The sequence below is a fragment of the Microbispora sp. NPDC088329 genome (assembly GCF_040685655.1).
Lineage (GTDB): Bacteria > Actinomycetota > Actinomycetes > Streptosporangiales > Streptosporangiaceae > Microbispora.
In genome coordinates, this window is record NZ_JBFBIP010000001.1 from 744939 (window position 1) to 857787 (window position 112849).

Sequence of the window (112849 nt, forward strand, 5' to 3'; positions counted from 1 at the left end):
GCCCTGCCAGTCCACGGACGCGCCGGAGGCGGTCAGGGTCGCCGCCTCCCCGTCGTGATCAAAGACCGCGGCCAGCACGGACCGGGCGCGCCACAGGTCCCGCAGCTCCCGCAGGGCGCCGGTCAGCGCGTCGGACAGGCTCGCGGCCTGCGACAGGCTGGTGCTCAGCGAGGCGAGGGCGCTCTCGCGCTGGATGGCGTAGTGCTCGGCGGTGACGTCGCGGAAGGTGCCGACGACAACCTCACGCCCCGTGTCGGGATCCTGCGCCTTGTTGAAGGTGACACTGACCCACAACCGATGCCCGTCGCGGTGGGTGACGGGAATCGTGTAGCTGCCCTGGCCGGGCCCGACGAGGCCGCTGAAGGCGTCTCCAGCCTGCTCGTGGGCCTCGGGATCGGTGGCGGCGTCCGGCCACCACGGATGGATCGGCGTGTAGGGCAGGCCTTCGGGGCCGTAGCCGAGGATGTCGGCGAACGCGCTGTTGATCTCGACGACGGCGCCGTTCTCGTCACAGACGAAGAACGCCTCCTGCATGGAGTCCACGAGCGCGGTGCGCCAGCGCGCCTGGTGCTGGCGCAGCCGCGCCATGTCCATGGTGGCCCGCACCCGCGCGAGCAGCTCCGCCGCGGCGAAGGGCTTGACCAGGTAGTCGTCGGCTCCGGCCTGCAGACCCTCGATGGACGCCTCCTGGCCGGCCCTGGCCGACAGCAACACCACGGGGACGGCCGCGGTGCGCGCGTCGGCCCGAAGCGCCGCGACCAGGGACAGGCCGTCCATGCGAGGCATCATGACGTCGCTGACCACGAGGTCGGGGACGTCGGCGCGGATGGCCTCCAGAGCCTCCTGCCCGTCGCCGGCGGTGTTCACGAGGTAGCCGGCGCCCTTGAGGAGACGGACGAGGTAACCGCGCATGTCGGCGTTGTCGTCGGCGACCAGCACACGCGCCGGGGCGGCCGAGCCCCCGGATCGCGCGGGGGAGTGCGACGGCATGCCCACCGGGTCGCCGGCCGCCTCTCCGGTGTCGTCCCCCGGCAGCCAGCGCAGCGCCTCCTCGACGTAGGGGTCCGCGGCGGTGGAGCCGGCGCCCGTGCCGGCCGTCACGATCGCCTCGTCGGGCAGGTGCGCGGAGCCGTACGGCAGGCGGATGGTGAAGCGGGTGCCCTCTCCCTCGGCGCTGTCGGCGGTGATGGTGCCGCCGTGCAGGCCGATCAACTCCTGCACGAGGGCCAGCCCGATACCGCTTCCCTCGTTGGACCGCGAGCGTGCGTTCTCGATGCGGTGGAACCGCTCGAACAACCGCGGCAGTTCGCCGGCCGGGATGCCGATGCCCGTGTCCGTGACGGTCACCACCGCGTGGGTGCCCTCCCCGCGCACCTCGACGCCGATCCCCCCCTCGAAGGTGAACTTCAGCGCGTTGCTGAGCAGGTTGAGCACGACCTTCTCCCACATGCCGCGGTCGATGTACACCGGCTCGTCCAGGGGAGGGCAGTCGACCCGGAAGTCCAGGCCGGCCTTGTCGATGGCGGAGCGGAAGAGGCTGGCCAGCTCGGCGGTGACCATGGCCAGGTCGACCGGTTCGTAGCTGGCCTGCATCCGGCCGGCTTCGATCCGGGAGAAGTCCAGCAGGGTGTTGACCAGCTTGCCCAGCCGCAACCCGTTGCGGCGGATGACCTCCAGCTCCTCGCGCACCTGCGGGTCTGCTCCCTGCAGACGGCCGCGCAGTTCCTCCACCGGTCCCATGATCAGGGTCAGCGGCGTGCGGAACTCGTGACTGATGTTGGAGAAGAAGACGGTCTTCGCACGGTCGAGCTCGGCCAGTTCCTCCGCCCGCCGCTGCTGGGCCTGGTAGCTGCGCGCGCTCGCCACACCCGCCGCGACATGCCCCGCGGCCAGCTCGACGAACCCGCGATAACTATCGTCCACGGAGCGATACCGGTTGAGCGCGGCCACGAGGAACCCGTACGGCGCGCTGCCCTGCTGCAGCAGCGGAACCACCAGCGCCTGCGCGGGCGGCTCCGGCCAGTCTCCGGCCGGGAGAGCGGCGAACGGGGAGCCGTCGAGCGGCACGAGCACCGGCTCTCCCCGGGCCAGCGTCGTCGCGGGCCACACCGAGTCCGGGTCGTCGGCCGGCAGGGTGAGGGGAGCGGCCGGATGCCCGGCCGGGATCCCGGTCACCCCGGCCAGCCGCGCCCCGCCGCCGTCCTCGAAGAGGTAGGTCGACGTGAACGGAAGGTCCTTCTGGTTGCGGCCGAGCTGGCGGCAGGCGAAGGCCAGCATCTCCTGCTCGGTGCGGACCACGCTGGGATCGGAGCCGAGGTCCCGCAGGGTCGCCATGCGCCGCTCACCGATGACCCGCTCGGTGTCCTCGCTGACGACGCACAGCATGCCGACCACGGTGCCGGAGTCGTCCCGGAGGGGGCTGTAGGAGAAGGTGTGGTAGGTCTCCTCCGGGTAGCCCGCCCGTTCCAGGAACAGCAGGAGCGCCTCGTCCCAGGTCGCCTTCCCCGTGGCCAGCACGGCCTCGATCCGCGGGCCGATGTCGTCCCAGATCTCCGCCCACACCTCATTGGCGGGCCGGCCCAGCGCCCACGGGTATTTCCGGCCCAGCGTGTCACGACGGTAGGCGGCGTTGCAGAAGAACGTCAGCTGCGGTCCCCACGCCATCCACATGGAAAAGCGGGACGACAGCAGGATGCTCACCGCCGTCTGCAGGCTCTGCGGCCATTCCTCCGGCGGCCCGAGCGGCGTCGCCCGCCAGTCCACCAACGCCAGATCCCGGCCGATCTCGTCGTCGGCGGCGAACACTTCGGCACCGGCCGACGGCGACGGCCCCTGCTCAGCGTCCTCACAGCGCGTCACTTGACACCCCTTCGTCCACGCCGAGCCCAGCCCACCCGCACCGGCCTCCGTACCGTGCCGCTGCCGCGCGGCGGGCCCCACAACGCGTGGGAGAGGTCGGACACGTGCGGAGCAGGATACTCCTGGCAGGTCAATGTGGATGAACCGGTAATCCCCCTACGCGCGAAGGCACGTACGACCACGTGGGACGCCGGACCGAACGGGCGGACACCGGTGATCAGGATGGCGAGCATGACATGGCCCCGCAGGTCGTGCTCGCCGCACGCGGACGCCACCCTCGCGACCACCGGCGGGAAGGATCGGAGGGCCGTCGGCGCCCTACGGCATACCGCGGAGGGCGTCCGCTTCCGGCGTTCCTAACAGCTTTCATTCTCCTTACTTTCATTCCCCTCACATAAGGGCGGAAATACGTTTTCCTTGCCGGTGAGTGCTGCACGGCCTCCTCCATGTAGGCCGTCAGGGGTTACCTGAGGAGGGGAACCCATGGAGTTCATGGCGAAAGAGCGGGCGGCGCTGGAGCGATTCATGCCCGGCCTCGACGACATGCTCGCCACCATCCCGCTGGCCGATCTGGAACGGCCCGGCAACCCGGGGCTGCCCGCGTTCAAGGCCGCCGGCGGTCCGAAACTGCTGGTGCCGGCCGAGTATCACGGCCTGGGCGCCACACCGGTGGAGGCCATCCGCGTCCAGCGGGCCCTGGGCAGCCGTTCTCCCTCGCTCGCGATCGCCGCCACCATGCACGGCTTCTCCGTCGCCGGCCTCGTCGAGGTCAGCCAGACCAGCACCGGCTTCGAATGGATGCTGCTCGAGGCCATCGCCCGGGAGAACCTGCTGCTGGCCTCCGGCTTCGCCGAGGGCCGCACCGGAGCCGCGATCCTGTCCCCGGCCCTGCGGGCCGTACGGCGCGGCGACAACCTGGTCGTGTCCGGTTCCAAGAAGCCCTGCACCCTGTCGCGCTCCATGGACATGCTCACGGCCTCGGTGGCGGTGACCGACGACGAGGGCCGCGACCGGCTCGCCGTCGTGCTCATCCCGGCGGGCAGCCCCGGCATCGAGATCCGGCCGTTCTGGAACAGCTTCGTGCTCGCCGGAGCCGAGAGCGACGAGGTCGTGCTCAAGGACGTCGAAGTGTCGCGGCATCTGGTCGTCATGACCGACAACACCACCGACGACCAGCGGCTCGATGACCTGCAGAGCGGCACGTTCCTGTGGTTCGAGCTGCTGGTGAGCGCCTCCTATCTCGGCGTGGCCAGCGCGCTGGCCGAGCGGGTGCTGGCGGCCGGCAAGGCCGACGCCGTCGAACGGGCCGCTCTGGTCGTCGAGGCGGAGGCGGCCATGACCACCCTGGAGGGGGTCGCCAGGGCGATGGGCGACGGCGAGCGCGGTCAGGACATGTTCGCCACGGCGCTGTGCGCCCGTTACGCCGTCCAGGACGCCATCGGCCGCATCGCGCGTCGTGCGACCGAACTGCTGGGAGGCATGGCCTACATCGGCTCCGGCGACGTGGCCTATCTGTCGGCGGCCTCCACCGCGCTGATGTTCCACCCGCCGTCCCGCACGCGCATGTCCCAGCAGCTGTGTGACTACTTCGCGGGCCAGCCCTTACGCGTGGCCTGAAGGGAGAATCCGATGTCGGGCATCGACTTCACGGCCCGCCCCACCGTCCTGCTGACCGGCGCCGGCGGCGTCGTCGGCCAGGCGCTGCTCACCGAGCTCGGCGACCACAACGTCATCTGCCTGACCCACAAGAGGCCGGTGACCGGCCCCCATGTGCTCAGCATCCGCGGCGATCTGACCCTCTCGAGATTCGGGCTGGATCGCGAGGAGTACGACGAACTCGTCCGCCGGGTCGACGCGATCGTCCACTGCGCCGCGGTCACCGCGTTCGGCGCGGGCAAGGACGCGACGTGCGACGTCAACGTGCGCGGCACCGGGGAGGTGATCGCCCTGGCTCAGCGAGCGGACGTGCCCCTTCACCACATCAGCACCGCGTTCGTGGCGCGCACCGAGCTGGCCCGCGACGACGGCGGCACCGCGCGCCCGGAGGTCTACCTGGACAGCAAACGGGCCGCGGAACGGCTGGTCCGCGACTCCGGTGTGCCCGCCACCGTCATCCGCCCGAGCGTGGTCATCGGCGACTCGGCCACCGGGCGGATCGCCCAGTTCCAGGGCCTGCACGGCATCGCGGGCGCGGTGTTCAAGAACGCCCTGCCCCTGCTCCCCCTGCAGCCCGGCTCCCGGATCGACTTCCTCCCGCAGGACCTGATCGCCGGAGCCGTCGCCGGGCTGCTGCGGGCCGGGGTCACCGACGGCGACTTCTGGATCACGGCGGGCGAGGCCGCGCTCACCGTGGATCAGATGGTCGAGCTGGCCCTGGAGACCGGCCGCGGCTTCGGCCTGGAGCTGAACGCGCCCCGGCTGGTCTCCCAGGACATGGTGGACCGGCTGATCCGCCCGGTCTTCATCGACCCGCTGCCCAAATGGCAGCGCCGCCGATTCGACGACATGCTGGCGATGACCGCGCTGTTCTGCACCCCGCAGCCGTTCGAGAGCTCGTGCGACCGCGTGCCCGGCATCGTCGCGCCGTCCACCTCCGCCCTGCGGGACGCCTTCGTCGCCTCGTTGCGCCACTACGCGCAGGCCAAGGGCCTGTTGCGGGACAGCGAGGTGGCGGCGTGAAGCCGGTCCGCGTTCCGCCGTCGCCCGCCGTGGTTCAGGGCCGCACGGATGAGAGCCACACGGATGAGGGCCGCACGCATGAGGGCTCTCAGCTAGGCGTGCCGGCATGACCATCCAGGCGGAGGGCTCCGCGACCGCCGTGCTCGACCTCTACCGGCGCCACCTGAGCAGGGGCCGCGCCCGGCTGGCGGAGATGACCGGCGGCCAGGTGGAGCTCTCCTCCCACGGCGCGCACGTCTTCGGCGCGGACGGCCGGCGGTTTCTGGACTGCGGCGGGTACGGCGTCTTCCTGCTCGGTCACACCCACCCGGCCGTGGTGGAAGCCGTCGTCGCGCAGGTCCGTACCCACCCCATGGCGACCCGGCTGCTGCTGGAACCGGTCGCGGCCGAGGCCGCCGCCGCCCTGGCCGCGGTCACCCCGCCCGGCCTGAACCGGACGCACTTCGTCAACTCCGGCAGCGAGGCCACCGAGGCCGCCATCAAGCTGGCCCGCGCCCACGGCAAGACGCGGTTGATCTCGGCCGTCGACGGCTACCACGGCAAGACCACGGGGGCGCTGGCCCTCACCGCCAAGGAGCTCTACCAGGCGCCGTTCCGGCCGCTGCTGCCCGAGGTGACGCACGTGCCGTACGGCGACGCCGCGGCGCTGGCGGGCGTGGTCGGGCCGGACGCCTGCGTGGTGCTGGAGCCGATACAGGGCGAGGGCGGCGTGAACATCCCGCCGGACGGCTACCTCACCGACGTCCAGCGGATCTGCCGCGCACAGGGCGCCTTCTTCGTGCTGGACGAGATCCAGACCGGGCTGGGCCGGCTCGGCCGCTGGTGGGGGGCCGACCGCGAAGCCGTCACCCCGGACATCCTGCTCGTGGGCAAGGGCCTGTCCGGCGGAGTGGTGCCGGTCGCCGCGATGGTGGCCACCGACGCCGCCTACGCGCCCTTCGATCGTGACCCGTTCCTGCACACCTCCACCTTCGCCGCCTCGCCCATCGCGATGGCCGCCGCCCTGGCCGCGGTGCGGACCATCACCGCCGAGAACCTGGTCGACCGCGCCGCCGTCCTGGGACAGACCCTGCTCGACGGACTGCGCGCCATCGCCCCCGCGCTGGTCACCGGCATTCGCGGCGCGGGGCTGCTCATCGGCCTGGAGACACGCGATGAGCACGTGGCGGGCGCCTACATGCTGGAGCTGCTGGACAGGGGCGTGCTGGTCAATCACAGCCTCAACGCGCACAAGGTCATCCGTCTCACCCCACCCGCCATCCTCACCGACACCGACGTCACCTGGCTGCTGACCGCCTTCGCCGACGCCTCCGCCGCCGTGAAAGGACTGTTCTGATGCGACAGGTCACCCTGGAAGCCCTCGTCCCTGCCGCCGACGCCGACGCAGTCTTCGCGACGCTGGCCGATTTCGCGCGCTACCCCGAGTTCACCGAAGCCGTACGCGAGGTCCACGTACGCCAGGCCGGCGGCGGCGTCCTCGACTCGGACTGGGCGGTGAACTTCCGCAACGGAATCCTGCGCTGGTCCGAGCGCGACGTCGTCGACCCGGTCGAGCGCACCATCACCTTCACCCAGACCGACGGCGACTTCGAGCGCTTCGACGGCCACTGGAAGGTCGAGCCGCGCGATCGCGACGTCACGATCGCGTTCTACGCCGAGTTCGACCTGGGCATGCCGAGCCTGGCCCCGATCATCGATCCGATCGCCGAGCGCACGCTGGTGGAGAACCTCCAGCGCATCCTGACGGGCCTCACCGGTCAGGCGACCACCTTCCACGTCCCGGCCGGGGTGGGAGGGTGACGATGCGGGCCAGGCTCATACCCACCCCGCCGGCGCCATGAGACCGAACAGGTGGTGGATGCTCGGCGCGGTGTCGATGGCGACGTTCATGCTCCTGCTGGACGTCACCGTGGTCAACGTGGCGCTCCCCGACATCCAGCGGACGTTGCACGCCACCTTCTTCGACCTCGCCTGGGTGATCGACGCCTACGCGCTCACCCTGGCCGCGTTCCTGCTGACCGCCGGATCGCTGGCCGACCGGCTCGGCCGGCGCCGGATCTTCGTCGCCGGGCTGGCGCTGTTCACCGCCGCGTCCCTGCTGTGCGGCCTGGCCGGCGCCCCGCTCATGCTGAACGTGGCCCGCGCGTTCCAGGGGGTCGGCGGCGCGGTGATGTACGCCGTCGCGCCGGCCCTGATCGCCAACGCCTTCCACGGCCGGGAGCGCGGCATCGCCTTCGGCGTCTCCGGCGGCGTCACCGGGCTGGCCGTCGCCGTCGGCCCGTTGATCGGCGGGGCTCTGACGGAGGTCAGCTGGCGTTGGGTGTTCCTGCTGAACGTGCCCATCGGCCTGGCCGTCGCCCTGGTCATGCTGGCGCGCGCCGAAGAGTCGCGCGCCGCGGGCGGCCGGATCGACTGGCGCGGTGTCGACTGGCCCGGGGCGGCGCTGCTGTCCTCGTCGCTGGTCATGCTGGTGTTCGCGCTCATGCGCGGCGCCGAGGCGGGCTGGGGAAGCGTCCTCATCGTGACGCTGCTGGCCGGCGCGGCGGTCCTGCTGGTCGCCTTCGTGCTGGTGGAGCGGGCACGCCCCGAGCCCATGCTCGATCTGGGGTTGTTCCGCAACCGGTCGTTCGCCGGTCTGTCCCTGGCGACGGTGGCCGTGAACGCCGCCGTCTACGCGGCCCTGCTGTTCATGGTGCTCTACCTGCAGAACACCCTGCACCACACCTCGTTCGAGACCGGCCTGCGCTTCCTGCCCTTCACCCTGGTGCTGTTCGTCGCCGCCGCGGTGACGGGGACGTTCGCCGCCCGGATCCCGGCCGCGCTGCTCATCGGCGGCGGCAGCCTTGCCGTCGGCGCGGGATTCCTGGTGACCGACGTGGAGACGGGCTCCCCGTGGACCGCGCTGCTGCCCGGCATGCTGCTCGCCGGTCTCGGCATGGGCCTGTTCAACCCGGCACGCGCCGCCACCGCGGTCGACCTGGTCCCGCTGTCGAGGGCCGGGATGTCCTCGGGTGTGAGCGAGACCTTCCAGCAGGGCGGCGTGGCCCTGGGCATCGCCGCCCTGGCGAAGGCCGGAACGGCGGGACCCGTCGCGGGGGTCAACGCCGTGATGAACGTCGCCGGATGGATCGCGGTCGTGGGCGCCGTGTTCGGACTCGCGCTCATCAGGCGCCGCGACTTCCACCAGGCCGCGACCGAGACGGACCAGCAGCCCGACGCCTACCTGGAGAGACGACCATGACCTCGGCCACCGAGCCCCCGACGATCCCCCGCTTCCTGACCGACTACACGCCCACCCGGTATCGCAGGCGCTTCACCCCCTTCTCCCGTGTGCCGGCCACCGGGCACATGGGCGAGGTCTGGCACGTGGCCGCCCGGCGCAACCCCGCCCAGCTGGTCATCGTGGACCGGCCCTGTGACATCGACCCAGACGGGCCGGTCGAGCGCACGTACGCCGAATGGGCCACGCTGGTGGACGATGCGGCGGCCTGGCTGCACGCCGCGGGCGTGCGGGCGTGGGACCGGGTCGCCATCATGAAGGCCAACCACCTCGACGTCGCCCTGCTCGGCTGCGCCGCCGCGCGCATCGGCGCCGTGCCGGCGATGCTGTCGGGCACGTTCGGCCCCGAGGCCGCCCGCGCGCTGCTGACCCGCCTGGAGCGGCCCTTCCTCGTCACCGACCGGGCCCACGTCGACAGCTGCGGGATCGGCCCGGACGTCGTCGCCGGCCTGACCGCGATGACGATCTGCGTCGACTCCTACGACGAGCGGCCCGATCTCGTCCGGCTCGCCTCCCTGAAAGGCGCTCCGGCCGTGGCCCCGGCGCTGCGTCCGCCGCACGAGCCCATGGTGATCACTCACACTTCCGGCACGACCGGCATCCCCAAGCTGGTCATGCACTCGGCGGACTCGGCGTACTCGCTGGCTCTGGTCGAGGCGGAACGCTGGCCCAAGTTCGGGCTGCGCGCCGACGACGTCATGGTCTTCTGCGACCCCTTCTGCCACCAGCGCATGACCACCGGCCTGCCCGCCATGGCCACCGTCGCCCCGCGCATGCTCATGCTGTCGGATCCCAGGTCCCCGGCGGTCAAGGACCTGCTGCTGCGGCACCGGCCGACCGTCGTCGAAACCCTGCCCAACATCTATCTGTTCTGGGAGAAGCTGGCCCGCGACCCGGCCAGGCCGTTCGCCGGCGTGCGGCTGTTCATCAACTCCTTCGACGCGATCCACACCCGCACGATCCGCACCTTCCTCGCCGCCACCGACCGGCGGGCTCCGGTCTGGGTGCAGTCGTGGAGCCAGAGCGAGAACGGCGCCCTGGTCATCCGCCCCTACCTGCGCGGCTCGGTCAAGCGGCGCGGTCTGCGGCCGCCGCCGACCCAGGTGCTCGGCTGGCCGCTCCCGTCCGTCGCCAAGGTCCGCGCCGTCGACCCCGCGACCGGCCGCCCCGTACGGCACGGCGAGGTCGGCCTGATCGAGATCTCCCAGCCCGGCCGCTGCCTGGCCTATGTCGGAGAACAGGACCGGCACGACCTCAAGCGCAACGGCGTGTGGTGGAACACCGGCGACCTCGGCGTGATCAACCGGTGGGGCGCGGTCCGCCTGGTCGACAGAGAGATCGACCGCATTCCCGGCGGCAGTGCGATCGAGCTGGAAGACGTCCTGCTCGACCGGCTGCCGCAGACCACCGAGGTCGTCATTCTGCCCGTCGCGGGCGGCCTGCCCGTCCCCGTACTCAGCACGGACGAGGACGTCCCGCTCGACCCCCGGGCCTGGGCCGCGGCCACGGTGGACCTGCCGCCGCTGGCCGAGCCGATCCAGATCCGCTGGGAGGACTTCCCACGGACCGGCACCTGGAAGATTCGCCGGGTCCAGCTTCGCGAGCAGCTGCTCGACGGCGCGCAGGCCGTCGGCATCGGGCGCTGGACGTGACGGCGATGAGCGAGCGTAGCGAGCGAATCAGGGAACACAGCGTCTGGCGCATGCCGCTCCGAGCCGAAGGCGAGGAGGTGGCATGAGCCGTTATCTGGCCTACACCGCGCCCGGCAGCGGGCACCTGTACCCCCTGATCCCCACCCTTCAGGAGTTGCGCCGCCGCGGCCACGAGGTCGTCGTCCGGGCCGAGCGGGACCACCTTCCCCTCCTGCACGAGCTCGGCTTCGACGCCGAGGCGATCGCCCCCGAGATCGAGGCGCGGCCCGACGACACCTGGCAGGCCCGCACCCCGGTCGGCGCCATGCGCCGGTCTGTGGCCATGTTCGTCGACCGCGCCCGGCACGAGGTCGACGACATCAAGCGGGCCATGAAGGACGCGCCGCCCGACGCGATTCTGATCGACAACAACTGCTGGGGCGCCGCCGCCGCGGTGCAGGCGTCCGGCGTCCCCTGGGCGCAGGCCGCCACCTTCCTGCTGCCGCTGACCACCCCGGACGCACCGCCGTTCGGCCTCGGCCTGAAGCCCTCCCGCAGCCTGCCGGCCCGGCTGCGGGACGCCGTCCTCGCCAAGTCGGCCCTGCCGATCTTCGATATGGCGCTGCCCCCGATCAACGCCCTGCGCCGCGAGCTCGGCCTGCGCCCCGTCAGGCACGTCCCCGACCTGTACATGCTGGCGCCCCTGGTGCTCAGCTACACCGCCGAGCCGCTGGAATACCCGCGTACGCACCTGCCCGCCTCTGTGCGCATGGTCGGCCCCGCCGACTGGGATCCGGCGGCGGGGGAGCCCGAGCCTGACTGGCTGGCGCGCATGGAGCGGCCCGTCGTGCTCGTCACGATCTCGACGGTGTTCCAGGACGACGGCAAGCTCATCCAGACCGCGCTCGACGCTCTGGAAGACGAGCCGTACGACGTGGTGGTCACCACCGCGTCCCTGGACCCCGGCCGGTTCCGCCGGCCGGCCAACGTCCATCTCGAACGGTTCGTACCGCACAGCCTGGTGTTGAAGCGGGCGTCGGCCGTGGTGTGCCACGGCGGCATGGGGATCACGCAGAAATCCCTGCTCCACGGCGTACCGGTGTGCGTCGTTCCGTTCGGCAGAGACCAGCTCGAAGTCGCCCGCCGCGTCATCGAAGCCGGCGCCGGAACCAGGCTGCCGGTCTCCCGTCTCACCCCCGACGGCCTCCGCCTGGCCGTACGCGCGGCCATCGCGAGAAAGCGACAGGCCGAGCGGGTCGGCGCCCGGCTCCGCGCCGCCGGAGGCGAGACGGCCGCCGCCGGCGCCCTCGAGCGGCTCCTGGCCCCCGAGGTGAAAACGGCGTGATCACGGGCTCTCCGCCGGCCCGGGCACGCTGACGCGTCCGCATGCGGCCCCTCCCGCGCCGGAGGGGCCGCACGGGTGTTTCAGATACCCGTCAGACGACGTCGCAGGGGGTGCCGTTGAGGGTGAAGGAGGTCGGCTTGGAGGTGTTGCCGTTGTGGGAGGCCTGGAATCCGATGTCGACGGTGGCCCCGGGGGCGAGCGTGCCGTTGTAGCTGACGTTGCGCGCGCTCACCTGACCGCTGGACGGCGAGTAGGTGGCGTTCCAGCCCGAGGTGATGGACTGGCCGGAGGGCAGGGTGAAGGCCAGCGTCCAGCCGTTGACCGTCGAGGTCCCGGTGTTGGTGATGCTGATGCTGGCGGTGAAGCCGTCCCCCCAGGAGTTCATCGTGTAGGCGACCCGGAACTGCCCCGTCCCGGTGCCGCCACTGGGCGACGTGGCGGGCGAGGGGCTGGGTGACACCGGGGGCGACACGACGGGCGACGGGCTGGGCGACTGGCCGCCGCTGAGGCTGGTCACGAAGGTCGTCATGCTGCGGGCGGGAAGCGTGACGGTGAGGGAGCCGTTCGACATGCTGGTCGCCGCCTGGGGTGCGACGTTCCTGCTCCCGTCGGTCACCCAGGACGAGACACCGGCCGAGCCGGCGTTCGCCACGGTGAACTGCTGGCTCACCGCGGAGGTGTTCTTGTTGATGGCGACGATGACGACGGTGTTGCCACTCCGGTACGCCGAGACGTAGACGTTCGTCGCCGGGTTCGCCGTCGCGTCGATCCGCACATAACCCGGGCGGACGAACCTGGCGAACTGCGCCATGATGGCGCCGCGCTTGCTGATCTGGCCGTCCTCCCGCATGGGGCCGTAGCTGCGCCGGATGTACCACCAGACGTACGCCTGGAACTCGGCCTCCACCATGGCGCGGTGCATGTGCTCGCCCACGTCGAGCGCCTGGGGCCAGGTGTCGGCCGAGTCGGTGCTGTTGGGGTAGTACACCTCGGTCATCCAGAGTTCCTTGCCCGCGCCCTTCTGCTTGAAGAGGGGGTAGGGGAAGTTCGAGTACGGCGTGCCGTAGAGGTGGGCGCCGATGATGTCCACGTTGGCGAGCGCCGTGGAGTCGTTGAGGATCGGGTCCGACATGCTCTTGACGTACTGGAAGGACTCGGGCGCCATGACCCTGGTGTTGATCGAGCCGGCGTTCTCCCGCAGGAACCTGACCATCTCGGTGGAGGTCCACCACGTCCAGTCGTGCGCGTAGTCGGGCTCGTTCTGCACGGATATGGCGTACAGGTTCACCCCGTTGTTCTTCATGTACGTGCTGAAAGAGTTGAGATGCTGGGCGTACGCGGCGTACTGGTCGTACCTGAGCCGTTTCGCGTTGGTCTGACCTGAGCGGTTGAAGGTCTCGATCATGCTGGCGGGAGGGTTCCACGGCGACGCGAAAACGGTCACCCCGAGCTCGGCCGCACGCTTCGCCGTCGCCAGGTCACGGCCGAAGTCCGACTGGCTCTCGCCGACGGGGATCCGCAGGATGGAGAACCCCAGCTTGCCCTCGCCGGTGCCGAACGCCGTCTCCCGCTGGGCGGCTGTCAGGTCGCCGGCCCAGGCCGCGTGGGTCATGCCGCCGAAGCCCTTGATCGTCTGCCGCTGCGCCGACGGATTGACGGTCGCGGTGGCCGCCGCGGCCTCCGTGGCCCCCAGGACCGACGCCGCGGCCGTGATGACCGGCAAGGCCCCCATCGTCGTCAGGACGGATCTGCGGCTCAGCAACTTCCGCTCGCCGCCCACGGGCTCCTTCTGATCGTGCATCAGGTCTCCTCCTGCTCGGTGGTGCCATTCCCGCACCTTCTCGGTCCCGTCGGCCCGGACGGCGCCGGTGGCGTCGCCATCGGGGCAGACCTTGATCTTGTTATCGGCACTATTGTTGTTAGCGCTAACAATTGCTCGTATGGACCGGCACGTGAATGCGATGGGATGCGGACCGCTCAAGTGGTCACGCGGAGAGATAACACTCCAGCGGAGTGTTGTTCCGCCCCCGGCAGGGGTCAAGCAAGGGCGGACCAGTGAGCAGCTGAACTGCGCGAACGTCTTACTGAACCGTGAAATTTTCAGACCGGAATCTACCGGCCGATTTGCGATACCGGTCCGGAATGGCAGGAGCCGTCATGCCGGCGAACCGACCGGCGAGCACGCACCGCCGCCGCGTCGGACGTCCGCGCCGGTGGCCGGCATCACCGCGATCGAAGTCCGCGTCGGACACTCCCCCGGGGCGCCAGGTCCGGGCCCGCACGGCGGAGCGCGGCCCTCCCCTGTGGGCCCGTGCTTGTCCCCCACAGGAGCTACCGGTGAATGTCCACTGTGCGGTGACGATCCCGGACCGCCCGATCCGTAGCGTTACGACGCAGCCACGGCGCTCCGTGACTTCCCACCGCACCGCCGTGCGCATCACCCCGGCGTCGAACCCCTCACTGGAGGACCTCATGCTCCGCAGGATCAGGACAACCGTTGCGGCCGCGCTGTGCTGCACCGCGCTCGGAGCGGGGATCGCCGGCTGCGACGGCGACGCGTTGGACAACTGGGACCCCATGGCCCCCGCCACCACGAAAACAGCCGACGCCGCCCCGATCTCCGGCACCGAGAAGATCCATGTCGCGGGCCGGTCGGTGAACGTGTCCTGCTCGGGCGACCCGAAGAAGGGCGAGCCGGTCATCATGCTGATGCACGGGGCAGGCGACGGGCTGGACAAGCTGGCCGCCATCCAGAAGACACTGAGCGAGCAGAACCGGGTCTGTTCCTACGACCGGCTCGGCTCGGGCGCGAGCGACCAGCCGGACGGCCCGCAGAGCTTCTCGAGCACCGGGAAGATCCTGACCGGGGTGCTCGACCGCGTCGCCGGTGACAACCCGGTCGTCCTGGCCGGGCACTCACTGGGCGGGCTGATCGCCGCGAGGTACGCCCCCGACCACCAGGACAGGGTCAAGGGGCTGGTCCTGATGGACGCCACCCCGCCCACAATGCTGGACGACATCGAGAAGGCGATCCCCGAGTCCGCCACCGGCCCGGCGGCCGAGCTGCGCGCACAGAACCTCGCGGTATTCCAGGGCGAGAACCCGGAGAAGCTCGTCATGACCGACGGCAAGGTCCGTTCCGCCGGAGACATTCCGGTGGAGGTGATCCAGCATGGGAAGCAGTACCTCGCGGCCCTTCCCGAATACGGGCCGCGCCTGGAGCAAGCGTGGGCCGCGGGCCAGCGCAAGTGGCTCGCGCTGTCGAGCGACAGCAAGCTGAGCACGGCCAAGAACAGTGAGCACTACATCTACGTCGACCAGCCCGATGTCGCCGTCAAGGCCATCGAACGCGTCACCGCGCAGGCCGCACGTCAAGCGCACGGTGAGTGACCGGCCCGGCCAGGCCCAGGACCGGTCTCCTGGCCGGTGACATCGCCAAGCCGCAGATCGACGAGGAGTGGGTGACAGTCGAGGGAGGCCCCGCCCGACGCCGAGCGATCATCGTCGCCTCCTGCGGCTCGCCTCACCTGTGGGTGACTTACGCACTCTGAAGTGCGTTCTTCCCGTGAGAAAGCTACGCACCCATGATGGTGCAAGGCGCTGTCAGGCACCACCTCTGTTTCACCACGAAAGGCACGTCAATGAGCACGCTCTCCGCCTCGCTTCCCGGCGGCACCTGGCCCCTGGGCGACCTGACCGTCACCCGGTTCGGCTACGGCGCCATGCAGCTCGCCGGCCCCGGGGTCATGGGCCCGCCCGCCGATCGTGACGGCGCGCTCGCCGTCCTGCGCGAAGCCGTCGGCCTCGGCATCACCCACATCGACACCGCCGACGCCTACGGGCCGCACGTCACCAACCAGCTGATCCGCGAAACGCTGCACCCCTACTCCGACTCGCTGCACATCGTGACCAAGGTCGGCGCGACCCGGGACGAGCGGGGCGGCTGGCCCCCGGCACGTAAGCCCGACGACCTGCGCCGAGCCGTCAGCCTCAACCTGGAGAACCTCGGCCTCGAGACGCTGGACGTGGTCAACCTTCGGCTCGGCGACGCCCAGGGCCCCAAGCCCGGGTCGCTCGCCGAGGCGTTCGAGACGCTCGTCGAACTCCAGCGGCAGGGCCTGATCCGGCACCTCGGCGTGAGCAACGCGACGGCGGAGCAGGTCGCCGAGGCACGCTCGATCGCGCCGATCGTGTGCGTGCAGAACATGTACAACCTCGCCCACCGCCAGGACGACGAGCTCATCGACGAGCTCGCCGAGCAGGGCATCGCCTACGTGCCCTTCTTCCCGCTCGGCGGCTTCAGCCCGCTGCAGTCCTCGGCGCTGTCGGCCGTGGCCGCCCGGCTGGACGCGACGCCGATGTCTGTCGCCCTGGCCTGGTTGCTGCAGCGGTCGCCGAACATCCTGCTGATCCCCGGCACCTCGTCGGTGGCGCACCTGCGCGAGAACGTCGCAGGCGCGGGACTCTCACTCTCCGACGAGGATCTCGCCGAACTGGACAAGATCGGCCGCTGACGGCGGCTTTCGAGGGCTCTCCCACTGGCGTGGTGCTCCGTCAGGCGACGCGGCTGTCGTAGGTCTCGCGGTTGACGAGCACCTCGTCCATGTGCACCTCGGCCCATGCCTTGAGGCCGCGCATCATCTCGTACAGCGACAGACCGAGATCGGTCAGCTCGTAGGAGACAGTGACGGGCACGGTCGGCACCACGGTGCGGGCCACCAGGCCGTCGCGTTCCAGGGATCGCAGCGTCTGGGTGAGCATCTTCTGACTGATGCCGGCCAGCAGGCGGGCCAGCTCCGAGTAGCGCATCGCGCGAGGTTCGCCGACGCGGCGCTCACCGGCGCAGTCGGCGCCCGGCTGATGCGCGCTGTCGCTGCCGAGCGCGGCCAGGATCAGCGTGACCCATTTGTCGGAGATCCGGTCGAGCAGCTTGCGACTGGGGCAGGCCGCCACGAAGGCGTCGTACTCCACCTTGGCCTGTGCCCTCTGCTGGGCCGCCGTCATCGTCGCCATCCGCCGCTCCTCTCATCCGCGCCCGCCGTACGCACTCTGAAGTGCCTTCTTCCCGATAGAAAGCTACATGCAAACAGTGGTGCAAGGCGCTGCCAGGTAGCAGCCCCTGCCCGCACACGCAAGGCAAGTGGCGGGCACCAGAGCCGCCGCCCGTCGGCTTCGGCCACAAGATCCACACCCTTGCGCTAGTTGTATGCCACCCTTCGCCCCGTACCGTCCCCATCAGCGATCGAATCTGCGTGAGAGGGGACCGGCATGTCCGACGACGCGGTGCGGCGCGTGTTCCGATCAGTCGATTCGTTCGATCCTGACGAGTTCGGGCGGCTGCTGGCCGAGGATGCCACGCTGGTGTTCGGCAATGCCGAGCCGCTGGTGGGGCGTGAGGCCATCGTCGCCGGGCTTCGGGAGTTCTACTCCACCATCGGCGGCCTGCGCCACCGGATCGTGCGGAACTGGCGGGTGGATGCCGACATCATCGCCGAGACCGAGGTGACCTACCGGAGGCTCGATGGCAAGGATGCGAGCGCCGTAGCCGTATCGATCTGGCGCACCCGCGACGACGGCCTGATCTCGGACTATCGCATATTCGTCGATCTCGCCCCCGTCTACGCGGTCTAGCACTCCAGGCCTGGATCGAGCCGGGACGGGCAACCCGCAGCCGGCTGATCTACGCGCTCGCTCAGGCCGTTACTGGGCCGGCAGGGCGGTCGCGGAGAGGGCGCGCAGGTCGTCGAAGGCGTGGAGGAGATGTGCGTCCAAGCTCTGCGAGGGGTCGTCGATCCAGGCTTGGATCGCTTGGTGGAAGGCGGCCCAGCCGATCTGAGCAGCCAGGCCGGACAGCCGGTCGGTGACACCGCGCTGCCGCAGCGCCTCCGCTACGGCTTCGGTGATCGCCGCCGCCTTGGCCAGGTCGCGTTCACGGAGCGCCGGTGTCGCCGCGATGACCTGTAGCCGTGGTTCGGCGAACGGGCGGTTGTCCTCAAGGATCCGTTCGACCTTCCGGAAGGCGCGGAGCAGTGTTTCGAGCGGCTGGAGACCCTCGGGCGCTTCGGCCACCGCCTGCATCAGCGCGGCGCGCAGGTCGGATTCGCCGTCGAACAGCACCTCGCGCTTGTCCGGGAAGTGCCGGAAGAACGTGCGTTCGTTGACGCCGGCCCGGGCGGCGATCTCGGCCGTGGTGGTCTGGTCGAACCCGCGTTCCCGGTACAGCTCCAGGGCCGCCTGCTGAAGGCGGCGGCGCGCTTCTGCTCCGCTCCGTGGCACGCTCCGAGGATACCGCATGTGTCAGTCACTGGCACTACTTGACGCCAGTAACTGGCGCTACATACAGTCAGCGACCAGCGCTCCATAGCGCCAGTCACTGACGTTAAGCGGGAGAGTGTTTCATGCATGTCTTCGTCACTGGTGGTTCCGGCCAGACCGGCCCTGCCGTCGTCGCCGAGCTGATCGCGGCCGGCCACACCGTCACCGGTCTTGCGCGCTCGGACACCGCCGCCGCCCGGCTGGAGTCACTGGGGGCCACACCCCACCGCGGCTCCCTGGACGACCTCGAGAGTCTGCGCAGCGGCGCCGAAGCCGCCGATGGCGTCCTGCACATGGCCTACGGCGGTGACTTCTCCGACCTCGACGACATGATGAGGCGCGACCGGACCGCGATCGAGGCGCTCGGCCGGCCGTTGGAATACTCGGGCAAGCCGCTCGTCGTCACCTCGGGCACCCTGGTCATGCCCGCCGGCCGGGAGGCCACCGAGAAGGACGAGCCCGACACGGCCGGGATCGCCGCCTTCCGCATCGCGGGTGAGCGAGCGTGTCTGAGCTTCGCCACCCGGGGAGTACGCGCGAGCGTGGTCCGCCTCGCTCCTACCGTCCACGGCCCGGACGACCACGGTTTCATCCCCATGCTCATCGCCACCGCGCGAAAGACCGGCGTCTCGGCCTACGTCGCAGACGGCACCAACCGGTGGCCCGCGGTGCACCGGCTCGACGCGGCGGTTCTCTTCCGTCTTGCAGTGGAGAAGGCTGCCGCGGGCAGCGTGCTGCACGGAGTGGCCGAAAGCGGCGTCACCCTGAAGAGCATCGCGGAGACGATCGCCCAGGGCCTGGATCTGCCCACGGTCTCACTGACCCCCGACGAGGCCGCCACGCACTTCGTAAGCCCGTTCATGGCCACCGCCTACGGCTTCGACGGGCCTGTCTCCAGCTCTCACACGCGGGAACTGCTCGGCTGGTCGCCCACCCACCCGACACTGCTCGAAGACCTGGAGCACGGCGACTACTTGGCCTCCTGACTCCCTCACACCTGAAACAGCTCGTGACGGGTGGCCAGATCCGTCGGAAACATCGCGTGCTGCGGCACGAGCCAGCGCCGGGTGAGGGAGCCGGAGGATACATTCCTCGTCGCCGTCACCTTGTTGTCGTCCTGACGCCTGTTGGGGATGTGCTGCGCGGCGGCCGCAGCTGATCTACCGGCTTCGGTCCTCGCCAGTGTCATTCAGCCACCCCGCCGAGCCGAGGCCGCCAGTTGCATTGGCACTGGACGAGGTACGTGTGTCGGAGGCTTTAAGGGGTCGGCCGTTACCGATCGCCTCGGCGGGTACGCCGCGCTCTGTGGGCGGTGATGGTCAACCGGCGAGGAGGTCGAGGCATGGTTCCCTTCTCGAAGCGCGCATTAGTGACCGGCGCGTTCACTCTTGTCTTGAGCGTCCCGGCAGGTGGGGCGTTCGCGATGCCGGCTCTGTCGGACGACGGGTCGTCCGACGGTCCGCAGGTGCGGGTGTCGAATTCGCAAACCCTGGCCGATCTCGCGCAGTCGATGCGGGGTGAGGCGTTCGCCAGCGCCTCCTATCGGCTCTATGCGAAGCAGGCTCGACGGGAGGGCTTGCCGTCGGTGGGCCGGCTGTTCGAGCGGACCGCCGATGTGGAGCTGGGGGAGCATTTCAAGGAGGAGGCGGCGCTGAGTGGGCTGGTGGGCAGCGACGCCGCGAATCTGCGTGACGCGGTGAGCGGTGAGACGTATGAGTCCCAGAAGATGTACCCGGGGTTCGCTCAGCAGGCACGAGCCGATGGTGACAGTGCGGCGGCCACGCGCTTCTCCGAGATCGCGCGGGACGAAGGAGTGCACCGGGGGGAGTTCAGCACCGCACTGCACGTGGTGGAATCGGGCCAGGGCAGCGTGCCGGCGCCGTCGAAGGTCGAGGAGCCGACGCAGGTCCCGGCCGGTCCCCCGAAGGTGCAGGCGCAGCGGACCAAGGCCAACCTGGATACGGCCATGCACGGCGAGGCATTGGCTTACGCCAAGTATCGGCTGTATGCCGAACACGCCGAGAACCCGGCCGTGGCACGCCTGTTCCGGGGCAACGCCCAGGTGGAGCGGCGCGAACACTTCGCCGATGAGGCCAAGCTCGCAGGGCTCGTCGGTACGACGCGGTCCAACCTGACCAAAGCGATCTCCGGTGAGCGGTACGAGTCGCGGACCATGTATCCGACCTTCGCCAAGCGCGCCAAGGAGGCAGGAGACACCGGGGCGGCCACGCGCTTTTCGCACAATGCGAAGGACGAGGCCCGACACGCCCAAGCTTTTCAGAAGGCCCTGGACCGACTGTCGTGAGCAGGCGAGGCCGGTCCGTTGTGAGCCGGGCCGGGAAAGGGAGGGCATGGTGTTGGGTCTGCCCTTGCATCCGCTGTTCGCTCATGCCGTCGTGGCGTTCGTTCCGCTGGCCGCGCTCGGCGCGATCCTCATGGCCCTGTGGCCTGCGGCGGCGCGCCGGCTGTGGCCGGCGGTGCTGTTCGTCGCCACGATCGGGCTGGCAGCCGTTCCGTTGACGGTCGGCAGCGGCGAGACGCTGGAGGAAAAGGTCGGAGAAGGCGAACTCGTCGAAGACCATGCCAGGCTGGGTGAGCAGGTGTTGCCGTTCGTCATCGTGCTGTGGCTGGCCGTCGTGGCCATATGCGCCTGGGTCTACGTCACCGAGCGGGGCAGGCGGGCACCGGGCGAGCCGTCGGGGCCCAGGCCATGGTGGCGGATCACACTACCGGTGGCAGTGGCCGTACTGGCTCTGGTCGGCGGGATAAGAAGTACTGTCACCGTTGTAGCGGCGGGCCACAGCGGAGCGAAAGCCGTCTGGACGAAGTGAGGCGGACATCGCGCACCTGCCCTGGATTCCGACCAGCCTGTCTCCCGGGTCATGTGGGCGGCCGGGCTCCTCCGTGACCTCCTGCGGCGCCGACAACGCCAAGCCGCGGGCCCGCGCTTCCACGACGATCGCCTCGGCCAGCACGTGAGCGGACATCTGGTCGAGTGACGCCACCAGCCGCAGCACCTCCGACGGTGTCCGGCCGGGAGCGGCGGCGACCTGCAGAACCCGCGGACGGCCCGTGGTCAACGTGCCTGTCTTGTCCAGCAGCAGAGTGCGGGCCCGTCCCAGCCGCTCCAGCGCCCCACCGTCCCGGACGATGACGCCCTGGCGTGCCGCCCGCGACAACCCCGACACGATCGCGACCGGAGCGGCCAGCAGCAGCGGGCACGGGGTCGCCACCACCAAAACCGCCGCGCGGCGCGCGTTCCAGCAACGCACGCAGGTCACGCGACGCCCGGCGCTCCGCCGCCGCGTCCAGTGCCCGCCCGGTGTCCAGCATCACCGCGATCAACGCCCCGGCCAGATACTCTCCGACCGCCAGGGTCCCGGCCAGCGCCAGCGCCACGATCAGGTCGACGCCCGCCCGCCCCTTTCGCAACGCGGCGACCACCCACACCACCGCGGGCACGACGGCCACCGCGGTCCCCGCCATCCAGAACCCGTCCGCGACACTCGCGGCCCCGGCCAACCAGGCCACACCGCCGCCGACCAGCGCGCCACCGACCAGCGCGCCACCGGTCGCTGCCAGGAACACCGGCTCATGCCACCGCTCACCGACGGCACCAAGAGTGCGCAGCATGTCGTACGCGCGCCCCTCACGTCGTTGCGTGAGGGGTGCGTGCAGGCGTGCAAGCCCGTACGGCCGAAAATCGCTTGCCTCGCCTGGCGGGCTCAGGAAACGTTGTGCCCATGATGCTCTAACGGACAGCACCCCGCTCCACTTCGAGATGCCACGGCGCCGACTCGCCCCGTGATGCCGCCCGTCCATGATCTCTTCAGCAAAGAGAGCGTCTTTGTCTCAGCAACACTCCCGGCAGGAGTTTCTGCCTCCGTCCATCCCCGCCACGGGGCCGGCCACCGTCGCCGTGTTCGCCTCCCCCACCAGTTGGATCGAGTCCGATGCCGTCGCGCAGTGCCACCAGGTGGCCGCCCTCGACGGCATGATGCACGTCGCCGCCATGCCGGACCTGCACCCCGGCAAGGGCGCCCCCATCGGCGCCGCCATGGCCTCGACCGTCCTGTATCCGTTCCTGGTGGGCTCCGACATCGGTTGCGGCATCGCCGTGTTCCCTGTCACGCTCAAGCGCGCCGTACCCGAGAAGCTCGCCGCCCGGTTCCCCGATCTCGATCGCCCGCTGGACCCTGAGCAGGATGCCGACGACCCGGCCTGGGCCGTTGTGAAGGGCGATATCCCCGCCGGTCACCTCGAAGGCCTCGGAACGGTCGGCCGAGGCAACCACTTCGTCGAGCTGGCGCGCATCGGGACCGTCTCCGAACCGGACCACGCGAGCCGACTCGGACTCGCCACCGGTGACTTGGTCCTCATCGTCCACAGCGGCTCCCGGGGCTTGGGCGAACGGATCCTGCGAGCACACACTGAGCTCCATGGCGCCGGCCCCGCCCCTGATCCCGGGGCCTACCTGACGATGCATGACGACGCCGTACGCTGGGGATCACTCAACCGGCGGCTGCTGGCCGCCCGGGTCGCTCTTGCTCTGGGGTTCGAACCCACCGAGCCGATCGTCGACCAGTGCCACAACCTGGTCGAGGTCCGCGACGGGATCTACCTGCACCGCAAGGGGGCGGCGCCGGGCGACGGCCGCGACGTGCTCGTCGCCGGTACACGAGGCACCCCTTCCTACCTGGTGGCCGGCCACGCCGGGCCGGACGCCAACCATTCCGTGGCACACGGCGCTGGCCGCAAGATGTCCCGTGCGGACGCCCTGCGCCGGGGCCGTGCCAAGCACACGGTCGAAGAGCTGCGCCGCACACCGATGGGATCACTGGTGGTGTGCGGCGACCGCCAGCTCCTCTTCGAGGAGGCGCCGACGGCCTACAAGCGCATCGAGCAGGTCATCGCCGACCTCGTCGACCACGACCTGGCCACGCCCGTGGCCACCACCATCCCTCTGGTCACCTACAAGACGCCCGACCTCGGCTCCACACCCAAAAAGGACCCCCGGGACCACCGCCGCAAGCGAGGCCGGCCGTGAGCGTCCACCTGCTCCTGTCGGCCGGGCGTGGCCCGCAGGAGTGTGCCTGGGCGCTGGCCCAGCTGCTGCACCGCCTGGAAGCCGACGCCACCCGGCAGGGGCTGCAGACCCATCGGACCCGAGCTGTCCCCGGGGACCGGGCCGGCACCTACCGATCGGTCCTCATCCAGATCTCAGGAGACGGCGCCGAGGCGTTCGCCGCCTCGTGGACCGGCACCCTGTGCTGGCAGGCTCCCAGCCCGTACCGGGCCGGCACCGGACGGAAGAACTGGTACGTCATCGCCCAACCGTGCCGGGTCGACACCCCACGCACCACCTTCGCCGAAGCAGACGTCGACATCGTCGCCTGCCGCACCGGCGGCCCCGGCGGTCAACATCGCAACAAAGCCAGCACCGCCGTACGGGCGACCCACCGGCCCACCGGGATCGTCGTCGTGGTCGACACCGAGCGGCAGTTCAGCCTCAACCGCCGCATCGCCATACGGCTGCTGCGACAGGCCATCGAGCACGGCGACTTGGCGGCAGAGCGCGCCGCCACCACCGACCGCTGGCGCATCCACGATGATCTCGTACGCGGAAACCCCACCCGCATCGAACGTCCGGAACCGTCGAAGCAGGACCTTGCCCCCCAGAAGCAGACGCGCCGACGACAGCGGCAGTCCACCCGACCGCGCCCGCCGCGGTAGCGGAATACGATCAAGTTCGGCCGCCGAGCCGTGGCCACCCGATATCTACGAGGCCCCGGTCCTCATCGCCACCGTCAACGAGTGGCTGTGACCGTGGGACGCGGATCAGGCGACTGAGCGGATCTTTTCCTCGTCACCCGACGCAGCGTCGCCGCCAACCGGTCGCGTGCCTCGATCTGGACGGCAATGCGCTCATTGAGGGCGGCAAGGCGATCCAGCGCGATCTGAATGCCCCTGTCCGAGGGGGGCGTGGCCACCACGTCACCATCCAGGCACGGCAGGTACGCACGGACATCTGCCAGGGTGAGACCGGCGGCCAGCAGATGGCGGATGTTACGAACCCGCACCACCACGTCCTCGGCGTAGACCCGGTAGCCGTTGGGTGCCCGCCTGGAGGTGATCAACCCCTCATCTTCGTAGTGCCGCAGCGCACGCGCGGTCGTGCCCGTGGCCCGCGCCAACTCGCCGATTCGCACCGACCCCACCTCCGCGGCCAGTCCTATCACGCGACCACCGCACCACCGTCCACGGGGAGCACCACTCCCGTGACGAATGAGGCCTGTGGCGAGGCCAGTTGCGTGATCGCCCACGCCACCTCCTCGGGGCGGCCGATCCGTCCCAGCGGCGTATGGGCTGTCTGCCACTCCTTGACCGCGGTCATCTGCTCGGGCGACAGCCCTTGATGTCTACCGATCGGGGTCGCGATCCCGCCGGGTGCCACCGCGACCACTCGGACCCCGCGCGGCGCCAACTCCACCGCCCAGCTACGGGTGAGCAGTTCCAGGGCGACCTTCGTCGCCGCGTACACCGAGTTGCCCGGCCAAGCACGCTGCCCAATCGAGGTGCTCACGTTCACGATCACTCCGCCACGAATCTCCAGCGCGGGCAACGCGGCCTGCGCCAGCAGCATCGGCGCTACCAGGTTCGTCGTCATCTGCGTTTCGATCAGATCTTTGGTCAGCGTCCCGAGCGCCGCGCTGCGAACGATTCCCGCGTTGTTGACCAGCACGTCCAACCGACCGTGTGACTCCATGACGCCGCGCACGATCTCCTCCGCGGCATCCTCGGCGGTGACGTCAGCGGTCACCGGATGGATGCCGTCGAAGCCGGTGGCGGTCTCGGCCAGCAGTTCCGCCCTGCGGCCCACCGCCACTACCCGCGCGCCTTTGCCCGCGAACATCCGCGCCGTCGCACGGCCGATGCCTGTGCCGGCTCCGGTAACGATAACCACCTTGTCCTGCAGTGAGCTGTCCATGCGGGGAATCCTCAAACCCTGACGCCAACGGCAAGGTCAACGGCCGTCGGCACCTGGGCGGACGCTGCGGCCCGCAAACGACCGAAGGTCAGATCCCGGATGTTGGGAACTGGCCTCTGAGCTGGTACTTCGTGGCGGGGCTACCAGGACGTGAACCTGGGACCTCTTCCTTATCGGGCGGTACCACGCCTCACGTGTGCTAGGTTAGAAGCAGTTGCAGTTGTGGTACCCATGATGAACTTGTGTGCACCTGACGGTATGTAGCCTCGGGTGCATTTTTTGTTTTCCGGTCTTCTCCGGGTGTGGGCCTATCGCGGCAACGCGGAATTCGCGACAGTGCGGATTTCGGCTACGCCTATCAAGAGGAGATCAACATGGCTTCTGGCACCGTGAAGTGGTTCAACGCGGAAAAGGGCTTCGGCTTCATCGAGCAGGACGGCGGCGGCGCCGACGTCTTCGCACACTACTCGAACATCATCTCTCAGGGCGGCTACCGCGAGCTGCGCGATGGTCAGAGGGTGGCCTTCGATGTCACCCAGGGTCAGAAGGGCCCTCAGGCCGAGAACATCGTTCCCGCCTGACAAATAGCGCCACGTATCAGGGCTCACACCTCCACGGGTGCGGGCCCTGATTCGTTTCCGGCTACCGCATCGCTGCTGCACGAGAATCGGCGGCAGGAGATGCAACCACAGCCGGTTCCAAGACCCGGTCGGCTTCACGCTGCCGGGTCTTTTCACCGCCGCTGCTAGTGTCCGGCCGGGCGGTCGCGCGCGTTGTTGATGCGCAGCGCCTCGGCGAGCTGGTCTTCCAAGACAATGATCCGGCAGGCGGCTTCCACAGGAGTGCCCTGATCGACGAGTTCCCGGGCGCGCGCGGCCAGTCGCAGTTGGTAGCGGGAGAAGCGGCGATGGCCGCCGCTGGAGCGCATCGGCTCGATCAGTTTCGCGGCGCCCAGAGCCCGTAGGAACGCGGGGCTGACACCGAGCATCTCCGCGGCCGCGCCCATGCTGTAGGCGGGGTAGTCCTCATCGTCGAACCGATCCTCGAACCGATCTTCAGCCCTGAAACCAGCACTGAAGCCGGCCGTGTCCGCAGTCTTGCCGTGAGCGAGTGTGGCATCCCCGGCAGTCGAGCGAGGTTGATCCATACGTTCCTTTCCATCACACATACAGGGGGCCCCGGCACCTGTCGCGCCGGGGCCCCGAAGAGTTCAACACCATCTACCGGCCATCTGGCCGGCTTACTGTTTTCCGCGTCCGCCGTACTGAGCGGCGGTGGTGCGGGGATCGCGGATGCGTGACCGTAGACCACCTTCCTATCTGTGGAACTGCGGTACCCGAGCGGCGAGACTCAGCCGGCAACGGGCGATCCTGATGGCGTCAACACTCCCTTCATCTCTACCTTCCGGACCACTGTCCGGCTTCACTGCGGCAGCGCGTCCGTGATCATGGCCCCTGAACACTGCGCTGGGCCCGTCACTTCCGGCCTTCTGCCTCAACTCAACTTCGTCTTGCTCCGGGCGGTTCATCGTGGTGCTGGTACTTCCGCCGCCCGGCCGAACCGTTCCTTACGATATGAGAAACACTAGCCTCATCGGCAACAGAAGTCTACTGTCGCGAACATAGATTTTCGGTGTCCGGCACTGCAGAGCCTTCTGGCGGCGCCACCAGCGGGAACGTCGCCAACGCCGGGCCTCGTTCCGATCTCTCCGACCCCGCTCCCTGAGCTACGCGAGCCGGAGTGCTTGACCGGACCATGAGTGTGGACGGCGCCGGGCACATCGGCCGTCGGCGGGCATGCCGGGTAGCGTCTCGGCGGCCAGGATCATGATCGGGCCACCGTCGCGGCCGCCGCCGAGTCTGACGATGCCGTGGTCCTGTGGTTACGGATCGCTCGTGACGAGTAGGCCTTACTCGCCCCCAGCCGGGCGCCGACTGCGCCGGCCGGCGGACCAGGCGATGCGCCGCTCTAGCCCGCCTGCTGACGGCGTCAGCCAGAAGATGCTCACCCTCCAGGAGCGCGACCCGGATCGCCCGTGAGCAGGATGGCGGCTCCGTCCGTCCCGGCCGTGGCCAGGAATGTCGCGAGCTCGGCGAGCGCGCGGTCTCGGCCTCCGCCGAGATGAAACGCGAGCACAACACGGCGAAACGCTGCGTCAACGGAATGAAGGAGTGGCGTGGTGTTGCCCGGCTTTCGGCTTCGACAAGACCGTGCAGAGCTATCTCGCCGACCTCAATTCTCGCAGGTATCTCCTGTATCAAGGGCCCCGCCCTGCCCAAAGATTCGAACTACACACAGGCCCTAGCATTGTTATTTTTCCCGGTCAAGATCTTGATAAGTGATCCAGCTCATGGATCATAGGCAAGAAGGGGCTCCAACTAGTCGTCATATCATCTGTCAAGGGGGATTACCGGATTGAATCGTCTCCTCAAAATCGTTCTCAGCGCAGCCGTCGCATCCATCCTCTCCACACCTCCGACTACGGCAGTATTGGCTTCCCCTGCACCCCCGGCAGCCGGAAGCCCCGAGCCGACAGAGGCGGCGGCCAAGGGGACCCTGGCAATCACGCTATCCGCCCAGGAGCAGCCGAAGCTTGAGCGGCCGACCCTCGAAGGGATCAAGCGCGCCTCGCAAGGAAAAGGCATCTCCTTAGAGCAAGCCATCAGGAACTACGCGGTCAATTTGGTACAGAAGAACCCCGACGTCGAGGGGAAGCTCCCCGACGGCCCTGTTCCGGATCCCGATATCGACATCGACGGCATTCCGTATGCAGAACTGATAGATCTTCAGGGCGTCGCCAAGGCGAAGGGAATCTCCTTCGAAGAGGCTATCGACCGGTACGCCTGGAGTCCGGCGATCAATACGGTGGCCGCTCAGCTTCGTGCGGAGTTCCCTGACCAGCTGGCGGATGTGGCCATCGTGGACGGCGGTCGCGCCGTGCGAATGGGCTTCAAGGGGGATGTGCCGGACAAAGCCATCAGCCTTGCAAAGACGTTGCCCGTTGAGGTGAATCTGTATAGCGGACGAGGGTTCTCTGAAACGGAACTGCAGGCGGCACGCGAATCGGCGCGCGAGAGCATCGCCAAACGTGATGACGTCGCCCTTATCATCAGCAGATACAATGCCGAAACGGGGCGCGTGACTTTCACGGTGAAGCCGAAGGCGGCGCTCCTCGATGGCGCGAACCGTGACAATCTCGCCTCGGCGATGCGGCCCGCCCAGCCAAGCAATCCAGAGATCGAAATCGACATCAAAATCGATGACGGCTTGCACCTTACCAAGTTGGACGGGTATCTGCGCGGCGGCGGCCTACTCAATAACTCATCCGTTCCATATTACTGCACAAACGGCTTCAATATCATAAACTCATCTACGAATGAAAAGGGAAGTGCTACCGCACGTCACTGCGGCGACCATGCACAATATTACCAATACCAAAATCATTCCAGTTACGACACGGCTACTACGACGGTGGGTCGCGCTTTCCGAGCCGTCGACTTCGACCTCGCCCGATACACCGGCGGCAATCTGACGTATACTCGCACGTTCTATTACGATCAGAATTCGCCTAGATACGCCCATGATGTGGGAACGTCCCCAGTGATCGGGCAACCTGTTTGCAAGTTCGGCAGAACGACCGGCGCGACCTGTGACGACATAGTCGACACGAATGTGGACATCACCAATGACATTAAAGATGGGAAGCATTGGTACGGAAACATCGAGACGGACGACATAGCCGACCTCGGAGACAGCGGCGGTCCGCTGTACTACGGCAACAGGGCTTGGGGCATAACCTCCGCGACCACCGACTGCACGATCTGCGATACCCGTTCCCTGTTCGTGGCGGCGGATCGGATCAATGACGCCGGTGGAATGGGCAGCAAGTGGAACGTCTGGGTGTGCTCGACGTGCTGATCGCAAGGAGCGGTGAGCGGAGGCGCCGCTAGCCGGTGTACACACGCCAAGAGGGGCGCGGATGGCCAATCGAGCTCGCCGCGCCCCTCTTGGCTTGCGTGTGAGTATCTCCGATTCCGCGACGCCCGTCTTCGCCGGCGTGTGAACCGGGACCGCGCGGAGAACGTGTAAAGAGAGTGACGCGTAAGCACTGGGCCGTCATCATCGTCTCCGCTGCCGGGCTCGGCCTGGTGGCGCTGCTGTGGTGGACCGCGACCGACAGCGACCGTCAGCTCGAACGGCATGTACAGCTGGCTCTTGAGCGCTACGAGCATGCCTTCACCAAAGCCGGTGCCCAGGCGACGCTGACACCTCTTCCGCGAGACCCATACAGCCCCGTTCTTGGCGTGCCCGCTGTGCGGAAAGCCACCATTCACCGAGATGGATGGACAGTCACCGCCGAGTTCATCGGCGGAAGCACCACCGGTCCTTGTGGCGTCGACTACACCGGGCGAGCGGTCGAATCCGAACACGCGGTCCTGATCGTGGTGGAGGGGCATCCGCATGAGTACGGAAGGTTGTGCACGGCCGGGGGATACTCCAGGCAGGTGACTTTACGGCTCAACCGCCCTCTGGGCGGGCGGGCGGTATTGGAGGCCGTGGGGGGAATGCCTGTTCCCGTCACCCTCGAGAGATAACAGGGCCTCAGTCGGCCAGGTAGCAGCGGGTAACGGGCGACCACAAGAACCGTCACCAGGAACACGACCTTCAGTGGCCTTCTGGCTGGGCTACCGCTGTCCCCAGGCGTCGATGAGTTCGCGTTCCCACTCTGCGGACAGGCCGTGGTGAGACTGGCGATCGTAGGCGGAAGGGCCGCCGCTCTCCTTATGAGGGATAGCACGCCCGCGCCTTTGGCCTGGTCGACCGGGGCGCCGTCCGGCCGGGCATGCGGGCCGACCTGCTGGTCGACGGCGACCCGACCCGGGACATCATGGCCACCCGCGACATCCGCGCCGTCTGGTGCGCCGGTCACCCCGTCACTTCGGCCACCGCACGCGAACCTTGCAACCTGAGCGACTGCACGAGCGGAGGTTCCGTAACGGCGGCGGCGTCGAGCCGCGACCATCTCACTGATCAACGCCGCAGATCGTCGCCGCCGGGAGGTGACCTACTGACTGGAACGTCTGAACCGTGATCAGCTCAGCCGGGTCCGATCACGGAAAGTGTGCCTGATCCAGTTTTCACGCGTCGTCGACAACCGCTACCCGGATGCTTCCCGCTTCCTTCTAACAGCGATTCCATGCCTCTCGGATAGCAGGTGGCGAGGTCAGCGACGATCTCGGTCCTTGATTGAGCCCCACCTGCCGTTGGGCGAGCAGGGACCGATCCCGGACCTGCGGCGGCAGTCAACGGGGTGAGTGGCGCTTCCCTGCGGGCATTCCATGGCGGGACCTGCCCGCGGAGTACGGGCCGTGGTCCGCCCGGCCGGCCACAATCGGGACCTGTACAAGGAACGCGACACGGCTGAGCGCTGCATCAATCGGATGAAGAAGTGGCGTGGCCTGGCCTTTCGCTTCGACAAAATTTCCAAGAGCTATCTCGCCGGCCTTCACTTACGTCGTGCCATTGTGTGGATCCGTAGCCTCCGGCCCGCTTGAAGATGCGAAATCCGTCAGGCCCTAATCTCGGTACTATCGCCTGGCCAAAGCTGTCACAGATGCTGCGCCAGTGGCCGGATTAGGCCACGGGACGGAGATGTTTACGCCAGTCCTCTTTCGAGGCAGAGGGACGGGAAGTCGCAGAGCGATGCGATCCCCCGAAGGCCGAGGCGTGGGCGCTTTCGACCCGGACCTCACGGTTCGCGCTGAGGAGGCACGTCCGTGCGGGGCGCGGCTGGTCGCGGCCGGAGCGGAAAGCAGAGACGTAATGAGCGGCCCCCAATTGAAATGTGAGCCCCACTCTGTTTGTTTCGGTACAACCTGACAGGTTGTGCTTATTGTGAGCGCAGTTGTGGCTCTCTTAACATCACTGGCGTGGGCCCTCCCGGGCCCCGGCCAGGAGGCGCATCAATGGGGTTGCCACGGGAATACGGCGACGACGTAACCGGCATAGCGAAGGGATGACGCCGCGTGTCACAACCAGACGAAAGCGTGATGATTAAGAGTCTCGGCTCAACATACTGGAGCTGGCGTCAATACCAGGAAAAGACATACTGGTGTTGGAACGCGACAACGGTCAGCATCGCGAACTTCTACGCCAACGCGGCAGCATGGACCCAGTGCGGGTTCGCCACCGCGGTCCTCAACAGGAAAGACTCCCGGCTCGCCGCCCAACAACCGTTCCAGTGCTGCCCGGATGGCGCGTTACGCGGGGACTGCAACCAGGGCTGGTGGCCGGATGCCGGGCCGCTACAGCAAGCCGGGGTCTACGTCCCGGCCCCCGAAGATGCCAGGAATTACGTCGACTGGGTGGAGGCACCCGGGTGGGTGCAGGTCAGAAGGTTCCCGGCGTTGACGAAGAACGAGGTCAAGGCGGAGATAGACGCCGGACGCCCGATCATGATGAACATCGGCTGGGGTGGCAACCTCTCCGGCCACATCGTCAACATCTGGGGGTACAGCTACCGCCCGGAGACCGGTGAACTGGTGCACGTCTGGGTGCATGACCCGTGGCAGGGCACTCACGGGACATACGCGGGCCAGGAGAACGATCCCATCATGTGGGTCGCGTGGGAGACGCTCTTCGGCGGCTACCCGGGCGGCCCGAACGGCACCTGGAACAGGACCTTCAAGACTCGGCGAAACTAGCCTCAGGGAGCATGCGATGCCGTTGAACATGCCTGAACCGCCGGGACGGATTCGGGAGGAAACACGCTCCCAGCTCGGCCTAATCGCCAGAGCCGGCGGAGAGGGCCCGAAACTGCTGGGCGAGGTCTCCCCGGATGACGTGGAGGTGTCCACCCCCCACCGGGTGTTCGCCCTGCTCGTCAAAGACATCGAGGCCAGCGGCGGCCTGGAAGTGGCGCAGCCGGTGGGCTGGCGATTCCTGCTGGAGTCCGGCGGCAATGTGCTCGCCGGCGCCGAAGTCGCCGAAACGCCGGACCGAACCTTCCCGCCAACGTTCTACAGAAGCTCATCCGTCGGAGCCACCGCGACCGCGATCAGAGCCGCACGAGCCCTGCCGCAGCTCGCAATGGCCGGGTTCGATCTCCGGCTCCTGCAAATCCCCGAGCTCTACCAGACCGCCCTGTGGTTGCACTCACCCAACACCGACCTGCTCATACCGCTGGCACCCTCCCCGATCGGGCACGAAGGCCAGGTCACACCACCACCGGTGTTCTTCCGGGAACTCGCCGTCCGTGCCCAGGAGTTCAGAGCCCACCAGCCCCGCGACCGGGAGCCGACCTAGAGCCTGTACGGGGTTCGGATCTTCAGGAGGCAGGCTGATCCCCAAGATGGCACCTCGTAAGTAGAGGCCGGTGAGATAGCTCTCGGGCGTCTTGCCGAAGCGGAAGACCAAACCACACCACTCCCTGATCCAAATGATGCAGCGCTCGGCTTGTCGCGTTCCTTGTACAGGTCCCGGTCATGGCTGACCGGGCGGCCACCGCGTGACCCGCGTTTCTTGCGGTTGGCCGCTTGGTCGGCCTTCTCGGAAATCACCGTCCGGATCGGGCGCCGGCGCGGTTCGCGCGGGAGGAATACGCCTTATCGGCGGCCACCGCATCAGGGCGGGTACGCGGGCGGCCGATGCGAACCCGGACCTTGATGCCGGCCAGGACGGCCCGAAACTGCGGATTGTCGGAGGCCTGACCGGGCGTCACGACGAACGACAGCGGGCGGCAGTACCGGTCAGCGGACAGGTGAATCTTGCTGTTCAGGCCGCCGCGCGAGCGGCCGAGCGCGGCCGCTTTCAGCCGTGCACGACGCCGCAGCCTCAGGTGCCGGCGTTCGGCCTGAGTCCCGTTTGCGTCCTCGTCGGGTCGGCCGTCGCCGACGTCACCTGCGGTGCCCGCCGGTGAACCCCCTTTTCCTCCTCGACGATCTTCTCCAACTCCTGGAGCAGTTCGGGGTCTACGACCATGCCGGCGGCCTGGTGATGAGCACGGGCGGTGGTGGAGTCCACGCTGATTAGGCTCAAGTCCACTTGCCCGCGGGCAGCGGCCTCGGCGATCGCCGCTTCCATCAGATGCTCAAAGGTCCGGGCCTTTACTTACAACGCAGTTCTAGTCTGATCAAGGTGCCGCCAGAAACTCACTCGAACGCGTCGGTGCCCGCTGGTGACGGACGGCACGACGGTCAGATGATGGTCAAACGATCAAGAGGCCAGGTCCCGGATCTTGGGAACTGGCCTCTGAGTTGGTACTTCGTGGTGGGGCTACCAGGACTTGAACCTGGGACCTCTTCCTTATCAGGGAAGCGCTCTAACCGACTGAGCTATAGCCCCGCACTGCGCAACGAACGTTACCGCATCCCGTTTCCGGTGGCGAATCCGTCGTTCCGAACGAGGAAAAGCTTACCGTGTCCGGGACCGTGGTCGTGCCAGGGAAACGCATCCGTACGGCGGGCCGCTCGTGTGGGCGGCCTGCCGTACCGAGCCCGCTGCGCCTGCTGTTCCGTGCTGCCGTGCTGTCTCGGGCCTCACTCGGCTTCGCTGAAGGTGACCTCGACACCGCCCACGAGGTCCGCGGAGATGTTGTAGATCACGGCACCGAGGGTGGACAGCGCGGTGATGAGCACGACGTTCAGCGCGCCGAGCAGGGCCGCGTACCCGAGGATGCGGACCGGCTCGAACCAGCTGCCGATGTCGATGGTGCCGACTCCCTTGCCGCCGACGCCGCCACTCGTGGTGAGCTGTGTGACGGTGTCGGTGATCGAGGAGAAGACGCCCAGCGCCGACAGCACGCCGTACAGCACCGCGACGGCCACGAAGAGCACGACGAAGCACACCAGCGACACGACGAAGCTGAACTTCATCGCCGACCACGGCTCGATCCTGCGCAGGACCAGGTGGGCCTTGCGCGGCGGACGCAGGCCGGACTTCTTGTCCTTGGCGCCCTTCGAGTCCTTGGAATCCTTGGACGACTCTGGGCGGTCTCCGGCCGGGCCGAAGCTGAGTCCGCGCACGGAACCGCCGTCCACTGCGGGACGGCCGTTGTCCACAGACGGGCGCCCGTTGTCCACAGGGGGTGTGGACGTACCGAGGCCGGTGGGCCGGGGATACTGTGCGGTCGCACCGCCGCCGTCGGATCTGCCGTTGTCGGACGCGCCGTCCGCGGCCGTCTGCCGCTTCCAAGGCTGGTCGGCGGCCGAGGTCCGGATGCGCATGGTGTCGTCGGCCTTCGCCTTGTCGGCGGCGGTCACGTCATCTCCTTCGGAAGCCACCTTGGCGACGCTACCGCCATCGTGCGCCCGCGCGGTAACGCCGTTCGAAGACGACGCGGGGCGGGCGCCCGTGGGTCTCTGCTTGCTGCCGGGTGTCCGCGGCCCACCGGTGTCACTCATGCCGCGCCCTCACCTGGTGCGCATTCGCGGCTGACGATTCGCTCGCTCATGCCTCGCCTCCTGCCCCGTTCTCCTCGGTCTCCAACGACTCGGCGTTGCGAGCGAGGGCCACAACGCTGTCACCCTCGGCCAGGTTCATCAGGCGGACGCCCATGGTCTGGCGGCCCGACTGCTTGATCTCGCCGGCGCTGGTACGGATCACCCCGCCGGCAGAGGTGATCGCGAAGACCTCGTCCTCGGGACGCACCATGACGGCTCCGACCAGCTTGCCACGAGCACTGACGATCTTCGCCGTCAGCACGCCCTTGCCGCCCCGGCCCTGGACCGGGTACTGGTCGGCGGGTGTCCGCTTCGCATACCCACCCTCGGTCGCGATCAACACGTCATCGCCGTCGCTCATGACGTTCATCGCGAGCAGCTCGTCACCGTCCACGAACCTCATGCCGATCACACCGCTGGTGGCGCGGCCCATCGGGCGCAGCGCGTCGTCCGAGGCGGTGAACCTGATCGACTGCGCGTTCTTGGACACGAGCAGCAGGTCATCACCCTCGGAGACGAGACGGGCGGCGATCACCTCGTCATCTTCGCGCAGATTGATCGCGATCAGGCCACCGGAACGCGGCGAATCGTATTCGGAAAGCCGCGTTTTCTTCACCAGGCCGCTGCGGGTCGCCAGCACCAGATACGGCGCCACGTTGTAGTCCCGCAGGTCGAGGATCTCCATCACGTGCTCGTCCGGCTGCATGGCGAGCAGGTTGGCCAGGTGCTGACCGCGGGCGTCCCGGCCCGAGTCCGGCAGCTCGTACGCCTTGAAGCGGTAGACCCGCCCCTTGTTGGTGAAGGCCAGCAGCCAGTGATGCGTCGTGGTCACGAAGAAGTGCTCCACGATGTCGTCCTGGCGGAGCTGCGCGCCCCTTACCCCCTTGCCGCCGCGCCGCTGCGCCCGGTAGAGGTCGGTGCTCGTCCGCTTGGCGTAGCCACCGCGCGTGATCGTGACGACCACGTCCTCCTCGGCGATCAGGTCCTCGATGGACATGTCGCCCTCGTACGCGATGATCTCGGTCTTCCGCTCGTCGCCGTACTTGGCGACGATCTCCCCGAGCTCGTCCGACACGAGCCGGCGCTGCCGGGGCTCGGAGGACAGGATGTCCTGGTAGTCGGCGATCTGCGCCATCAGGCCGTCGTACTCGTCCTGGATCTGCTGCCGTTCCAGCGCGGCCAGCTTGCGCAGCTGCATGTCCAGAATGGCCTGCGCCTGGACCTGGTCGATGTCCAGCAGCGTCATCAGGCCGCCCTGCGCCTCCGCCGCCGACGGCGACCGCCTGATCAGGGCGATGACGTCGTCGAGCCGGTCGAGCGCCTTGAGCAGGCCGCGCAGGATGTGCGCCCGCTCCTCCGCCTTGCGCAGCAGGAACCGGGTCCGCCGGACGACGACCTCGATCTGGTGCGTGACGTAGTGCCGGACGAACTGGTCGAGCCGCAGCGTCCGCGGCACGCCGTCCACCAGCGCGATCATGTTCGCGCCGAACGTGGTCTGGAGCTGGGTGTGCTTGTAGAGGTTGTTCAGCACGACCTTGGCGACCGCGTCGCGCTTGAGCACGATCACGAGCCGCTGGCCGGTGCGCGACGACGTCTCGTCCCGGACGTCCGCGATGCCGGTGATCTTGCCGTCCCTGACCAGCTCGGCGATCGTGAGCGCGAGGTTGTCCGGGTTCACCTGGTACGGCAGGGCCGTGACGACCAGGCACTGCCGTCCCTTGGGGTCCTCCTCGACCTCGACGACGGCGCGCATGATGATCGAGCCACGGCCGGTGCGGTAGGCGTCCTCGATGCCGCGACGGCCGACGATCAGCGCGCCGGTCGGGAAGTCGGGGCCCTTCACGCGCGCGAGCAGCCCGTCGAGCAGCTCCTCGTCGCTCGCCTCGGGGTTGTCGAGCGCCCACTTGACGCCTTCGCCGATCTCCCGCAGGTTGTGCGGCGGGATGTTCGTCGCCATCCCGACCGCGATGCCGGCGGACCCGTTGACCAGCAGGTTCGGGAACCGCGATGGGAGGACGACCGGCTCCTGCGACCGCCCGTCGTAGTTGGGCTGGAAGTCGACGGTCTCCTTGTCGATGTCCCGGAGCATCTCCATGGCGATCGGCGCGAGGCGGCACTCGGTGTACCGCATCGCGGCCGCCGGGTCGTTGCCCGGAGAGCCGAAGTTGCCCTGGCCGTCGACGAGCGGATAGCGCAGCGACCACGGCTGCGCGAGCCGTACAACCGTGTCGTAGATCGAGGTGTCGCCATGGGGGTGGTATGAGCCCATGACGTCACCGACGACGCGGGAGCACTTGAAGTAGCCGCGGTCGGGCCGGTAGCCGCCGTCGAACATCGCGTACAGCACGCGACGATGCACGGGCTTGAGGCCGTCGCGGACGTCGGGCAGCGCGCGGGACACGATGACGGACATCGCGTAGTCCATGTAGCTGCGCTGCATCTCGGCCTGGATGTCGACCGGCTCGATGCGATCGGCGGGGGGCCCAGGCGGCGTGTTCACTTCCGTCACGAAAAGTCCTTCTGGTTGACCGCGCTGCTCAGACGTCGAGGAACCGGACGTCGCGGGCGTTGGTGATGATGAAGTTCCTGCGGGCCTCGACGTCCTCGCCCATCAGCACGCTGAACAGGTCGTCGGCCTGGGCGGCGTCGTCGAGGGTCACCTGGCGCAGCACCCGGGTGTCGGGGTTCATCGTGGTGTCCCACAGCTGGGAGGCGTTCATCTCGCCCAGACCCTTGAACCGCTGCACGCCGTCGTGGAGCCGGGGGTCGCGCCGGCCGCGGCCGACGCCCTCCTCGATGATGGCGTCGCGCTCCCGGTCGGAGTACGCGTACGAGGCGTCCTCGCCCTTGCGGTCCCACTTGATCTTGTACAGCGGCGGCTGGGACAGGTAGACATGCCCGGCCTCGATCAGCGGCCGCATGAAGCGGAACAGCAGCGTCAGCAGCAGCGTGGTGATGTGCTGGCCGTCGACGTCGGCGTCCGCCATCAGGATCAGCTTGTGATAGCGCAGCTTGGAGATGTCGAACTCGTCGTGCACACCGGTGCCGAGGGCCGTGATGAGCGCCTGGACCTCGTTGTTCTTGAGGACCTTGTCGATCCGCGCCTTCTCGACGTTCAGGATCTTGCCGCGGAGCGGGAGGATCGCCTGGAACTTCGGGTCGCGCCCGCCCTTGGCCGAGCCGCCGGCCGAGTCGCCCTCGACGATGAACAGCTCGCACTTCTCCGGCTCCGACCACTGGCAGTCGGCCAGCTTGCCCGGCAGGCCGCTGCCGCTCTCCAGCAGCGACTTGCGGCGGGTGAGGTCGCGCGCCTGGCGAGCCGCGATGCGGGCCCGGGAAGCCTGCAGCGACTTGTTGATGATCTCCTTGGCCTCGCCCGGGTTGCGCTCGAACCAATCGCGCAGGTGGTCGTTACAGGCCTTCTGGACGAACGACTTCGCCTCGGTGTTGCCCAGCTTGGTCTTGGTCTGGCCCTCGAACTGCGGGTCGGCCAGCTTCACCGAGATGATCGCGGCGAGGCCCTCGCGGACGTCGTCGCCGCTGAGGTTGTCGTCCTTGCCCTCCTTGAGGAACTTCTGCTCGCGCGCGTACCGGTTGACGATGGTCGTCAGCGCCGCGCGGAAGCCCTCCTCGTGGGTGCCGCCCTCGGCCGTGTTGATCGTGTTGGCGAACGTGTAGACCGACTCGGAGTAGGAGGCGTTCCACTGCATGGCGATCTCGACCGAGATGCCGTCGCCGTGCTCCTCGAAGTCGATCACCGAGTTGTGGATCGGGTCCTTCTTCGAGTTCAAATGGGTGACGAAGTCGGACAGGCCGCCCTCGTAGTGGTACGTGACGACCTTGGATTCGCCCTCGATGATGTGATCGGGCCGCTCGTCGGTCAGCGTGATCTTGAGGCCCTTGTTGAGGAAGGCCATCTCCTGGAACCGGCGCGCGAGCGTCTCGAAGTTCCAGGCGGTCGTCTCGAAGATCTCCGGGTCCGGCCAGAAGCTGATGGTCGTGCCGTGCTCGTCGGTCGGCTCGCCCTTCTCGAGCGGCGCCGTGGGCTTGGCCGTCACGTACTTCTGCCGCCACACGTGGCCGTCGGTGCGGACCTCGACCTCCAGGCGGGTCGACAGCGCGTTGACGACCGAGGCGCCCACGCCGTGCAGACCGCCCGAGACGGCGTACGACTTGCTGTCGAACTTGCCGCCGGCGTGCAGCACGGTGAAGACGACCTCGACGGCGGGCCTGCCCTCCGCGGCGACGATGCCCACGGGGATGCCGCGGCCATGGTCCATCACGCGCACGCCGCCGTCGGCGAGCAGGGTGACCTCGATCAGGTCGTTGTAACCGGCCAGCGCCTCGTCGACCGCGTTGTCGACGATCTCGTAGACCAGGTGGTGCAGCCCGCGCTCACCGGTGGAACCGATGTACATGCCAGGCCGCTTACGGACCGCTTCCAGCCCTTCGAGAACGGTGATAGAGCTAGCGTCGTAGGACAAGTGCGAAATCCTCCTGCCGCGGACACGCGGCGGGCGACACCGTGGATTGGCTGCCCCTGCCGTGCCCGTCACCGTCGTGAGTGCCCCGATGCGGCACCCAGGGGAATCGGCCCGTGAGGCCGGGGTGACGCAAACCGGACGTGTCCTTGAGTCCGCCTTCATTCTACCGGTCCGGCGGACATCAGGTGGCACTCACGGGGCTGTGATGCCCTGTCGCTTGACGATCATGTTTCTGAGCACCCCCCACCATGGAGCGGGGGTCGGGGCCTCAGGCGCGATTTTGGGCCGGTTCGGGCTCTGCGCGGGTCGGCTCGGCGCGTCCGGGGCCGATTCGACGTGCCGAAGGGCTCCGACCCGGGTCTCCTGAGCCCGATACCAGGTCAGAAGGGGTGCGCCGGCCTCCCCGTGTGCGCCCGGCCGGCGCGCTCAGCCGTACGTGTCGCCGGGGCCGCGACTACCGCGTACGCGCAGACCGCCCTCCGGGCGCTGACCCGTGCCGGGGCCGTGCACCTTGACCCGGGTCACGGTGCCGTCGCCGAGCTCCTCGTTAAGCCGCCTGACCAGCGTGGACGCGAGCAGCCGCACCTGGGTCGCCCAGGCGGTGGAGTCGGCGGCGACCAGCACCTCACCGTCCTCGAAGCTCTCCGGCCTGGTGTGGGCGGCCAGCTCGGGGCCGACGATCTCCGCCCAGCGGCCGAACACCCCGCCCACGGCGATCGGCTGTTCCCACCCCCGGGCGGCGAGCAGGTCGCGGATCGCCCGGCCGAACGGCAGCGGGTCGCCGGCGTCCCGCCGTGAGGCGCCCGCACCGGAGCGCCGGCGCGGCTCGGAGCGCGGGAGCTGCCCCCGCCGCAGCGCGTCGGCCTTCGCCTGGGCCAACTTCTCCCGCGCGAGCGCGGCCCCCTTGGCGGCCGCGCCCTGCGGCGACTGTCCACCGGCTGTGGACATCTCATCGGACACGGGTCACGCTCCCCTCCGTGACGTCGAAGCGGGCGCCGGCCAGCTCGGGCGGCACGTCGTCCGGCACCGCCGCCGTGATCAGCACCTGCTCGGCCGGAGCGACGATCTCGGTGAGCCGCCTGCGCCGCTGACCGTCCAGCTCGGCGAAGACGTCGTCCAGGATCAGCACCGGGTCGCCGCCGTCGGCTCGCAGCAGGTCGTAGGCGGCCAGCCGCAGCGCGAGCGCGAACGACCACGACTCACCGTGGCTCGCGTAGCCCCGGGCCGGCAGCTCGCCCAGCCGCAACAGCAGGTCGTCGCGGTGCGGGCCGACGAGGGTCACCCCGCGTTCGAGCTCCGCCTGGCGCGCCTCCGCCAGGCCGGCCCGCAGGTGCTCGGCCAACAGTTCCCGGTTTGTCCCCAGGGTGGGGATATCTGTGGATAACCCCGACGGCCGGTACTCGAGATCGGCGAGTCCCGACGACGGAGCGAGAGTGGCGTACGCCTTCGCCGCGAGCGGCCGCAGCGCGTCCACCAGGCGCAGCCGCGCCGCCAGCAGTTCCGCACCGTGGTGCACCAGGTGGGAGTCCCAGACCTCGAGTGTGCTGAGGACGTCTCCCGCGCCGGCGGCGGCGAAGGCCGCGTCGTCCTCCTGCCTGCGTCCGCCGCGCCGCCGTCCCGCCCGCGTCGCCGCGGCCGTACGCAAAAGGGCGTTGCGCTGCTTGAGCACGCGGTCGTAGTCGGCGCGCACCCCCGCGAACCTGGGAACGCGGGCGACGAGCAGGTCGTCGAGGAAACGGCGGCGCTCGGAGGGGTCGCCCTTCACCAGCGCGAGGTCCTCCGGGGCGAACAGCACGGTCCGCAGCAGGCCGAGAGCGTCGCGAGCCCGGGGGACGGGGGATCGGTTCACCCTGGCGCGGTTGGCCCGGCCGGGGTTGATCTCCACCTCGATCAGTGCGCGGCGGTCGTCCCTGACCACCGCCGCACGCACGATCGCCCGCTGCGCGCCGTGCCGTACGAGCGGCGCGTCGGTGGCCACGCGGTGGCTCGAATGGGTCGCGAGGTAACCCAGCGCCTCGACCAGGTTGGTCTTGCCCTGCCCGTTGGGCCCCACGAAGGCCGTCGCCCCCGGTTCGAGCACGAGGTCGACCTCCGGGTACGACCGGAAGTCGGTGAGGGACAGGCTCGCCACGTGCACGCCCGCAAGGCTAACGCCTCCCCCCGCCAACCCCACCGCGATCACGGTGAGAGGGGGTGAGGGTCAGCGGTCGGCCTCCACCGGCGGGGTGACGTCGGCGCCGGGGGCGTCGGCGCCCTTGCCCGTCTGGCCCTCGACGGAGGCGACCGCGTGCCCGCCGAACTGGTTGCGCAGCGCCGCGACCATCTTCATCGCCGGGGAGTCGGCCTGGCGTGAGGCGAAGCGGGCGTACAGCGCGGCCGTGATGGCCGGCAGGGGCACGGCGTGGTCGACGGCGGCCTGGACCGTCCAGCGGCCCTCGCCGGAGTCCTCCGCGTAGCCCTTGAGCTCGGTGAGGTCGGGGTCCTTCTGCAGCGCCCGCACCAGCAGGTCGAGCAGCCACGACTGGATGACCGTGCCGTGCCGCCAGCTCTTGAACGTCTCGGGGACGTTGGTGACGACGTCGCTGGCCTCCAGCAGCTCCCAGCCCTCGGCGAGGGACTGCATCATGCCGTACTCGATGCCGTTGTGGACCATCTTCGCGAAGTGACCGGCGCCGACGCTGCCGGCGTGCACGAAGCCGTCCTCGCCCTCGGGCTTGAGCGTCTCGAAGATCGGCCCGAGCCGGCGGACGTGCTCCTCGTCGCCGCCGGTCATCAGCGCGTAGCCGTACTCCAGGCCCCAGACGCCGCCGCTGACGCCCACGTCGACGAAGCCGATGCCGCGGGCGCCGAGATCGGCCGCGTGCCGCTGGTCGTCCAGATAGTGGGAGTTGCCGCCGTCGATGACGATGTCACCTTCCGACAGCAGGTCGCGCAGCTGCTCGATCGTGTTCTGCGTCGGCGCCCCGGCGGGGACCATGACCCAGATCGCGCGCGGCGCCTGAAGCCTCTCGACGAGGTCCTTCAGGCTGCCGACGTCGCTGATGGACGGATCGCGGTCGTAGCCCACAACCTCGTGGCCGCCGCGCCGCAGCCGCTCGGCCATGTTCCCGCCCATCTTGCCGAGCCCGATCATGCCGATCTGCATCTGAGCCACCCCTAAACCTCTGCGTCGTCCACAGCGTCGTCCACCGAGGCACGCGTACCCACGCATCGGGGGTCCATGCCCGCAGGAGATCGTACGCCCGGGGTGTCAGATCCGGGTCAGCTGGACAACCGGATGGGCATGATGAGGTAGCGATAGTCCTCGCTCCCGCCGTTGTCCACAGGCTTGCCCCCGGTGAGGATGGCGGGCTTGGTCGGCGTGGTGAACTGGAGCCGCGCGACGTCCGAGTCGATCGCCCCCAGGCCCTCGAGCAGGAACTGGTGGTTGAAGGCGATGTTGATCTCGTCGCCGTCGAACTCGACCGGCAGCGCCTCCACGGCCTGCGCCTCGTCGCCGCTGCCCGCCTCCAGGACGACCTCTCCGCCACGGAAGGCCAGCCGTACGGGGGTGTTGCGCTCGGCGACCAGAGCGACGCGCTTGACGGCCTCGACGAACGAGGCTGTGGACAGGTCCGCCCGCGCCGAGAACTCGGTGGGCAGCAGCGAGCGGTACTTGGGGAACTCGGGGTCAAGCAGCCGGGTCGTCGTCCGCCGTCCGGCGCTGGAAAAGCCGATCATTCCCTCACCGGTGCCGCCGGCCGAGCTCAGCGCGATCTCGACCTCCGCGCCGGTTCCGCCGAGCGCCTTGGCCGTGTCCGCCAGCGTACGGCCCGGGATCATCGCCACGGCCTGGAAGCCGGACTGCTCGGGCTGCCACTTCAGCTCACGTACGGCGAGGCGGTAGCGGTCCGTGGCGGCGAGGGTCACGGTGTCGCCCTCGATCTCCATCCGTACACCGGTCAGCATCGGGAGGGTGTCGTCCTTGCCCGCGGCGACGGCCACCTGGCCGACGGCGGAGGCGAACACGTCGCTGCCGACCCGTCCGGCGGCGGGGGGCATGGCGGGCAGGGAGGGGTAGTCCTCCACAGGCATGGTGAGCAGTGTGAACCGGGCGCTGCCGCAGGTGACGACGGCCTTGGCTCCGTCCACAACCAGTTCGACCGGCTGTGCGGGAAGCGCGCGGGTGATCTCGGCGAGGAGCTTGCCGGAGACGAGCACCACGCCCGGCTCCCCGGTCTGCACTTCGAGGGTCACCTCGGCGGAGACCTCGTAGTCGAAGCCGGAGAGCTTCAACCGCTGGTCGTCGGTGACCTCCAGCCGCATGCCGGCGAGCACCGGCACCGAGGGACGGGCCGGAAGGCTCCGTGCCGTCCACGCCACGGCCTCGGCGAGCACGTCGCGATCGATCCGGAACATCACGTGGATCAGCCTCCTGGGTGTCGCTGCTTCGTCAAGTGTTCACTCTCCCGCACCTGTGTGCCTCCAGAACCCCTTCTATGGTTCTTGAGTTCTTGAGAGAGAGATACAAGTCGTCTTATTAAGCGGTGTGGATATGTGGATGTCGAGCATTTTCGCAGCTCAGGGGAGCTGATTCATCCACTGCGGGTGTGGGGGAGACGTGGACGGACCCCCTGTGGACTGTGGGCGGCCGCGCTGTCCCCACACCTGTTCCCCAGACGGAGGGCCCTCTGTCCACGAGTAATCCACGATGTTTCCACCGGTTGTCCACGGGGTAAAAGGGACAGCCGAGGTGTGTGGAAAGAGTACGCACAGGGCGTCCCCAGCTCGTCCACGGGTGTTCCCCAAGTAGTCCCCAGCTTTTCCCCAAAGTTGTCCCCAAGCGGGAACGGCGTGTCGACGCGCCGGAGAGGGTGGGGGTAACGCGAAACGCCGCCGCCGAACGGCGACATGTTTGATCCACAGAGTTATCCACAGCTGTGCACTAAGCGTTGCGCGCGCGCTGCTTGATCCGTGTCGTCAGCTCGTTGACCTGGTTGTACATCGAGCGCCGCTCCGCCATGAGCGACCGGATCTTACGCTCCGCGTGCATCACGGTGGTGTGGTCGCGCCCGCCGAACTGCTGGCCGATCTTCGGCAGGGACAGGTCGGTCAGCTCACGGGCCAGGTACATGGCGATCTGACGGGCGGTCACCAGGGCGCGCGAGCGTGAGCTTCCACACAGGTCGTCGAGCGAGACGCCGAAGTACTCGGCGGTTGTGGACATGATGAGGGAGATGGTGATCTCCGGGCTCGCGTCCTCGCTGATGAGGTCCTTGAGGACGATCTCGGCGAGCTGGATGTCCACAGATTGCCGGTTGAGGCTGGCGAACGCGGTGACCCGGATCAGCGCGCCCTCCAGCTCGCGGATGTTGGTCGCGATGCGGCTGGCGATGTACTCCAGCACGTCGGGCGGCGCGGCCAGGCCCTCCTGGATCGCCTTCTTGCGCAGGATCGCGATGCGGGTCTCCAGCTCGGGCGGCTGGACGTCGGTGATCAGACCCCACTCGAAGCGGTTGCGGAGCCGGTCCTCCAGCGTCACGAGCTGCTTGGGCGCCCGGTCGCTGGAGATGACGATCTGCTTCTGCGCGTTGTGGAGGGTGTTGAAGGTGTGGAAGAACTCCTCCTGCGTCTGCTCCTTGCCCTCAAGGAACTGGATGTCGTCCACAAGCAGGATGTCCACGGCGCGGAAACGGGAGCGGAACCCGTCGGCCTTGTGGTCGCGGATGGAGTTGATGAAGTCGTTGGTGAACTCCTCGGAGCTCACGTACCGCACCCGGGCGCCGTCGTACAGGCTCTGCGCGTAGTGGCCGATCGCGTGCAGCAGGTGGGTCTTCCCCAGCCCCGAGTCGCCGTAGATGAACAGCGGGTTGTACGCCTTGGCGGGGGCCTCGGCGACCGCGACGGCGGCGGCGTGCGCGAAGCGGTTGCTGGCGCCGATGACGAACGTCTCGAAGGTGTATTTGGCGTTCAGCCGGGCGGGCTCACCGGAGGTGCGCCCGCTGCGGGCGTCCCAGCGGTTCTGCCCCGCGCCGGGCACCGGTCCGGGCACGGGGCCCGGCACCGGCCCGGACGCCGGCTCGGGCTTGGGCGCCGCGGGCGGCTCGGGAGAGTAGCCGCCGGGCCGCTGCGTCCGGTCCGGCGGCGACATGTGCTGCGGCGCCATGTGCTGCGGGGGCTGTGAATACTGCCGGCCCTGTGGATAGTGCGGTCCGTGCGGCTCGGCGTCGCGCCGGATCGGGCCGTCCTCGCCTAAGGGGAAGCGCGGAGCCTGGGGATGGGCCTGTGGATAATCTGTGGACGGGGCCTGTGGACGATGGTCTGCCTGTGGAGCGGCCGCGGGGTCGGCGGGCAGGCCCGCACCGGGATCGACCATCACGGCGATCCGCACGGGCCGGCCGAGTTCCTGTGACAACGCGTGCACGATCAACGGACGCAGCCGTACCTCGATGACCTCCTTGGCGAAGTCGTTGGGCGCCGCCAGGAGGATCGTGTCGTTGATGAGGCCGGAGGGCTGCGTCATCTGGAGAAACGCGCGCTGCTGCCCGGAGACTCCCTCGTCGAGCAGGGTCCTGAGCGCCCGAGCCCATACAGCGTTGAGATCGACGCCTTCCATGGCTCGGCCCCTCCTCTCGTTGCGCGGCCCCGCTCGTCCGCCGCGATCCGTGTCGTGTCAGTCGGTGCGCCTCTCGGCACCGGCTCTCGTCCGAATGCCGTCCACATATGATCCACACGATGTGCACAGCCCGCGCATCCTCCCCTGGCACATTCACGCTGATGGGGGGAAGGGCCGATCGGCCGGCCGTGGCTGTGTGCGCAATCTGTGTACAAGGCGTTGTCCACAGCCTAACGGCCCATGGTCGCTCGCCGTACTCGCTTGGCGTCACGGGTGCCGGTTTGACCTGACGTACGGTGGGCCCGTAACGTGTCCCGGTCGGCTAATCACGCGACGGCTATTTCGCATGCCCGCGCATCTGACGAGCCGTGACCATGGAATGTACCGCGCCCGCGGAACGCCGCGGACGTACTGGAAGCCTGGAGCCCACCCGTGAGCAAGCGTACTTATCAGCCGAACAACCGTCGCCGCGCGAAGACCCACGGCTTCCGGCTGCGCATGCGCACCCGGGCCGGCCGCGCCATTCTGGCCGCGCGCCGCCGCAAGGGCCGCGCCGAACTGACCGTCTGACAATCAGACGCCGCCCGCCCGTGCCAAGCGGAGCGGGCGGCCGTACGTCGAGGAAGGCCCGGTGCTGCCGTCCGCGTCCCGCATGCGGCGGGGTGACGAGTTCGCCGACGCGATTCGCCGTGGGCGGCGCGCCGGGCGTCCCACCCTGGTCGCCCACCTGAACCTGCGCGACGCCGACGAGCCACCGCTGGTCGGCTTCGTCGTGAGCAAGGCGGTCGGTGGCGCCGTGGTGCGCAACAAGGTCCGGCGCAGGTTGAGACACCTCGTGCGGAGCCGCCTGCCGCTGCTGCCGAGAGGTAGCCTTCTGGTGGTACGCGCCAATCCACCGGCCGCGTCCGCGCGCAGCGAGCACCTGGCCGCCGAACTCGACGTCGCGCTGAGTCGTTTACTCCGGCGGCGTGGGTCCGAGTCCCGGACCCCGACGGATGGACGGTCATGACAGCGCAGCAACCGACCCCGGCCATGGTGCCCGGGGAAGCCGACCGGCCCGAGGCGGGGCCGGTCGCCCGTGTGCTGCTCGCGCTCATCAAGTTCTACCGCGCCTTCATCAGCCCGATGCTGGGGCCGAGGTGCCGGTTCGAACCGTCCTGCAGCGCCTACGGCCTGGAAGCCGTCGCCGTTCATGGAGCGGCGCGCGGGGTATGGCTGACCGTCAGGCGTATCGGACGGTGTCATCCGTTCCATCCTGGAGGTTTCGACCCGGTGCCCCCACGCCGAGTCCGGTCTCACGACGAAACGCAAGGGAGCTAGCTCGGTGGAGCTGCCATTCCTGAATTGGCTGTACACGGCCGTGGCGCAGGTGATCACCTGGATCCACGCCGGGTACAGCACTTTCATCCCCTCAAGCAGCGGTCTCAACTGGGCGCTGACCATCATCACGCTGACCGTGCTGATGCGTCTGCTGATCTTCCCGCTCTTCATGAAGCAGATGCGCTCGTCGCGGAAGATGCAGGAACTGGCGCCCAAGGTCCAGGAGCTGCGCAAGAAGTACAAGAACGACAAGCAGCGCATGAACCAGGAGGTCATGCGGCTGTATCAGGAGGGCGGCGCCAACCCGCTCGGGGGCTGCCTCCCGATCGTCGCGCAGTTCCCGATCTTCATCTCGATGTTCACCGTGCTGCGGGCCATCGCCGAGGACCGGGTCGCGTTCGGCATGGACAAGGCGCTCGTGGACAGTGCTCGCGCCGCGCACGTCATCGGCGCGCCACTGGCGGCGAAGTTCTTCGACAGCTCCGAAGTCATTCAGAGTCTCGGCGCCCAGCCGGTGATGACGAAGATCGTGCTCGCCTGCTTCGTGGCCATCAGCTCGTGCACCACGTTCCTCACCGTCCGGCAGAGCGTGAAGCGCTCGATGGCGCAGATGCCGGACAACCCCATGGCGCAGCAGCAGAAGATCCTCATGTACATCTCGCCGCTGTTCGCCGTCTTCAGCCTGAACTTCCAGCTCGGTCTGATCCTCTACTGGGTGACCACCAACCTGTGGACTCTCGGCCAGCAGCACTGGTTCTACAGCCGCCACCCCATGCCGGTCGTGGACGAGAAGGGGAACGTCACCACCCCCGAGCCGACGAACGGCATCTTCACCAAACTGGTGGGGAAGCCCAAGGCGGCGGCGCAGCCTGAGCCGGCGCCCGCCCCCAAGATCGTCCGTCAGCAGCCGGCGCGCCAGCCTCGCAGCAAGCGCACCGGCAGCAAGAAGTCGTAGGAGAAGGAGAGTCCGGACGTGACCGAAGCTGGGGAGACCCTCAAGCCTGCTCCCGACATCGACGCCCTTGAACAGGAGGGCGAGATCGCGGCGGACTATCTGGAGGGCCTGCTCGACATCGCCGACCTGGACGGCGACATCGACATGGATGTCGAGGGAGACCGTGCCGTGGTCTCGATCGTCGGCATCAAGGGCGACGAGCTCGTGGGCCCCGGCGGCGAGGTGCTGGAGGCGCTGCAGGAGCTGACGCGGCTGGCCGTGCACCGCCAGACGGGGGAGCGTTCACGGCTCATGCTCGACGTGGGCGGTTATCGGGAGCGGCGCCGCGCCGAGCTCACCAAGGTGGGCGCCGCGGCGGCCGATGACGTCAAGCGCACCGGCGAGCCGAAGCCGCTCAAGCCGATGACGCCGTTCGAGCGGAAGATCGTGCACGACGCGGTCGCGGCGGCCGGCCTGCGTAGCGAGTCGGAGGGCGAGGAGCCCCGCCGCTTCGTGGTGGTCCTGCCCGCCTGACCGCTTCTCACAGTTCCGATCAGAGTTCCGACGCGCGGAAGCCGCCGGTCCCGATATCCGGGACCGGCGGCTTTTCCGTCCTGTACGTCCCCTTCTCGCCCTGCCTCTTCGGCCGGAACCGCACGTCGGCATCACCGGATGTGCGGGTGGCCGTCGCCGAGGGGAAGGGACGGTTACCCTTGGCCAAGAGCGTTCCTGGATGAGTGAGTGATGACGGAGAGCAACGAGCTGCCCGAGGCGCCCCCGGTGGCGCGGGAGATCTTCACCGGCGAGGCGCTGGAGCGGGCCCGGGTGTTCGCCGAGTTGCTCGCCGGGCCGGGCGTGGTACGCGGACTGCTGGGGCCGCGTGAGGTGCCCCGCATCTGGGACAGGCACCTGCTCAACTGCGCGGTCGTGGAGGAGGCGATCCCGCCGGACTCTTCTCTGGTCGACATCGGCTCGGGTGCGGGCCTGCCTGGCCTCGTGCTCGCGATCGTCCGCCCCGATGTGACGGTGACCCTGCTGGAGCCGCTGCTGCGCCGCACCGTCTTTCTGTCCGAGTGTGTCGAGGCGCTCAAGCTCGACAACGTGGAGGTGCTGCGCGGGCGGGCCGAGGAGCTCGCCCGCAAGCGCATCTTCGACGTGGCCACGGCGCGGGCGGTCGCGCCGCTCGATCGTCTGCTGTCGTGGTCGATGCCGCTGCTGCACGAGGGCGGGGAGTTGCTCGCGATGAAGGGGGAGCGGGCGCAGGAGGAACTCGACGCGGCCCGTCCCCAGCTGGAGGCATTCGGGGCGAGCCACGTCGAATTGGTCACGGTGGGGCGCGGTAAGGTCGAGCCGCCCGCGACCCTCGTTCGCGTCGTCGCCGGACGGTCTCCGCGAACGAACACGCGGAGGCGACGGAAGAGGTGAGCCGGTGGCGGACGCCGGATCAGGCGGTGTGACAGCGGGCCTGGGTTGGCCGGAGACGCGGCTCCCCCTACGCTGGGAGATCGCGATAGCAGGCCGGTCCTCCGGGGTGGGCTGGCCTCGTCCCCCTGCTTCGCCGGTCGAAAGGACGACGACCGTGCCCCAGACCCCCCTTAGCCCTGGCGATTCGCCGCTGGTACGAGAGGCACTGAGTTCTGTGGTTTCACGTGAAACAGCCGCGCCCCCGCAGGCGGCTGCGCCTTCCGTTGGTTACTCGACACGCGATGAGAGGGCCTGGCCCCGGCCATCCCGGTGCCGCGTGATGACGGTGTCCAACCAGAAGGGCGGCGTGGGAAAGACCACCACGGCCGTCAACCTCGCTGCGGCGCTGTCCATGCACGATCAGCGCGTCCTCGTGGTCGACCTCGACCCGCAGGGCAACGCCTCCACGGCGCTGGCGACGGAGCACCGGTCGGGGATGCCGTCGGTGTATCAGGTCCTCGTGGACGACATGCCGCTGTCGCAGATCGTGAAGCCGGTCCCCGACATGCCGAACCTGTACTGTGCTCCCGCCACTCTCGACCTCGCCGGCGCGGAGATCGAGTTGGTCCCGATGGTCGGCAGAGAGACCCGCCTGCGGCGGGCGCTCGCCTCGTTCGACTCGATGGAGTTCGACTACATCCTCATCGATTGCCCGCCGTCGCTGGGCCTGCTGACCGTGAACGCCATGGCGGCGGCCCAGGAGGTGCTGATCCCCATCCAGTGCGAGTACTACGCCCTGGAGGGGCTCACCCAGCTCCTGCAGAACGTGGAACTGGTGCGCGCGCACCTCAACCAGACGCTGGCGGTCTCGACCATCCTGCTCACGATGTACGACGGCCGCACCCGTCTCGCCTCCCAGGTGGCCGAGGAGGTGCGCTCTCACTTCGGCGACACCGTGCTCGACGCCGTCATTCCCAGGAGTGTCCGCGTCTCCGAGGCGCCCAGCTACGGCCAGTCGGTCATGACGTACGACCCGGGATCGAGCGGGGCACTGGCGTACATGGGCGCCGCCCGGGAGATCGCCTATCGGGCCGCGGCCCTCGACGGCTGACGGAGCCGCCACGCGGCGCCCGCACGCCCTGTCGCCGTACGCGGGTCCGGCGCTCGCGCCGGCGCCCGTCCCTTGCGCGTTGCTTCTGCCGCTGCGGAGGACACGGCGCCGGCGGCCATGGGAAACCTCTCCGGCGCTGGAGGACGTCACTGCGCCGGGCGTATTGCGAAGCTGCCCCGCAGTGCGCGGGGACCTGCCTGTGGTGGAGACGTCACTGCGCCGGGCGTTTTCGCGAAGCTGTCCCGTAGTGCGTGAGGACCTACCTCTGGTGGGGACGTCACTGCGCCGGGCGGAAGCTCCGGTCCTCGCGAAGCCCGCTTCGCTGGGCCTTCGCTCCGGTCCTCACTCCCGCCCGCTCCGCTCCTTCCGCTGGCACCACGCGACGCGTCCGCGCGGATGTGCGCACAGCTGAAAGCGCGAAGACTCATAACGATGCGCGGCAGCGGTACAGTCTCCTGGTGTGTGCGTGCCGGTGCCCAGTGACCCCGAGTCGCTGGGCACCGCCTTCTGTGCGGGCGTGGGTATGAAGGAGCAGCAGTGAGCCAGCAGCGTCGGGGACTGGGCAAGGGTCTTGGGGCTCTGATCCCCACAGGGCCGATCGTCGATCCGGCGTCCGTGGCGAACACTCCGCCCGTCGGCCTGCCTCCGGCCGCGCCGGACACGGAAACGGCGGGTCTGCGTCCAGTGGAGGGCGCCTACTTCCAGGAGATCGAGGTCGACTTCATCTCCCCGAACCCACGGCAGCCGCGGGAGGTGTTCGACGAGGACCGGCTCGAAGAGCTTGCGGCGTCCATCAAGGAGGTCGGCCTGCTGCAGCCGGTCGTCGTCCGCGCTGTGGAGAACGGCCGCTTCGAGCTCATCATGGGGGAGCGGAGGTGGCGTGCCTCGCAGATCGCGGAGCTGGACCGCATCCCCGCGATCGTCCGGAGTACGCAGGACGACGAGATGCTCCGTGAGGCGCTGATCGAGAACCTCCAGCGGGAGCAGTTGAACGCGCTGGAGGAAGCGGCGGCCTATCAGCAGCTCCTCGACGACTTCGGGGCCACCCATGAGGTGCTCGCGAAGAAGGTGGGGCGGTCACGCTCGCACATCAGCAATACCCTGCGCCTGCTGAATCTTCCTCCCGAGGTGCAGCGCCGGCTCGCGGCCGGGATCATCAGCGCCGGGCACGCACGAGCGCTGCTGGCGCTGAACGACCCGGCCGCCCAGGAGCGACTGGCGAGCCGGATCGTAGCGGAGGGGTTGTCGGTCCGGACCGTCGAGGAGATCGTCGCTTTGGGCGAGGCGACCGCGGGACCAGCTCCTCGCAAGCCCCGGGCGAAGAAGCCGACCGCCCCGGCCCTGCGCGACCTGGCGGACCAGCTCTCGGACCACTTCGAAACGAAGGTAAAGGTCGACCTCGGCAGCCGGAAAGGCCGCATAGTCGTCGAGTTCTCGACGATCGACGACCTGGAGCGGATCATCGACACGATGGCGCCGGAGGCCGCCCACGCGATGCGCAGTAGGGGCATCACGGCGGAGTAGCCCACTGGGCCGCAGCGGTAGAGCCGGTGTGTGACACGTTTCACGTGAAACATCGCTTCGGAAGGGCGGTGCGAGGCCGACCTGATGCATGGACCGCCTCGCCTGGTACGCCGTCCACTGATGCTCATCCTCGTCACGAGAGCCGGGCTTTACTGCTCGATGAGCTAGATCAGTCTGAGGTTCAACACCAGCGCTCCCGAGCGCTATAAGGCTTCTGCGCGCCGTCCTGCACATGCCGGCAACTGCCATCGGGGCCACGCCGCACGTGGAAGCCGACCCCAAGTCGGTCCGTTCACCATGACTGGCAGGCCAAAGCATCTGCAGGGCGCGCTGTCCACAAGCAATCGCCAGGGTGGTCAGAGGGAGCGGAGCGGAAGGGAGCGAGGACCGGAGCGAAGGCCCAGCGGAGCGGGCTTCGCGAGGACCGGAGGTTCCTTCCGGCGCAGCGTCCGATTTGGCGCAGCGGCCAACCCCGCGCAGCGATTGGCCCCGTGCAGCGACCGATTCCCGATGTAGTGACCGACGCGGTCAAGTTCGTGGACGCCCTATCGGGCAGGCGCCGACGCGCGCACGCTGCAGGTGACAAGCCGGGCCGGCGGACCCGCGATCACCGTGGGCCGCTTCCCGCTTCAAACGCCTGCGAATCGCTCCCCGTTGTGTCCTGCTCTCGGGCGCAAGGGGTCGGTTACGACTCCTTCGAGTTCGGAACCGGGCGACCAGTAGCCCTCGACCGTCGATGGTGTGGGGGAGAACCGAGGCGCATCCGGGTTGAGCCCGGCCTTTCCGGCCGCCTCGAAGCCCTCAGGCGATACGCCACCGTCGTCGGCCGCCTGCCCCACGTCGCCTGCGTGGCACCCATGACACGGCCTGCCCCGAGGAGGTGCCCCATCGAGCCCGCCGCGCCACCGGCGTCCCGGCGGATCGGTATCGCCCACCTCCACGGCGATCCCGTCTACGAGCACAGCGATCCGGTCCAAGGTCACGGTGTGCCGAGCAATACGGTGGCGAGGGTCGTCGGCCTCAACGGCGACGGCGCCTGCGATGCGGTGTGGATGTGGCCACGGGTACCAGGCCCCAGGCCTCAGGCTCAAGGTTGGGAAGACCCCTCCAGGCGGGCGATGGTGGCCGGTGGAGCCTGGAGGGGAACCGTTTCACGTGAAACCGAGGCGGGATCAGCCTCGGGTGGCGGCGAGCTCCAGGAGTCCCTTGCACAGCGTGCCGAGATCCTGGCCGGCCGCCTCTGCGGCCATGGGCAGCAGAGAGGTCTCCGTCATGCCGGGCGCGACGTTCACCTCGAGGAAGTACGGCTTGCCGGTGGCGTCGACGATGAGGTCGGTGCGGGAGATGTCTCGCAGGCCGAGCGCGGTGTGCGCGGCGACCGCCATTCCCGAGCACGCCTGAGTGGCCTCGGGGGAGAGCCGGGCCGGTGCGAAGAACTCCGTCTGCCCCGCCGTGTAGCGGGCGGCGTAGTCGTACACGCCTCGGTCGGGCACGATTTCCACCGGCGGCAGCGCGACCGGTCCGTCGCCGAGATCCACCACGGAGACCGCGACCTCCACGCCCTCGACGTACCGCTCGATGAGCGCGGTGTCGCCGTAGGCGAAGCAACCGACCATCGCGGCGGGCAACTCCTCGGCCGTACGCACGATGGACGCGCCCAGCGCGGATCCACCGCGTGAGGGCTTGACGAAGAGCGGCAGCCCGAGCCGATCGATGATGCGGGCCAGCACGGCCGTGGCGCCGAGATCGTGGAACGTCTCCTTGGGCAACGCGACCGAGTCGGGCGTGTTCAGTCCCCAGGAGCGGACGACCGCCTTCGCCGTGGGCTTGTCGAAAGCGACCCGGCAGGCGTCCGGCGTCGCCCCGACGTAGGGCACATCGAGCAGCTCCAGCACCGACCGGATGGCGCCGTCCTCTCCGGCGCCGCCGTGCAGGGTGACGAACACCACGTCCGGCGGGTCCGACAGCACCGCGGGTACGAGGGTGGCGTCGGCGTCGCGTGTTTCCACGTCCACACCGGCTGCCCGGAGCACCTCCGCGACGCGGCGTCCCGATCGGATGGAGACCTCACGCTCGTAGGAGAGCCCTCCCGCGAGGATGAGCACGTGTCCTAGATCGCTCATGCCGCCTCACCGCCGATGCGGTCCGCGGCGGGACCGGCCGCCGTCCGGTGCCCGGAGGCCCCGGCCGCGTTCCCGTAATGGTCCGCATCGCCTGGCCCGAATTCCGCCCCCCTCCATGGACGCACGGGGGGCGATCCTTGGGTCATCGTTCGCTCGCTCACGAAGAGGGCCTTTCTCGCCTCGAGAAGTCAGTATGGCCAGCCTGAACAGGCTAGTGCCCCGCCCACACCGACGCGTCGCCATGTAACCGTCCCGGCACATGCTTTCAGCCGGGCGGAGCGGAGGCCCGTCCAGCCGGGGCGCACCGTGCAGTCATCTGCACACCCGAAGCCGCCCATGAGCGGTGCCATGGGCGGCTCCTCCGCCGCGGGGGCAGCGGCCGTACCGTGTCTAGGCGAGGTCAGGGCCGGGGGTGTCCACGCCCCCATGCCTCGGAATGGAGCTGGTGCCGAACGTGTCCCGCATCCTGAGGTCCTGCTCGATCACGTCGGCCAGGCGGCGCACGCCCTCCTTGATGCGGTCGGGCTCCGGATAGCAGAACGACAACCGGATGTTGCGCGTGCCGCCGCCGTCGGAGTAGAAGCCGGTGCCGGGCACGAACGCGACCCGCTCGGCGATGGCTCGGGGGAGGAGGGCTTTGGAGTTGAGTCCTTCGGGAAGGGTCATCCAGACGAAGAACCCGCCGGCGGGGCGGGTCCACGTGCAGCCGGGCGGCATATACACCTCGAGCGCGCTGAGCATCGCGTCGCGCCGCTCACGGTACAGCTCACGGAACGTCTTGATCTGCTCCCGCCACGGCTGGGTCGAGAGGTATTGCCCGACGGCGAGCTGGGTGAACGTCGAGTGCGACAGCACCGACGATTCCATGGCGAGGACGAGCTTGTCGCGGATCGCGTGTGGGGCGACAGCCCAGCCGACCCGGAAACCGGGGGCCAGCGTCTTGGAGAACGAGCCGAGGTAGACGACGCCGTCGGGATCGTCGGCCCGCAGCGCCCGCATCGGTTCCCCGTCGAACCCGAGCAGGCCGTACGGGTTGTCCTCCACCACGAGAACGCCGGTGCGGCGGCAGATCTCCAGCACCTGACGGCGGCGCACCTCGTTCATGGTCACGCCGGCCGGGTTCTGGAAGTTCGGGACGGTGTAGAGGAACTTCACCCGGTTTCCCGCCGCGCGCAGCGCGTAGATGGTCTGCGCGAGAGCCTCCGGGATGAGGCCCTGGTCGTCCATGGCGATGTGCACGACCCTCGCCTGGTATGCCGCGAACGTGCCCAGCGCTCCGGCGTAGGACGGCCCTTCGGCGAGCACGACGTCGCCGGGGTCGATGAAGATCCGGGTGATGAGGTCGAGGGCCTGCTGAGAGCCGACGGTGACCATGACATCGTCGGGACCGGCCTCGATGCCCTCGAGTCGCATGACCTCGCAGATCTGCTCCCGCAGGGCGGCGTCGCCCTGGCCGCCGCCGTACTGCAGAGCGACGGAGCCGCGGGTGGCTACCAGATCGGCGACGATGTCGCTCACCACGTCGAGGGGAAGCGCGGTGATGTACGGCATGCCGCTGCCGAGCGAGACCACCTCAGGCCTCGAGGCGACGGCGAAGAGAGCTCGGATCTCGGAGGCGACCATCCCGGCGGCGCGGGCGGCGTACCTGTCGACGTAGGCGTCAATGCGGGACCCGTGGGCCGCCGCGTTCGTCCGACCGTGATCAAGCTCATGCGTCACGGTCCACCTCCGATCACATAGCCGAGAAATCCAGAGTACGGTAACGCGCCACACTCATCACAACAGGGTATTGACCATCAAGGGTTCCTTTTCTTGCATTCCCGTCCCACTGGTTTCGGCCCGGCCAATCCCTTTGACGCTCGTCAGCGCCCGTTGTGGCGCACCCGCTCCTGCCCTTCCGCTGAGTTACGATGCGAGCTGGAGACGCCGTATTCGCGCGCTTTTCTGGCAGGACTCCTGACGGGGATTGGGGCATCACGTGTCGCGTCGGCTGGTCAACGTCACCCTCGACAACCTCGATGACCTGCCGCGCCGGTGCCGGCGGTGCGTGTTCTGGGAGCTCGACCCCGTGAGCGGCGAGCGCGCCGTCGAGGCGGGAGACCCCGGTCTGGAGAAGGAGGCGTGGATCTCGGCGACTCTCCTCGAGTGGGGGAGCTGCGGGAAGATCGCCTACGTCGACGGCGTGGCGGCCGGGTTCGTGCTCTACGCCCCGCCGTTGTACGTCCCGCGGTCGGTGGCGTTCCCCACGTCCCCGGTCAGCTCGGACGCGGTGCTGCTGATGACCGCGCACATCGTGCCGGAGTTCACCGGCGGCGGGCTGGGCCGGATGCTCGTGCAGGGCGTCGCCAAGGACCTGACCCGCCGCGGCGTACGCGCGATCGAGGCGTTCGGCGACCTGAAGTGGGAGCAGCCGGGCGGCTGCGTGCTGCCCGCCGACTACCTGCTGTCGGTCGGGTTCAAGACCGTGCGCCCGCATCTGCGCTTCCCTCGCCTCCGGCTGGAGCTCAAGACGGCCGTGTCGTGGCGCGAGGACGTCGAGGTGGCACTGGAGCGCCTGCTGGGTTCGATGTCCCCGGAGAGGGCCCTGCGGCCCGTCTGAGGGGACCACAGGGCCCGCTGTGACTCCCGATGCGGCCCCTGTCGCGTGACCCCGATCACACAGAAGCCCTCCGCGCCGGGCGCGGAGGGCTCTGGTTTCGGATGGTGCCGCCGTGTGAACGGCGGTGGTGCCGCCGGGACCGGCGTCAGATGACGCCGTCGAGCTCGCGCAGCAGCATGGCCTTCGGCTTGGCGCCGATGATCTGCTTGACGACCTCGCCACCCTTGTAGACGTTCATCGTCGGGATCTGCAGCACGCCGTAGTCGCGCGGCGTGACCGGGTTCTCGTCGATGTTCAGCTTGACGATCGTCAGCTTGTCGGCGTGCTCGGTGGCGATTTCCTCGAGGATCGGTCCGACCTGACGGCACGGACCGCACCACTCGGCCCAGAAGTCGACCAGGACCGGCTTGTCGCTCTTGAGGACCTCGGCCTCGAAGCTCGCGTCCGTCACGCTCTTGATCGCGCCCACGGTATCTCTCTCCTTGCGTGAGTGGTGTGGCGGTGCAGACAACCGCGGGGAGCCTCCCCGCATTCCCGGGATGCCGGGCTCAGGCGTTCAGTGTCAGCCAGCGCTCGGCGTCCAGGGCCGCCGCGCAGCCCGTTCCGGCCGCCGTGATCGCCTGGCGGTAGGTGTGGTCGACCACGTCGCCGGCCGCGAACACCCCGTCGATGTTCGTCCGCGTCGACGGCGAGTCCACCGTGATGTACCCCTGATCGTCCAGATCGACCTGCCCCTTGAGCAGGTCGGTGCGCGGCTCGTGCCCGATCGCGATGAACACGCCGCCCACCGGCAGGTCGGACTCCTCGCCGGTCTTGAGGTTGCGCACCCGCACCCCGTTGACCCGGTCCTCGCCCAGCACGTCGGCGACCTCGCTGTCCCACACGAAGCGGATCTTGTCGTTCGCGAAGGCGCGGTCTTGCATGATCTTGCTGGCACGCAGCGAGTCACGGCGGTGGATCACCGTGACCGACTTCGCGAACCGGGTCAGGAAGATCGCCTCCTCCATCGCCGTGTCACCGCCGCCGACCACCACGATGTCCTGGTCGCGGAAGAAGAACCCGTCACAGGTGGCGCACCACGACACCCCACGTCCCGACAGGCGCTTCTCGTTCTCCAGCCCGAGCTCGCGGTAACGCGACCCGGTGGCCAGGATCACCGCCTTGGCGTAGTAGGTGTCGGTGTAGGTCTTGACGACCTTCGGGTCGGCCTGCAGGTCCACCTCGATCACGTCGTCGGCGACCAGCTCGGCGCCGAAGCGCTCGGCCTGCTTGCGGAAGTTGTCCATCAGGTCCGGGCCCATGATCCCGTCGGGGAACCCGGGGAAGTTCTCCACATCGGTGGTGTTCATCAACGCCCCACCCGCGGTGACCGACCCCTCGAAGACGAGAGGCTTGAGGTCCGCGCGTGCGGTGTAGACGGCCGACGTGTAGCCGGCCGGCCCCGACCCGATGATGATCACGTTACGAACGTCGCTCAACGGACCCGCCTTCTTCGTCCCGGTGATGTGCAGTGGCGTCAACAGATCCTAGGCCCCGGCGATTCCCGGGCCGACCCCCGATACGGCGAAGCCCCCCGGAGGTCGCGGGGGGCTTCGTCACTGCTGATGGTACGGCTCGCGCCGCGTGATCACTTCCAGGAGGCCAGGACCTCGGGCCGCAGCTTGTGGCACCGGGAGTCCACCACGACCACCCGCACGGCGTTGCTGCTCTTGTCCTCCCAGAACGCCATGACCGTGGCCTCGTTGCCGTTGTAGAGCGCCTTGTCCACGCCGATCGGTGTGCGGTCGAGCTCGGTCGAGAACCGCTTGACGCAGGTGTCGAGGTCCTCGTCGTCGTTGGTGCCCAAGCCGGGCGCCACACCGAAGTACCCCAGCAGCGGCCCGCGCAGCTCCCGGCTGGTGTAGTTGTGGCCGCTGGCGTAGGTCGAGTAGGTCAGCGCCTCGACCTTGGCTGGGCTCTGGCCGGGATCGCCCTGGCTCACCACCTGCCGGGACGGCGAGTCGCCGAACGAGAGCAGGCCGGTGGCGAGGCCGCCGCTCCCGATCACGACGGCCGCCGCCGCGGCGACCGCGGCCGGCAACGCCCATGCGCGCCGCCTGGACGCCTTCCTGCCCGCCGTACGCGTTCCGGAACGGCGCCTGGCCGGCACGATCGTCCCGTCGTCGGCGACGACGCCCAAAGGAGCGGCCGTCGCGGCGACCGGCGCGGCCTCGCGCTCCGGCTCCACGTGTGTCTCCACAGCGGTTTCCGCGGTGGTGTCCACCGGGGGTGCGACCAGAGGCTCGACCGTCTCCCACGGCGCGGTCTCCCACGGGCCGATCTCCTGTGGAGCGCTGTCCCATGGGGCGTCCCGCATGATGCGGTCCCAGTCCGGAGTCTCGGCGGCCAGCGCCCGGTCGATGCGTCGTGCGACGCCCAAAGGCATCGCAGGCACCGGCATCGCCGCGAGGACCTCGCGGACGGCGGCCAGGTCGGCAAGGCTCTCCCCGCAGGGATCGCAGACCGCGAGATGCTCGCGGACCCGCCGGGCCGTCGTGTCGTCGAGGAGACCCTCCGCCAGCTCGGCGAGAACCTCCAGGTCGTAGTGCGTGTCACCCGTCACGAAGTTCTGCTCCCTTCCCGGATGAGACGCGAGTGAGGTCGGATCGGTTCCGTAGATGCGAAAGAATCGGGGCGAGTTTGGCACGACCACGGGCGCAGCGGCTCTTCACGGTGCCCGACGGGACGCCCAGCACCGTCGCCGCGTCGTCCACGGCGTACCCCATCATGTCCACCAGCACGAGGGCCGCCCTCTGGTCGGGCGGCAGCAGCTTGAGCGCCGCCGTGACCTCCAGGGAGACCTCGCGCTCGCCCGCATGGTCGGTGGCCGGCACCTCCCGCTCGACGGCCTCGATGAGCTCGTCGTCGGCGATCGGGCGTACCGACTTGCGGCGCATGCGGTCGAGGCAGGCGTTGACCACGATGCGGTGGAGCCACGTCGTGACCGCCGCCTCGCCGCGAAAGCTGCCCGCCTTGCGGTACGCCGAGACGAACGCGTCCTGAACCGCGTCGGCGGCCTCGTCGGGATCGCCGAGCGTACGCAGGGCGACCGCCCACATCCGGTCGCGGTGCCGCCTGACGATCTCGCTGAACGCGTGAGGGTCACCGCCGAGGTGGCGGTTCAGCAGATCGGCATCGGTCATCGCGCGACGCGCGTGCTCAGCCGTCGGGGGATTGTCTGGTGGGGAATTCACAAGTCCCTGCTATGCCGATCCGGGGGAATGCACCGTTACTTCGTAGATGGTGCCACGATACTGCCCGTTGTAGGGGGGAAGACGGGTGAACCAGATCAAAACGTACTGACCTGTGGTGGCCTTTCCCGGGGTGAGCGTCACCGAGCCCGAGGCGTTCTTCTTCTCCGCCGCCGTCTTCAGCGAGGACAGCTCCGCGGCGTCGCCCACCTTGAGCTGCACGGTCGCGCCGGAGGAACCGCCCAGGGAGACGACCACGTCGGCGATGGGCACCGGCTTGCCCATGTCGAGGATGAGCCCGACGCCGTCCTTGAGCCGTCCCAGGTCGGCGCTGATGTAACTGTCGGTGTGCCACTCGGTGGACGGCTTGCCGTCGATGGCGAGATTGCTGTACTCCGGATTCTCCGCGCGGTCGTCGCCCAGCGGGTCGAACCCGGTCGCGCTCACCGGCTTGACGGCCACCGGCTTGCGTGTGGGGGACGGGGACGTGACGGCGTCCGACTGGGCCACGCCCCTCGGGGTGTTGCCGAGGTTCTTGCCCACGGTCCAGGCGCCCACGCCGACGGCGGCCATCACGAGCAGGACGATGACGGTCAGCAGGACCTTGCTCGCGGTGCCGGTCTGCGGGCGCGGTGGCGGAGGGGCCATCGTCATCTGGTGCGCCGGATGAGACGGCATGCGGGGCGGCATGGCGGACATGCCCAGCCCGTCCGGCGCCTCGCTGCGCAGGTTCAGCGCGGGCGGCGCGGTGGTGACGGGGGCCGGCGCGGGACGGGGCACCTCGGCCAGCGCCTCGGCCACGTCGGCCGGGGTGGCCAGCGGCGGCTGTCCCCGCCGCGACTCCTGCAGCAGCGCGCGGCAGGTGATGGCGTCCAGATAACCGGGCACTCCGGCGGTGACCTGCCGGGGTGTGCAGAACTTGCCGTCGTCCAGGGGTGCGGCGGGCAGCCCGCAGTCGGACTCGCCGGGCCAGTGGCCGGTCAGCGCCGCGTAGAGCAGCCGGCCCAGCCCCTCGGCGTCCTCCCTGGCGGGCTCGTCGCTGCTCAGCTCGAGGATCGCGGCGTCGACGGCGAGCCCGAGGAGCTTGACCGTGCCGCCGCTCGTCCAGACCAGGCGGCCGGGGGTCAGGTGCAGGTGGGTGAGGCCGGCCGCGTGCGCGTGCGCCAGTGCCTCGGCGGCCTCGGCGACCAGGGCGGCGCCGCGTTCGGGCTCGATCGGCCCGCTCTCCAGCAGGTCGAGGAGCGAGTCTCCGCTGACCCACTCGCTCACGACGTACGCCGTGCCGTCCTCGTCGGCCGCGTCGAAGACCTGGGTGAGGCGAGGGTCGGTCAGGCGGCTCGCCAGGCGGGCGGCGGTGACGACCTCCTCGACCCGGGGGAAATCGGGTGCGAACGTGTGGACCGCGACCGGGCGGGCGAGGATCTCGTCGAGGGCCTTCCACAAAGTCGCGCCGCCGGACTCGTGCACCCGGTCCTCGAGGCGGAAGCGATCCGCCAGCCGGGTCCCCGGTTCGACCGTGGACATGCTCATGCGGCCGCTCCGCTCCGCGGCTCGTCGGCATGCATCAGCCGATGCCGGGTGGTTCCGCCCACGCCTTCCCGCTTCCGCTCGCCGGTCCGAAACTCCAGATCGCGCCCCTAAGACCTCCTGCCTGCCGCGGTCGCCGAGCGGAGCACGCCGGTCGGCGAGACCCCGGAGACGAGCATCCGCGGGCCGGAATCGGTCCGCGCGGCGCCGCCGCCCGGTCCTCCTCCGCCTCGCGGTCGCCCGCCCGGCCGAATCCATCGGTGGGGCAAGGTCTGCGGGACGTTCCCTGGTCGTGTCTCAACACTCCCTGGCGCACCATGCTAGTGCCGTGCCGCTTGTGCCCGCCTTCCCGATCGAAGACGTCCGAATCGGACTTTCGGGTTACCTTCCAGTTGCCGGTCGTTCTTGAGGACTCTTACCGTCCTACCCGGCTTGCGACAAGTCCAATGATGGAACGGACCTCGGGCACCCGCAGCCGGTGCGCGGCCAGCATGTACAGCAGCAGCCCGGCGCCGCCGCCCACCACGAGCACCACGGCCGAACTCGCCGCGGTGATCGGGGTGATCTCCCTGGCCAGCCACAGGATCGCCAGCGCCAGCGCGGCGGCCGGGATCGCCGCCGCGTACATCCGGCCCAGGCCGGCGACGATCTCCCGGCCACCGAGCCCGCCGATCTTCCGGCTGGCCAGCACCCACGCGACGCCGCAGAGCACGACATAGGTGATCAGGTAGGCGAACGCCAGTCCGATGACGACGTACCGGTCGGGGAGCGTGAAGTAGGCGACGAGACTGAGCGACGCGTTGACGACCACGTTCACCCCCGCCATGATCGCGGGGGTACGGGTGTCGCCGAAGCTGTAGAAGACCCGCAGCAGCAGCTGGAAGACCGAGAACGGCATGAGCGCGACGCCGAACACCTGCAGAACGTGGCCGATGTAGATCGCGTCGGTCGTCGTCATGTGTCCCCACGAGAAGATCAACGTGGTGACCGCCGGGCCGAGCACCATCAGCAGCAGCCCCGCGGGGACGATGACGGAGGAGACCAGCCGCACCCCGGAGGAGAACTCCTCGCGGGCCGTGGCGAGGTCCCCGTCCGCCACGAGCCTGCTCATCCTGGGCAGCATCGCCGTGATCACCGACACCGCGATGATCCCGTACGGGAGCTGGAAGAGCTGGAACGCGTACGCCCAGGCGCTGTTGCCCGCGCCCGGCGCCCGGGCGCCCGCGCCGGTCGAGAGCTTGGTGGTGATCAGGAGCGCGATCTGGTTGATGCCGACGAAGGCGAACGTCCACACGGCCGCCCTGGCCGCCTCGCCGAGCCCGGTGTTGCGCACCCCGAACCGCGGGCGGAACCGGAACCCGGCCCGGTGCAGCGCGACGATCAGCACCAGCGCCTGGGCCACGATGCCCGCGGTGGTGCCGAGGCCGAGCAGTGTGAGGTCGCGCTCGGTCACCTTCTCGATGTCGGACGTCCCGACGGCGTAGTAGGCGGCCAGGACGCCCATGACCACGATGTTGTTGAGCACCGGCGCCCACATGGGCGCGGCGAACCTGTCCCGCGTGTTCAGGATCGCCCCGGCCAGCGAGCCGACCCCGAAGAACGCGATCTGCGGGAGCAGGTACTGGGCCAGCGTGGTGGCCACCGCCACCTTGTGCTCCGACCAGTTCGAAGCGGTGTAGAGCTCCATGATCGGCCGGGCCAGCAGCACGCCGATCACCGCGACGGCCGACAGCACCACCACGCCCAGCGTCATCAGCCGCTGCTCGAACGCCTGGCCCCCGTCGGGGTCCCGCTTCTGCGCCCGTACGATCACCGGCACGACCACGGCGCTGAGGATGCCCTGGAGCAGCAGGTCGAGCAGGATGTAGGGGATCTGGTAGGCCGCGTTGTAGGCGTCGCCGAGGGCGAGGGTGCCGATGGCCGCGGCGAGCATCGCCGTGCGGACGAAGCCGGTGAGCCGCGAGACCATCGTCCCGGCCGCCATGATCGCGCTGGCCCGCAGCATCCTGCTCATGGTTGTCCTTCGGTTCACGGCGGCCCGAATCGCGCGGCCGCCTCACTCGGGGTCTCGGGGTGGTCCAGACTCTACGGCGACCCAGACTAGGGCGACTGGGTGCGCTCGGCCGGGACGGCTCCCGGCCGGCCGGCGGGCGGGCCCTCCTCGTCCTCCGGCCCGTCGAACGGGAACGCCTTGCGCGACCTGCGGCGCAGGATGCGCATCACCACGGCGGCCAGCATGATGACCACGGCCGCCCCCACGATGACGAGGGCGATGCCGGTGTAACCGGTCGCGCGCACGACGACCCGCACCGCCTTGCCGTACTTCTCGTCGCCGTCGGTGAGGAGCTGTACGGAGATGCTCGCTTCGCCGCCCTCGTTGCGGACGATCACCGGCACGTTCACGAGCTGGCTGCGCCCCGCGAGGATCCTGGTGGTGGGGGTCACGTAGACCCCTCCGTCGGCGTCGATGGCGAGCCGCGACTTGCTGGCCGAGGTGACCCGGACCTTGATCTGGATGTCCTTGTCCAGGTTGTTGGCCACGCTGACCGGGACCTGGCCGTTGCTTCCGGCGACGGCGCGCGGGGTGTCGAGCACGGACACGTGGTCGATGCGGTCGTCGATCGCCTTCTGCACCTGGCCGGCGAAGGAGCCCGCCCGCTTGCCGTCGCCTCGCCAGGAGGCGGAGGTCAGCCGGAGTATGGCCGTGTGGAAGACGTCCGTGTGCTCCTCGGTGACGGTGGCCACGGCGTCGGCCTTGCGCGCCAGCTTGCGCACGGTCGTGAGGTAGGAGCGGCTCAGCTCGGCCTGGCGGTCGCGCTCGGTGTACGTCAGGTCGCCGCGCGGCACGCCGGTCCGGCCGGGCTTGACCGATTCGAGCGAGGTCATGCGCAGCCAGGGGGCGCCGGCGGCGGCCTGGAGGAGGCTGGAGACGAACGCCGGGTCGGGGGTCCACAGGTGCGAATCGGGCGCCGCGATGACCGTGCGCGCGGCCGCCGTCGCCGTCTCGCCCTGCCCCGTCTGGCCGGTCTGGCCGGTCTGCTGGGCCTGCTGCTCAAAGGCGATCATCGCGGTCTCGGCGAGGAACCGCTGCCGCGCGAGCATGGCGGCGCCGGGAGCGGACACGTTCCCGCCGAGGACCTTGCTGAGCGTGGGATCGGTGAGCAGCGCGGTGAGCGGGGCCTCCGCCACGGTGTCGAGCCTGGCCGCACCGTCGGGAGTGGCCTGCGCGGGGAGCGGGACGGGCTGTCCGCTCTGCGTCGCGTCCTGCGCCGTGTCCTGTCCCGCGGCCCGCGGCGGCAGCGCGTCCCCGGACAGCAGCACGGATTTCACGCCCGACATCGCCAGTTCGTCCACCGCGTCACGGTCGATCTTGCCGCCGGCCGGCCACGCGGTGGTGCCGCGGATCTCCCGGCCGAGCAGTTCGCTCGCGAGCGCGGCCCCGCGCTGGACGGACGCCGCGGCCTGTTTGTCGAGACCGTGGTGGACCAGCGCGGCCACGTCCGGGTCGGCGTACGGCGTGGCGACGACCGTCTTGTCCGTCAGCGCGCTGCGCAGGCCGTTCAGCCACTGGCCGGCCGCAGGGTCGGCGTTCTTGCGTGTGCCGCGCACGTCGCGGGTCCCCGAGGACAGGACACGGACGTCGTCGAGCAGGGCGGGGTCCACGAACCAGGTCACGCCGTCGCCGGTGTCCTGCGCGGTCTGGAGCAGGGAGGCCAGGCGGCCGGAGGCGAGCGACTCGGACAGGTCGTCGTCCATGAACGTCGCGTCGTCGGCGCGGTGGGGCCGGTCCACGATCGGCAGGGCGACCGCGAGCTTCACCTTGGGGATCTGCTCGCCCTTGGGGGCGTACGTCAGGAATGTCCGCTCGATCCCGAGGCGCTGCCCGGTCGCCGCGTCGGTCACCTCGATCTCGAAGGGGTAGACGCCGGGCCGGGGCATGCCCAGCTCCTCGGGCGCCACCGTGAAGCGGAAGGGCAGCTTGCCCGATTGGTCGAGCGGCGTGGCCTGGACTCTGGTGCTCCAGTTGGTGGTGCCGTACCCCTGCTCGGACAGGTAGGCCGCCATCTCCGAACGGGACGCGAACGGCCGCCCCCGGGAGTATCGGACGGCGACCCGCACGGAGGACCCGGGCGTGCCGGAGAAGGTCCCCGCGACCGTTATGGGCGTGGCGGCCGCACGCACGACCTCCGGGGTGATCTCGCTCACGAGGAGCGGATCGGCGGGAGCCGCAACTGCGGCACGACCCGGAGGAGGTGCCGCGACAGCCGTACCGGCCATGCCCGCGGGGGAGGCGAGCAGGGCGGTCAGCAATGTCAGCAGCGCGGCCTTACGGATCATGTGCCGGCCGGCGGTGAGGTACGGCGCACGCCCAGAATGCTATTGGCTATGCGGTCCGCATAGGACTCACCAGGCTTGCGAGACCTCTCCTGTGGCCGGTGCTCAGGTCGACGGGCTTGGCCGCCACCAGGTCGAACAGGTGGATGGCGCGCAATCGCAAGGCGGTGCGGCGCTCGCCGGTCGCGGTGTGGACGAAGTCGTCGGGATCGATGCGCTCCAACAGGCGCTGGTCCACCAGGACGGTCAGGTCGTCGGGCAGCAGCAGCGGGCAGACCAGGCCGTGCGCGTAGTCGGTCGCGGAGTTGACGGCGAAGGCGGACGCGGGGGTCACCCTGTGGGCGCGCAGGACGTCGCCCACCGCCGCCGGCCCGGGACAGGAGCCCACCGCGCTCACCACGGCCACCTCGTGGGTCCCTCCACGCGCCGACACCTCGAACAGCGATACGCACACGCAGGTCCCGGGAGTGACCCCCAGCACCTCGGGAAGCTCGTCCGAGCATGTCAACGGGCGCGGAAGACGTACGATCTCATGGTGGATCTGGTGGGCGAGGAGCCAGCGGTGAATCGCGAGAGCGTCTTTCATCTCGTGTGCTCCTTGCGTCGTCCAGCGCCCCCGAACCGTTCGTGGCCTGGTGATCGCTAGGTGTGTCTCCCCTGGGTGACACCCGAACACCTGGGCCATCGGGGGAGAGTTTCTGTTCCGTGACCGAAGGACCTACCCAGCCTTGTCCGTTTCAAATCTGAGCGACAGCCAGCAGCGCGCCGTGAACGAACTGTTCCGCCGGATCGCCCCGGTCGCCGACGAGCTCGGCGAGCTGTTCTCGGCCCGGGGGCACGAGCTGGCCCTGGTCGGCGGTTCCGTCCGCGACGTCCTCCTCGGCCGTGCGAGCAAGGACCTCGACCTGACCACGGACGCCCGTCCCGAGCGGGTGCTGGAGATCGTCAAGGACTGGGCCGACGCCGTCTGGACGATCGGGATCGACTTCGGCACGGTCGGCGTCCGCAAGGGCGGCTGGCTGCTGGAGATCACCACCTATCGCAGCGAGTCGTACGATCCCGCCTCGCGCAAGCCCGAGGTGATGTACGGCGACTCGCTCGACGGCGACCTCGCCCGGCGCGACTTCGCGGTCAACGCGATGGCCGTCCGGCTGCCGCACCACGAGTTCGCCGACCCGTACGGCGGGCTGCAGGACCTCGCCGCGAGGAGCCTGCGGACGCCGGGCCGCCCCGAGCAGTCGTTCGAGGACGACCCGCTGCGGATGCTGCGGGCGGCCAGGTTCGCCGGCCAGCTCGGGTTCACGGTCGCGCCCGAGGTCGTCGAGGCCATGACGGCGATGTCCGGCCGCATCGAGATCGTCTCGGCCGAGCGGATCCGCGACGAGCTCGACAAACTGATCCTCGGCGCGCACCCGAGGGCCGGGCTGGCGCTGCTGGTGGAGACCGGGCTCGCCGCCCACGTCCTGCCCGAGCTGCCCAAGCTGCGGCTGGAGATCGACGAGCACCACCGGCACAAGGACGTCTACGAGCACACGCTGATCGTGCTGGAGCAGGCCATCGGGCTGGAGACGGCCGGTCCCGACCGGGTGCTGAGGTGGGCGGCCCTGCTGCACGACATCGGCAAGCCGAAGACCCGGCGCAACGAGCCCGGCGGCCGGGTGTCGTTCCACCACCACGAGGTGGTCGGCGCGCAGATGACCAAGAAGCGGCTGACCGAGCTCAAGTTTCCCAAGGACGTGGTGTCCGACGTGTCCAGGCTCGTGGAGCTGCACCTGCGCTTCCACGGCTACGGGACGGGGGAGTGGACCGACAGCGCCGTGCGCCGCTACGTCCGCGACGCGGGACACCTCCTCGAACGGCTGCACAAGCTGACCAGGGCCGACTGCACCACCCGCAACAAGCGCAAGGCGCAGGCCCTGTCGCGCACCTACGACCAGCTGGAGGAGCGCATCGCCCGGCTGGCCGAGGAGGAGGAGCTGTCCAAGATCCGGCCTGAGCTGGACGGCAACGAGATCCAGGAGATCCTCGGCGTGCCGCCCGGCCCGGTCGTCGGCAGGGCCTACAAGCACATGCTGGAGATCCGCATGGACCAGGGCCTGATCGGCAAGGAGGCCGCGAAGGACGCCCTGCTCGCCTGGGCGCACGACAACGGGCTTCTGTAAATGGACGCCGGGGAGGTGCTCCGGCTGGACCGGGAGCACGTCTGGCACCCGTACGCGGCCGTGCCGCCGGGGGTGCCCGTGCACGTCGTCCGCCGGGCGGACGGTGTGCGGATCACCCTCGACGACGGTCGTGAGCTGGTCGACGGCATGGCCTCCTGGTGGGCGGCCATCCACGGCTACAACCACCCCCGGCTGAACCGGGCCGTGCGCGACCAGGCCGGCGACATGGCGCACGTCATGTTCGGCGGTCTCACCCACGAGCCCGCCGTACGGCTCGCGCACCGGCTGAGCGAGATGACCGGGCTCGACCGCGTCTTCCTGGCGGACTCGGGTTCCGTGGCGGTCGAGGTCGCGATCAAGATGGCGGTCCAGCACAGCGGCCGGTCGGCGCTGCTGACCGTGCGCGGTGGCTATCACGGCGACACCTTCGGCGCGATGTCGGTCTGCGATCCGGTCAACGGCATGCACCACCTGTTCACCGGGATGCTCCCGGCCCACGTCTTCGCGCCGGCGCCGCCCGGCGACTACGGCCGCCGCCCTGGGCCGCCGGTCGAGCCGGGACCCGACGAGGCGTATCTGGCGGAGCTGACCGCGGCCGTCGCGGCGCACGCCGACCGGCTCGCCGCGATCATCGTGGAACCGGTCGTGCAGGGCGCCGGCGGCATGCGGTTCTATCACCCGGCCTACCTGAGGCGGCTGCGCGATCTGGCCGACGAGCACGGCGTCCTGCTGATCGCCGACGAGATCGCCACCGGCCTCGGCCGTACGGGGGAGATGTTCGGCTGCGACCATGCCGGGATCAGACCGGACATCATGTGCGTGGGCAAGGCGCTGACCGGCGGCTACATGACGCTCGCCGCCACGCTGTGCACCGCGCGGGTGGCCGAACGCGTCGGCGTGCTGATGCACGGCCCGACCTTCATGGGCAACCCGCTCGCCTGCGCGGTGGCCGGCGTCTCGCTCGACCTGCTCGCGGAGCGGCCCTGGCGAGAGGAGGTCGCCCGCATCGAGGCGGCCCTGCTGGACGGTCTGGCCCCCGCCGCGCACGCGCCCGGCGTACGGGACGTACGGGTGCTGGGGGCGATCGGAGTGATCGAGACCGACGAGCCCGTCGATGTCGCGAAAATTCAGGACATCGTGATGGAGTACGGCGTCTGGCTGCGGCCCTTCGGCCGCCTGATCTACACGATGCCGCCCTACGCCTGCACGCCGGACGACATCGCGACGATCACCAGGGCGATGACGGCCGCCACCGCGGCCCTCTGAGCGCACCCGGCAGTCGCCGGCCGCTCACGCCGCTGAAGGCCGCGCTCGAACGTCGTCACTACCCCGAGGGCCGCGAGCACGCGGAGTCCGACCGGCGTCCGGCCTGGGCATCCTGCAGAACTCTGGCGATCCGGCCGACGTCCAGATCCTCCGGATCCACGTCGCTCATCAACGCGCCCCGGAGGCAGGTGCGGAACGTCTCACTGAAGGAGGCGTAGTGGGACGAGACCGGCCGCTGCACTGCCTTGGTCACGGCATCGTGGACCTTTGCCGCGAAGTTCTTCAGCTGAGGAGAGGTCAATTCCGAGCCGGGCTCCGCGACGATGTCCCGGCCATCCTGCCGCTGCAGGCCGCTGCAGGTGTGCCGATCGTCGACCGCCTGGAAGAATTCATAGGCCTTCTCGACGACCGGTGGGTAACCGCCGCACGCGAACAGCATCTCCTGCGAGTCCGCTCGGGTGAGAAACTCGATGAGGCGCCGGGCGTCTTCGATCTTGTCTTCGGAGATGTCCGCGCTGAGGGCGAGGGTGGAGCCGCCGAGGATCCCACCGCGCGGCAGGGGCGCCACGTCGAAGCGGAGGGCTCCACCCGGGCCGCGCATCACCGGGTCGAGAGCCAGCCGGGGAATCGCGAACGGCCAGTTCCGCATGTACCCCACCCCGCTGTCGCGGAACGCCCGGATCCCGCTCTCCTCGGTGAATCCCCACAGGCAGCCACGGGCGAGGTCGTCCTGGCACTGGCCCGCGTTCTGCGGTGATCCCCCTGGAGTGCCGGAGTCTCCGTCGTGTCTCGGAGGGCTCAGTAACCCCTTCCACATCTTGAGCGCCTGCTTGGTCTCGGTGGGGTAGCGGTCCAGCACGATACGCTCACCATCAGAGATCTTCGCGCCGCCGGAGAGGATCACCTCCATGAGGTTCACGGTGCCGCCCTCGTAGTCGCCGAACTGCCCCGCGTAGCCGTGCTTCTCGGCATCTCGCAGGAGATCCGGCCAGTCCTTGAAGGTCAGCCGGTCAGTCTTGCCGAACAGAAGCGGCGCGTCGGAGGCGAACGGCACGGCATACCGCTTGCCGTCCACCTCGGTGGCCTTCAGCACGTTGGGGATGAATTGATGCCAGTAGTCCTGGCTGAAACCGTTCGGATCTTGGGCGTCGCCGACAGGGCCAATCTCCCGGATGTAGCCGTTTCTGGCGAACTCGGTCACATACGCGACGTCGAGGATGAGGATGTCGTAGGCACACCGGTGCGACTGGGCGGCCGCCGCCATCTCAGCCCGGGCTTCGTCGGCGGAGTCGGATATCTCGACGAACCTGGCGACGCGCGACAGTGAAGTCCTGTTCCAGTCCTGGATCAGGTTCCTGCGGAAGCTTCCCGCGCTGACGTCGTTCCCGGTCGCGATGGTTATTTCGCCGCTGCCGGAGCAGGTCTTCTCGCGGTCGACGGCCGGGGAAGCGGAGGGGGACAGGACGGTCCACAGGCTGCCGGGGAGAAGCTGACTCGTCCCGAGGAGGAGACCCGCCGTGAACCCGGCCACCCCGAGCCACTTCCGGTAGACCGGAAGCGGAGACCACCACCGCTTCAGACGCCCCGGCATCAGGACCACTCCCGCACCGTGGAAATCATTTCGATCAGTGCGTTCTCCACGTCCCCTGCCTGCAAGGACGATGAGGAGCCGCTCTCGACCTCGGCGCAGACCAGGTGCTTGGACCGTCTCCCCGGGTGTTCCGGCGCCGGGACCATGCCGCCGCATTTGTCCCGCTTCAGCACGAGTAGGTAAAGGTCCCTGATCGACGGGCTTTGCTCCAGAGCCTGCGCGATGGCGTGTTCGGCCCCCCGAGGGTCCTTCTCGAGCCGGAAGGGACCTCCGTCGGTGATGATCACCAGGGAGCGGGCCGGCTTTTTGACCAGCGGCCCCAGCTTTCTGATCGTTGCTGATATCGGCGCGTCCGCACCATTACTGGTCACCTTCGCCACTTCTGTGATGAATTCGTGTAGATCGTCGACTCCCTGTTTCGGAGAAGGCTGGGCGACGTTTACGCCTTCGTGCAGGTAGAACGTGCTGAGCGACAGTCGATCGGATTCGGTGAGCGTCTGCCAGATGCCGGGAATCGCCTGACGAGTGAGCAGGAGCGCGGAAGGTGATCCGGACATCGACCCGGAGATGTCGAGCAGGAGCTGTATATCGACGGGGGGCAGCCGATCCTTGATCTGCTTCTCCGCCGCGCGCAGCGCCGCCGAAGACACCGTCGAGGCCCTGCCGGGCGCGGGGCGGTCGAAGAGCTTGTGGCCGGCGAGCCAGGCACCGAACCCGTCGATGGCGTCGCTGCGCCCCTGGTCCTCCTCGGGCCAGTGGATGTGGACGAAGGGGTAGTCCAGGGCGGGCAGGCCGGTCACCTCCGCCTCGGTGAGCGCCCCCGCGTTGTTACCGTTCGTGCCGGTGCAGCCCTCGCCCGTGTTCTTCCGGCCCGGATAGTCCTGCACGCTGTGGGATGGGACGAACAGCGCGATGTCCTTCTTCTTGCCTCCCAGCCCCTCGAATCGGCACAGGAGTGCGTTGACGCTGTTGTCGAAGGCCACACTCTCGGCGGTTTCCTTGGAATCTTCGTGGTTCACGAGTTGCGCGGCCGCGATGAGACCGGCCGAGGAGAGCCCTGGCTGAGGGTAGAGAAGGCGCATGTCCAGTTCCCGGCGAATCGCCCTCACCACACCGGCCAGGCCCTTCTGCGGGGGCAGCCCTTTCAGGTCCGGGACGCGTTCGCCGAGCATCGCGATGGCCAGATGGTCGTTCGCCACACTCGATCGCTTCTCCAATCGCACCGGGTCCTCATCGCCGCACTCCTTCTCCCCGGCGCCCTGAGGGCGTCCCACCTCACAGCGGACGAAATCCACCTCCTCCGAGCTGGTCGCGATCCAGGCGTCGGGCCGCGGTCCGAACAGGCGCCGGAACGGCTCGTTCGACTGAGCGGCGTCGTCGCGACGCCAGCCGTCGTCGAATCCGTGGATCATTCCTTTGATCGACGGAGCGGGAAACACCGAGATCCGGTAGGCGGCGCAGTCGTCCACCCGTGTCTCGGCGATGAAAGCGGAGACCTTTCCGCGCAGTGCGTCGACGTTTTCCGGCGCCGTCATAACGGAGAGTTCTCGCGGCTCGGCGCAGGACGGTGGCAGGGCCAGCCGGTACAGAGTTGGCGTGACCTTCACAATCCCGACCACGATCAGGGCAACGACCAGCCCGAGGGTCACTGACAGATAGCTGATGGCGAGCGGCGGCCAGACGCGGCGAAGACATTCGCGTATCCGCCCGACCTGACGGCGGCGTGGAGGGACGTCTTCGGGCCGAGGACTGATCGCCGAGACGGACGGCCTGCTCCGGCGCATGAGCCAGGCGCGAACGCGGGCGGGTCCCGGGAGCTGCAGGAGGACGCCTCCGATCAGACCGATCGTGAGCATCGTGACGAACCACCCGAACAGCCCCTGGTCCGTCAGGGTGATGAACTTGTTCAGCACGCCGGTCGTCAGGATCGTCAGGGCCGTGCTGATCACCGTCTGCCGCGCCAGCGTCACCTCGGGCTGACGGTTCGGGGACTTCGCGTCGTCCTTGTTATCCGGAGCTTCTCCTGAGTTCGAGGGGGAGGGGGACATGAGGGCGGCCTGTTCGCTGGAGGGCGGACCACATGAAAACGGCGAATCGTTTCGGGAAGGATGTTAACTCTTCAACGAGCAGTCAAGGCTTCTGCGCCCTTGTGTTCAGATCCAATTTGCCGATCACGCACGGCCGATTTCGAATTGCCCGGACAACCGCCGATTGGCGGGACGCGGCCCCCGGGGTCAGTCGGCGGCGGGGACCGGCGGCCTGCGTACGGTCGTGGGCAGCATCAGCCGGTACACCACCGCGCCGATCACGTAGCCGACGCCGATCACGGCGAGCGCGAGATAGGACCTGCCGTCGCGCGGCAGCAGCGCCGCCGCCAGCACCGCGCCGAGGACGGTCATGCCGTTGAACAGCATGTCGTACACGGAGAAGGCGCGGCCGAGATAGGCGTCCTCGACGTCGCGCTGCACGACGGTGTCCGCGCAGATCTTCACGCTCTGCCCGGCGACGCCGATCACGAGTCCGGCGGCCACGAACGCCCACTGCTGGAACGTCGCGCACAGCGCGAACTCGAGGACTCCGCAGGTCACCAGCATGACCGGGACCCAGGTCTCGATCCGGAACCGCTTGGTGGCCCACGGCGTGACCACCACCGCGGCGAAGCTCCCCGCGCCGACCGCGCCCAGCACGAGCGCGATTCCCTTCAGCGCGTCGTCGACGTTCGTGGTGAAGCTGTAGCGGTAGAGCATCATCACCGCGGCCGTCGAGATGCCGAACATGAGGCGGTGCGTCGCGATGCCGCCGAGGGCCGCCGCGGCCGAACGCCGGTGCGCGATGTGCCGCGCCCCGTCGACCAGGCCGGTGAGCACGTGCCGTACGGCCTCGCGGGCCTGCGGGCGGTCCGGGTCGTACGCGGGGCCGAGCAGGGAGCGCTCCATCATCCGCGCGATCAGCGCGCTCAGCCCGAAGACGAGGCCGGAGGAGACCAGCAGAACCGCCACCCCGCCGTCACCCGATCCGGCGACCATGCGGAGCACGATGCCGGCGCCCGCCCCGACGAACGTCATCACCGTGCCCGACGTGGGCGTCACCGCGTTGGCCATCATCAGCTGGTCGGACGGCACGACGTGGGGCAGCGCCGCACTGAGGGCCGAAAGGAAGAAACGGTTGACCGCGAGCACGCCGAGCGCAGCCACGTAGAAGACGGCGTCCGGCGCTCCCGCGGCGACGAGGCCGGCGGCCACGATCAGCAGCGCACCGCGCACGACCGGCGCGATGACGAGGATCTGCCGCCGCGACCAGCGGTCGATGAACACCCCGACGAAGGGCCCGAGGACGCTGTACGGCAGCAGCAGCACGGCGAGGCCCGCCGCGATGTCGGCCGCGTTGGTCTGCCGTTCCGGGCTGAAGAACGCGTACCCGCCGACGGCGAGCTGGAAGATCCCGTCTGAGAACTGCGAGACGAGCCTCGTGGCGAAAAGACGCCGGAAGTTGCGGCCCCTCAGGACCACCCGCAGATCGGAGACGTACGACACGGCGACAGCCTACGCGGACGATCACAGTCGAGCATCAGGATCAACCCTGATAAAGCCCCCTACGTCTCACTCGCATCAAGGTGATCACGTACTCTCGCAGAGTGACCTCACAGGAACATGTCGTCCTGGTCGACGGCGAGGGTAACCCGGTCGGCACCGCTCCCAAATCGACCGTCCACGGCGCCGACACTCCGTTGCATCTGGCGTTCTCCAGCTATGTCTTCGACGACCGTGGCCGCGTGCTGCTGTCGCGGCGGGCGGGCACGAAGCTGACCTGGCCCGACGCATGGACCAACAGCTGCTGCGGGCATCCGCTGCCGGGTGAGCCGCTGTCGTCGGCGGTGATCCGCCGCCTCCGCTTCGAGCTGGGCCTGGCCGTCGAGTCCGTCGACCTGATCCTGCCGGGCTTCTCCTACCGGGCCGTGATGGACAACGGGACGGTGGAGAACGAGCTGTGCCCGGTCTACCGGGCCGTGGTGAAGGGAGAGGCCACGCCCAACGCCGAGGAGGTGGGCGAGGTCCGGTGGGAGCCCTGGACGCGCTTCGCCGCCGAGGTGATGAGCGGTGAGCTGGACATCTCGCCCTGGGCCCGGCTGCAGGTGCCCCAGCTCGTCGCGCTCGGTCCTGACCCGCTGGCCTGGCCGGTGGCCGACGCCGCGGCCCTGCCGCCCGCCGCGCGCCCGCTCACCTCGAACCGCTGAGACCCGCCGCCAGGGGCGAGCTCCTGAGACGCGCTGAAATCACCGAGACGCGCTGAGACGTGCGACCGCCCCGGTCCGCAAGGCGGAACCGGGGCGGGACACGCCGTGAGCGACGGACGTCAGCGCTCGACCTCGCCGCGGATGAACTTCTCCACGGCCTCGCGGGCGGCGTCGTCGGAGTACTGCTCCGGCGGCGACTTCATGAAGTAGGACGAGGGCGAAAGCAGCGGGCCGCCGATGCCCCGGTCGAGGGCGATCTTGGCCGCGCGGACGGCGTCGATGATGATGCCGGCCGAGTTGGGCGAGTCCCAGACCTCGAGCTTGTACTCCAGGTTGAGCGGGGTGTCTCCGAACGACTTGCCCTCGAGGCGGACGTAGGCCCACTTGCGGTCGTCCAGCCACGGCACGTGGTCGGACGGGCCGATGTGGACGTCGGCCTTGGCCATCTCGTGCGGGATCTGCGACGTGACCGACTGCGTCTTGGAGATCTTCTTGGACTGGAGGCGGGTGCGCTCCAGCATGTTCATGAAGTCCATGTTGCCGCCGAAGTTGAGCTGGTAGGTGCGCAGCAGCTCCACTCCGCGGTCCTCGAACAGCTTGGCCAGCACGCGGTGCGTGATCGTGGCGCCGACCTGCGACTTGATGTCGTCGCCCACGATCGGGACGCCGGCCTCGGTGAACTTCGCGGCCCACTCGGGGTCGGAGGCGATGAAGACCGGCAGCGCGTTGACGAAGGCCACCTTGGCGTCGATCGCGCACTGCGCGTAGAAGCGGTCGGCCTCCTCCGAGCCCACGGGGAGGTAGGACACCAGGACGTCGACCCGGGCGTCCTTCAGCGCCTGGACGACGTCGACCGGCTGCTCGTCCGACTCCTCGATGATCTCCCGGTAGTACGTGCCCAGCCCGTCGAAGGTCGGGCCGCGCTGCACGGTCACGCCGACCGGCGGCACGTCGCAGATCTTGATCGTGTTGTTCTCGGAGGCCACGATGGCCTCGGACAGGTCGCGGCCGACCTTCTTGGCGTCCACGTCGAAGGCCGCCACGAACTCGACGTCGCCGACGTGGTAATCACCGAACCGCACGTGCATGAGGCCCGGTACACGGCTGCCCGGATCCGCGTCCTTGTAGTAGTGGACGCCCTGTACCAGCGATGCGGCGCAGTTGCCCACACCGACGATGGCTACGCGCACCGAACCCATAGCACTCGCTCCTTCACCTATCTGCCTCGGGCGTGTCCGCCCTCTGGGTCTCTTCCTGTACGGCTTGCGCGGGATCCGGGGGGTGATCCCCCTCGCCGGGAGCCGAGTGGCTCCGCCGTTCCGAGTCGATCAGCTCGTTCAGCCATCGGACTTCGCGCTCGACCGACTCCAGCCCGTGCCGCTGGAGCTCCAGCGTGTAGCTGTCCAACCGCTCCCTCGTACGGGCGAGAGCCTCACGGACGCGGTCGAGGCGTTCCTCCAGGCGGCTGCGGCGGCCTTCCAGGATGCGCAGCCGCACCTCCGCCTCCGTATGGCGGAAGAAGGCGAAGTGAATGCCGAAGCTCTCGTCCTCCCAGGAGGACGGCCCCGACTGGCTGAGCAGCTCCTGCAACCGCTCCTTGCCCTCCGCCGTGATCTTGTACACGATCTTCGACCTGCGGCCGAGAACCGTGTCCTCAGGGGGCTCCTCCTCGGCGATGAGCCCCTCGTTCAGCAGACCCCTGAGGCAGGGATACAGCGAGCCGTAGGAGAACGCACGGAACATGCCGAGCAGCGTGTTGAGCCGTTTGCGCAGCTCGTATCCGTGCAAGGGCGTTTCGTGCAGCGATCCCAGGACGGCGAGCTCCAGTACACCTCCACGAGAGCCCGTCACTGGAACCACCCCCTGTGTCCGACCGATGTATCGACTCGATACATCCGCAGGATACGTCGGAGCGTCATATATGGCAATGAGTCAACGGTTGGGCAAGATTCCGCAAAGGGCCGTAATCTGGCCGTATGTGGTCACAGCGGTCGGTCGTGGACTACGGCCTCGCGAAGCGGGCGGCCGTGCAGTCCGTCCGCGCCGGCCGCATGCGGGCGCGGGACGTGTGCGACGCCCATCCTTACCTGCTGCGCGCGGCTCGTTGTCACGGAGAGCCGTCCAGTCGCATCTGCCCCATATGTGAACGACGGAACGTGACCAACGTCACATACGTATATGGGGATGAACTAGGACGAGTGGCCGGCCAGGCGAAAGGGGCGGCCGAGCTCACCGCGATGGCCCGGGAATACCGCGAATTCCGGGTCTACGTGGTGGAGGTCTGCCAAGGTTGTTCCTGGAACCACCTGGCGGTGTCGTTCGTCCTCGGAACAGCCGATCCCCCGGGCCCCTCTCTGTAGGGCGACCTCCACTTCCAGGAGGACAGCCCGCCGGCCTGCCGGCCGACGCCGATTCAAACTCCCCGAAACATCTGACGAGGACGCGTGACTAACAGCAACTATGGACCGGAGCCGACCGGCCGCCCCGAGGACGCCTCGGGCTCCGGTGGACCATCCCGCCCTGGGCGCCGTCGTCGCTCGCCCCGGGAATCCGACGAGTACGGCGAGTACGGCGAGCCAGGTCCGCCGCGGCAACCTGGCAGGGGCCCGGCCCCGCAGCCACCCCGCGGCGCCCGGCCCGGAGGACCGGAGCAGCGCCGCAGGGAGGCGGCCTTCGAGGACACGGCGGCCATGAACGCCGTGCCCCCGAGGCCGGCACAGGGACCGGCACAGAGCTCCCCGCAGGGCTCCCCTCAGGGCCACCCGCAGAGACCCGCACAGGGACATCAGCAGGGACACCAGCAGGGACCCCGCGGACCTGTGGGCGGCGGACGCCCGCCGGCCGGCCGCGACCCGCGTTACGCCGCCGGTCCGGGTGGTCCGGGTGGTCCCGGCCGGCCCGGCGTCCCCGGCGCCGACGAGCGCACGCAGGCTCTGGGCATGCCGAGCGGCGGCTTCCGCGGTGACGCCCCCCGTGATGTACGCGGGGACGCGGACGGGCAGAGCACCGAGGCGCTCCAGGCGGGTGGCCGCCGCCGCAGGCCCGCGGGCCGGGGCGGCCGTGGCCCGGGGGGACCCGGCGGTCCCGGCGGCCCCGGCGGCCCGGGGGGTCCGGAAGGTCCCGGCGGTCGCGGTCCCCGGGATCCGCGCGACTTCGACGACTTCGACGAGGACGACGAGAAGCCGCGCCGCACGGGCTGGAAGCGCTTCCTGCCGAGCTGGAAGATCCTCGTGGCGGCCTTCACCGTGCTGGCCGTCGGCACCTTCGGAATGATCGCGGTGGCCTACGCCAACACCCCGCTGCCGAAGGCGACCCAGGCGGACGCCGTCTCCGAGGGCAGCGCCATCTACTACAACGACGGCAAGACGCTGATCGCCAAGGTCGGCACCCCGCGCGTCATCGTGGACGACATCAACAAGGTGCCGCGGCACGTCCAGGACGCCGTCATCGCCATCGAGAACAGGACGTTCCGCGAGGACTCCGGCATCTCCATCCCCGGCATGGTCCGGTCGGTCTGGATGACCGCGACCGGACAGCAGCTCCAGGGCGCCTCGACCATCACCCAGCAGATGGCCCGCAACTACTACGACGGCCTCAGCCAGGAAGTGTCGATCAAGCGAAAGTTCAAGGAGATCTTCGTCGCGGTCAAGCTCGACCAGGAGATGCCCAAGAACCAGATCCTGCTGACGTACCTCAACACGGTGAACTTCGGGCGCGCCTACGGCATCGAGGCGGCCGCGATGGCGTACTTCAAGAAGCACGTCGGTCAGCTCACGCCGGAGCAGGGCGCCTATCTCGCCGCGCGCATCCAGACGCCGGCCCTCGACGCCGACTCCCCGCAGTTGCAGAGCCGGTTCAAGGACGTCGTCAACGCCATGGCGACCCTCGACCCCGGCAGGTACGGCAAGCTGCCGGGCACCGCCAAGTTCCCCAAGACCGTCAAGCAGGGCAACACCAACGAGCTGGGCGGTCTGAAGGGCTACATGGTCGTCCAGGTGCTGCAGGAGCTGAAGACGCGGATGAACCTGCCGCCCGACCAGGTCAGGAGCGGCGGCTACAAGATCATCTCGACCTTCGACAAGAGGCTCATGCAGGCCGCGAGGAAGGCGGTCATCGGCACCACCAACGCCCTGCCGAAGGAGATCCACGCCGGTCTGGCCGCGGTGGAGCCCAAGACGGGCCGGGTGCTCGCCTTCTACGGCGGTGAGGACTTCACCAAGGACAACTGGAACGAACCGTTCGACTCCTACAAGCAGGCCGCCTCGGCGTTCAAGCCGTACGTGCTGGCCGCGTGGCTGGACGCCGGATACAGCCTGAACAGCTTCGTGCCCGGCAACAAGACGGTGCCGGAGGAACTTCCGGGCACCAAGCCCATCGGCAACAGCCACAACGTAGGGTCGGCGATCAACGTCACCACGGCGACCGCGGACTCGGTCAACACGGCCTTCGCGTCCATGGCGTACAAGCTGGACCTGGACAACGGCACGGTCGGGGAGCTCAGCGCGGTGAAGCAGATCGCGGAGGAGGCCGGGCTCGGCAAGCAGCGCATGGAGGACGACGTCAAGGCGCACAAGTACGCGTTCTCCATCGGCAGCGCCCTGGTCACCCCGGTCGAGCAGGCCGCCGGCTACTCGATCTTCGCCAACGAGGGCAAGCACACCGACTACCACGTGGTCAAGGAGGTCCGCAAGGACAAGGAGGTCGTCATCGCCGAGCGGCGGGACGAGAAGCAGGTGATCACGCCCGAGGCGGCGGCCGACTCCGTGGCGGCCATGGAGGAGGTCCTCAAGTCGGGTACGGCGCGGGGCAAGGGCATCGGCCGCCCGGCGGCCGGCAAGACCGGCACGAACAACGACAACAAGGAAGCGTGGTTCGTCGGCTTCACGCCGCAGATCTCCACCGCCGTCGGCATGTATCGCGAGCAGTGCGTGACCAAGACGGGCAAGATCGTCGATCCGATCAACGCGAACTGCCCGGAGACCCCCGGAGGGAAGAAGAGCAAGAAGTACGGCCCGAACAACCGGTATTCACAAGGCCGTGAGATATCGCTCGGCAGTGGCATCGAGGGCGCGACCTACCCGACCACGATCTGGCGGAACTTCATGATGGAGGCGCTCGCGGGCAAGCCGGTCGAGCAGTTCCCGCCGAAGGCCGGGCTGGGCACTCCGGAGAACATCGTGCCGAGCCCGACGCCCTCGCCGTCGCCGACCCCGGACGACGCCGGGTTCCCGACCGACTTCCCGACCGACTTCCCCGACGACGGCGGCTGCTACGACGGCGGCCCGGGATGCGACAGCGGAGACGGCCTCGGCGACGACCAGGACACCGGCGGTCAGGACGGCGGCCCGGGAGGCGACGACGTTCCGTTGAACATCAACCAGGCCCCGGCCGCCCTGCCGACGGATTCCGGCAACGGCAGGAGCGGCGGCAGAGGCGGCGCCTGATCCGCCTTCTGATGGTCCGCAAGGGGCCCGCGGCGACTCCCGCCGCGGGCCCCTTCCATGCGCCGATCCATGCGCGGAGTCGCCAAGCCGAGGCGTTGGATGGTGCAATACCGAGCATGACGACCCGGACCACGAACGACTCCGCCCCGCTGCCCGGGGTCGCCGCGCGGGCGGTGCCGTACCTGCCTCTCGGGCTTCTCGCGGGCCTCGGCGCGATCCTCGCCTACCTGTGGAAGTATCCCTGCCGCTTCGGCGGGGCCTGGAACGGCGGTGTCGGGCAGTTCACGAACTTCTGCTACACCGACATCTATCCGCTGTTCTGGGCGGAGCACCTCAACGAGGGCAAGGTCCCGTACGTCGACTATCCCGTCGAATATCCGGTCGGCATCGGCGGAATCATGGAGTTCGCCCGCCGGCTCGCGGGCGGCGACGGGATCGTGTTCTACGACGTCACCGTGGTCCTGATGGGCGTCGCGCTGGTCGTGGGCGTGCTGCTGACGGCCGCGCTGGCCGGCCCGGCCCGCCGCTGGGACGCCCTCTGGTACGCCGTCGGCCCGGCCGTCATCCTCACCGCGTACATCAACTGGGACCTGGCCGCGGGGGCACTCGCGCTCGGCGGGCTGCTGGCCTGGGCCAAGGACCGGCCGTGGCTCGCGGGCGCGCTGCTGGCGCTGGCCGTGGCCACGAAGTTCTACCCTCTGATGTTCTTCGGCGCGTTGTTCCTGCTCACGGCCCGTACGGCGAAGTGGGTGCCGTTCCTGAAGACCGCGGGCGCGGCGGCGATCACGTGGCTGCTGGTGAACGTGCCGATCATGCTGGTCAACTTCGAGGGCTGGAAGCGGTTCTACGCGTTCAGCAGCGAGCGCGGCGCCGACTGGGGCGGGCTGTGGTTCTTCTTCCAGAAGACGCAGTGGTTCGGCATGGAAAGGCCTGGTTTCCTGGCCTTTCTCGGCGATCCCGAGAAGCTGAACACCATGGCCATGGCCCTGCTGGCGGTGCTGCTGCTGGGGGTCGCCGTGCTGGCGCTGGCCGCGCCGCGCCGGCCGCGCCTGATGCAGCTGTGCTTCCTCGCCCTGGCCGCCTTCATGATCACCAACAAGGTCTGGTCGCCGCAGTACGTCCTGTGGCTGGTGCCGTTCGCGGTGCTGGCCAGGCCCAGGTGGGGGGCCCTGGCCGCCTGGCAGGTCGCCGAGTGCTGGTACTTCTTCTCGATCTGGCTCTACCTGGTCACCCAGACGGGCGAGCCCGCCCTCGGCATCGGCGACAACCCGTACTTCCTGTCGGTCTGGGCCCGGGCGCTGACCATCGTCGTCCTCATGGCGCTGGTCGTCCGCGACATCCTGCGGCCCGAGCACGACGTCGTACGCCAGGGGGAGGCCGACGACCCGTCGGGCGGGGTGTTCGACCACGCCGAGGACCGTCTCGTGCTGCGCCGTTCCCTGCTCTCGCGGGGCGTCCGGCAGCAGCCGGATACGGCGTGAGCTCATGAAACTTACATCGGATTTCGCGCCCGCCACGGCGCGGCAGGGAACGGCCCGAGCGGAGGCATCGCGTAGCGTCGCGTGAGAGTGTGCGTGACGGAACGGGGGAGACGCGATGCGCCGGAGGCCACCATGGCTCCTGCTGCTGATGTGGACGGTGACCCGGGTGGCGCTCCTCCTGGTCGCGACCCAGACCGTCCCGACAGGGCACGGCGAGGCGTTCAGGAACGACGTCACCCTCTACCGCGGCTGGTCCGACGTCCTGCTGGAGGGGGAGTTCCCCGCAAGCGACGAGAAGTGGCAGTACCCGCCGTTCGCGGCGCTGCCGATTCTCGCCCCCCGTCTGCTGCCGCTGGACTACCACGTCGCCTTCTCCCTGGTGGCGGTGCTGTGCGACCTCGCGATCCTGCTCCTGCTGTGGCGGTTCTCGACCTCCCGCCGCGGTGGCGGCCGTACGGGCCCGTGGGCGTGGACCCTGGGCGCGGCCCTGCTCGGCCCGGTGCTCGTCTCGCGGTACGACCTCATGGTCACGCTCGTGGCGGTCCTCGCGCTGACGGCGTCGGCCAATCCGGTGGTGCGCGGGTCGCTCATCGGCGTCGGACTCCTCGTGAAGGTGTGGCCGGTGGCACTTCTCGCCGGCCTGCGAAGGTGGCGCGACCTGCTGACCGCGTCGGGAACCACGCTCGTCGTCGCGCTCGCGGGGTGCGGCGCGGCCGTCCTGACCCTGCCGCACGCGCTGGACTTCCTGACCGCGCAGGAGAAGCGGGGACTGCAGATCGAGTCGCTGGCCGCCACGCCGTTCGCGCTCGCCCGCGCCCTCGGCTGGTGGGACGGGTACACCACCTACAAGCACGGCGCGATGGAGGCCGTGGGCGACGGCGTGGGCGTCGCGACGGTGCTGAGCCTGGCCGCCACGCCCCTGGCGCTGGCGCTGATCGGCGTGTGGTGGCTGCGCGCGGCCCCGAGCCCGCGGTCGTACTTCGACGCCGCGCTCACCACCGTGCTCTTCCTGGTCGCCACCAGCCGGGTCCTGTCGCCGCAGTATCTCGTGTGGGTGGTCGGCGTGGCCGCCGTCATCCTGTCGGTGCGGCGCGACCGGCCAGGCCCGGCGCAGCGGCCGGCCGCCCTGCTCGTCATGACCGCCGCCCTGCTGACGGGGATCATGTACCCCTGGATCGAACTGGACTACAGCTGGACGGGCGCCCTGCCGGGGACGCTCGTGCTGGTCCTGCGCAACCTGGTCGTCCTGGCCGCGGCGGTCACGTCGTACGTGCAGTTGTGGCGCGCCACGCGCAGGCCCCGGCGGGTGAAGGGCGAGCGGGGCATTCAGGAGGCGGTACCCGCTTCCTGAGGTTCTCAATCCGCAGAGTTATCCACAGGGTGTGGACAGATGTCTACAGGTGCTTGCGCAGGAACGCGATGTCGTCGGCCTGGCCCTCGAACGGCGTCTCCACCACGATCGGCGCCCCGGCCGCCCGGCAGACCTCCAGGATCAAATCGGGGTCGATCTGCCCGGTGCCGAGGTTGGCGTGGCGGTCGGCCCCCGAGTCGAACGCGTCCCGCGAGTTGTTGCAGTGGACGAGGTCGATGCGGCCGGTGATCGCCCTGACCCGCTCCACGAGCCCGGCGAGCTCCTCGCCGCCCGCGTGGAAGTGGCAGGTGTCCAGGCAGAAACCGACGACCGAGGGGTCGGGGGCGCCCGCCGTGACGGCATCCCACAGCCGGGCGATCCGCTCCAGCTTGCGTGCCATCGCGTTGCCGCCGCCGGCCGTGTTCTCGATCAGCACGGGGATCGGGCACTCGGTGCGTTCGAAGACCTTGCGCCAGTTGTCGAAGCCGGTCTGCGGGTCGTCGCCCGCGTTGACGTGCCCGCCGTGGACGATCAGGCCCTTGGCGCCGACGGCCGCCGCCGCCTTGAGGTGCGCGTCGAGCAGCTTGCGGCTCGGGATGCGGATGCGGTTGTTCGCCGTGGCCACGTTGATGACGTACGGCGCGTGCACGTAGACGTCCACGTCCGACGCGCGCAGGGCGTCGGCGGTGGCGGGCGTCGCCGGGCCCTTCCAGCCCTGCGGGTCGCCGAGGAAGAACTGCACCACGTCGGCGTTGCGGGCGGCCGCGTGCGCGAGTGGGTCGTCCTGGTCGACGTGGGCCCCGATCCGCGGGCGGCCGCTGCGGCTGTCCATGCGTTCCTCCACCATCGCTTGCCTGCTTATGGGGCTGCCGGACGCGGAGGGCGAACTTTAGGCGCTGTCCAAGAACGTTTCAAGGGGACGCGCCGTTTCAAAGCCACAAACCAGGGCAGTCGCGATGCACGCGCCCCGAGACCCGCGCGCGATACTACTTCGTCGTCAAGGAGACGAGCATGAGATATCGCTTAGGCAGCTTCATCCTTCTCATCTACATCCTCGTCGGTCTCTACGTGGCCTGGGTCCACAACTACATCACCCCCACCCTCCTCAAGCAGGTCGCCCAGGCCCTGATCGCGGTCTTCCTGTGGTTCCTCGTGCTGCTCGGAGTGGACCTGCACATCGGCGGCTGAGCAGCCGCTCCTCAGCCGCGCAACGAGAACCCGCGGGGGAAGAAGCCGCCGTGCGCGATCCCCAGCGCGGCGCCCACGAACGAGCCCACGACCCCCACGATGATCAGCGAACGCTGCCTGGTCGTCGATGAGATGAACTGGGCGTACAGGCCGCCCCAGAACCCGATCGCGCCCACCCACGACGCGATCATGTGGGCCGTCACGATGAAGCCCGTGACGAACGCCACCAGGCCGCACACCAGCGTCGCGATCGTCATCATGTTCTCCCGCGGGTGCGGCCTGCCGTCCGTGTTCAGCGTGAGATGGACGGGGTGCTTCCTCTTTCGGCCGATGGCGTTTCGCATCGCGCCTACCCCCTCTCCGACCTCCAGTTTCACTCTCGGGGCGGGGTACGGCCAAGTGGCTGGTAGCCTTGTTCGACTGCGTCTGATAAGGGCCGGGGGCATGGCCGCCCGGCGCGAGGCGCAGGGTCCTCCTGTCACGGCAAGGCGTCGTGACCGCAAGAGTCCAGAGGAGGTTGGATCACTCATGCGTCGCTACGAGATGATGGTCATTCTCGACCCGTCCCTCGACGAGCGCACCGTGCAGCCGTCGCTCGACCAGTTCCTCACCGTCGTCCGCAACGACGGCGGCACCGTGGAGAAGGTCGACGTCTGGGGCCGTCGCCGCCTGTCCTACGACATCGCCAAGAAGTCCGAGGGCATCTACGCCGTGGTCGACCTGACCGCCGAGCCCGCCACCGTGAAGGAGCTGGACCGTCAGCTCAACCTGAACGAGGGCATCCTCCGCACCAAGGTCATCCGCCCCGAGCTCCACTGAGCTCCACTGGCAGGACCCGAAGCCCGGCGGTTTGTCGGGCCCGGGCCGTACTCTGAGCCCTTAACGGCTCAGCTGACGGGATAGGAAGGCGAAAGCGACCGATGGCAGCAGGCGACACCCAGATCACGATCGTCGGCAATCTTGTCGACGACCCGGAGCTGCGCTTCACCCCCACGGGGCAGGCCGTGGCCCGGTTCCGCATCGCGTCCACTCCGCGGTTCCTCGATAAGCAGACCAACGAGTGGAAAGACGGCGAGGGCTTGTTCCTCACCTGCAACGTCTGGCGGCAGGCGGCGGAGAACGTCGCCGAGAGCCTCCAGCGCGGCATGCGGGTGATCGTGCAGGGACGGCTGCGCCAACGGTCGTACGAGACCAAGGAAGGCGAGAAGCGCACGGTCTACGAGGTCGAGGTCGACGAGGTCGGCCCCTCGCTGCGCAACGCCACGGCGAAGGTCAACAAGACCACGCGCCAGGGCGGTGGCGGCGGCGGCTTCGGCGGCGGCCCGGCCAACGACCCGTGGGCGACCGCGGCGCCCGCCCCCCAGGGGGGCTTCGGCGGCGGCGGTGGCGGCGGTTTCGGCGGCGGCCCCCAGGGCGGTGGCGGCTTCGGCGGCGACTTCAGCGACGAGCCGCCCTTCTGAGGCCGGGCCCTTCCGGTCCCACCAACCGTAAACACAACCGAGCGACCATTCCCGCGACATGCGGGGCTCTGAGAGGAGCACCACGATGGCGAAGCCGGCAATTCGCAAGCCGAAGAAAAAGGTTTGCCTTTTCTGCCACGACAAGATTTCCTACGTCGACTACAAGGACACGGGGCTGCTGCGGAAGTTCATTTCCGACCGCGGCAAGATCCGTGCCCGCCGGGTGACGGGCAACTGCACCCAGCACCAGCGCGACGTGGCGACCGCTATCAAGAACGCCCGTGAGATGGCCCTGCTGCCGTACACGAGCACCGCGCGCTGAGAAGGGAGACTCAGGACAAATGAAACTCATCATCACCTCTGAGGTCTCCGGCCTCGGCGCTCCGGGCGACATCGTCGAGGTCAAGGACGGCTACGGCCGCAACTACCTCATTCCCCGTGGCTTCGCCATCCGCTGGACCCGCGGTGCCGAGTCGCAGATCGCCTCGCTGAAGAAGGCGCGCGCCGCCCGCGAGATCCGCGACCTGGGCTCCGCCAAGGAGGTCGCCGGCCAGCTCGGCGCCCTCAAGGTGCGGCTCAAGACCCGCGCGGGCGAGTCGGGCCGGCTGTTCGGCTCGGTCACGACCGGCGACATCGCCGAGGCCGTCAAGGCCGCCGGCGGTCCGCAGCTCGACCGCCGCCGCATCGAGATCGGCAACGCGATCAAGAGCGTCGGCACCCACAAGGTGAGCGTCCGGCTGCACCCGGAGGTCGCCGCCACCATCGACGTCGAGGTGGTCGCGGGCTGACACCCGTCGCAGTCCGTCAAGGGCCCTTCTCCATTCCCGGAGAGGGGCCCTTCGCGCTTCTCCGAGTCGCCCGGCGACGGGGTGATTCCCCTCAGGTGAAGAAGGGTTATACGGAACGCTAGTATCTTGCCGTCCGATTTAGCGGATTTCGTGGAAAGACCCCCTGATGGAGGCTGTGATGCGCCGTCCCCCACTCCTGCTGGCGTCCGGCGCCCTCGTGCTGGCGGCCGCCGCCTGCGCTCCGGCGAACGACACCTCCACCACCGCGACCGGCGCCGCGAGCCCGGCCGGTTCTGCCGCCGCGAACGTGTGCGCGAAGGAAAGCCTGAAGCTCACCACCCCCGGCAAGCTCACGATCGGCACCGACAAGCCGGCGTACGAGCCGTGGTTCAAGGATGACGACCCCTCCAACGGTCAGGGCTTCGAGAGCGCCGTCGCCTACGCGGTGGCAGGCAAGATGGGCTTCACCAAGGACGAGGTCGCCTGGGCGGTCGTGCCGTTCGACTCGTCGTTCGCCCCCGGGCCCAAGCAGTTCGACTTCGACATCAACCAGATCTCCGCCACCCCCGAACGGGCCAAGGCCGTCGACTTCAGTCAGGGCTACTACACGGTCAAGCAGGGCGTGGTGACCCTCGGCGGCACGAAGTTCGCCTCCGCCACGAGTCTCGCCGAGCTGAAGGACGCCAAGATCGGCGTCCAGGCGGGCACGACCGCGCTGGAGGCGGTGCGGTCGGTCATCCAGCCCGCGAAGGACCCGAGCGTGTTCAACCAGCAGGTCGACGCGGTCAACGCGCTGAAGAACAAGCAGGTCGACGCCATCGTCGTCGACCTGCCGACGGCCTTCTACGTCACCGCCGCCCAGGTGGAGGGCTCGAAGATCGTCGGCCAGTTCGCCGCGAACGGCGGGCAGCCCGAGGAGTTCGGCCTGCTGTTCCAGAAGGGCAGCCCGCTGGTGAGCTGCGTCGACAAGGCGCTCGGCGACCTCAAGTCGTCCGGTGAGCTGGCGAAGATCGAGAATCAGTGGCTGACCGCCGCCGCGGGCGCGCCGGAGCTGAAGTGACCGACGGGCAATCCGCCGCGGCGGCTCCCGAGGACACGGAATCGCCCGTCTGGGTGAAGAGCGAGCGGCAGCTCCGCCGGGAGGCGGAGCTGCGCGCCCGCGGGCGGCGGTCGGTCTCGGTCGCCACCGCGTCCACGATCGTCGTGGTGGTGGCCCTGATCGTCGCGATCACCTCGTCGCCGGGGTGGCCGCGTGTCCGGGAGACGTTTCTCAGCCCCGAGGCGTTCGTCGCCGCGCTGCCCGACGTGCTGCGCGGGTTCCTGCTGAACATCGAGATCTTCCTCGTCGCCGAGGCGTTCATCCTGGTGGTGGGGCTCCTCGTCGCGCTGGTGCGGGGCCTGCGCTCGCCGGTGTTCTTCCCCCTGCGCGCGCTCGCCGTGCTGTACACCGACGTCTTCCGCGGCATCCCGACCATTCTGCTGCTCTACCTGGTCGGATTCGGCGTCCCGGCGCTGCAGTTGCAGGGCGCGCCGAGCGACCCGGTGACGCTCGGGATCATCGCGCTCGTGCTGTCGTACGGCGCGTACGTCGCGGAGGTGTTCCGCGCGGGCATCGAGTCGGTGCACCCGAGCCAGCGGGCGGCGGCGCGGTCGCTGGCCCTGAGCCACGGCCAGACCATGCGTTACGTGGTGCTGCCTCAGGCCGTGCGCCGGGTGGTCCCGCCGCTGCTCAACGACTTCGTGTCCCTGCAGAAGGACAGCGCGCTCGTCGCCATGCTCGGCCCGCTGGAGACGTTGCGGCAGGCGTCGATCCACGCCTCCTCCACCTTCAACTACACCCCCTATCTGGCCGCCGCGCTGTTGTTCATCCTGCTGACGGTGCCGATGGCGCGGTTCACCGACCATCTCGCCGCGCGGGTCGCCCGGCGCCGTACGGGAGGCGGCACGGCATGAGCCTGCTCACGATCGAAGGCGTCTGGAAGCACTATCACGGGCTGAGCGTGCTGCGCGGCATCGACCTGGAGGTCGCCCCGCACGAGGTCGTCTGCCTGATCGGCGCGTCCGGCTCGGGCAAGTCGACGCTGCTGCGCTGCGTCAACCTGCTGGAGACGATCGACGACGGCGCCATCCACCTCGACGGTGTCGAGATCACCGACGTGCGAGCCGACGCGGACGACGTGCGCCGCCGCATCGGCATCGTGTTCCAGGCCTACAACCTGTTCCCGCACATGACCGTGCTCGACAACATCACGCTCGCGCCGCGCAAGGTGCACGGCGTGCGGGCCGAGGAGGCCGAGGCGCGGGCGCGTGAGCTGCTCGACCGGTTCGGGCTGGCCGACAAGGCGGGGGAGTACCCCGACCGCCTGTCCGGCGGCCAGCAGCAGCGGGTCGCCGTCATCCGCGCGGTCGCGACCAACCCCCGCCTGCTCCTGCTCGACGAGGTCACCTCCGCGCTCGACCCCACGCTGGTCACCGAGGTGCTCGGGGTGATCCGCGAGCTCAAGGAGACCGGGATGACGATGATCCTGGCCACCCACGAGATGGGCTTCGCCCGCGACATCGCCGACACCGTCTGTTTCCTCGACGGCGGCGTGCTGCTGGAGAGCGGGCCGCCCGAGCAGATCTTCACGGCGCCCGAGCATCCCCGTACACAGGCGTTCCTCCAGCGCGTCCTGGAGGCGCGCCGCATGTGAGTCAGGCGGCCGTCCGAGAGGCGCCCGTGACCAGCCAGGCGCTGCCGTACGCGCGGAGGGCGAGCGTGACGAGCCGGGCGGCCATCCAGACGCCGAGCGCGATCCACAGGGCGACCAGGGTGCCCGCGACGGCGGCGAACGGCAGGTAGGCCAGCGTCGTCCACAGGCCGGCCCAGGCGAGGTAGCGCTGGTCTCCGGCTCCGATGAGCACCCCGTCGAGCACGAACACGACGCCCGCGATCGGCTGCAGGAGCGCGACCGGCCACAGGACGGCGAGCAGCTCGGCCGCCGCCTCGCCGTGCGCGTCGAACAGGGCCGGGACCAGCGGGCGCGTCAGCAGGACGGCCGCGCAGAACACGACGCCGCATCCGATGCCCCACATGACCATGCGCCGGGTCGCCGCGCGGGTGCCCGTGATGTCGCCCGCGCCCAGCGCGCGGCCGGTGATGGCCTGCCCCGCGATCGCGATGGCGTCGAGGGCGAAGGCGAGGAACGTCCAGATCCGGGCGGCGATCGTGTGCGCGCCGATCTGGTCGTCGCCCATGCGGGTGGCGATCGAGGTGGCGACGAGCAGCACGGCCTGCAGGCATGCCGTACGGACGACCAGGGCGAACCCGGCGGCGCCCGCGGCGCGCACTCCGGCGAGATCGGGCAGCAGCGATGCGCCGTGCGCGCGGGCGGTCCGCACGACTAGCGCGAGGTAGGCCGCGGCGGCGAGGGACTGCGCGATGACCGTGCCCCAGGCGGATCCGGCGATCCCCCACCCGAGGCCGAGCACGAACCAGATGTTGAGCAGCCCGTTCAGTGCGAACGACGCGACGGACACGGCCAGCGGCGTGCGGGTGTCCTGCAGCCCGCGCAGGACGCCGGTGCCGGCGAGGACCAGCAGCACCGCGGGGGTGCCGAGGAGGCTGATGCGCAGATAGGTGACGGCCTGCGCGGCGAGCTCGCCCGTCGCTCCGAACAGGTGTACGATAAATGGAGCAAGAGGCCAGCACGCCACACTGACGGCCAGGCCGATGATCGCGGCCAGCCACAGGCCGTCCATCCCCTGGCGCATCGCCTGCCTGACGTCCCCCGCCCCCAGCCTCCGCGCGACCGCGGCCGTGGTGGCGTACGCGAGGAACACGCACAGCCCGACGAGTGCCGACAGGGCCGCGCTGGCCACGCCGAGGGCGCCGAGCGCCGGATCGGGGAGGTGGCCGACGATGACCGAGTCGGTGAGCAGGAAGAGTGGCTCGGCCACCAGGGCCCCGAATGCCGGGATGGCGAGCCTGAGGATCTCCCTGTCGCGGGCACGGCCGTGTCCCGTTCCGGAGGTAAGTGGCATAAGCCTATTTTGCGGCTTACGGAGCCATGCTCGATCGGTATCGCGAATCCCCGGTGACTTTCTTCCTTCCACAGGCCGTGGATATCGAAATCCCAGGTGGGAGAGGACTTCCATGATGCCGTCACATCGTTGTCCACAGGGTCGTCCCCAGTGTTTTCACATGTCCGGGGAGCGGACTGCACAAGTTGTCCACAGGGTTGTCCACTGGTCAAGTTGCCGCCGGGCCCTGTGGTTGGGGAGACTTGCGCACCGGGTTGGGGATGCCGTGACCACCGGGCAGGGGGTGTGAGGTGAGCGTGCTCGACTTTCCGGGGGGCCCGGGAGGCTCCGAGTCGATGTTCGAGCGGACGCCGCCGCACAACATCGAAGCCGAGCAGTCGGTGCTGGGCGGCATGCTGTTGTCCAAGGATGCCATCGCCGACGTCATCGAGGTGCTGCGCGCCGACGACTTCTACCGGCCGGCCCACCAGATCGTCTTCGAGGTGATCACCGACCTGTACGGCCGGGGCGAGCCCGCCGACTCGGTCACCGTCTTCGACGAGTTGCAAAAGCGCGGCGAGGTCGCCCGCGTCGGCGGCGGCGCCTACCTGCACACGCTGACCGCGATCGTGCCCACCGCCGCGAACGCCGGCTACTACGCGAAGATCGTCCGGGAGCAGGCGGTGCTGCGCCGCCTCATCGAGGCCGGCACCCGCATCGTCTCCTACGGTTACGGCGGCGGGGGCGAGGAGGTCGACGACCTGGTCGACCGCGCGCAGGCCGAGATCTACAAGGTCACCGAGCGCCGCACGTCCGAGGACTACCTCCCGCTGGCGGAGATCATGCCGTCGGCGCTGGACGAGATCGAGGCCATCGGCAGCCGCGGCGGCCAGATGGTCGGCGTCCCCACCGGTTTCCAGGACCTCGACGCCCTGACCAACGGCCTCCACCCGGGCCAGATGATCGTCGTGGCCGCTCGTCCCGCGATCGGGAAAAGTACCCTTGGTCTGGATTTCGCCCGTTCTGCTGCGATCAAGCATCAGATGACCACGGTCATCTTCTCGCTGGAGATGTCGCGCAACGAGATCACCATGCGTCTGCTCTCGGCGGAGGCGCGGGTGGCGCTGCACACGATGCGCTCGGGCATGATGAGCGACGACGACTGGACGCGGATGGCCCGCCGCATGGGTGAGGTCGCCGAGGCGCCCCTGTTCATCGACGACTCTCCGAACATGTCGATGATGGAGATCCGGGCCAAGTGCCGCCGCCTCAAGCAGCGCCACGACCTGCGCTTCGTGATCGTCGACTATCTCCAGCTCATGAGCTCGCCCAAGAAGACCGAGAGCCGCCAGCAGGAGGTCTCGGAGCTGTCCCGTGCCCTGAAGCTGCTGGCCAAGGAGCTGGAGGTGCCGGTGATCGCGATCTCGCAGCTCAACCGTGGTCCCGAGCAGCGTACGGACAAGCGTCCACAAGTGTCGGACCTACGTGAATCGGGCTCCATCGAGCAGGACGCCGACATGGTCATCCTGCTGCACCGGGAGGACGCGTACGAGCGGGAGTCGCCACGCGCGGGCGAGGCGGACCTGATCGTGGCCAAGCACCGAAACGGCCCCACGGCCACGGTCACGGTCGCCTTCCAGGGCCACTACAGCCGCTTCGTGGACATGGCCACGCACTGACGGCCGCACAGGTCAGTCGACCTGCGGCCAGTCCCAGCCGAGCTGGAGGAACAGGCCCAGGCGGTCGCTCACCGCGCGCATCTCGGAGATCTTCCCGTCCCGCAGGGTGAGGATGAAGATCGCCTCGACCGTGAACGAACGATGGGTGGGCTCCGGCATCCGGGGGTGAGAACCGGAGTTCACTCCCGACATCGTCAGCCGCACGGCCACCCGGTCGCCCTCGCCGATCATCTCCTCGACCTTCAGGTGAAACGGGTCGAACGCGTCGAGCTGCCGGGCGATGGCGTCGAACGCCGCGCCCGGCTCGTCCGGCTCCCCGTGGATCACCTTGTTGTGGTCGATCACGTCGTCGGTCATGTAGCGGCGCAGGTCGTCCAGCCGCCGGTCGTTGATGGCGTCGAACAGCCCCTGGGCGACGGTCTTCGCGGTGGTGCTCATGGTTGCCCTCCTTTGTCTCTTACGACGTAAGAGACGCTAGTCTTACGGCGTAAGAAACGTCAAGTGGAGGATCGATGCCGAGAGCGGGACTGTCCCGGGAGAAGGTGCTCGCCGCCGCGCTGGCCCTGGTCGACAGGGAGGGCATCGCGGCGCTGTCGATGCGCAAGCTCGGCGCCGAGCTGGGAGTGGAGGCGATGACGCTCTACTACTACGTGCCGAACAAGGGCGCCGTACTGGACGGGCTGATCGACATGGCGGTCTCGCGGGTCACGGTCGAGCCGGTGGGCCCGTGGCGGGAGTGGCTTCGCGCCTTCGCGGTCGCGATCCGGCGCGAGCTGCTCGCGCATCCCGCCCTGCTGCCGCTGGTCGCCACCCGGCCGGTGATGGCGCCCGGCGGCCTCGCGACCGTGGAGCGGATGGCGGCCGCGCTGCGGGCCGAGGGGTTCGGCGCGTTGGAGGGGCTGCAGCTCGTCAACGCGGTGGCGACGTTCGTCGTGGGGCACACCCTGGCCGAGGCCGGACGTACGCCGGGGCACGACGACCCGGACGTCGCCGACGTGATGGAGGGCCTGGACCCGGGGGAGTACCCCGTCCTGGTGGAGGCGCTGCGCGCCGGGCTCGGCACCCCCGAGGATCACCAGGAGCGCTTCGACCGCGCGCTCGACGCCCTGCTCCGGGGGTTGGCTCCCCGCACGCCCCTCTAGTCACGCGTACGGACGACGGCTGTGGTTTTCCCCACCCCTGAACGGCCACACGCCTCATGGTGGCCGTACCCTGATCGTTCCTAGTCTCGGGCGCATGACGGAATGGCTGATTCATCTGATGGAGTTGCTCGGCGCGCCGGGGGCCGGGATCGCGATCGCGCTGGAGAACCTCTTCCCGCCCCTCCCCAGTGAGGTGATCCTGCCGCTGGCCGGTTTCACCGCCTCCCGGGGAGAGATGGACCTGCTCGCCGTCCTGCTGTGGACCACGGCCGGCTCGGTGGCCGGGGCGCTGGCGCTGTACTGGGTCGGCGCGCTGCTCGGCCGCGAGCGCACGCTGGCCCTGGCCGCACGGATCCCGTTGCTGAAGGTCTCCGACATCGCCAAGACCGAGGCCTGGTTCCTCGAGCACGGGCGCAAGACGGTGTTCTTCGGCCGGATGATCCCGATCTTCCGCAGCCTGATCTCCGTTCCCGCAGGGGTGGAACGCATGCCGCTGGGCGTCTTCACGCTTCTGACCACGGCAGGGAGCCTGCTCTGGAACACCATTTTCGTCCTGGCCGGCTGGACGCTCGGCGAGAACTGGTCGCTGGTGGAGAAGTACGTCAACGTGGGCACGAACGCGGTCATCGCCCTGGTCGCGCTGGCCGTGCTGGTCTTCGCCGGCGTACGGCTCAGTGAGCGGCGCAAGGGGCGGCATGCACTGGACGGTTAGAGCACTGCTGCTCGTCGGGGCGGTGGCCGCAGGTGCGGTCACCGCCCTTCCCGGGCTGGTCTTCGTCCTGGTGGCGGTGCCGTTCGCCGGTCGTCCCGGGGTGCGCGCGACGGCCGCACGGCTGACCGGGCTTGAGCTGCGGCGGCTGCGCCTCGACCTGCCGGGCCGCACCGAGGAGGGTGAGCTGCGCTTCCTGGCCGCCCGGGCGCCCGTGGGCCTCCTGGGCGGCCTGGTGGTGCTGCTGCTGGTGGCCGGCATCGGTTACGCGGGGAGGCTGGCGTGGTCCTGGGGGCGCGGGGAGGCGTTCGACGGCATGCTGCCCACCCCGCCGCTGCTGGCCTACTTCTTCCTCGCGGGCGTCGTCCTGCTCTTCCTGGACGTGTCCGGCCTGGTGGGGGTGGACGCGCTGGAGCGGCGGCTGGCCGTACGCCTGCTCGCTCCCGACCCGGCCGAGGCGCTCCGGCGGCGGATCACCGAACTGACCGAGAGCCGTGCCGGGGTGGTCGCGGCGGTCGACGCCGAACGGCGGCGGATCGAGCGCGATCTTCACGACGGGGTGCAGCAGCGGCTTGTGGCGCTGTCCATGCTCGCGGGACGCGCCCGCCGGGGCCGCCCCGAGCTGCTGGGACAACTGCACGAGCAGGCCCAGCAGGCGCTGGTCGAGCTGCGCGAGGTGGCCTGGCGGGTCTATCCGTCGGGGCTGGACGCGCACGGGCTGGGGGAGGCGCTGGCCGGGGTGGCCGAGCGGGCCTCGGTGGCGGTCACGGTGACCTGCGAACTGCCGCAGCGGCCCCCGTCGGTGGTGGAGGCCGCCGCCTACTTCGTCGCGAGTGAGGCCGTGACGAACGCCGCCAAGCACTCGGGGGCCACCCTGGTCGTCATCGACGTACGCCGGGAGCGCACCATGGTCGTCGTGCGGGTGGAGGACGACGGCGTGGGCGGAGCCGACGCCGCCGGTGGCGGGCTGACCGGGCTGGCGCGGCGGGTGGCCGCACTGGACGGCCGGTTCACGGTGACCAGCCCGCCCGGCGGGCCCACTGTGATCGAAGCGGAGTTGCCGTGCGTGTGATGCTGGCCGAGGACTCGGCGCTGCTGCGTGAGGGCCTGGTGCGGCTGCTGAAGGAGGAGGGGCACGACGTCCTGGCCGCGGTGGGGGACGCCGAGGCGCTCCTGGAGGCGGTGGACGGCGACAGGCCCGACGCCGTGGTGGTCGACGTGCGGATGCCGCCCACCCACACCGACGAGGGCCTGCGCGCCGCCCTGGAGATCCGGCGGCGCCGGCCGGAGGTCAAGGTGCTGGTGTTGTCGCAGTACGTCGAGAAGAAGTACGCCACCGAACTGATGAGCGGCAGCATCGACGGCGTCGGCTACCTGCTCAAGGACCGCGTGGCCCAGGTCGGCGACTTCCTGGACGCGCTGGACCGGGTGGGCGCGGGCGGGACGGCCTTCGACCCGGAGGTGGTGCGCCAGCTGCTCGCGCGCACCAGCCACGCCGATCCGCTGGCCCGGCTCACCGCCCGCGAGCGCGAGGTGCTGGAGCTCATGGCCCAGGGCCTGACCAACGCCTCGATCGCCCACTCCCTGCACGTGTCGCAGAGCGCCGTGGAAAAGCACGTCAACGCGCTGTTCGACAAGCTCGCGCTGTCGCACATCACCGGCTACAGCCGCCGGGTTCTGGCGGTGCTGCGCTACCTCGGCTCCTGAGCCGCCGTCCCCCGGACGGTGTCACTCGGCCCCGGCCTGCTCGGCTTTCTCGTGTTCGAGCGCGGCGACCCGCCCCGCCGCCCACTCGGCCCAGTCGCGCTGGGCGGCGGTCAGACGCAGGCCCCACTCCAGCGCGATGTCGCCGTACAACCGCAGCGCGTCGTCGCCCTGGCCGATGACGAACTCGCGGATGCCGAGGAGCTGGTCGTGCTCGTGGACGGCACGCTCGGCCAGCCGCTCCAGGTAGCCGCGGGCGGCGTCGGTGCCGACCTGGTCGAGGAAGAAGACGCGCAGCAGCATGTCGCTGCGCCGGGTCAGGGTGGGCGGCACCTCGACCAGCCAGTGGCGCAGCTCGGTCCGGCCCTCTTCGGTGATCTCGTATTCCTTGCGCCCGCGCGGGCCCTCGGCCGCGACTCGCACCAGCCCTTCCTTGGCCAGCCGGCCGAGCTCGGCGTAGAGCTGGCTCTGGGTCGCGGGCCAGACGTTCTCCAGCGACAGTTCGAAGGTCTTCAGCAGGTCGTAGCCGCTGGCGGGCCCGGCCGACAGGAGGCCGAGCATGGCATGACGAAGGCTCATGGGTCCGATCGTACATTCCTGGGTTGACATGTCGCGAGTGAAGGTTCTACTTTCGACATGTCACTCATGGAACGTCGAATCCGAAGGAACCCCCCCGTGCTCCGTTACGTCCTCACCTTCCTCCCCTGGATCGCCTTCGCCGTCCTCAGCACGAACGGTGAGGCCAGGTTCGGAGCCGCGGCCGCGCTCCTCGTCTCGATCGTGTTGCTCGCCGTCGACCGCAGGGCGGGGCGCGGCTGGGACGAGCTGGTCATCGAGCTCAGCTCGGGGGTGTTCTTCGCCGGTCTGACGCTCGCCGCGTTCACGGTCACGCCGGCGCCCTTCGGCGAGTACGGCCCGGCCGTCTCGGTGGCCTGGCTGGCCCTCACCGCCTGGGGGTCGCTGGCCGTGCGCAAGCCGTTCACGCTGGGCATCGCCCGCAGGACGACCGCGCCCGAGGTGCACGCGACCCCGCTGTTCTACCGCGTCAACGCCGTCATCACCGCCGTGTGGGCGGTGGGCTTCACCCTCAACGCCGCCGGCCTCGCCCTGCTGCTCGCGTTCGCCCCGCACGCCACCGCCGCGATCATCGCGGTGAAGGTCTGCGGCTTCGCGCTCCCCGCCCTGTTCACCATCCGCTACCCCCAGATCGTCCGCGCCCGCTACGCCGCCTGATCGGAGTCACCCACCATGACCGCAGAGATGACCACCTCCTACCTGTCCGGCCGCCTCGCCCCCGTGCCCGACGAGATCGACGCGATCGATCTGCCCGTCGAGGGCACGCTGCCGCCCGAGCTCACCGGCCGCTACTTCCGCAACGGCCCCAACCCCCGCCCGGGGGAGGACCCGGGGCACTGGTTCGTCGGACACGGCATGATCCACGGCATCCGGCTGCGCGACGGGCGGGCCGAGTGGTACCGCAACCGCTGGATCCGCACCACCCGCTTCGCGGGTGCGCCCTACCTGCACGAGCGCGGCGTGGATCTCGCGGCCGTCCCCGCCAACACCCACGTGATCCGGCACGCCGACAAGATCCTCGCGCTCGTGGAGAACGGCCTGCCGTACGAGATGACGCCGCAGCTCGACACGGTCGGCCCCTGCGACTTCGGAGGGCGGCTGGCCACGGCGATGACCGCGCACCCCAAGGAGGACCCGATCACCGGGGAGCTGCACTTCTTCGGATACGGCTGGGCCGCGCCCTACCTCACCTACCACCGCCTGTCCGCGCGAGGCGAGCTGGTGGAGAGCCGGCCGGTGGACGTGCCTGGGCCCACCATGGCGCACGACTTCGCGATCACCGAGCACCACGTGGTGTGGCTCGACCTGCCGGTCGTCTTCGACTTGGCCCTGGTGGGGCGCGGCATGCCGTACCGGTGGGACGACGGGTACGGCGCGCGGCTGGGCGTGATGAGCCGCGCGACCGGCGACGTGCGGTGGTTCGACATCGACCCCTGCTACGTCTTCCATGTGGGCAACGCGAGTGATGACGGGCACGGGCGCGTCGTCGTCGACGCGGTGCGCTACTCGCCGGGGGCGTTCTGCGGCTTCTGGCCGACCATCGGCGGTGCGGCCAACCCGGCCGCCCACACCGGGGGCGCGGCCCTGCACCGCTGGACGCTCGACCCCGCCACCGGCATCGCCGCGGACGAGCAGCTCGACGACCTGGATGTCGAGTTCCCCACGATCAACGAGACGCGCACCGGTCTGACCAGCCGTTACATCTACGCGGTCAGCAAGGGCGCGATCCTGAAGTACGACACCGCGACCGGCACGAGCGCGGCGCACCAGACCGGCGAGCGCTCGCCGGGGGAGGCCGTGTTCGTCCCCGCCTCGGGCGCGAAGGCCGAGGACGAGGGCTGGCTGATGTCGATCGCCGGCACCGAGCACGGCGCCGAGCTGCTGGTGCTCGACGCGTCGGACCTGACCAGGGTGGCGTCCGTACGGCTGCCGCGCCGGGTGCCGGCCGGGTTCCACGGCTCGTGGATCCCGGACGCGTGAGCCGCGGCAGAGACCACCTGGCTAGGGCACGGGCCGGAAGTGCGTGGTGATCCGGCCGTCGTCGAGCACGTGCAGGGCGATGGCCGGCGGCAGGTCGTAGTCGACCGGAGGCTGTGCCGAGGTCTCCGACGGCAGCAGCGCGGTGCTGACCACCCCCGGCGCGACCAGCAGCGGCAGCCCGGCGAACGTCGTCGCCGCCGCCGTGTGGGCGTGCCCGGCCAGCACCGCGATGGCGTGCGGGTGACGGCCGAGGACCTCCGCCAGCCCCTCCGGGCGCCCGAGCCTGATCTCGTCGACGTACGGGATGCCGAGCGGTACGGCGGGGTGGTGCATGCCGACGAAGGCCGGCACGCCGGGCGTGGCCGACAGGACCGAGTCGAGCCACGCGAGGGTGTCGTCGCTCAGCTCGCCGTCGGGGCGGCCGGGAATGCTGGAGTCGCACAGCGCGATCGTCGCCTGGTCGAGGTTGAGCGCCTGGTTGACCGGATGGTCGCCGTCCTGCTCCAGCAGGACCTTGCGGAAGTCGCCTCGCGCGTCGTGGTTCCCGGGGCACAGCACGACGGGCACGTCGTCGGCCGAGACCAGCTCGCGGACGATTTCGTACTCCTCCATCGCGCCGTGGTCGGCGAGGTCGCCGGTCAGCACGATCGCGTCGGGCCGCAGTGACCGGGCGTGGTCGAGCGCGCGGGCCGCGCGCGAGGTGTTCCGCTCGCTTCCGTCGATGTGGATGTCGCTGACGTGCGCCAGCACGAGCATGTGGTACCTCCGGGCGGATGGTGGGGACCCCAGCTTCTCACGCGAGACAGCGGCGGTCAGGGCGGCGAACCGTCACGAACCGTTCGTCGACCGCCGGGACAACCGTTCGGCGAGGATCCGGCCCCGGGCGAGCTGGACCTTGCGCGCCTGGCCCGCCGCGAACCCCATCACGAGCCACGGCGCGCTCAGGTCCAGCCGGTCGTCCACCCGCGTGCCGCCGGCCTCCGGGGACAGGTCGAACCGGTAGCCCATCCGGACGCCGCCGGGGCTGCGTACCTGTCCCCGTACGGACAGTCCTCCGGCCGTACGCTCGGTCAGCAGCGTGACGGCGATGGGGTTGTCGTACTTCAGGCCGAGGAAGCGGAACCGCTCGATGGAGGTGTAACGCACCACCTCCGGCTCGGACCGGTCGACGTCCCGCACGGCGACCACGAGCGGCGACAGGCCGATGTAACTCTCTGGCGTCGTGAGGTGGTCGAAAACCTCCTCCGGCGCGGCGTCCACGTGGAACGTGTTGGTAAGCACCCGTACGGGCACCCCGGCCTCCCCTGGTCACTGTTGAGGGGATTGTGGCAGGGCAGGGTCGCCGTGCGGACGCCGGATGATCTCCGGACGATCACGAAGAGGCGCCGCGCAGGAGGGCGGCCGTCGCGGGATCGGCGGGGTAGAACGACTCGATGGCGAGCTCGGAGACGGTGATGTCGAGCGGGGTGCCGAAGGTCGCCACGATGCTGAAGAACGACAGCTCCCGCCCGGCCCGCCGCACCCGCAGCGGCACGAGGATGTCCCCGGGGCCGGGCAGCTCCACCTCGGGCTCGGGCTGGTCGCAGGGGTAGCCGCGCAGCTCGGCGTACAGCTCCGTGAGTCCGGGGTCGGCGGTGAGCGTGATCTGCCGGCGCAGCCGTCCGAGCAGGTGCGCCCGCCACTCGCCCAGGTTGAGGATGTGCGGGGCGAGCCCTTCCGGGTGCAGGCTCGCCCGCAGCACGTTGCTCAGCAGGTCGGGGTCGATTCCCTCCGCCAGCAGCCCGATGCCGTCGTTGGCGTCGACGAGGTTCCAGGTGCGGTCCACCACCACCGCCGGGTAGGGGTCGTGCGCCGACAGCAGCCGCCGGACCGCGTCGTACACCGCGGCCATCCGCGGCGAGGCGAGCGGTGACTCGCTGTAGACGGGGGCGTATCCGGCGGCCAGCAGCAGGTGGTTGCGCTCGCGGAGCGGAAGGTCGAGCTGCTCGGAGAGGTGGAGCACCATGTCGCGGCTGGGGGTGGCCCGGCCGGTCTCCAGGAAGCTGATGTGCCGGGTGGAGATCTCGGCCTGGTTGGACAGTTCGAGCTGGCTCATCCGCCGGTGCTCGCGCCACTGGCGCAGGAGCTCGCCGAACGGCCGCTGATGAAGGGTGGCGACGGTCACGTCCCCGACGCTATCCGCTCGCCGATCGGCCCGGCGATTACCCCTGAGATAGGCGCGGGGCCGAGGGCGGCTACTCCCAGCGGAACAGCCGGGCCGCGGCGAGACCGGCGGCCAGCGCCCAGCCCGCCAGTACGGCGAGGTGGAGCGGCTGGGGTGCGTGCCCTCCCAGGGCGTCCATCAGCCCCTGGCCGAAGGCGCCCGTGGGCGTGAAGTCGCTGATCCGGCGCAGGAGTTCGGGCATGAGCGGCCGGGGCAGCCACATCCCCGCGAGGAACAGCAGGGGGAACATGAGAGCCGAGCCCACTCCCTGCACGATCCGGGCGTTCGGCGCCACGGCGGCCAGCAGCAGGCCGATGGCGAGCATCGTGAGCGAGCCGAGGACGAAGACCGCGGCGAACGTCAAGGGCGAGCCGGGGAACGGCACCCCGAGGACCAGGTGACCCAGCACCAGCGTCAGCGCGGTGGCGACGACGGACACGACCACGTTGAGCAGCAACTGGGCCGCCAGCAGCGCGGTCGGACGCACCGGCGTGGTGGACAGCCGCCGCAGCACGCCGCGTTCCCGGTAGATCACCAGGCTGCCCGGCAGCACGCTGAGCCCGAGCGTCACGACCGACAGCAGCACCATCATCGCCGTGAAGGGCGCGTCAACGAGCCGCTGCCCGCCCAGCGACGGGTCGGCGTCGCGGAAGCCGGGGATCGTCGTGCCGAGCCCCAGGAGCAGTCCCACCGGCAGCACGATCGCGAAGAACACCGCCATCGGCTCGCGGAGGAACAGGCGGGCCTCCACCGCGGCGAGTTTTCCGAAAGCCGTCGTCATGACTCCTCCTGGCCGGTGAGAACGAGAAACGCGTCGTCGAGGGTGGTGCGCTCCATGCGCAGGTCCCGCATGCGGGCGGGGGGCAGCACGGCGGTGACCGCGCTCAGCAGGTCACCGGTGCCGGTGACCGTGACCTCCGCGCCGTTCCCGGTGACGGACGCCACCTCGGGCAGCGCCAGAAGGCCGTCGACGGGCTCGTCGGTGTGGAAGACCAGGCGCTGTTCGCCGCCGGTGCGGGCGACCAGCCCGGCAGGGGTGTCCACCGCCCGCACACGCCCCTGGAAGATGACCGCGACCCGGTCGCACAGGCGCTCCACCTCCTCCATGAAATGGGTCACGAGCAGGACCGTCACGCCGCGTTCCCTGATCCGCGAGACCAGGTCCCACGTGTCGCGGCGGGCCTGCGGATCGAGGCCGGTGGTGAGCTCGTCGAGTATCGCGACGCGCGGGCTTCCGACCAGCGCGAGCGCGACCGACAGCCGCTGGCGCTGGCCACCCGACAGCTTGCCGAAGGGCGCGCGGAGGTCGAGCCCGGCCTCCACGGCCAGGGCCCGCCAGTCGGCCGGACGGGAGTAGAACGAGGCGTAGAGCGCCAGTGCCTCCCCGACCCGGATCTTGTCGGGCAGCGAGCACTCCTGGAGCTGCACGCCGACCTGTTCCTTCAGGTCCGCGTCCACGGTGACGGTGCCGGCGGTGGGGGTGCGCAGCCCGGCGACGCACTCGACCGTCGTCGTCTTGCCCGCCCCGTTGCGGCCCACGATGCCGAAGACCTCGCCCTCCTTCACGGAGAACGACACGTCCTCGACCGCCACCCGCGTGCCGTACGTCTTGCGGAGGTGGTCCACGGTGATGATTGCCATGCCGACGACGCTAGAAATCGGGCGGGCGGCCCGGAATGCGTCTGCGGACCCGGCGGGGGTGCACTTTTCCCCACCCCCATCGGGCGGCTCGGGCCACTGTGCCGGCCCGGCGGATGCCCGCAGACTGAGTGCATGACCTCGGCTCGTCCGACCCTCGTCGCCCTCGGCAGGGGCGCCGCCCTCGCCGGCCTCGCCCTGCTGGGCCTGGCCGCCGGCCTGGTGATGCTGGCCGCCGTGCTGCTCACCTTCCTCGTCGGCCTGGTGGTCGTCTTCCCGTCGGCTGTACGGCTCGCGCGGGCCGTGACCCGCGTGCAACGCGGGCTGGCCGCGCGATGGTCGGGCGTTTCGATCGACGAGCCCTATCTGCCCGCGCCGCCCCCACCGGTCCCGCAGGCCGACGGCTGGTACCGGGACGGCCGCACCCTGTACAAGAGGCCCACGGTCCCGGCCTTCAACAAGCGGTGGAACTGGATGACCAAAGATCCGGCCACCTGGCGCGACTTCGCCTTCCTGCTCTCCGCGCCGGTGGCCGGCGGGTTCGTGGCCGCCGCTCCGCTGCTCGCGGCCGCGTACGGCGTGGTCTGGGCTGCCGGAGGCAACCCGGTGATGGGCGCGGCATGGATCCTGCTCGCGGTGAGCACCGCGTACTGGTACGCCCCGTGGGCCGTGCGCATGCACGGCCGGATCGCCGCCGCGCTGCTCGGGCCCACCGAGAAGGCCAGGCTGGCCCATCGGGTCAGCCGCCTGGACGCGGCGCGCACCGAGGTCGTCGACTCCCAGGCCGCCGAACTGCGCCGGATCGAGCGCGACCTGCACGACGGCGCGCAGGCCCGCCTCGTCGCGATCGGCATGACGATCGGCGCGGCCGAGCAGTTGCTCGAAAGCGACCCGCAGGCCGCCAGGGCGCTGCTCGGCAAGGCGCGTGAGGCCTCCGCGACCGCGCTGCAGGAGATCCGGCGGCTGGTGCGCGGCATCCATCCCCCGGTGCTGGCCGAGCGCGGTCTCGGCGACGCCGTACGCGCTCTCGCCCTGGACAGCCCGCTGCGCACCCATGTCACGGTCGACCTGCCCGAGCGCGCCTCCGCGCCGCTGGAGTCCGCGGCCTACTTCGCGGTCAGCGAGCTGCTGGCCAATGCCGCCCGGCACGGCGACGCGACCGAAGCGTGGGTGGACGTGAGCGCGCAGGGTCCGGCGCTGCGCGTGACGGTGACCGACGACGGCCACGGCGGCGCGGACCCCGAGCGCGGCACCGGCCTGCACGGCATCGAGCGCAGGCTCGGGGCGTTCGACGGCGTCCTCGCGGTGAACAGCCCCGCGGGCGGCCCGACCACAGCCGTCATCGAGCTGCCCCGGGCGTTCCTGGCGCGGCCGGCGCCGCTGACCCCGTGGCGCTACCTCGGCCGGCTCTGCTGGGCGCTGTGGCCGATCCCGCTGTTCCCGCAGGGGCTGGTCGCGATGGTGCTGAAGCTCGTGGGATCGCCGGTGAAGTCCTGGTTCCTGGCCCTGCACATGCCCCAGCCCTTCCAGTGGCCGGTCATCGTCGGCATGATTGCGCTCGGCGGCGGCCTGCTGGCCGTCGCGCTGGCGTCGACGGTGCGGACCAGGGAAAAGGAGGGCGGCGCGTGCGCGTAGTGCTGGCCGAAGACCTGCACCTGCTGCGGGAGGGCCTGGTCGCTCTGCTGCGCGCGCACGGCTTCGAGGTGGTCGCGGCGGTCGAGTCCGGCCCCGAGCTGCTCGCCGCCCTGGTCGGCGAGCGTCCCGACGTGGCCGTCGTTGACGTGCGGCTCCCGCCGACCTTCACCGACGAGGGGCTGCAGGCCGCGCTGACCGCACGGCGGCAGGTGCCCGGCCTGCCGGTCCTCGTGCTCTCCCAGCACGTCGAGCAGCTGTACGCCAGGGAGCTGCTGGCCGACGGGTCCGGTGCCGTCGGCTACCTGCTGAAGGACCGGGTGTTCAACGGCGAGCAGTTCGTCGACGCCGTGCGCAGGGTCGCGGCCGGCGGGACGGCGATGGACCCCGAGGTGATCGCCCGGCTCCTGGCGAGCAACGCGCGCAACGAACCGCTCGGCCGGCTCACCCCGCGAGAGCGCGAAGTGCTGGAACTGATGGCCGAGGGCAGGTCCAACGCCGCGATCGGGCAGCGGCTGTTCCTCAGCGACAGCGCGGTGGGCAAGCACACGGCGAACATCTTCGCCAAACTCGGCCTGGCGCCCTCGGACGACGACAACCGCCGCGTCCTCGCCGTGCTCGCCTTCCTCAACAGCAAGTAGGACCGGCCGGATTGTCGGTGCCGGGCGCTACTTTTGCGTAGCGCTGCTTTTGAGGTCGAGTCGTGGCGCAGGCAGGAGGTCGGCATGAAATTCCAGGTGAACCGCGACGTTCTGGCCGACGCGGTGGCGTGGGCGGCCCGGGTGCTGCCCGCCAGGCCCGCCGTGCCCGTTCTCGCGGGCCTGCTGCTGGAGGCGGGAGACGACCTGCGGGTGTCGGCCTTCGACTACGACGTGTCGGCCCGTGCCGACGTCGAGGCCGACGTCGCGGAGCCGGGGCGGGTGCTGATTCCGGGCAAGGTCCTGGCGGAGATCACCCGGAGCCTGCCCGCCCGGCCCGTGGAGATCGCCACGAGCGGTTCCGAGGCGGTGCTCACCTGCGGCAGCGCGGAGTTCGGCCTGATCACGATGCCGGACGAGGACTTCCCCGCGATGCCGCCGATGCCGCCGAAGGTCGGCGCCGTGGGCGGCGGCGCGTTCGCCGACACGATCAGGCAGGTCGCGGCCGCCGCGAGCCGCGACGACACGCTGCCCATGCTCACCGGCATCCGCGTGGACATCGAGGGCGTGCGGGTCTCGATGGCCGCCACCGACCGCTACCGCATCGCGGCCGGCGAGTTCCTGTGGCATCCGGAGCGGGAGGACGCACGACACGGCGTGGTCGTGCCGGCGCGGGTGCTGGTCGAGGTGGCCCGGTCGCTGCGCGGCGGCGAGGTGGCGATCGGCCTGGGCGACAACGTGGCGGGCTTCGAGAGCCAGGGACGCACGACCACCGTGCGCCTGCTGGACGACCAGTTCATCGACTACCGGTCCCGGCTGACCGGTCAGTGGGGCATCCACGCAGACGTGGCGGTGGCGCCGTTCGTGGAGGCGGTCAAGCGGGTCGTGCTGGTCGCCGAGCGCAACACGGCGGTCCGGTTGTCGTTCTCCCAGGGGCAGGTGCAGATCCGGGCCGGGGGCGGCGACATCGGCAGGGGCTTGGAAGCGGTAGACGCCGAGCTGGAGGGGCCGGACATCGAGATCGCCTTCCAGCCCCACTTCCTGCTCGACGGGCTCGAAGGCGTCGGAACCGAGCGGGCGCGGATCTCCATGGAATCGCCGACCCGTCCCGCGCTGATCACCGACGAGGGCGACGACTCCGGCTTCCGTTACCTCGTCATGTCCCTGCGGCTCGGCTGAGCCGTTGCCCGCCTGACTGTGCCCGCCTGACTGTGCTCGCCTGACTGTGCTCGCCTGATTGGGCCCCGCGGGCGCCGTTCGGAACGGCCCCGCCGGGCGGAGGGGCTCAGGAGGCGCGGTCTTCAGGCGGCACGGCTCAGGACGTGAGGGTGGCGGAGTCGGTGAGGGCGATGAGGATGTGCTCCATGCACGCGTGGCCGGCCCGCTCGGCCGCTGTGGCGTCGCCGGCGACGATCGCGCGCACGATCGCGTCGTGGGGAATGTAGTTCTGCTCCAGGGAGCCGCCGGCCGCCGCGATGCTCGCGCGCAGAGCGGCGGAGAAGTCGACGTAGAGGTCGATCAGCACCCTGTTGTGCGTGGCCTCGACAACCGCCACGTGGAAGGCGAGGTCGGCCTCGACGAACGCTTCGGGGTCACCGCCCGACCACGCCTTCTCCCGCGCGGCCAGCGCGGCTTCGATCGACGCGACGTCGCCGTCGGACCGCCGCGTCGCCGCGAGCCTGGCCGCCTCGACCTCCAGCGCGCGCCGGACCTCCAGAATCTCCAGCTGCTCGGCCGCGCGCAGCCGCCGGGCCATCGCGCCCGACAGCTCGCTGGTGGCCCGCACGTACGTGCCGTCGCCTTGGCGGCACTCCAGCAGCCCGGCGTGAGTCAGCGCGCGGACCGCCTCACGGACCGTGTTCCTGCCGACTCCGAGATGCTCGGCGAGCACCGTCTCGGTGGGAATCTTGGCATTCATCTGCCAGGACCCGGAGGTGATCTGCTCCTTGAGCTGGTCAATCACCTGGTCCACGAGAGACGCCCGCTGCGCCGTCCGCAGGCTCACGTCAGCCTCCTTTGGGTTGCCAATCATCCGATGATGGAATGAGTGGTAGACCCTCATTATTCCAGAGCCCCCGAAACGTGTCCGGAGCCCCGGGAGGCTATCGAGTGAGCACCGTCGTGGTCATGGAGCCCGGGATGTTCACGCGGATTCCAACCGCTTCCAGGGCTCTACGATATGCCCCCGACTGCCGGTCGAGGGCACCGGCCTTGCCCCACAGGTCACCGAGCATGCGCCAGGCCCGGGCGGTCTCCCGGTCGGACACCTCGCCGTCCAGCAGGTCGTACGCCCGGTTGAGCGCCGGTACTGGATCTTGGGACCGTGCCAACGCGATCTCGGCCATGACCATGTTCGCGGTGGCCGCGGTGGTCCCCTTGGCGCCGTCCAACAGAAGCAGTGCCCGATCGGCGAGTTCGGCTGCGGATTCCGTGTCTCCGGTCCGGAATCGTACGAAACTCAGCACCACGAGGCTCCGTGCGTGCTCCTGCCGTTCGGCCGGGAACTCCGCGAAGACGTCCACCGCGGACTTCGCCAGAGCGTTGGCTCGGTCCAAATCCGCGCCTTCGGAATCCGCCGCGGCGATGCGAGCCCGGTACATCGCGATGCGGGCGCGGCGCACGGCCATCCGGGCCGGGCGCCCCGCCGCGAGCGCGTCCTCGGCGAGCTGCACGGCCAACGCCGAGTCCTCGCCGTCGGCCGCCGTCACGCTGGCCTGCCACAGGGCGAGGACCTCCGCGCTGCGGTCGCCCGCGCACCCCGGGTCCGGCGTCGACAGCACGCGCTCGACGTACGGCAGGCCGGTTTCGGTCTTCACCAGCGCCAACGCGAGCTCGACGGCCAGTTCGCCCTCGGTCACGCCGAGCCGGTCGACCTGGCCGAGCGCGTGGGCGCCGAGGTCCCGGGCCCGCAACCGGTCGCCGGCCTGCTGGTAGCAGCGGCACAGCGCGACGGTCAGCGGCAGGTCGGCGAGACGCTCGGGGTGCGCGGCGGCCTCGCGGCGCAGCCGCTCGTACGCTTCGACGGCCCGCCCGACGCGGCCCTGGGCCTCCAGGGCCCGCGCCATGCCGAGCCGCGCGTGCGCGGCCAGCATCGCGTTGTCCTCGCCTGCCGCCTTGGCGATCTCGCCGAAGCGGTCGGCCGCCACGGCGGGATCGCCGTGATACAGCTCGAGCTCGGCATGTCGGAGGCCGAGCTCGGTGTCGATGCGTTGCCGGGGTTCTATGCCGTGGAGCAGGAACTCGGTGGTGCAACCGAGTCGCTCGGCGAGCAGCCGGGCAACGACTGGTGTAGGCGTCCGCTTTCCGGACTCAATGAGTGAGACGTAACTGTCGGACAGGTCGGGTCCGGCCAACTGGGCCTGCGACATGCGCCTGCTCAACCGCAATCCACGGACGCGGTCACCGATGGTTCCCTGACTCGGCATCTGATCTCTCAGGGCGGGGGAAGGGTCAATAGTGTCGCCATAATGGCACGAAGCAGCCGAATCGTGTAACCCTCCGTCAAGAATCACGACGGTGAAGGTTAGATCACGGTGTCGAGATATCGGACGGATGGCCGTCGGTCAGTCGTCGTCCCCGTCCTTGCTGGGGAAGATCATCTGACAGACCTCGAGGTACAGGGTCTCCGGATAGGGGATGTGGGGGACGGTGCGCAGGGCCTGATCCTGGCCGGCCGACTCCATCACGAACTCGCCGTAGCCGAGCATGCGGCCGAGGAGCGAGCGCTGGAAGCTCATGTCGGTGACCTTGCTCAGGGGCATCATCGCGACCTTGCGCGTGATGAGGCCCGTGGTGAGAAGCATGCGCTGGGAGGTGACGACGAAGTAGTCGACCGACCACTCCGCGACCTTCCATACGAAACGAACCAGCAGGAGGAGCCAGGCCCACCAGACGAGGGCGAGGGCCTGGCTCGCGCCGTTGTCGCTCAGGAACTTGCTGATGATCCCGGCGAGGATGAGCCCGCCGAAGATCTCGGCGACCGGACGCAGGAGCACGGCGGGGTGACGCCGGACCATGATGACTTGGTGTTCGTGGGGGAGGAGGTAACGGTTGACCGACGACGGGGCGGAGTCCCCGTGGGTCACAAGTCTCATGTCAGGGTGGCGAAGAACTGCGCCATCGAGTCGGCCGCGCTGACGATTCCGTTGAAGGCTCCGTGGACTGTGTGGGCCGCGTCAGTCGGTCGTGTGAGCAGGTAGAACCCTGCCGACACGATGAGCGTCCACTTGATGACTTTCTTCGCTTGCACCGCCGTCACCACTCCCATGACCAATACATTACCCAGACACCCCGTTTGGTAAAGCGGCTAACCGCGAACGGGTTCGGTGATCGACGGCGTCAGCCCCGCTCCGCGGCGGCGGTGGCCAGGACCCGCAGGTGTTTGCGGGCGATGCGCTCGACCAGTGCGGGGTGCGCGTGTCCGGTGACCTCGATGGCGCCGTGGTGGGCGGCCTGAACGCACCGGGTCACCGTCGCGGGAGGATGCACCCCCGCGAACTCGTCCCTGAGCAGGGCCTCGAGCTGTTCGTAGCGCTCGTCGGCCGGATGCTGGATCATCGCTCTCCCTGGTGGCGCGTCGCTCGCGAGAGCGCGGAGTGACGTCGTCATCACAGTGAGTACCCTATCGGGCGCGCAGTGTAACCAGAGGTGGGATGCCGATGGAGCACGCGGGAAGGAAAGGGAAATCAGACCACGCCGTACAGGCGGTCTCCGGCGTCGCCGAGCCCGGGCACGATGTAGCCGTTCTCGTTCAGCCGCTCGTCGAGAGCGGCCGTGACCACTCGGATCGGCCTGTCGCCGCCCCGGAACGCCTCGTCCAGGTACGCGATCCCCTCGGGGGCGGCCAGCAGGCAGATCGCGGTGACGTCCCGTGCGCCCCGGTCGAACAGGAACTGGATCGACGCGGCGAGGGTCCCGCCCGTCGCGAGCATCGGGTCGAGCAGGTAGCACTGGCGGCCGGACAGGTCCTCCGGCAGTCGCGTGGCGTACGTCTGGGCCTTGAGGGTGGACTCGTCGCGGATCATCCCGAGGAAGCCCACCTCGGCGGTCGGCAGGAGCCGGGTCATCCCGTCGAGCATCCCCAGCCCGGCGCGCAGGATCGGCACCACGAGCGGCGCGGGACGCGCGAGCCGTACGCCGCCGGCGCGGGCGAGCGGCGTGTCGACCCTCACCTCGGTGACCCGCACGTCCCTGGTGGCCTCGTAGGCGAGCAGCGTGACCAGCTCGTCGGCCAGGCGGCGGAACGTCGGCGAGTCGGTCCGCACGTCGCGGAGAGTGGTGAGCTTGTGGGCGACGAGCGGATGGTCGACGACGAGAGTCTCCATGGTAAGAGAAATTACCCCTTCCTGGGAGAACCCTCCACGCGGGCTGACTCTTTGATCACGATTTGGAGCGACAGCCATACGCTACGACCCTGATTCTGCGACCATTGCCTGCGTGAAGAGCGTGCGGTGGGGAAGACGATGACAGACGTGGACACTCTTGACTTCGCCATCGTTGTCTATCGCGAGGAGGACCGCTGGGAGGCGGAGATGCTCCCGGTGGCGCTGACCTCCGACCTGGACGGCCTCATTCACGCACTCCGGCAGACCCCCAGCATGGGGACCACGATTGGCATGGTCGCCGTAGGGGATGACTTCTTCGTGGTGTTGCGGGTCTTCGGCGAGCAGGTGGACGTCTTCCTCTCGGACATCACGGCCGCCTGGGAGTGGCCGCTGGCGCAGCAGGCCCTCGAATACCTGGACGTGCCCGTGCCGGAGGAGGAGGAGCTCGACAGCGTGCTTCCCGCCGGAGACCTGTCCATCTTCGCCGACCTCGGGCTCGACGAGATGGAGCTGGGCGCGTTGTCCGGCGACCTCGACCTGCTGCCAGACGAGGTCCTGTCCAGCATCGCCGCGCGGCTGGGCTTCTCCCAGCCATTCGAACGCGCCGTCGACGCCGCCGTCGGCTGACCTGGGGAGACGGCAATGCCCTCCAGATCCAACCTCTTCTCCGCCGGCTTCGCCCGCATCGACGGCCGCTGGGCCGGCGCCGAGGTCGATCTCGGCGAGGCCGAGATCGCCGACGACCTGAGCGACGCCCTGCAGGAGGCCCTCGGACTCAGCGGCGACGAGCTCGCCCTGCTCTGCGTCGAGGTCGAGGACGAGTGGTTCGCGATCATTCGTTACGAGGACGACCTCGACCCCCGCGTGTTCATCTCCGACGCGCACGCCGTGCAGAACGACTCCCTCGGCGAGATCTTCGCCGAGCTCGCCGGCGTCGTCGTGGACAAGGACGCGCCCGACCTCGGCATCCGCCCGGTCGGCGATCTGGAGCTGCTCGGCGACTTCTCGCTGAGCGCGGAGGAGCTCGTGGAGCTCAGCATGGAGGAGGGCGTGCTGCCCGCCGACATCCTCTCCCTGATCGCCGAACGGCTCGGCTTCGCCGACGAGCTCGACCGCCTGCGGTGACCGGATCGCCGCCGCCGGACGCGTACGAGGCCGCGATGCGACTGGCGCTGGCGGAGGCCGTACGGGCGGGCGGGCGCGGGGAGGTGCCGGTCGGCGCCGTCGTGCTCGGCCCGCCGCGGCCCGGCTCGCGGGCCCCCGGGCGGATTCTGGCGGCGGCGGGCAACGACCGCGAGGCGAGCGGAGACCCCACCGCCCACGCCGAGGTGCTCGCTTTGCGCGCGGCGGCGGCGAAGACCGGCGACTGGCGGCTGACGGGGTGCACCCTCGTCGTCACGCTGGAACCCTGCACGATGTGCGCCGGCGCCGCGGTTCTCGCCCGGGTGGACCGCGTGGTGTACGGCGCGGTGGACGAGAAGGGCGGGGCCGCCGGATCGCTGTGGGACGTCCTGCGCGACCGCCGGCTCAATCACCGGCCCGAAGTCGTCATGGGCGTGCTGGCCGACGAGTGCGCGGCCGTGCTGACCGAGTTCTTCTCCGGCCGCCGCGCCTGACTCGGCGGAACGGACGGAAACGGATGCACGCGCAGTGGTGTTCGTCCGGTAAGCTGCTGCGCGGTGGAGTCGCCTAGTGGCCGAGGGCGCACGCCTCGAAAGCGTGTGTAGGGCAACCTACCGTGGGTTCAAATCCCACCTCCACCGCTCGATGAAAGAGCCGCCGACCTGGTTTCCACAGGTCGGCGGCTCTTCTCGTATGCGTGGGTCGCATCCGCTGGGGCGGCTCAGTCCCGCAGCTCCAGCACGCGGGCGTGCAGCACCGAACGCTGGTGCAACGCGGCGCGCAGGGCCCGGTGCAGACCGTCCTCCAGGTACAGCTCGCCCTTCCACTGCACCACGTGCGGGAACAGGTCGCCGTAGAAGGTCGAGTCCTTGGCGAGCAACGAGTGCAGATCCAGCACGGCCTTCGTGGTGATCAGCGTGTCGAGCCGGATCTGCCGTGGCGGGATCTGCGCCCACTCCCGGGACGACAGTCCGTGCTCGGGATAGGGCCGTCCGTCACCGACCAACTTAAAGATCACGGTAGGTAGTTTAGGAGACGACGCAAAGGCTTGCGCCCGAGGCTTTGCCGGAGGGATCAGACGCTTCCCGAGAAGGTGTCGCAGCGCGCCGGGTCGCCCGACGAGTAGCCGTTAGTGAACCACTTCGTCCGCTGGGCCGAGGTGCCGTGTGTGAAGGCGTCCGGGTTGACCCTGCCCTGGGCCTGTTCCTGGATGTGGTCGTCGCCGACCGCCGCGGCCGCGTCGAGCGCCTCCTGGATGTCGGCGTCGGTGAACGGCTTGGCGTAGAAGCCGGTGTCCACCGCGTTCTTGGCCCACACGCCGGCGTAGCAGTCGGCCTGGAGTTCGAGCCGTACGGAGCCGCTCTCCGCGCCCTGGTCCTGGCCGACCCGGTTCATCGTGCCGAGCAGGTCCTGCGCGTGGTGGCCGTACTCGTGGGCGATCACGTACGCCTGCGCGAACGGGCCGCCCTTGGCCCCGAACCGCGACTGCAACTCGTCGAAGAACGACAGGTCGAGATAGACGTGCTTGTCACGAGGGCAGTAGAAGGGGCCGACGGAGGAGTCCGCGGCGCCGCAGCCGGTCTGCACCCCGCCAGAGAACAGCGTGGTCTTCGCGCCGGTGTATCCCTGGATCTGCTCACCCCAGTACTTCTGGATGCTGTTGACGACGCCCACGACCCGGCACTTCTCCGACTGGTCGGCGTCGGCGCCGGTCTTGCACTGCGCGCTCAGGTCGCTGCCCGGCTGCAGGCCGGCGGGCTCGTCGCCGCCCGTGATGTTGCCTGGGTTGATACCGAAGATCAGGGCCACGAT

General features: G+C 69.5%; 109 protein-coding genes, 2 tRNA genes and 1 pseudogene (2 of these 112 only partly in view). 59 read left to right on the forward strand and 53 right to left on the reverse strand.

Annotation, left to right across the window (positions count from 1 at the left end):
• Positions 1 to 2859, reverse strand: the 5' portion of a protein-coding gene (locus AB0O28_RS03720; RefSeq protein ID WP_363635890.1) for a SpoIIE family protein phosphatase. The gene continues 1308 nt to the left of window position 1, outside the view; the window shows 2859 of its 4167 coding nt (coding positions 1–2859); the start codon lies at positions 2857 to 2859; the stop codon falls past the left edge of the window.
• A 483-nt stretch (positions 2860 to 3342) separates the two neighbouring features.
• On the opposite strand from AB0O28_RS03720, the gene AB0O28_RS03725 reads away from it, so the two are divergent.
• The 7 genes from AB0O28_RS03725 to AB0O28_RS03755 all read left to right on the forward strand — a co-directional run bounded on the left by AB0O28_RS03725 (position 3343) and on the right by AB0O28_RS03755 (position 11794).
• A complete protein-coding gene (locus AB0O28_RS03725; RefSeq protein WP_363635893.1) occupies positions 3343 to 4476 on the forward strand; it encodes an acyl-CoA dehydrogenase family protein in 1134 nt (377 codons plus the stop codon).
• Positions 4477 to 4488: 12 nt separating this feature from the next.
• The gene (locus AB0O28_RS03730) at positions 4489 to 5538 is read left to right on the forward strand and encodes an SDR family oxidoreductase (protein WP_363635895.1); all 1050 of its coding nucleotides are present in this window, start codon (positions 4489 to 4491) and stop codon (positions 5536 to 5538) included.
• 106 nt (positions 5539 to 5644) lie between these two features.
• Complete coding sequence (locus AB0O28_RS03735; RefSeq protein ID WP_363635897.1) at positions 5645 to 6874, forward strand: aminotransferase class III-fold pyridoxal phosphate-dependent enzyme; 1230 nt, start codon at positions 5645 to 5647, stop codon at positions 6872 to 6874.
• Complete coding sequence (locus AB0O28_RS03740; RefSeq protein WP_363635899.1) at positions 6874 to 7338, forward strand: SRPBCC family protein; 465 nt, start codon at positions 6874 to 6876, stop codon at positions 7336 to 7338. Before AB0O28_RS03735 ends, AB0O28_RS03740 begins: the two co-directional genes overlap by 1 nt.
• Before the next feature lie 37 nt (positions 7339 to 7375).
• Complete coding sequence (locus tag AB0O28_RS03745; RefSeq protein WP_363635901.1) at positions 7376 to 8779, forward strand: MFS transporter; 1404 nt, start codon at positions 7376 to 7378, stop codon at positions 8777 to 8779.
• Positions 8776 to 10470: a class I adenylate-forming enzyme family protein gene (locus tag AB0O28_RS03750; protein WP_363635903.1), complete on the forward strand. Its 1695-nt coding sequence runs from the start codon at positions 8776 to 8778 to the stop codon at positions 10468 to 10470. The genes AB0O28_RS03745 and AB0O28_RS03750 overlap by 4 nt, the downstream gene beginning before the upstream one ends.
• 82 nt (positions 10471 to 10552) lie before the next feature.
• Entirely contained in the window at positions 10553 to 11794 is a 1242-nt protein-coding gene (locus AB0O28_RS03755; protein ID WP_363635905.1) for a nucleotide disphospho-sugar-binding domain-containing protein, read from the forward strand.
• A 91-nt stretch (positions 11795 to 11885) separates the two neighbouring features.
• Here AB0O28_RS03755 and AB0O28_RS03760 read toward each other — a convergent pair whose 3' ends face one another.
• Positions 11886 to 13595 carry a cellulose binding domain-containing protein gene (locus tag AB0O28_RS03760; RefSeq protein ID WP_363635907.1) on the reverse strand — a complete coding sequence of 570 codons (1710 nt, stop codon included), beginning with the start codon at positions 13593 to 13595 and terminating at the stop codon, positions 11886 to 11888.
• Between the two features lie 629 nt (positions 13596 to 14224).
• Between AB0O28_RS03760 and AB0O28_RS03765 the strand changes: the two genes are divergently transcribed.
• Together AB0O28_RS03765 and AB0O28_RS03770 are read left to right on the forward strand one after the other, a co-directional pair.
• On the forward strand, positions 14225 to 15184 hold the full coding sequence (locus tag AB0O28_RS03765; protein WP_363635909.1) for an alpha/beta fold hydrolase: 960 nt from the start codon (positions 14225 to 14227) through the stop codon (positions 15182 to 15184).
• Positions 15185 to 15435: 251 nt separating this feature from the next.
• Positions 15436 to 16308, forward strand: a complete 873-nt coding sequence (locus tag AB0O28_RS03770) for an aldo/keto reductase family oxidoreductase (RefSeq protein WP_363635911.1) — start codon at positions 15436 to 15438, stop codon at positions 16306 to 16308.
• A gap of 40 nt (positions 16309 to 16348) precedes the next feature.
• On the opposite strand, the gene AB0O28_RS03775 is transcribed toward AB0O28_RS03770, so the two are convergent.
• On the reverse strand, positions 16349 to 16807 hold the full coding sequence (locus tag AB0O28_RS03775) for a helix-turn-helix domain-containing protein (RefSeq protein ID WP_363635913.1): 459 nt from the start codon (positions 16805 to 16807) through the stop codon (positions 16349 to 16351).
• A gap of 255 nt (positions 16808 to 17062) precedes the next feature.
• Here AB0O28_RS03775 and AB0O28_RS03780 point away from each other — a divergent pair, with 255 nt between their 5' ends.
• Complete coding sequence (locus AB0O28_RS03780) at positions 17063 to 17425, forward strand: nuclear transport factor 2 family protein (protein WP_363635915.1); 363 nt, start codon at positions 17063 to 17065, stop codon at positions 17423 to 17425.
• A gap of 69 nt (positions 17426 to 17494) precedes the next feature.
• Here the strand turns inward: AB0O28_RS03780 and AB0O28_RS03785 are convergent, their stop codons facing one another.
• The gene (locus tag AB0O28_RS03785; protein WP_363635917.1) at positions 17495 to 18070 is read right to left on the reverse strand and encodes a TetR family transcriptional regulator; all 576 of its coding nucleotides are present in this window, start codon (positions 18068 to 18070) and stop codon (positions 17495 to 17497) included.
• A gap of 122 nt (positions 18071 to 18192) precedes the next feature.
• Here AB0O28_RS03785 and AB0O28_RS03790 point away from each other — a divergent pair, with 122 nt between their 5' ends.
• A complete protein-coding gene (locus AB0O28_RS03790; protein WP_363635919.1) occupies positions 18193 to 19095 on the forward strand; it encodes an SDR family oxidoreductase in 903 nt (300 codons plus the stop codon).
• A gap of 5 nt (positions 19096 to 19100) precedes the next feature.
• Here the strand turns inward: AB0O28_RS03790 and AB0O28_RS03795 are convergent, their stop codons facing one another.
• Positions 19101 to 19298, reverse strand: coding sequence for a hypothetical protein (locus tag AB0O28_RS03795; RefSeq protein ID WP_363635921.1), 198 nt, complete (start codon positions 19296 to 19298; stop codon positions 19101 to 19103).
• 153 nt (positions 19299 to 19451) lie between these two features.
• Between AB0O28_RS03795 and AB0O28_RS03800 the strand changes: the two genes are divergently transcribed.
• On the forward strand, positions 19452 to 20414 hold the full coding sequence (locus tag AB0O28_RS03800; RefSeq protein ID WP_363635923.1) for a rubrerythrin family protein: 963 nt from the start codon (positions 19452 to 19454) through the stop codon (positions 20412 to 20414).
• A gap of 46 nt (positions 20415 to 20460) precedes the next feature.
• Positions 20461 to 20940 (forward strand): hypothetical protein, encoded by a 480-nt coding sequence (locus AB0O28_RS03805; protein WP_363635925.1) that lies wholly within the window; start codon positions 20461 to 20463, stop codon positions 20938 to 20940.
• On the opposite strand, the gene AB0O28_RS03810 is transcribed toward AB0O28_RS03805, so the two are convergent.
• Positions 20836 to 21390: a hypothetical protein gene (locus AB0O28_RS03810; RefSeq protein WP_363635927.1), complete on the reverse strand. Its 555-nt coding sequence runs from the start codon at positions 21388 to 21390 to the stop codon at positions 20836 to 20838. The genes AB0O28_RS03805 and AB0O28_RS03810 overlap by 105 nt on opposite strands.
• Positions 21391 to 21956: 566 nt before the next feature.
• On the opposite strand from AB0O28_RS03810, the gene AB0O28_RS03815 reads away from it, so the two are divergent.
• Together AB0O28_RS03815 and prfH are read left to right on the forward strand one after the other, a co-directional pair.
• The gene (locus AB0O28_RS03815; RefSeq protein ID WP_363635929.1) at positions 21957 to 23156 is read left to right on the forward strand and encodes an RNA ligase RtcB family protein; all 1200 of its coding nucleotides are present in this window, start codon (positions 21957 to 21959) and stop codon (positions 23154 to 23156) included.
• Positions 23153 to 23842, forward strand: coding sequence for a peptide chain release factor H (gene prfH, locus AB0O28_RS03820; RefSeq protein WP_363635931.1), 690 nt, complete (start codon positions 23153 to 23155; stop codon positions 23840 to 23842). Before AB0O28_RS03815 ends, prfH begins: the two co-directional genes overlap by 4 nt.
• Before the next feature lie 74 nt (positions 23843 to 23916).
• Here prfH and AB0O28_RS03825 read toward each other — a convergent pair whose 3' ends face one another.
• Positions 23917 to 24318 carry a MerR family transcriptional regulator gene (locus AB0O28_RS03825; protein ID WP_363635933.1) on the reverse strand — a complete coding sequence of 134 codons (402 nt, stop codon included), beginning with the start codon at positions 24316 to 24318 and terminating at the stop codon, positions 23917 to 23919.
• 26 nt (positions 24319 to 24344) lie between these two features.
• Positions 24345 to 25097, reverse strand: coding sequence for an SDR family oxidoreductase (locus AB0O28_RS03830; RefSeq protein ID WP_363635935.1), 753 nt, complete (start codon positions 25095 to 25097; stop codon positions 24345 to 24347).
• A gap of 374 nt (positions 25098 to 25471) precedes the next feature.
• Between AB0O28_RS03830 and AB0O28_RS03835 the strand changes: the two genes are divergently transcribed.
• Entirely contained in the window at positions 25472 to 25678 is a 207-nt protein-coding gene (locus AB0O28_RS03835) for a cold-shock protein (protein ID WP_036324202.1), read from the forward strand.
• Between the two features lie 164 nt (positions 25679 to 25842).
• On the opposite strand, the gene AB0O28_RS03840 is transcribed toward AB0O28_RS03835, so the two are convergent.
• Complete coding sequence (locus tag AB0O28_RS03840; RefSeq protein WP_363635937.1) at positions 25843 to 26244, reverse strand: helix-turn-helix domain-containing protein; 402 nt, start codon at positions 26242 to 26244, stop codon at positions 25843 to 25845.
• A 1268-nt stretch (positions 26245 to 27512) separates the two neighbouring features.
• On the opposite strand from AB0O28_RS03840, the gene AB0O28_RS03845 reads away from it, so the two are divergent.
• From AB0O28_RS03845 to AB0O28_RS03865, 5 genes and pseudogenes are all read left to right on the forward strand, one after another.
• Entirely contained in the window at positions 27513 to 29015 is a 1503-nt protein-coding gene (locus tag AB0O28_RS03845; protein WP_363635939.1) for a S1 family peptidase, read from the forward strand.
• A 176-nt stretch (positions 29016 to 29191) separates the two neighbouring features.
• Positions 29192 to 29692 (forward strand): hypothetical protein, encoded by a 501-nt coding sequence (locus AB0O28_RS03850; RefSeq protein WP_363635941.1) that lies wholly within the window; start codon positions 29192 to 29194, stop codon positions 29690 to 29692.
• A gap of 780 nt (positions 29693 to 30472) precedes the next feature.
• Positions 30473 to 30652 (forward strand): annotated as a pseudogene (locus AB0O28_RS03855) (IS5/IS1182 family transposase); the annotation flags it as partial.
• Positions 30653 to 31147: 495 nt separating this feature from the next.
• Entirely contained in the window at positions 31148 to 31801 is a 654-nt protein-coding gene (locus AB0O28_RS03860) for a C39 family peptidase (RefSeq protein ID WP_363635943.1), read from the forward strand.
• Positions 31802 to 31817: 16 nt separating this feature from the next.
• Positions 31818 to 32402, forward strand: a complete 585-nt coding sequence (locus AB0O28_RS03865; RefSeq protein WP_363635945.1) for a hypothetical protein — start codon at positions 31818 to 31820, stop codon at positions 32400 to 32402.
• Between the two features lie 250 nt (positions 32403 to 32652).
• Here the strand turns inward: AB0O28_RS03865 and AB0O28_RS03870 are convergent, their stop codons facing one another.
• The 11 genes from AB0O28_RS03870 to dnaA all read right to left on the reverse strand — a co-directional run bounded on the left by AB0O28_RS03870 (position 32653) and on the right by dnaA (position 45616).
• Positions 32653 to 32934 (reverse strand): transposase, encoded by a 282-nt coding sequence (locus tag AB0O28_RS03870; RefSeq protein WP_363636172.1) that lies wholly within the window; start codon positions 32932 to 32934, stop codon positions 32653 to 32655.
• The gene (locus tag AB0O28_RS03875; protein WP_363635947.1) at positions 32931 to 33179 is read right to left on the reverse strand and encodes a hypothetical protein; all 249 of its coding nucleotides are present in this window, start codon (positions 33177 to 33179) and stop codon (positions 32931 to 32933) included. Before AB0O28_RS03875 ends, AB0O28_RS03870 begins: the two co-directional genes overlap by 4 nt.
• Positions 33180 to 33363: 184 nt before the next feature.
• A tRNA-Ile gene (locus tag AB0O28_RS03880) sits at positions 33364 to 33440 on the reverse strand.
• A 194-nt stretch (positions 33441 to 33634) separates the two neighbouring features.
• Positions 33635 to 34357, reverse strand: coding sequence for a DUF3566 domain-containing protein (locus tag AB0O28_RS03885; protein WP_363635949.1), 723 nt, complete (start codon positions 34355 to 34357; stop codon positions 33635 to 33637).
• A gap of 187 nt (positions 34358 to 34544) precedes the next feature.
• On the reverse strand, positions 34545 to 37046 hold the full coding sequence (gene gyrA, locus AB0O28_RS03890) for a DNA gyrase subunit A (protein ID WP_363635951.1): 2502 nt from the start codon (positions 37044 to 37046) through the stop codon (positions 34545 to 34547).
• Positions 37047 to 37074: 28 nt separating this feature from the next.
• A complete protein-coding gene (gene gyrB / locus AB0O28_RS03895) occupies positions 37075 to 39021 on the reverse strand; it encodes a DNA topoisomerase (ATP-hydrolyzing) subunit B (RefSeq protein ID WP_363635953.1) in 1947 nt (648 codons plus the stop codon).
• 426 nt (positions 39022 to 39447) lie between these two features.
• Complete coding sequence (locus tag AB0O28_RS03900) at positions 39448 to 39981, reverse strand: DciA family protein (RefSeq protein ID WP_363635955.1); 534 nt, start codon at positions 39979 to 39981, stop codon at positions 39448 to 39450.
• Positions 39971 to 41158, reverse strand: a complete 1188-nt coding sequence (gene recF / locus AB0O28_RS03905) for a DNA replication/repair protein RecF (RefSeq protein ID WP_363635957.1) — start codon at positions 41156 to 41158, stop codon at positions 39971 to 39973. The genes AB0O28_RS03900 and recF overlap by 11 nt, the downstream gene beginning before the upstream one ends.
• Positions 41159 to 41221: 63 nt before the next feature.
• Entirely contained in the window at positions 41222 to 42232 is a 1011-nt protein-coding gene (gene gnd, locus AB0O28_RS03910) for a phosphogluconate dehydrogenase (NAD(+)-dependent, decarboxylating) (RefSeq protein ID WP_363635959.1), read from the reverse strand.
• Positions 42233 to 42282: 50 nt separating this feature from the next.
• Positions 42283 to 43422: a DNA polymerase III subunit beta gene (gene dnaN / locus AB0O28_RS03915; RefSeq protein ID WP_363635961.1), complete on the reverse strand. Its 1140-nt coding sequence runs from the start codon at positions 43420 to 43422 to the stop codon at positions 42283 to 42285.
• Positions 43423 to 43945: 523 nt separating this feature from the next.
• Positions 43946 to 45616, reverse strand: coding sequence for a chromosomal replication initiator protein DnaA (gene dnaA, locus AB0O28_RS03920; protein ID WP_363635963.1), 1671 nt, complete (start codon positions 45614 to 45616; stop codon positions 43946 to 43948).
• A 432-nt stretch (positions 45617 to 46048) separates the two neighbouring features.
• On the opposite strand from dnaA, the gene rpmH reads away from it, so the two are divergent.
• The 8 genes from rpmH to AB0O28_RS03960 all read left to right on the forward strand — a co-directional run bounded on the left by rpmH (position 46049) and on the right by AB0O28_RS03960 (position 51909).
• Entirely contained in the window at positions 46049 to 46186 is a 138-nt protein-coding gene (gene rpmH / locus AB0O28_RS03925; protein WP_015772801.1) for a 50S ribosomal protein L34, read from the forward strand.
• Between the two features lie 61 nt (positions 46187 to 46247).
• Entirely contained in the window at positions 46248 to 46625 is a 378-nt protein-coding gene (rnpA, locus tag AB0O28_RS03930; protein WP_363635965.1) for a ribonuclease P protein component, read from the forward strand.
• A gap of 23 nt (positions 46626 to 46648) precedes the next feature.
• On the forward strand, positions 46649 to 46936 hold the full coding sequence (gene yidD, locus AB0O28_RS03935) for a membrane protein insertion efficiency factor YidD (protein WP_363636174.1): 288 nt from the start codon (positions 46649 to 46651) through the stop codon (positions 46934 to 46936).
• 4 nt (positions 46937 to 46940) lie between these two features.
• Positions 46941 to 47891 (forward strand): membrane protein insertase YidC, encoded by a 951-nt coding sequence (yidC, locus tag AB0O28_RS03940; protein WP_363635967.1) that lies wholly within the window; start codon positions 46941 to 46943, stop codon positions 47889 to 47891.
• A gap of 18 nt (positions 47892 to 47909) precedes the next feature.
• Complete coding sequence (locus tag AB0O28_RS03945) at positions 47910 to 48404, forward strand: R3H domain-containing nucleic acid-binding protein (RefSeq protein WP_363635969.1); 495 nt, start codon at positions 47910 to 47912, stop codon at positions 48402 to 48404.
• A 210-nt stretch (positions 48405 to 48614) separates the two neighbouring features.
• Positions 48615 to 49295, forward strand: a complete 681-nt coding sequence (gene rsmG / locus AB0O28_RS03950; RefSeq protein WP_363635971.1) for a 16S rRNA (guanine(527)-N(7))-methyltransferase RsmG — start codon at positions 48615 to 48617, stop codon at positions 49293 to 49295.
• Between the two features lie 319 nt (positions 49296 to 49614).
• The gene (locus tag AB0O28_RS03955; RefSeq protein ID WP_363635973.1) at positions 49615 to 50385 is read left to right on the forward strand and encodes a ParA family protein; all 771 of its coding nucleotides are present in this window, start codon (positions 49615 to 49617) and stop codon (positions 50383 to 50385) included.
• A 537-nt stretch (positions 50386 to 50922) separates the two neighbouring features.
• The gene (locus tag AB0O28_RS03960; RefSeq protein ID WP_363635975.1) at positions 50923 to 51909 is read left to right on the forward strand and encodes a ParB/RepB/Spo0J family partition protein; all 987 of its coding nucleotides are present in this window, start codon (positions 50923 to 50925) and stop codon (positions 51907 to 51909) included.
• Between the two features lie 1172 nt (positions 51910 to 53081).
• Here the strand turns inward: AB0O28_RS03960 and AB0O28_RS03965 are convergent.
• Together AB0O28_RS03965 and AB0O28_RS03970 are read right to left on the reverse strand one after the other, a co-directional pair.
• The gene (locus tag AB0O28_RS03965; RefSeq protein ID WP_363635977.1) at positions 53082 to 54032 is read right to left on the reverse strand and encodes a D-alanine--D-alanine ligase; all 951 of its coding nucleotides are present in this window, start codon (positions 54030 to 54032) and stop codon (positions 53082 to 53084) included.
• A 390-nt stretch (positions 54033 to 54422) separates the two neighbouring features.
• The gene (locus AB0O28_RS03970; protein ID WP_363636176.1) at positions 54423 to 55655 is read right to left on the reverse strand and encodes a PLP-dependent aminotransferase family protein; all 1233 of its coding nucleotides are present in this window, start codon (positions 55653 to 55655) and stop codon (positions 54423 to 54425) included.
• Between the two features lie 355 nt (positions 55656 to 56010).
• Here AB0O28_RS03970 and AB0O28_RS03975 point away from each other — a divergent pair, with 355 nt between their 5' ends.
• Positions 56011 to 56631, forward strand: coding sequence for a GNAT family N-acetyltransferase (locus tag AB0O28_RS03975; protein WP_142573380.1), 621 nt, complete (start codon positions 56011 to 56013; stop codon positions 56629 to 56631).
• 145 nt (positions 56632 to 56776) lie between these two features.
• On the opposite strand, the gene trxA is transcribed toward AB0O28_RS03975, so the two are convergent.
• From trxA to AB0O28_RS04015, 8 genes are all read right to left on the reverse strand, one after another.
• Complete coding sequence (trxA, locus tag AB0O28_RS03980) at positions 56777 to 57100, reverse strand: thioredoxin (protein ID WP_310741774.1); 324 nt, start codon at positions 57098 to 57100, stop codon at positions 56777 to 56779.
• Between the two features lie 79 nt (positions 57101 to 57179).
• The gene (gene trxB / locus AB0O28_RS03985; RefSeq protein WP_363635980.1) at positions 57180 to 58109 is read right to left on the reverse strand and encodes a thioredoxin-disulfide reductase; all 930 of its coding nucleotides are present in this window, start codon (positions 58107 to 58109) and stop codon (positions 57180 to 57182) included.
• A 149-nt stretch (positions 58110 to 58258) separates the two neighbouring features.
• Complete coding sequence (locus tag AB0O28_RS03990) at positions 58259 to 59233, reverse strand: zf-HC2 domain-containing protein (protein ID WP_363635982.1); 975 nt, start codon at positions 59231 to 59233, stop codon at positions 58259 to 58261.
• The gene (sigM, locus tag AB0O28_RS03995; RefSeq protein ID WP_363635984.1) at positions 59223 to 59813 is read right to left on the reverse strand and encodes an RNA polymerase sigma factor SigM; all 591 of its coding nucleotides are present in this window, start codon (positions 59811 to 59813) and stop codon (positions 59223 to 59225) included. The genes AB0O28_RS03990 and sigM overlap by 11 nt, the downstream gene beginning before the upstream one ends.
• A gap of 60 nt (positions 59814 to 59873) precedes the next feature.
• Positions 59874 to 61391 carry a serine/threonine protein kinase gene (locus tag AB0O28_RS04000; protein WP_363635986.1) on the reverse strand — a complete coding sequence of 506 codons (1518 nt, stop codon included), beginning with the start codon at positions 61389 to 61391 and terminating at the stop codon, positions 59874 to 59876.
• Positions 61392 to 61803: 412 nt separating this feature from the next.
• The gene (gene murJ, locus AB0O28_RS04005) at positions 61804 to 63402 is read right to left on the reverse strand and encodes a murein biosynthesis integral membrane protein MurJ (RefSeq protein ID WP_363635988.1); all 1599 of its coding nucleotides are present in this window, start codon (positions 63400 to 63402) and stop codon (positions 61804 to 61806) included.
• An 86-nt stretch (positions 63403 to 63488) separates the two neighbouring features.
• The gene (locus AB0O28_RS04010; protein ID WP_363635990.1) at positions 63489 to 65726 is read right to left on the reverse strand and encodes a hypothetical protein; all 2238 of its coding nucleotides are present in this window, start codon (positions 65724 to 65726) and stop codon (positions 63489 to 63491) included.
• Positions 65727 to 65772: 46 nt separating this feature from the next.
• Positions 65773 to 66309: a hypothetical protein gene (locus tag AB0O28_RS04015; RefSeq protein ID WP_363635992.1), complete on the reverse strand. Its 537-nt coding sequence runs from the start codon at positions 66307 to 66309 to the stop codon at positions 65773 to 65775.
• A gap of 142 nt (positions 66310 to 66451) precedes the next feature.
• On the opposite strand from AB0O28_RS04015, the gene AB0O28_RS04020 reads away from it, so the two are divergent.
• Positions 66452 to 67885 carry a CCA tRNA nucleotidyltransferase gene (locus AB0O28_RS04020; protein WP_363635994.1) on the forward strand — a complete coding sequence of 478 codons (1434 nt, stop codon included), beginning with the start codon at positions 66452 to 66454 and terminating at the stop codon, positions 67883 to 67885.
• Positions 67886 to 69151: an adenosylmethionine--8-amino-7-oxononanoate transaminase gene (locus tag AB0O28_RS04025; RefSeq protein ID WP_363635996.1), complete on the forward strand. Its 1266-nt coding sequence runs from the start codon at positions 67886 to 67888 to the stop codon at positions 69149 to 69151.
• 58 nt (positions 69152 to 69209) lie between these two features.
• Here AB0O28_RS04025 and AB0O28_RS04030 read toward each other — a convergent pair whose 3' ends face one another.
• The 3 genes from AB0O28_RS04030 to AB0O28_RS04040 all read right to left on the reverse strand — a co-directional run bounded on the left by AB0O28_RS04030 (position 69210) and on the right by AB0O28_RS04040 (position 74275).
• On the reverse strand, positions 69210 to 70742 hold the full coding sequence (locus AB0O28_RS04030) for an extracellular solute-binding protein (RefSeq protein ID WP_363635998.1): 1533 nt from the start codon (positions 70740 to 70742) through the stop codon (positions 69210 to 69212).
• Complete coding sequence (locus AB0O28_RS04035) at positions 70742 to 72790, reverse strand: vWA domain-containing protein (protein WP_363636000.1); 2049 nt, start codon at positions 72788 to 72790, stop codon at positions 70742 to 70744. Before AB0O28_RS04035 ends, AB0O28_RS04030 begins: the two co-directional genes overlap by 1 nt.
• Positions 72791 to 72976: 186 nt before the next feature.
• Positions 72977 to 74275, reverse strand: a complete 1299-nt coding sequence (locus tag AB0O28_RS04040) for an MFS transporter (protein WP_363636002.1) — start codon at positions 74273 to 74275, stop codon at positions 72977 to 72979.
• 101 nt (positions 74276 to 74376) lie between these two features.
• On the opposite strand from AB0O28_RS04040, the gene idi reads away from it, so the two are divergent.
• Entirely contained in the window at positions 74377 to 74976 is a 600-nt protein-coding gene (gene idi / locus AB0O28_RS04045) for an isopentenyl-diphosphate Delta-isomerase (RefSeq protein ID WP_363636004.1), read from the forward strand.
• 119 nt (positions 74977 to 75095) lie between these two features.
• On the opposite strand, the gene AB0O28_RS04050 is transcribed toward idi, so the two are convergent.
• On the reverse strand, positions 75096 to 76175 hold the full coding sequence (locus tag AB0O28_RS04050) for an inositol-3-phosphate synthase (protein ID WP_363636006.1): 1080 nt from the start codon (positions 76173 to 76175) through the stop codon (positions 75096 to 75098).
• Positions 76176 to 76188: 13 nt separating this feature from the next.
• Complete coding sequence (locus tag AB0O28_RS04055; protein WP_363636008.1) at positions 76189 to 76827, reverse strand: helix-turn-helix transcriptional regulator; 639 nt, start codon at positions 76825 to 76827, stop codon at positions 76189 to 76191.
• Between the two features lie 125 nt (positions 76828 to 76952).
• Here AB0O28_RS04055 and AB0O28_RS04060 point away from each other — a divergent pair, with 125 nt between their 5' ends.
• From AB0O28_RS04060 to AB0O28_RS04075, 4 genes are all read left to right on the forward strand, one after another.
• Positions 76953 to 77336 carry a DUF5318 family protein gene (locus AB0O28_RS04060; protein WP_363636010.1) on the forward strand — a complete coding sequence of 128 codons (384 nt, stop codon included), beginning with the start codon at positions 76953 to 76955 and terminating at the stop codon, positions 77334 to 77336.
• Between the two features lie 459 nt (positions 77337 to 77795).
• Positions 77796 to 80420: a transglycosylase domain-containing protein gene (locus AB0O28_RS04065; RefSeq protein WP_363636012.1), complete on the forward strand. Its 2625-nt coding sequence runs from the start codon at positions 77796 to 77798 to the stop codon at positions 80418 to 80420.
• 116 nt (positions 80421 to 80536) lie between these two features.
• Positions 80537 to 81901, forward strand: coding sequence for a glycosyltransferase 87 family protein (locus AB0O28_RS04070; protein ID WP_363636014.1), 1365 nt, complete (start codon positions 80537 to 80539; stop codon positions 81899 to 81901).
• A 115-nt stretch (positions 81902 to 82016) separates the two neighbouring features.
• Positions 82017 to 83252 (forward strand): glycosyltransferase family 87 protein, encoded by a 1236-nt coding sequence (locus AB0O28_RS04075; RefSeq protein WP_363636016.1) that lies wholly within the window; start codon positions 82017 to 82019, stop codon positions 83250 to 83252.
• 43 nt (positions 83253 to 83295) lie between these two features.
• Here the strand turns inward: AB0O28_RS04075 and AB0O28_RS04080 are convergent, their stop codons facing one another.
• Complete coding sequence (locus tag AB0O28_RS04080) at positions 83296 to 84084, reverse strand: deoxyribonuclease IV (RefSeq protein WP_363636018.1); 789 nt, start codon at positions 84082 to 84084, stop codon at positions 83296 to 83298.
• A gap of 179 nt (positions 84085 to 84263) precedes the next feature.
• Here AB0O28_RS04080 and AB0O28_RS04085 point away from each other — a divergent pair, with 179 nt between their 5' ends.
• Entirely contained in the window at positions 84264 to 84440 is a 177-nt protein-coding gene (locus AB0O28_RS04085; protein WP_363636020.1) for a hypothetical protein, read from the forward strand.
• 11 nt (positions 84441 to 84451) lie between these two features.
• On the opposite strand, the gene AB0O28_RS04090 is transcribed toward AB0O28_RS04085, so the two are convergent.
• On the reverse strand, positions 84452 to 84784 hold the full coding sequence (locus tag AB0O28_RS04090; RefSeq protein WP_363636022.1) for a hypothetical protein: 333 nt from the start codon (positions 84782 to 84784) through the stop codon (positions 84452 to 84454).
• Positions 84785 to 84968: 184 nt separating this feature from the next.
• On the opposite strand from AB0O28_RS04090, the gene rpsF reads away from it, so the two are divergent.
• The 7 genes from rpsF to AB0O28_RS04125 all read left to right on the forward strand — a co-directional run bounded on the left by rpsF (position 84969) and on the right by AB0O28_RS04125 (position 89381).
• On the forward strand, positions 84969 to 85259 hold the full coding sequence (gene rpsF, locus AB0O28_RS04095) for a 30S ribosomal protein S6 (RefSeq protein ID WP_030508619.1): 291 nt from the start codon (positions 84969 to 84971) through the stop codon (positions 85257 to 85259).
• Between the two features lie 101 nt (positions 85260 to 85360).
• Positions 85361 to 85900 (forward strand): single-stranded DNA-binding protein, encoded by a 540-nt coding sequence (locus tag AB0O28_RS04100; protein ID WP_363636025.1) that lies wholly within the window; start codon positions 85361 to 85363, stop codon positions 85898 to 85900.
• 85 nt (positions 85901 to 85985) lie between these two features.
• The gene (gene rpsR / locus AB0O28_RS04105) at positions 85986 to 86222 is read left to right on the forward strand and encodes a 30S ribosomal protein S18 (protein ID WP_030508621.1); all 237 of its coding nucleotides are present in this window, start codon (positions 85986 to 85988) and stop codon (positions 86220 to 86222) included.
• Positions 86223 to 86241: 19 nt separating this feature from the next.
• Positions 86242 to 86688, forward strand: coding sequence for a 50S ribosomal protein L9 (rplI, locus tag AB0O28_RS04110; RefSeq protein WP_363636027.1), 447 nt, complete (start codon positions 86242 to 86244; stop codon positions 86686 to 86688).
• A gap of 178 nt (positions 86689 to 86866) precedes the next feature.
• Positions 86867 to 87748 carry an ABC transporter substrate-binding protein gene (locus tag AB0O28_RS04115; protein ID WP_363636029.1) on the forward strand — a complete coding sequence of 294 codons (882 nt, stop codon included), beginning with the start codon at positions 86867 to 86869 and terminating at the stop codon, positions 87746 to 87748.
• Positions 87745 to 88641, forward strand: coding sequence for an amino acid ABC transporter permease (locus AB0O28_RS04120; protein ID WP_363636031.1), 897 nt, complete (start codon positions 87745 to 87747; stop codon positions 88639 to 88641). Before AB0O28_RS04115 ends, AB0O28_RS04120 begins: the two co-directional genes overlap by 4 nt.
• Entirely contained in the window at positions 88638 to 89381 is a 744-nt protein-coding gene (locus AB0O28_RS04125; RefSeq protein WP_363636033.1) for an amino acid ABC transporter ATP-binding protein, read from the forward strand. The genes AB0O28_RS04120 and AB0O28_RS04125 overlap by 4 nt, the downstream gene beginning before the upstream one ends.
• A gap of 1 nt (position 89382) precedes the next feature.
• Here AB0O28_RS04125 and AB0O28_RS04130 read toward each other — a convergent pair whose 3' ends face one another.
• On the reverse strand, positions 89383 to 90711 hold the full coding sequence (locus tag AB0O28_RS04130) for an MATE family efflux transporter (RefSeq protein ID WP_363636035.1): 1329 nt from the start codon (positions 90709 to 90711) through the stop codon (positions 89383 to 89385).
• Positions 90712 to 91046: 335 nt separating this feature from the next.
• Between AB0O28_RS04130 and dnaB the strand changes: the two genes are divergently transcribed.
• Positions 91047 to 92369 carry a replicative DNA helicase gene (gene dnaB, locus AB0O28_RS04135; protein ID WP_363636178.1) on the forward strand — a complete coding sequence of 441 codons (1323 nt, stop codon included), beginning with the start codon at positions 91047 to 91049 and terminating at the stop codon, positions 92367 to 92369.
• Between the two features lie 12 nt (positions 92370 to 92381).
• Here dnaB and AB0O28_RS04140 read toward each other — a convergent pair whose 3' ends face one another.
• The gene (locus tag AB0O28_RS04140) at positions 92382 to 92807 is read right to left on the reverse strand and encodes an ester cyclase (RefSeq protein WP_363636037.1); all 426 of its coding nucleotides are present in this window, start codon (positions 92805 to 92807) and stop codon (positions 92382 to 92384) included.
• A 74-nt stretch (positions 92808 to 92881) separates the two neighbouring features.
• On the opposite strand from AB0O28_RS04140, the gene AB0O28_RS04145 reads away from it, so the two are divergent.
• The 4 genes from AB0O28_RS04145 to AB0O28_RS04160 all read left to right on the forward strand — a co-directional run bounded on the left by AB0O28_RS04145 (position 92882) and on the right by AB0O28_RS04160 (position 95927).
• Positions 92882 to 93511, forward strand: coding sequence for a TetR/AcrR family transcriptional regulator C-terminal domain-containing protein (locus AB0O28_RS04145; RefSeq protein WP_363636039.1), 630 nt, complete (start codon positions 92882 to 92884; stop codon positions 93509 to 93511).
• 94 nt (positions 93512 to 93605) lie between these two features.
• Positions 93606 to 94223 carry a DedA family protein gene (locus AB0O28_RS04150; protein WP_363636041.1) on the forward strand — a complete coding sequence of 206 codons (618 nt, stop codon included), beginning with the start codon at positions 93606 to 93608 and terminating at the stop codon, positions 94221 to 94223.
• On the forward strand, positions 94207 to 95292 hold the full coding sequence (locus AB0O28_RS04155) for a histidine kinase (protein WP_363636043.1): 1086 nt from the start codon (positions 94207 to 94209) through the stop codon (positions 95290 to 95292). The genes AB0O28_RS04150 and AB0O28_RS04155 overlap by 17 nt, the downstream gene beginning before the upstream one ends.
• Positions 95283 to 95927, forward strand: coding sequence for a response regulator transcription factor (locus AB0O28_RS04160; protein ID WP_363636045.1), 645 nt, complete (start codon positions 95283 to 95285; stop codon positions 95925 to 95927). Before AB0O28_RS04155 ends, AB0O28_RS04160 begins: the two co-directional genes overlap by 10 nt.
• Positions 95928 to 95948: 21 nt before the next feature.
• Here AB0O28_RS04160 and AB0O28_RS04165 read toward each other — a convergent pair whose 3' ends face one another.
• Complete coding sequence (locus AB0O28_RS04165) at positions 95949 to 96503, reverse strand: PadR family transcriptional regulator (protein WP_363636047.1); 555 nt, start codon at positions 96501 to 96503, stop codon at positions 95949 to 95951.
• Between the two features lie 96 nt (positions 96504 to 96599).
• On the opposite strand from AB0O28_RS04165, the gene AB0O28_RS04170 reads away from it, so the two are divergent.
• Together AB0O28_RS04170 and AB0O28_RS04175 are read left to right on the forward strand one after the other, a co-directional pair.
• Positions 96600 to 97157 (forward strand): hypothetical protein, encoded by a 558-nt coding sequence (locus tag AB0O28_RS04170; RefSeq protein WP_363636049.1) that lies wholly within the window; start codon positions 96600 to 96602, stop codon positions 97155 to 97157.
• Positions 97158 to 97172: 15 nt separating this feature from the next.
• On the forward strand, positions 97173 to 98480 hold the full coding sequence (locus AB0O28_RS04175) for a carotenoid oxygenase family protein (protein ID WP_363636051.1): 1308 nt from the start codon (positions 97173 to 97175) through the stop codon (positions 98478 to 98480).
• A gap of 21 nt (positions 98481 to 98501) precedes the next feature.
• Here AB0O28_RS04175 and AB0O28_RS04180 read toward each other — a convergent pair whose 3' ends face one another.
• The 5 genes from AB0O28_RS04180 to AB0O28_RS04200 form a co-directional block, all read right to left on the reverse strand.
• The gene (locus tag AB0O28_RS04180) at positions 98502 to 99236 is read right to left on the reverse strand and encodes a metallophosphoesterase (RefSeq protein ID WP_363636053.1); all 735 of its coding nucleotides are present in this window, start codon (positions 99234 to 99236) and stop codon (positions 98502 to 98504) included.
• Positions 99237 to 99308: 72 nt separating this feature from the next.
• Positions 99309 to 99761 carry an SRPBCC family protein gene (locus AB0O28_RS04185; protein ID WP_363636055.1) on the reverse strand — a complete coding sequence of 151 codons (453 nt, stop codon included), beginning with the start codon at positions 99759 to 99761 and terminating at the stop codon, positions 99309 to 99311.
• Between the two features lie 91 nt (positions 99762 to 99852).
• Complete coding sequence (locus AB0O28_RS04190; protein WP_363636057.1) at positions 99853 to 100644, reverse strand: helix-turn-helix transcriptional regulator; 792 nt, start codon at positions 100642 to 100644, stop codon at positions 99853 to 99855.
• Between the two features lie 70 nt (positions 100645 to 100714).
• Positions 100715 to 101464 (reverse strand): ABC transporter permease, encoded by a 750-nt coding sequence (locus tag AB0O28_RS04195; RefSeq protein WP_363636059.1) that lies wholly within the window; start codon positions 101462 to 101464, stop codon positions 100715 to 100717.
• Complete coding sequence (locus tag AB0O28_RS04200) at positions 101461 to 102324, reverse strand: ABC transporter ATP-binding protein (protein ID WP_363636061.1); 864 nt, start codon at positions 102322 to 102324, stop codon at positions 101461 to 101463. The genes AB0O28_RS04195 and AB0O28_RS04200 overlap by 4 nt, the downstream gene beginning before the upstream one ends.
• Positions 102325 to 102456: 132 nt before the next feature.
• Between AB0O28_RS04200 and AB0O28_RS04205 the strand changes: the two genes are divergently transcribed.
• From AB0O28_RS04205 to dnaN (AB0O28_RS04215), 3 genes are all read left to right on the forward strand, one after another.
• Positions 102457 to 103956: a sensor histidine kinase gene (locus AB0O28_RS04205; protein WP_363636063.1), complete on the forward strand. Its 1500-nt coding sequence runs from the start codon at positions 102457 to 102459 to the stop codon at positions 103954 to 103956.
• Entirely contained in the window at positions 103947 to 104594 is a 648-nt protein-coding gene (locus tag AB0O28_RS04210) for a response regulator transcription factor (RefSeq protein WP_363636065.1), read from the forward strand. Before AB0O28_RS04205 ends, AB0O28_RS04210 begins: the two co-directional genes overlap by 10 nt.
• An 84-nt stretch (positions 104595 to 104678) precedes the next feature.
• Positions 104679 to 105770: a DNA polymerase III subunit beta gene (gene dnaN / locus AB0O28_RS04215; protein WP_363636067.1), complete on the forward strand. Its 1092-nt coding sequence runs from the start codon at positions 104679 to 104681 to the stop codon at positions 105768 to 105770.
• 136 nt (positions 105771 to 105906) lie between these two features.
• Here dnaN (AB0O28_RS04215) and AB0O28_RS04220 read toward each other — a convergent pair whose 3' ends face one another.
• The 6 genes from AB0O28_RS04220 to upp form a co-directional block, all read right to left on the reverse strand.
• Complete coding sequence (locus AB0O28_RS04220) at positions 105907 to 106596, reverse strand: FadR/GntR family transcriptional regulator (protein WP_363636069.1); 690 nt, start codon at positions 106594 to 106596, stop codon at positions 105907 to 105909.
• Positions 106597 to 106693: 97 nt separating this feature from the next.
• The gene (locus tag AB0O28_RS04225) at positions 106694 to 107971 is read right to left on the reverse strand and encodes a helix-turn-helix transcriptional regulator (protein ID WP_363636071.1); all 1278 of its coding nucleotides are present in this window, start codon (positions 107969 to 107971) and stop codon (positions 106694 to 106696) included.
• Positions 107972 to 108154: 183 nt separating this feature from the next.
• Positions 108155 to 108685: a PH domain-containing protein gene (locus tag AB0O28_RS04230; RefSeq protein WP_363636073.1), complete on the reverse strand. Its 531-nt coding sequence runs from the start codon at positions 108683 to 108685 to the stop codon at positions 108155 to 108157.
• Entirely contained in the window at positions 108682 to 108858 is a 177-nt protein-coding gene (locus AB0O28_RS04235; RefSeq protein WP_179155058.1) for a hypothetical protein, read from the reverse strand. The genes AB0O28_RS04230 and AB0O28_RS04235 overlap by 4 nt, the downstream gene beginning before the upstream one ends.
• 71 nt (positions 108859 to 108929) lie before the next feature.
• The gene (locus AB0O28_RS04240; RefSeq protein ID WP_363636076.1) at positions 108930 to 109148 is read right to left on the reverse strand and encodes a hypothetical protein; all 219 of its coding nucleotides are present in this window, start codon (positions 109146 to 109148) and stop codon (positions 108930 to 108932) included.
• 128 nt (positions 109149 to 109276) lie between these two features.
• Complete coding sequence (gene upp, locus AB0O28_RS04245; RefSeq protein ID WP_363636078.1) at positions 109277 to 109915, reverse strand: uracil phosphoribosyltransferase; 639 nt, start codon at positions 109913 to 109915, stop codon at positions 109277 to 109279.
• A 138-nt stretch (positions 109916 to 110053) separates the two neighbouring features.
• Between upp and AB0O28_RS04250 the strand changes: the two genes are divergently transcribed.
• The 4 genes from AB0O28_RS04250 (at position 110054) to AB0O28_RS04265 (ending at position 111678) form a co-directional block, all read left to right on the forward strand.
• A complete protein-coding gene (locus AB0O28_RS04250; protein ID WP_363636080.1) occupies positions 110054 to 110542 on the forward strand; it encodes a tRNA adenosine deaminase-associated protein in 489 nt (162 codons plus the stop codon).
• A 15-nt stretch (positions 110543 to 110557) separates the two neighbouring features.
• Positions 110558 to 111040, forward strand: coding sequence for a tRNA adenosine deaminase-associated protein (locus tag AB0O28_RS04255; RefSeq protein WP_363636082.1), 483 nt, complete (start codon positions 110558 to 110560; stop codon positions 111038 to 111040).
• 35 nt (positions 111041 to 111075) lie between these two features.
• A complete protein-coding gene (gene tadA, locus AB0O28_RS04260; protein WP_363636180.1) occupies positions 111076 to 111531 on the forward strand; it encodes a tRNA adenosine(34) deaminase TadA in 456 nt (151 codons plus the stop codon).
• Positions 111532 to 111593: 62 nt separating this feature from the next.
• A tRNA-Ser gene (locus AB0O28_RS04265) sits at positions 111594 to 111678 on the forward strand.
• An 80-nt stretch (positions 111679 to 111758) separates the two neighbouring features.
• On the opposite strand, the gene AB0O28_RS04270 is transcribed toward AB0O28_RS04265, so the two are convergent.
• Together AB0O28_RS04270 and AB0O28_RS04275 are read right to left on the reverse strand one after the other, a co-directional pair.
• Positions 111759 to 112055, reverse strand: a complete 297-nt coding sequence (locus AB0O28_RS04270) for a type II toxin-antitoxin system VapB family antitoxin (protein ID WP_363636084.1) — start codon at positions 112053 to 112055, stop codon at positions 111759 to 111761.
• Between the two features lie 56 nt (positions 112056 to 112111).
• Positions 112112 to 112849, reverse strand: the 3' portion of a protein-coding gene (locus tag AB0O28_RS04275) for a neutral zinc metallopeptidase (RefSeq protein WP_363636086.1). 123 nt of this gene lie beyond the right edge of the window; the window shows 738 of its 861 coding nt (coding positions 124–861); its start codon lies beyond the right edge, outside the window; the stop codon is at positions 112112 to 112114.

What these genes read in the sequence shown, in the direction of transcription:
- AB0O28_RS03735 (WP_363635897.1), top strand. Translation starts at nt 5,645, where the DNA reads ATGACCATCCAGGCGGAGGGCTCCGCGACCGCCGTGCTCGACCTCTAC.
- AB0O28_RS04100 (WP_363636025.1), top strand. Translation starts at nt 85,361, where the DNA reads ATGGCAGCAGGCGACACCCAGATCACGATCGTCGGCAATCTTGTCGAC.
- rplI (WP_363636027.1), top strand. Translation starts at nt 86,242, where the DNA reads ATGAAACTCATCATCACCTCTGAGGTCTCCGGCCTCGGCGCTCCGGGC.
- AB0O28_RS04235 (WP_179155058.1), bottom strand. Translation starts at nt 108,858, where the DNA reads ATGGGAGTGGTGACGGCGGTGCAAGCGAAGAAAGTCATCAAGTGGACG.
- AB0O28_RS04050 (WP_363636006.1), bottom strand. Translation starts at nt 76,175, where the DNA reads ATGGGTTCGGTGCGCGTAGCCATCGTCGGTGTGGGCAACTGCGCCGCA.
- AB0O28_RS03795 (WP_363635921.1), bottom strand. Translation starts at nt 19,298, where the DNA reads ATGACACTGGCGAGGACCGAAGCCGGTAGATCAGCTGCGGCCGCCGCG.
- AB0O28_RS04015 (WP_363635992.1), bottom strand. Translation starts at nt 66,309, where the DNA reads ATGAAAGACGCTCTCGCGATTCACCGCTGGCTCCTCGCCCACCAGATC.
- AB0O28_RS03790 (WP_363635919.1), top strand. Translation starts at nt 18,193, where the DNA reads ATGCATGTCTTCGTCACTGGTGGTTCCGGCCAGACCGGCCCTGCCGTC.
- dnaN (WP_363636067.1), top strand. Translation starts at nt 104,679, where the DNA reads ATGAAATTCCAGGTGAACCGCGACGTTCTGGCCGACGCGGTGGCGTGG.
- AB0O28_RS03760 (WP_363635907.1), bottom strand. Translation starts at nt 13,595, where the DNA reads ATGCACGATCAGAAGGAGCCCGTGGGCGGCGAGCGGAAGTTGCTGAGC.
- AB0O28_RS03770 (WP_363635911.1), top strand. Translation starts at nt 15,436, where the DNA reads ATGAGCACGCTCTCCGCCTCGCTTCCCGGCGGCACCTGGCCCCTGGGC.
- dnaA (WP_363635963.1), bottom strand. Translation starts at nt 45,616, where the DNA reads ATGGAAGGCGTCGATCTCAACGCTGTATGGGCTCGGGCGCTCAGGACC.
- AB0O28_RS03775 (WP_363635913.1), bottom strand. Translation starts at nt 16,807, where the DNA reads ATGGCGACGATGACGGCGGCCCAGCAGAGGGCACAGGCCAAGGTGGAG.
- tadA (WP_363636180.1), top strand. Translation starts at nt 111,076, where the DNA reads ATGCGACTGGCGCTGGCGGAGGCCGTACGGGCGGGCGGGCGCGGGGAG.
- AB0O28_RS04155 (WP_363636043.1), top strand. Translation starts at nt 94,207, where the DNA reads ATGCACTGGACGGTTAGAGCACTGCTGCTCGTCGGGGCGGTGGCCGCA.
- AB0O28_RS03755 (WP_363635905.1), top strand. Translation starts at nt 10,553, where the DNA reads ATGAGCCGTTATCTGGCCTACACCGCGCCCGGCAGCGGGCACCTGTAC.
- AB0O28_RS03965 (WP_363635977.1), bottom strand. Translation starts at nt 54,032, where the DNA reads ATGAGCGATCTAGGACACGTGCTCATCCTCGCGGGAGGGCTCTCCTAC.
- AB0O28_RS04175 (WP_363636051.1), top strand. Translation starts at nt 97,173, where the DNA reads ATGACCGCAGAGATGACCACCTCCTACCTGTCCGGCCGCCTCGCCCCC.
- murJ (WP_363635988.1), bottom strand. Translation starts at nt 63,402, where the DNA reads ATGAGCAGGATGCTGCGGGCCAGCGCGATCATGGCGGCCGGGACGATG.
- AB0O28_RS03955 (WP_363635973.1), top strand. Translation starts at nt 49,615, where the DNA reads ATGACGGTGTCCAACCAGAAGGGCGGCGTGGGAAAGACCACCACGGCC.
- AB0O28_RS03740 (WP_363635899.1), top strand. Translation starts at nt 6,874, where the DNA reads ATGCGACAGGTCACCCTGGAAGCCCTCGTCCCTGCCGCCGACGCCGAC.
- AB0O28_RS04080 (WP_363636018.1), bottom strand. Translation starts at nt 84,084, where the DNA reads ATGGACAGCCGCAGCGGCCGCCCGCGGATCGGGGCCCACGTCGACCAG.
- AB0O28_RS04060 (WP_363636010.1), top strand. Translation starts at nt 76,953, where the DNA reads ATGTGGTCACAGCGGTCGGTCGTGGACTACGGCCTCGCGAAGCGGGCG.
- AB0O28_RS04010 (WP_363635990.1), bottom strand. Translation starts at nt 65,726, where the DNA reads ATGATCCGTAAGGCCGCGCTGCTGACATTGCTGACCGCCCTGCTCGCC.
- AB0O28_RS04205 (WP_363636063.1), top strand. Translation starts at nt 102,457, where the DNA reads ATGACCTCGGCTCGTCCGACCCTCGTCGCCCTCGGCAGGGGCGCCGCC.
- AB0O28_RS04030 (WP_363635998.1), bottom strand. Translation starts at nt 70,742, where the DNA reads ATGCCGGGGCGTCTGAAGCGGTGGTGGTCTCCGCTTCCGGTCTACCGG.
- AB0O28_RS04115 (WP_363636029.1), top strand. Translation starts at nt 86,867, where the DNA reads ATGCGCCGTCCCCCACTCCTGCTGGCGTCCGGCGCCCTCGTGCTGGCG.
- AB0O28_RS03970 (WP_363636176.1), bottom strand. Translation starts at nt 55,655, where the DNA reads ATGGTCGCCTCCGAGATCCGAGCTCTCTTCGCCGTCGCCTCGAGGCCT.
- AB0O28_RS04130 (WP_363636035.1), bottom strand. Translation starts at nt 90,711, where the DNA reads ATGCCACTTACCTCCGGAACGGGACACGGCCGTGCCCGCGACAGGGAG.
- AB0O28_RS04195 (WP_363636059.1), bottom strand. Translation starts at nt 101,464, where the DNA reads ATGACGACGGCTTTCGGAAAACTCGCCGCGGTGGAGGCCCGCCTGTTC.
- AB0O28_RS03860 (WP_363635943.1), top strand. Translation starts at nt 31,148, where the DNA reads ATGATTAAGAGTCTCGGCTCAACATACTGGAGCTGGCGTCAATACCAG.
- dnaB (WP_363636178.1), top strand. Translation starts at nt 91,047, where the DNA reads ATGTTCGAGCGGACGCCGCCGCACAACATCGAAGCCGAGCAGTCGGTG.
- AB0O28_RS03780 (WP_363635915.1), top strand. Translation starts at nt 17,063, where the DNA reads ATGTCCGACGACGCGGTGCGGCGCGTGTTCCGATCAGTCGATTCGTTC.
- AB0O28_RS04035 (WP_363636000.1), bottom strand. Translation starts at nt 72,790, where the DNA reads ATGTCCCCCTCCCCCTCGAACTCAGGAGAAGCTCCGGATAACAAGGAC.
- AB0O28_RS04140 (WP_363636037.1), bottom strand. Translation starts at nt 92,807, where the DNA reads ATGAGCACCACCGCGAAGACCGTCGCCCAGGGGCTGTTCGACGCCATC.
- AB0O28_RS04070 (WP_363636014.1), top strand. Translation starts at nt 80,537, where the DNA reads ATGACGACCCGGACCACGAACGACTCCGCCCCGCTGCCCGGGGTCGCC.
- AB0O28_RS04150 (WP_363636041.1), top strand. Translation starts at nt 93,606, where the DNA reads ATGACGGAATGGCTGATTCATCTGATGGAGTTGCTCGGCGCGCCGGGG.
- AB0O28_RS03875 (WP_363635947.1), bottom strand. Translation starts at nt 33,179, where the DNA reads ATGGAAGCGGCGATCGCCGAGGCCGCTGCCCGCGGGCAAGTGGACTTG.
- AB0O28_RS04255 (WP_363636082.1), top strand. Translation starts at nt 110,558, where the DNA reads ATGCCCTCCAGATCCAACCTCTTCTCCGCCGGCTTCGCCCGCATCGAC.
- AB0O28_RS04075 (WP_363636016.1), top strand. Translation starts at nt 82,017, where the DNA reads ATGCGCCGGAGGCCACCATGGCTCCTGCTGCTGATGTGGACGGTGACC.
- AB0O28_RS04000 (WP_363635986.1), bottom strand. Translation starts at nt 61,391, where the DNA reads ATGAGCATGTCCACGGTCGAACCGGGGACCCGGCTGGCGGATCGCTTC.
- AB0O28_RS04125 (WP_363636033.1), top strand. Translation starts at nt 88,638, where the DNA reads ATGAGCCTGCTCACGATCGAAGGCGTCTGGAAGCACTATCACGGGCTG.
- rpsR (WP_030508621.1), top strand. Translation starts at nt 85,986, where the DNA reads ATGGCGAAGCCGGCAATTCGCAAGCCGAAGAAAAAGGTTTGCCTTTTC.
- AB0O28_RS03835 (WP_036324202.1), top strand. Translation starts at nt 25,472, where the DNA reads ATGGCTTCTGGCACCGTGAAGTGGTTCAACGCGGAAAAGGGCTTCGGC.
- upp (WP_363636078.1), bottom strand. Translation starts at nt 109,915, where the DNA reads ATGGAGACTCTCGTCGTCGACCATCCGCTCGTCGCCCACAAGCTCACC.
- AB0O28_RS04085 (WP_363636020.1), top strand. Translation starts at nt 84,264, where the DNA reads ATGAGATATCGCTTAGGCAGCTTCATCCTTCTCATCTACATCCTCGTC.
- AB0O28_RS04180 (WP_363636053.1), bottom strand. Translation starts at nt 99,236, where the DNA reads ATGCTCGTGCTGGCGCACGTCAGCGACATCCACATCGACGGAAGCGAG.
- AB0O28_RS04145 (WP_363636039.1), top strand. Translation starts at nt 92,882, where the DNA reads ATGCCGAGAGCGGGACTGTCCCGGGAGAAGGTGCTCGCCGCCGCGCTG.
- AB0O28_RS04250 (WP_363636080.1), top strand. Translation starts at nt 110,054, where the DNA reads ATGACAGACGTGGACACTCTTGACTTCGCCATCGTTGTCTATCGCGAG.
- rpsF (WP_030508619.1), top strand. Translation starts at nt 84,969, where the DNA reads ATGCGTCGCTACGAGATGATGGTCATTCTCGACCCGTCCCTCGACGAG.
- yidD (WP_363636174.1), top strand. Translation starts at nt 46,649, where the DNA reads ATGGTGCCCGGGGAAGCCGACCGGCCCGAGGCGGGGCCGGTCGCCCGT.
- AB0O28_RS04165 (WP_363636047.1), bottom strand. Translation starts at nt 96,503, where the DNA reads ATGAGCCTTCGTCATGCCATGCTCGGCCTCCTGTCGGCCGGGCCCGCC.
- sigM (WP_363635984.1), bottom strand. Translation starts at nt 59,813, where the DNA reads ATGACCGATGCCGATCTGCTGAACCGCCACCTCGGCGGTGACCCTCAC.
- AB0O28_RS04200 (WP_363636061.1), bottom strand. Translation starts at nt 102,324, where the DNA reads ATGGCAATCATCACCGTGGACCACCTCCGCAAGACGTACGGCACGCGG.
- AB0O28_RS04090 (WP_363636022.1), bottom strand. Translation starts at nt 84,784, where the DNA reads ATGCGAAACGCCATCGGCCGAAAGAGGAAGCACCCCGTCCATCTCACG.
- AB0O28_RS03750 (WP_363635903.1), top strand. Translation starts at nt 8,776, where the DNA reads ATGACCTCGGCCACCGAGCCCCCGACGATCCCCCGCTTCCTGACCGAC.
- AB0O28_RS04230 (WP_363636073.1), bottom strand. Translation starts at nt 108,685, where the DNA reads ATGAGACTTGTGACCCACGGGGACTCCGCCCCGTCGTCGGTCAACCGT.
- AB0O28_RS03805 (WP_363635925.1), top strand. Translation starts at nt 20,461, where the DNA reads ATGGTGTTGGGTCTGCCCTTGCATCCGCTGTTCGCTCATGCCGTCGTG.
- AB0O28_RS04025 (WP_363635996.1), top strand. Translation starts at nt 67,886, where the DNA reads ATGGACGCCGGGGAGGTGCTCCGGCTGGACCGGGAGCACGTCTGGCAC.
- rsmG (WP_363635971.1), top strand. Translation starts at nt 48,615, where the DNA reads ATGACGGAGAGCAACGAGCTGCCCGAGGCGCCCCCGGTGGCGCGGGAG.
- AB0O28_RS03745 (WP_363635901.1), top strand. Translation starts at nt 7,376, where the DNA reads ATGAGACCGAACAGGTGGTGGATGCTCGGCGCGGTGTCGATGGCGACG.
- AB0O28_RS03840 (WP_363635937.1), bottom strand. Translation starts at nt 26,244, where the DNA reads ATGGATCAACCTCGCTCGACTGCCGGGGATGCCACACTCGCTCACGGC.
- AB0O28_RS03725 (WP_363635893.1), top strand. Translation starts at nt 3,343, where the DNA reads ATGGAGTTCATGGCGAAAGAGCGGGCGGCGCTGGAGCGATTCATGCCC.
- AB0O28_RS04240 (WP_363636076.1), bottom strand. Translation starts at nt 109,148, where the DNA reads ATGATCCAGCATCCGGCCGACGAGCGCTACGAACAGCTCGAGGCCCTG.
- AB0O28_RS03830 (WP_363635935.1), bottom strand. Translation starts at nt 25,097, where the DNA reads ATGGACAGCTCACTGCAGGACAAGGTGGTTATCGTTACCGGAGCCGGC.
- AB0O28_RS03730 (WP_363635895.1), top strand. Translation starts at nt 4,489, where the DNA reads ATGTCGGGCATCGACTTCACGGCCCGCCCCACCGTCCTGCTGACCGGC.
- AB0O28_RS03800 (WP_363635923.1), top strand. Translation starts at nt 19,452, where the DNA reads ATGGTTCCCTTCTCGAAGCGCGCATTAGTGACCGGCGCGTTCACTCTT.
- AB0O28_RS03865 (WP_363635945.1), top strand. Translation starts at nt 31,818, where the DNA reads ATGCCGTTGAACATGCCTGAACCGCCGGGACGGATTCGGGAGGAAACA.
- gnd (WP_363635959.1), bottom strand. Translation starts at nt 42,232, where the DNA reads ATGCGTGGGTACGCGTGCCTCGGTGGACGACGCTGTGGACGACGCAGA.